Raw genomic sequence first — 115,343 nt, forward strand, 5'->3', positions numbered from 1 at the left:
TTGAATTTGAGGCATTCAGTGAGCCTCAGCATACAACAAGTCAGCTCGGTAATCTTGATATGCTGATGGATATTCCGCTTTCCATTACAGTGGAGCTTGGAAGAACGCAGCGCAGTGTGAAAGAAGTACTTGAACTTTCCGCTGGAAGTATCATTGAACTGGACAAACTTGCAGGTGAGCCAGTCGACATTCTGGTCAACAAACGAATCGTCGCCAAAGGAGAAGTTGTTGTTATTGATGAGAACTTTGGTGTACGTGTGACTGACATTTTAAGTCAGTCTGAAAGACTTTCTAATTTAAAATAAACAAACATATAGGGAGAGAATAAGTAAATGGCTACTAAGGTATTAATCGTAGATGATGCAGCATTCATGAGAATGATGATTAAGGATATTCTTGTAAAAAACGGATTTGATGTAGTAGGAGAAGCAGAAAACGGCGCACAAGCTGTTGAAAAATATAAAGAAACATCTCCTGATCTAGTCACAATGGATATCACAATGCCAGAAATGGACGGGATCACAGCATTAAAAGAAATTAAACAAATCGATGCTTCTGCAAAAATCATTATGTGCTCAGCGATGGGACAACAATCAATGGTTATAGATGCCATTCAAGCAGGTGCAAAAGACTTTATCGTGAAGCCATTCCAGGCAGACCGTGTACTTGAAGCAATTAATAAAACGTTAGGCTAAAAAAGGGTGTAAGACTTGTTGAAAAAACGTTTGATATGTATAGCAATGATCAGTTTTATGCTTTTCTTAACAGCGCAGCCAGCCTCACTGTTTGCTGAAACAAAAGATCCTGAAAATGGCATGGTGAATGACTGGATCAAAGATGAGAAAGAAAGCAAAAAGGATACAGAAAAGAAAACCACTGACAATCAAACGAATCCGGCAGAAGAAGTTCCCTCTTCTTCTGTCTCCATTATGGATTTTGTCAAAATGATTGGTGCCTTACTTTTTGTCATCCTGCTCATTTACGGATTGGTGAGATTTGTTGGAAAGCAAAACCGCTTACTCAAGCCATTTCGCTATGTTGAAAATATTGGCGGAACGACGGTTGGTCAAAATCGTTCAGTTCAGCTAATCAAAGTGGGCAAACGAGTGTTAGTTGTTGGTGTAGCAGACTCAATCCATCTGCTAAAAGAAATCGATGATGAACAAGAATGCGAAGCGATTGTGAAACAATACGAAGAAGCGATGGAAAGTAAGACTGACTTACCGAAAATGATGCAAAAATTAACATCGCAAGTGAAGAAACACGATCAGCCGACCACTTCTTCTTTTTCAGCCACTTTAAAGGCGCAGCTAGCCGAATTGAAAAAGACCCAATCAGAAGTCAGAAAGAAAGGCCCGAAACAAAATGAATGAGTTTATCGATTTATTTAATTCCAGTGGCGCAGGAAATATTAGCACGTCTGTCCGTCTTCTTTTATTGTTAACTGTATTTTCAGTTGCACCAGGCATTCTTATTTTAATGACCTGTTTTACACGGATTGTGATTGTTCTTTCGTTCGTCAGAACATCACTTGCAACCAACTCAATGCCGCCAAACCAAGTGCTTGTAGGACTTGCTTTGTTTCTCACATTTTTTATTATGGCACCCACGTTCTCAGAGATTAATAAAGAGGCACTCACGCCGCTTTTAAATGATGATATTACGTTAAATCAGGCCTATGAAAAAGCCGAAGTGCCAATTAAAGAGTTTATGAGTAAACATACGAGACAGAAAGATTTGGCTTTATTTCTTAGTTACGCAAAAATGGATACCCCTGAATCGATTAAAGATATTCCCTTAACGGCGATGGTACCAGCGTTTGCAATTTCAGAATTAAAGACGGCATTTCAAATTGGTTTTATGATTTTTATTCCATTTTTAATTATTGATATGGTGGTCGCAAGTGTCCTGATGTCGATGGGGATGATGATGCTTCCGCCGGTTATGATATCGCTCCCTTTCAAAATATTGTTATTTGTATTAGTTGATGGATGGTATTTGATTGTTAAATCTTTGCTGCAAAGCTTTTAGAGTAGGTGCTTAAAACATGAGTTCAGAATTTGTCATTACGATGGCTGAAAGATCAGTGTATGTTGTATTACTTGTCAGCGGGCCGCTTCTAGCGCTCGCACTAATCGTGGGACTAATTGTCAGTGTGTTTCAGGCGACAACCCAAATCCAAGAACAGACGCTTGCGTTCATTCCAAAAATTGTTGCAGTGCTCATTGGACTTGTTGTGTTTGGTCCGTGGATGCTTTCAACAATTGTGTCATTTACAACAGAGCTGTTCTCGAATTTAGATCGATTTGCAGGTTAATGAGAGATGTCAATCATAGAATTATTTCCTGCCTTTCTTCTCGTTTTCATTCGGATCACCGCTTTTTTCGTGACAGTGCCGCTATTAGCGCATCGAACGATACCAGCAGTTCACAGAGTTGGTTTTTCACTGTTTTTGGCTGTCATTAGTTTTAGCACCATTAAAGAACCGCCAGCACTCAATATTGACGGTCTTTACATGATGCTTGCCGTGAAAGAAGCAATGGTCGGACTTCTTCTTGGACTAATTGCATATATGATGGTGTCCGCTGTTCAAATTGCCGGCTCATTCATCGATTTTCAAATGGGTTTTGCGATCGCCAATATTATTGATCCACAAACAGGGGCGCAAACGCCGCTGATGGGGCAGTTTTTTTATACGGTGACCTTGCTGCTGATGCTGGCAACAAATGCTCATCATTTGCTGCTTGATGGAATCTATTACAGTTTTCAATATATTCAAGTCGATCAGTATGCGCTGAACTTCGGTAGTGAATCCTTTGCTTACTTTATTGCAAAGAGCTTCAACCAAATGTTCATCATAGCCTTTCAAATCTCAGCACCTGTTGTGGCTAGTTTGTTTTTAGTCGATTTGGCATTAGGAATTGTGGCACGTACAGTTCCGCAAATGAACGTATTTGTCGTTGGACTTCCCATTAAAATGGGCGTGAGTTTTATTATGATCATCATTTGTATGGGTGTCATCTTCGGGGTCGTCCAAAATACATTTGAAACGATTGTGCTCACCATGAGGAATTTCTTAGCATTGGTCGGTGGTTCGTCATGACGACAAGACTTAGACTCGACTTGCAATTTTTCGCAGGTGAAAAAACAGAAAAAGCAACGCCAAAAAAGAGACAGGACTCACGTAAAAAAGGGCAGGTTGCCAAAAGCACCGACGTCAATACAGCCATCTCATTTCTACTAATCTTTTTATCATTCTTTTTTATTGGGCCTTTTATGAAAGAGCGTATTATAGCGCTCATTGAACGTTTTTATTCAACAACCATGCTAATGAAAGTTAGCACATCTAATATTCATCAACTATTTGTGGAATTGCTTCAAGAAACAGCGCTCCTCCTCATGCCAATCCTTGGTGTTGGTATGCTGGCAGGTATCATTAGTAACTACTTACAAGTCGGGTTTCTCTTTTCGACAGAAGTAATCAAACCGAAATTAGAAAAACTCGATCCAATCAAAGGATTTAAACGGATATACAGTATTCGAGCCCTCGTAGAGCTATTAAAATCCATTTTAAAAATTGGATTTGTTGGTTTTGCGACATTCATTGCACTTTGGTCGCACTTTGATGAAATCCTGCGGCTTCCTTTATTAACAGCAGAGGAAACCCTTCATTTCGTCGCAAATATGACCCTCATTATGGGTCTCTATGCAGCAGGTGCGCTCTTGATTTTAGCGTGGCTTGATTATATGTATCAGAAATTTGATTACGAAAAAAACTTACGGATGTCCAAACAAGACATCAAAGATGAGTATAAAAAATCAGAGGGTGACCCGCTCATAAAATCAAAAATTAAACAGCGGCAAAGGGAAATGGCCATGAGACGGATGATGCAGGAAGTCCCAAAAGCGGACGTCATCATTACAAACCCGACCCACTACGCAATTGCCTTGAAATATGACGAAGAAAAGATGGACGCACCGTTTGTTGTGGCAAAGGGAACAGATATTTTGGCTTTGAAAATTAGAACAATTGCGAAAGAACACGATGTCATGACTGTAGAGAACCGGCCGCTCGCCCGTGCCCTCTATGATCAAGTGGATATCAACCAAGCGGTGCCGGAAGAATATTTTAAGGCGATCGCAGAAATTTTGGCTTACGTATATAAAACGAAACAAAAGATTTTATGAATTTTTGGTTTTAAAAGGAGAGAACAGGCATGTCAGCAAGAGATTTATCTGTTTTATTCAGTGTTATTTTAATCGTGGCGATGCTGGTCATACCGTTTCCGCCCGTCCTATTAAGTATTTTAATTATTATTAATATTTCTCTTGCGCTTATCGTGCTTCTCACCACAATGAACATGCAAGAACCACTGCAATTTTCCATTTTTCCATCGTTACTTTTGCTCTTAACACTGTTTCGTTTAGGGCTTAACATCTCTACAACCCGTTCTATTTTATCAACTGGAGATGCTGGTAAGGTTGTAGAAACGTTTGGATCATTTGTTGTTGGGGGCAATATACTTGTTGGTCTGGTTGTCTTCCTTATTCTGATCATCATTCAGTTTGTTGTCATCACCAAAGGGGCAGAGCGTGTATCAGAGGTTGCGGCCAGATTTACACTCGACGCGATGCCAGGTAAACAGATGAGTATTGACGCAGATTTGAATGCAGGAATGCTGACAGAAAGTGAAGCTAGAAACCGCCGTGAAAAAGTAGCCAGAGAAGCAGACTTTTATGGTGCGATGGATGGTGCAAGTAAGTTCGTTAAAGGGGATGCCATCGCAGGTATTATCATCGTTATTATCAATATTATTTTTGGCATCATTATTGGGATGATTCAGCAAGGAATGTCAATTCAAGAATCAGCTTCCCACTTTACTCTTTTAACAGTGGGGGACGGAATTGTGTCGCAAATCCCTGCACTTCTTATTTCAACGGCGACAGGGATTGTTGTCACGAGAGCGGCTTCTAACGGAAACCTTGGTTCAGACATTACGGGTCAGCTCTTTGCCTTCCCTGCCATGCTTTACGTCACAGCAGGTACGATCTTCCTGCTTGGATTGTTTACGCCAATTGGCGTACTTTTGACAGGGCCGATCGCAGGTTTACTTGCACTCGGTGCGTACATGATGTCGAAAAACAAACAGGATCAAGAAGAGATTGAAGAAGTACTGGAAGAACAGGCAGAGGTAGAAGAGATGAAAAGTCCAGAAAGCGTCATTCATCTCCTGCAAATGGATGCCATTGAATTTGAATTTGGCTACGGGTTGATCCCGCTTGCAGATGCCAATCAAGGCGGAGACCTGCTAGACCGAATTGTCATGATCAGAAGGCAGCTTGCTCTTGAACTAGGTCTTGTCATTCCAGTTGTCCGTATTCGAGACAACATTGCGCTGAACCCGAATGAATACAGGCTCAAAATAAAAGGGAACGAAGTGGCAAAAGGAGAGCTGCTGCTCGATCATTACTTAGCGATGTCCCCAACGCCTGATGATGATCCGATTGAAGGAATTGAAACAATCGAACCATCCTTTGGTCTGCCGGCAAAATGGATATCAGAAGCAGAAAAAGATCAGGCTGAAATGCTTGGGTATACAGTGGTCGATCCAGCATCTGTTGTGTCTACCCACATCACAGAGAAGATTAGACAAAATACCCATGAACTGCTTGGACGCCAAGAAACGAAGCAATTAATCGATCATCTGAAAGAAAGTTATCCAGTTCTAGTAGATGAGGTAACACCGAATCCACTAGCAGTCGGGGATATCCAAAAAGTACTTGCAAAGCTTCTGAAAGAAAAGGTCTCCATTCGAAACCTTGTGACCATTTTTGAGACCCTTGCAGACTACGGAAAATTAACGACTGATACAGACTTGCTAACAGAGTATGTTAGACAGGCACTTGCAAGACAGATTACTGCACAGTATGCAAGAGAAAATGAATCACTGAAAGTCGTGACATGCTCAGGCCGAGTCGAAAAGGTGATTGCAGACAGCGTGCAGCAAACAGAGCATGGGAACTACTTATCGTTAGATCCAGAATCCTCTGAAAGTGTGATTCAATCAGTGGCGAGAGAAATTGAACAGCTTTCGCTTCGTCAGGAAACGCCGGTTCTATTATGCTCACCTCCTATAAGAATGTACGTCAAACAGTTGTTAGAAAGATATTTCCCAGATTTACCGGTACTATCTTATAACGAACTAGAAGCAAATGTGGAAGTACAGAGCATCGGAGTGGTGGATATCTAATGAAAATGAAAAAAATCACAGCGAATTCTATGCAGGAGGCAACGATCCAAATCAGGCAGCAGCTTGGGAAAGATGCCGTCATATTAAATTCGAAAACCGTTGTCAAACGAAAGCTGTTCGGTTTAAAGAAACAGCAAATGGTCGAAGTGATTGCAGTGCTGGATCAAGATTTTGAAGAAAGAGCCGGTAAAGGATTACAACCAGCAGCTGCGCCTATCCCGGTGTTACCGAAAAAGGAGCAGAATCAACACCTTACACAAGAGCTGCCGGCTGCTGCTCAAGCAGTCAAAGTAGCGTCTTCTCATTCTCAGCCTATAGCATATGCAAGAAATGAACGCCATGCCGGGATCTTGCCGGATTCTCTCATGAAAATGGATCAAAAGCTAAAGGATCAAGGTCTTGATGATGAGATTCGAGATGAGTGCTTAAAGGGTCTTTTAACAAAAGGTGCTGTGAAAGAAGAGCAGATTGAAAAAGAACTTGAAAAACTACTCACAGGGATGCTGCCGGCTCACACTTCTGATGAGCCGATGATTCGTTCGAAATACATTGTGCTGTTTGGTTCAACTGGTGCTGGTAAAACGACAACGATTGCAAAGCTGGCTGCGAAAACGGCTATTCAACAGCAAAAGAAAATTGCGTTTATCACAACAGATACGTACCGTATTGCAGCGATTGAACAACTAAAAACATATGCTGAACTGCTGAATGCACCTCTTGAAGTTTGTTATTCAAGAGAGGACTTTGTGAAAGCACAGCAGACCTTTAAAGACTATGATCATATTTTCATCGATACAGCAGGCCGTAACTTTAAAGAAGAGGCGTACATCAAAGAGCTGACAGATATCATTCCATTTGATGAAAGCATTCAAAGTTTTCTCGTCATGAGTGCGACATCGAAATATCAAGATATGAAAGCCATGGTCAAACGTTTTGAACACGTTCCAATCGATCAATTTATTTTTACAAAAGTTGATGAAACAGACACGATGGGAACGATCTTTCAAATCATTGCAGAATCTCAAATCGGGCTCGGGTTTTTAACAAATGGCCAAAATGTGCCTGAGGATATTCTTGAGAGTTCCCCCCTTGATTTGACAAGGATGGTCTTACAATGATGAAGCCTGACCAAGCCGAAGGTTTAAGAAAGCTTGTTCAGCAGAATCAACTGATTGTACCGAACTCTCTTCGTGCGAATGGACAGGCGAAAACCATTGCTGTCATGAGCGGTAAAGGCGGAGTAGGTAAATCGAATTTGACGCTGAATATGGCACTGTCTATCGCAAGTACGGGCAAGCAAGTGCTCATCATCGACCTCGACTTTGGCATGGGGAATATTGATATTTTACTAGGGAAAACATCGACCAGCTCTATATTAGACGTCCTTATTAGAAAAAAATCCTTCCAAGCGGCTATGACAAAAGGAACGGACAATCTGTATTACATTTCTGGCGGAAGCGGGCTTGAACAGCTGTTTTCTTTAGACAAAGATCAATGGTCGTTCTTTTTAGAAGAGATGGAGAAAATATTGAATGACTTTGATTGTATATTCTTTGATATGGGTGCAGGCTTGTCAAAAGATCAACTCCCTTTTGTCTTATCGGCAGGAGAGGTGGTTGTTGTGACAACGCCAGAACCAACATCCATCATGGATGCCTACAGCGCAATTAAGCACTTAGCCATTCATCAGTTTGAACAGTCTGTTCAAATCATTGTCAACCGGTGTAAAACCCCTTCGGAAGGATCTGAAACGTACCGGAAATTAGCAGGAGTGGTGACGTCATTTCTACACCGAAAGCTTGTATTTGCTGGTGCGGTACCTGATGATCCTGCTGTTCCTAAAGCAGTCACTGAACAAATGCCATTTTATATGAAGCAGCCTCATTCAAGGCTAAGTAAAACCATTAAAATGCTGGCTGAAACACTTTATCATCAGCAGATAAGAGAGGCACAGAGAGAGCAGCATACGTTTATAGATAAGTTGTCCTCTTTTTTTAAAAGGAGGAAGGTGGACTCATGATTAGAGTGCTTGTAGTAGATGACTCGGCTTTTATGAGAAAACTCATCAGTGATTTCCTAAGTGCCGAGCAAGAAATTGAAGTCGTCGGAACGGCGCGAAATGGAGAAGATGCCTTAAAGCGGATTAAGGAATTGAATCCAGATGTTGTCACACTTGATGTGGAAATGCCTGTTCTAAATGGAACAGAAGCATTAAAACAAATTCTGGCTGAACACGACCTTGCTGTGATTATGGTGTCAAGCCAGACGAAGCAAGGGAAGGAATTAACCATCCATTGCTTAGAACTCGGTGCTTTTGACTTTGTGACAAAGCCTTCAGGAAGTATTTCGCTCGATTTACACAAAGTACGAGGTCAAATTGTAGAGCGGGTACTTGCGGCAGGCCTGTCGAGAAAACGTACTGAGAAACAAGTTTCTCCCAAGCCGTTCATGAAGCCGCCAAGTCCAATTCCAGCGGCCGCTCCCCGCCTGCAAGAAGTAAGAAGCGGCTCATCACTCCGAAAGATTATTTCAATCGGAACTTCTACGGGAGGGCCTAGGGCGCTACAACGAGTCGTCACGAAGTTACCAAAAGACATAGAGGCGCCGATTTTGATTGTGCAGCATATGCCGGCAGGATTTACGGCATCGCTGGCTACTAGATTAGATCATTTATCACAAATTACAATCAAAGAAGCTCAAGATGGAGACATCGCTAAAAATGGAGTGGCTTACATAGCTCCTGGTGGATTGAATATGTCACTTCATGAACAAGGGGCAGCTTTAGTGATCAGGCTGTCCCCAGAAGACACTGACAGCCGTCACAAACCTTCTGTTAACTATTTATTTGAATCCATCAGCAACATAAAAGGTTACGAGAAAATCGCTGTCATTATGACAGGAATGGGTAGTGACGGCACAGAAGGTGTTAAAAAAATGGTCGCAAGCGGTCATACAAAAGTCATTGCAGAAAAAGAAGAATCATGTGTTGTTTTCGGAATGCCTAAATCAGTCATTAAAGCAGGCCTTGCACATGAAACAAGGCATGTGGATGACATCGCACATGCAATTATAAGCTCCATGAAAAAAGAGAGGGCGTGAACACGTTGGATGTAAACCAATACTTAGATATCTTTTTAGATGAAAGCAGAGAACACTTACAAACTTGTAATGAAAAACTTCTTGAATTAGAAAAGAACCCAACAGACTTGCAGCTAGTGAATGATATATTCAGAGCCGCTCATACACTGAAAGGCATGAGTGCAACGATGGGCTTTGATGATATGGCTCAATTAACACATCATTTAGAAAACATGTTTGATGCCATCAGAAACGAACAAATGATTGTCACTCCTGAATCAATGGATACGATGTTTGAAGCACTCGATCACCTTGAAGCAATGGTTCAATCGATTGCAGAGGGCGGGGATGGAAAACGTGATGTCACGGAGATTAGTAAAAAACTAGATGTGACAGGAAGCCATGCAGAAACAGCATCTGCCGTTGAGACTGCTGAAGCATCATCAGCTGCAAGCGACCTAGACTATAACGAATTTGAACGAACAGTTCTTGATGAAGCGAGAGAACAAGGCTTTAAATGTTATGAGCTGAACGTGACATTAAGTGACGCATGCTTATTAAAAGCCGTTCGTGTCTATATGATTTTTGAAAGACTGAACGAAGCAGGAGAGGTTGTCAAAACGGTTCCGAATGCAGAACTTTTAGAATCAGAAGATTTTGAATCTGAATTCAGCATTTCTTACTTATCGAAACAGCCGATGGAAGAAGTGAAAAAAATCGTGACAGCGATCTCAGAGGTTGAACAAGTGGAGATTTCTGAAGTCTCTGCCTTTGAAGAAGCGGCTCCGGCTGAAACAAAAGCAGAGAAACCTGAGCAGAAAAATGAAGAAGCCGCAGCGCCTGCTGCTAAAGCGCCAGCAAACGATGCGCCAAAAGCAAATGGCAATAACGGTGCAGCTGCCGGCGGAACGAAAACGATCCGTGTCAACATCGATCGTCTAGATTCACTTATGAACCTGTTTGAAGAGCTTGTCATTGATAGAGGACGTTTAGAACAGATTGCCAAAGAACTTGAAAACAACGAACTCACGGATACAGTGGAAAGAATGTCCCGTATTTCTGGAGACCTGCAATCGATCATCTTGAACATGAGAATGGTGCCTGTAGAAACGGTGTTTAACAGATTCCCACGTATGATTCGTCAATTGACGAAAGAGCTCAATAAGAAAATTGAGCTGATCATTGAAGGTGCTGAGACAGAGCTTGATCGAACAGTGATCGATGAAATTGGCGATCCGCTCTTACACTTACTTAGAAACAGTCTCGATCACGGGATTGAATCACCAGAAGAACGTGTGAAAAAAGGCAAACCAGAAAAAGGAACTGTTCTTTTAAAAGCATATCATAGCGGAAACCATGTCTTCATTGAAGTCGAAGATGATGGCGGCGGGATTAACCGTAAAAAGGTCCTTGAAAAAGCATTAGAGCGCGGGGTTATTACAGAAAGAGAAGCGGAAACGCTTGAAGATCACCAAATTGATTCATTGATCTTTGCAGCAGGGTTCTCTACAGCTGATACGATTTCTGATATCTCGGGCCGAGGTGTAGGTCTTGACGTTGTGAAAAACAAGCTCGAATCATTAGGTGGTTCTGTGAGTATTAACTCAACAGAAGGTCAAGGCTCACTGTTCTCAATTCAGCTTCCACTCACATTATCGATCATTTCCGTACTTCTTGTGAAACTAGAGGAAGAAACATTTGCTATTCCGATTTCTTCTATTATAGAAACGGCTGTCATTAAGAAGAGTGACATCCTTCAAACTCATGATCGTGAAGTCATTGATTTCCGTGGATTTATCGTACCGGTTGTGTACTTGAAGAAACAGTTCAACGTACCAAATGCGAATGATTTAGAAGAAGAACTGCACATTATTGTTGTCCGTAAAGGAGACAAGCTAACAGCATTTGTGGTCGATTCGTTTATCGGTCAGCAAGAGGTTGTATTGAAATCACTTGGAGATTACCTACCAAACGTATTTGCGATATCAGGCGCAACAATCTTAGGTGACGGTCAGGTTGCACTCATCGTTGACTGTAATGCACTGATTAAGTAAAAAACAATAGAGGAGCGGTCTGAAATGAGTACAGATATCAAAACTGGCGAAAAGATGATTGTGTTTATCGTAAACAAAAAAGAATACGCCATTTCAGTATCAGAAGTAAAGTCCATTGAAAAATGGCAGCAGCCGACAAGAGTTCCTGGCGTTGCCCCTTATATATGCGGTGTCATTAATCTACGTGGTGTCGTGACACCTGTCATTGACCTTAGAGTGAGACTTGGATCAACTGACAACGAGATTACCGACGAAACAAGAATGATTATTGTACAAGTTGGTGACATTGAAGTCGGCTGGATTGTTGATGAAGCAAATGATGTCATTACTGTTCATCAGGAAGAGGTAGAATCTTCTACTGATACAGCTGAAAAAGAAGGGCTGTCATGGGTGACAGGTATTATTAAGCATGATCAGCGTCTATTCAATATCATTCATGCTGGTGCGGTCCTCGACAAGAGCGTGCAAGATGCACCTGTTCATTAAGGGGGATGTGAAATGAGCATTTTCAATGAAATTAAAGATGAACAGCTAGATATATTAAGTGAGGTTGGGAATATCGGAGCAGGCCATGCAGCGTCTGCTCTTGCCAGCCTATTGAATCGCAAAATTGATATGGCTGTTCCTTTTGTCAAAGTTCTCTCGTTTGAAGATTTAATGGATTTCTTTGGTGGAGCAGACCTTCCAGTTGCCAGTATCTTTTTGCGAATGGAGGGTGATCTTACCGGTTCAATCTTTTTCATTATGCCGTTTGAACAAGCTGAACAATTTGTAAGAGAGCTTGTTCAGGACCCAGCATTTGATATTGATACGATTCATGAACACATGCTAGGAACATCAGCGCTTCATGAGCTAGGAAATATTTTAGCAGGCTCTTATTTATCAGCACTTGCCGATTTAACAAAACTGCAGCTTCACCCAAGTGTTCCAGATGTCACGCTCGATATGTTCGGGGCTGTCATTAGTGAAGGGTTAATGCAGTTTAGTCCTCTCGGCGATCAGGCAATTGTGATTGATACATCGATTTTTGATGATCAAAATCAGCAAGAGCTGAAAGGAAATATGTTTCTATTACCAGACTTTGAATCGTTTGAAAAACTGTTCAAAGCATTAGGTAACCTATAATGAACGTGCAGATTCCGGCAGTTGTAAAGGTTGGTATAGCGGATGTTCAGCTTGTGAAAACACCGGACCGTATTCGGACATCCGGTCTCGGTTCTTGCGTAGGACTTGTCCTTTTTGACCAAGAAAAAAAACTGGCAGGACTTGTCCATGTCATGCTTCCAGACTCCTCTCTTTCAAAAGGAGCGGTAGAGAACTTGGCTAAGTATGCAGATACAGGTGTCAAGCATACAATTGATCTGCTCTTAAAAGAAGGAGCGCGCAAACATGCGCTAAAAGCGAAGCTTGCTGGCGGCGCAGAAATGTTTAAATTTAAGTCAACCAATGATCTGATGAGAATTGGACCTAGAAATGTATCAGCTGTGAAAGAACATCTGTCTCTTCATCATATCCCGATCATTAGTGAGGACACGGGCGGAAACAATGGACGCACGATTGAATTCGATCCGCTTACAACAGAACTTGAGATCCGCACTGTGAAACAAGGCATTATGAAGATATAACTAAGGAAGTATAGGGGGAGAAAGATGCAATCCTTAAATTACGAAGATCAGGCGCTATGGGCTAGATGGAAAGAGTGGAAGGACCCAGCTGCTGGAGATGATCTTATGCGCCGCTATATGCCGCTCGTCACATATCATGTTGGAAGAATTTCCATCGGTCTCCCGAAGTCAGTGCACAAAGAAGACTTGATCAGTCTAGGGATGCTCGGTTTATATGATGCCCTTGAAAAATTTGACCCCGGAAGAGATCTGAAGTTTGATACATATGCATCCTTCAGAATTCGCGGGGCCATCATCGACGGTCTTCGTAAAGAGGACTGGCTGCCTCGTACATCAAGAGAAAAAACAAAAAAAGTAGAAGCGGCAATTGAAAAGCTTGAACAGCGATATTTGCGAAATGTGACACCAACAGAGGTTGCTGAAGAACTCGGCATGAGTGAACAAGATGTGGTCACCACGATGAATGAAGGGTTCTTTGCGAATTTGCTCTCGATTGATGAGAAGCTGCATGATCAAGAAGACGGAGAAAACGTTCAAGTCATGATTCGCGACGAAAAAACTGTGACACCTGAAGAAAAAATGCTGAAAGATGAATTAATTGAACAGCTTGCCGAAAAAATGACAGAGCTTTCGGAAAAAGAAAAGCTTGTGATTAGTCTTTTCTATAAAGAGGAATTGACGTTAACGGAAATTGGTCAAGTGCTTAATTTATCGACCTCCCGCATTTCGCAAATTCATTCAAAGGCATTGTTCAAGCTTAAGCATCTGCTTGATAAAGCCATTCAATCTTAAAGAGTTAGTGAGTGAAAAAATATGCTATGGCTGATTAGCTTTATGCTTCATGCTGCACTTATTTATTTTGTGATCATTTTATACACGAGAATGTATTCGCTGAAGGCAACAGAACAAAAGCAGCGAGAGCTTTTAGAAGAAACGGAAAATACCCTGGCTGCATTTTTGATGGAAGTCAAAGAAGAGAATGAAAAACTATCAAAAGCTGCAGCCACTTCCCCTGATTTTTCTGCTGAAGAGCTGAAATCGGATCTTCAGACACCAAAGCAGCCACAACCACCAATTGAATCCCAGCAATCGGTAGAAAGTGAAGATCCAGTTCCAGAGCACCTGTCGGCTCTCCTTAGCGAAGTTGAGGTGCAGGAAGAGAAGGTAAACGAACCCGTTTCAAGTCTCGAAACAGAAGCTTCTGCGCCTTCTGAAAGTGAAATAGAAGAAACATTTGAGGATCAAGTAAAGGCCTTATATGATCAAGGGCTATCATTAGAAGAAATAGCGAAAGAATTAAAAACGGGCAAGACAGAAATCGAGCTTTTATTAAAATTTAGCGGAAAGCTGTAAAGGATTCTTGATTGTCAGTCCATCATGTGTTATATTATTTCTTGGTGTTAAATACACACGCTTAATGATTCGTATGAAGGTGCTGCCGTGGCGCAGTTTTATGTGAACATGACTTAAGCGGAGGAAAAAAAACCATTATATTAGGAGGCAACAACATGTCAGTTATTTCTATGAAACAATTGCTAGAAGCTGGTGTTCACTTCGGTCACCAAACACGCCGTTGGAACCCAAAAATGAAGCGTTACATCTTTACAGAGCGTAACGGTATCTACATCATCGATCTTCAAAAAACGGTGAAAAAAGTAGAGGAAGCTTACAACTTCACGAAAAACCTTGCTGCTGACGGAGGAAAAATTCTTTTCGTTGGTACGAAAAAGCAAGCACAAGATTCAGTGAAAGAAGAAGCAATCCGTTCTGGTATGTACTATGTAAACCAACGCTGGCTTGGTGGAACGTTAACAAACTTTGAAACAATCCAAAAACGTATCAAACGTTTAAAAGATATCGAAAAAATGCAAGAAAACGGTACGTTCGAAGTTCTTCCTAAGAAAGAAGTCGTTCAACTGAAAAAAGAATTAGAACGTCTTGAAAAATTCCTAGGCGGAATCAAAGACATGAAGGGTCTTCCAGATGCACTTTTCATTATCGACCCTCGTAAAGAGCGTATTGCAGTTGCAGAAGCTCGTAAATTGAATATCCCAATTATCGGTATCGTTGACACAAACTGTGATCCAGACGAAATTGATGTTGTGATCCCTGCAAACGATGATGCAATCCGTGCTGTAAAACTTCTAACTGCTAAAATGGCAGATGCGATTCTTGAGTCTAAACAAGGCGAAGAAGAAGCTGTTGTAGAAGAAACGACAGAAACTGAAACAACAACTGCGTAACCTATTCAAAAGGTGATAAGAGGGAACTGCCTTTTATCACCTTTTTTTCACCTAGTAATCCGTGTTTTAACATAGAAGGAGGAAATGTAAAATGGCAATTACTGCTCAATTAGTAAAAGAACTGCGTCAAAAAACTGGTGCAGGTATGATGGACTGTAAAAAAGCGTTAACAGAAACTGATGGTGACATCGACAAAGCAATCGATCTTCTAAGAGAAAAAGGGATCGCAAAAGCTGCGAAAAAAGCAGACCGTATTGCGGCAGAAGGATTAACTCTTATTAAAACTGACGGCAACACTGGTGTTATCCTAGAAGTGAACTCTGAGACTGATTTCGTTGCGAAAAACGAAGGATTCCAAAATCTTCTTAACGAACTTGCTGATCATTTACTTGCTGCGAAACCTGCAACAATTGAAGAAGCACACGCTTCTAAAATGGAAAATGGTTCAACAGTTGAAGAACATATTACTTCTGCAATTGCGAAAATCGGAGAAAAAATTACGTTGCGCCGTTTCTCAGTCATCACAAAAGAAGATAACGCTGCATTTGGTTCTTACTTACACATGGGCGGACGCATCGGTGTATTAGCGGTTCTTAACGGAACAACTGATGAAGAGCTTGCGAGAGACATCGCAATGCACGTTGCTGCTGTAAACCCTAAATACATTTCTCGTGACCAAGTGTCTGAAGAAGAAGCAAACCGTGAGCGTGAAGTATTAACACAACAAGCGCTTCAAGAAGGAAAGCCTGAAAATATCGTTGCTAAAATGGTAGAAGGCCGTCTAAACAAATTCTTCGAAGAAATTTGCTTACTTGACCAAGCATTCGTTAAAAACCCAGATGAAAAAGTGAAACAAGTTGTAGGTGCGAAAAACGCAACTGTTCAAACTTATGTTCGCTATGAAGTGGGCGAAGGTATCGAAAAGCGTCAAGACAACTTTGCTGAAGAAGTTATGAGCCAAGTGAAAAAATAATGTTTGAAAAGCTCTCTGGGGCTTTTTTAGGGAGCACAAGCACTGTGTTCCCTATTTTTTAGAGGATATTGATTTACAAAAGACGGTTTCTTACGCATAATAAGAGACGGTATAGTTTACACTTGGAGGTTATCATGAGCAAACCGAAATATAATCGCATTGTACTGAAGCTAAGTGGAGAAGCACTAGCTGGTGATGCTGGAAATGGAATTAACCCAACTGTCATTCAATCAATTGCAAAGCAAGTAAAAGAAATTGCAGAGCTTGATGTTGAAGTTGCAGTCGTTGTAGGCGGAGGAAACCTTTGGCGTGGTAAGACAGGCAGTGACTTAGGAATGGACCGGGCAACAGCAGACTATATGGGAATGCTTGCAACAGTGATGAATTCATTGGCATTACAAGACAGCCTAGAAACGCTTGGCATTCAGTCTAGAGTACAAACCTCTATCGAAATGAGACAGGTTGCAGAGCCATACATAAGAAGAAAAGCGATCCGTCACCTTGAAAAGAAACGTGTCGTGATTTTTGCTGCAGGTACTGGTAACCCTTATTTCTCTACTGATACAACAGCAGCACTTCGTGCAGCTGAAATTGAAGCAGATGTCATTTTAATGGCGAAAAACAATGTAGACGGTGTCTACAGTGCTGATCCTCGTACAGATGCGGATGCAGTAAAATATGATAAGCTTTCATATCTTGATGTACTAAAAGAAGGGCTTGCTGTAATGGATTCTACTGCGTCCTCATTATGTATGGACAATGACATTCCATTAATCGTCTTCTCTATTATGGAAGAAGGAAATATTAAACGTGCCGTCAATGGCGAATCAATCGGAACGATCGTGAGGGGGAAATAACGTGTCAAAAGAAGTGTTGAACCAAACAAAAGAAAAAATGGAAAAAGCCGTTCAAGCATACGGACGTGAACTAGCAACTGTCCGTGCGGGCAGAGCTAATGCTTCCCTTTTAGACAAAGTAACAGTGGATTACTATGGTGCGCAAACACCACTAAACCAAATTGCGTCAATTACAGTGCCAGAAGCACGTATGCTGATTATCACACCTTACGATAAAACAGCGATCGGTGATATCGAAAAGGCGATCCAAAAGTCTGATCTTGGTATCACACCAACAAGTGACGGAAATGTGATCCGTATTGCGATCCCAGCACTAACAGAAGAAAGACGTAAAGAACTTGTAAAAGTTGTGAGAAAATACTCAGAAGAAGCAAAAGTAGCTGTTCGTAACGTTCGTCGTGATGCAAACGATGAATTGAAAAAGCTAGAGAAAAATGGGGAGATCACTGAAGATGAATTAAGATCATCTACAGAGGATGTTCAAAAATTGACAGATGAATATGTCGCTAAAATTGATGAAGTGACAAAAGATAAAGAAAAAGAAATCATGGAAGTTTAAGAAAAAACTATGTACAATAGATAATAGTGAAAAGACCCTCTTCATGTTTACAGGGGGTTTTTTTGTTAATACTGTTGAGGACTATATTATTAGCGGGAACGCAACCTTTTTGGGTGATGGAGGAATCTCATGCTCAATATACTCAAAAATTGGAAGAATCAGCAAACAGCAGCTTCCAACTTAGAAAGCCTGACAAAAGAAGACATATTAAATGGAGAAATTCCTGAACATATCGCCATTATCATGGATGGGAATGGAAGATGGGCGAAGAAACGTGCGCTTCCACGGGTAGCAGGACATCATGAAGGAATGAAAGTTGTCAAGCGCATGACCAAGCTTGCAAATGAGCTGAATGTCAAAGTGCTGACTTTGTATGCTTTCTCTACAGAAAATTGGAAACGTCCAAAACTAGAAGTAGACTTTTTAATGAAGCTTCCTGAAGAGTTTCTAAACATCTATCTGCCTGAACTCATCGAGGAAAATGTCCGTGTACGTTTAACAGGTGATCCAGACGGCCTCCCGCAACATACAAAAAAAGCGGTAGAGAACGCAGTGAAGAGTACGGCGAATAATGACGGACTCATTTTAAATTTTGCGCTCAATTATGGAGGACGGACAGAAATTATTTCTGCATGCAGACAAATTTCTGAAAAAGTCAAAGAAGGCAAGCTTCGAGCAGAAGACATCACAGAAGAGATGTTTTCAGCTTATTTAATGACAGAATCTCTTCAAGATCCGGATTTGCTTATTCGCACGAGTGGAGAAATTAGATTAAGCAACTTTATGCTTTGGCAAATTGCATACAGCGAGTTTGTCTTTACGGATGTGCTTTGGCCTGACTTTTCTGATGAGCATCTCATAGGCGCTATCGGAGAGTACCAGCGCCGCGGCCGGAGGTTCGGTGGAATTTAGAGGGTGGTGCAGATGAAACAAAGAATTTTGACGGGTGTTCTGGCAGCTGCAGTGTTTTTACTTGCAGTGATTTATGGACAAATGCCATTTACCCTGCTGATTTATTTAATGGGAAGTGTCGCTCTCTTTGAGCTTCTTAGAATGAAAAAGATTTCGATTTTCAGCTTTCCTGGCATTGTCAGCTTAATATTGCTTTGGCTTTTAATGGGCGGAGAAAATAGCTTCTTCCCGAACGTAGACGCATCAAAAATGCAGATTGCTTTATTTGCAGTCTTAATCCTTTTAACTTATACAGTTCTGAGCAAAAACTCTTTCACATTCGATGAGGTTGCTTTTGTTATATTAGCCACATTATATATTGGCGTTAGTTTCTATTATTTTATTCAAATTAGAGGCTTGTATGGCATGAGTGCGATCTTCTTCGCAGCGGTGATTATTTGGTCCACTGACTCAGGTGCCTATTTTATTGGGAAATCTATGGGGAAACGAAAGCTTTGGCCAGAGATCAGCCCAAACAAAACAGTAGAAGGATTTATCGGCGGAATCGTCACAGCGGTTGTGCTGTCACTTGTGTTCCAGGCGGTTACAGGATTTTTGCCATCATATCTGCTTGTTATGTTTATTACTCTTTTGCTCAGTATTTTTGGACAGCTTGGCGACCTTGTGGAATCTGCTTTAAAGCGTCATTACCATGTGAAGGATTCAGGGACAATACTCCCAGGTCATGGCGGAATTTTGGACAGGTTTGACAGCTTTTTATTCGTTCTGCCGTTTTTATATTTATTGCTGGCCACGTTTGCTAGCTAACCTCATAGAAACTAATTGAACGAGAGAAGGAGTGGCAATTTGAAATATATTTCGCTATTAGGCGCAACAGGATCAATTGGAGAACAAACATTAGATGTGATCAGGCAGCATCCAGACAAATTCAAGTTGAAAGCGATGACGTTTGGCCGAAATATAGACAAGGCCATCCCTATCATTGAACAATTTCAGCCTGAATTCGTTGGATGTGTAGACGAAGAGACCTATCGCACGTTAAAAGGTCATTCATTTCAATACGATGTCAAAATGGCTGCGGGTGATGAAGCGAACATCGAAGCAGCGACCTATGATGCAGTGGATGTTGTGGTCAATGCACTGGTAGGAAGTGTCGGACTTGTGCCGACATTAAAAGCCATTGAACAAAAAAAGACGATCGCACTTGCAAATAAGGAAACACTTGTGACAGCTGGTCATATAGTAAAAGAGTACGCCAAAAAGTATGACGTGCCATTACTTCCTGTCGATAGTGAACACTCCGCTATTTTTCAATCCCTGCAAGGTGAACAAGCTAAAAACATTGAACGCTTAATCGTCACAGCTTCAGGCGGCAGTTTCCGAGATAAAAAACGCACGGAGCTTGAAGGTGTCACGGTTGAAGAAGCGCTGAATCATCCAAACTGGTCCATGGGCGCAAAAATCACGATTGATTCAGCGACCATGATGAATAAGGGGCTTGAGGTGATTGAGGCGCATTGGCTGTTTGATATCCCATACGATCAAATTGATGTGCTGTTACATAAAGAGAGCATCATCCATTCCATGGTGGAATTCCATGACAAAAGTGTCATGGCTCAGTTAGGTACACCTGACATGAGGGTTCCGATTCAATACGCGCTCACTTACCCTGATAGAGCGCCATTAAAAGAAGCGAAATCATTAAACCTTTGGGAGATTGGACAATTAAATTTCCAAAAAGCGGATTTTGACAGGTATCGCTGCTTACATTTTGCTTATGAATCAGGTAAAATAGGAGGGACAATGCCTACTGTGCTTAATGCAGCCAATGAAATTGCTGTTGATGCATTTCTAAAAGGCAAAGTAACGTTCCTGCAAATTGAAGAATTGATTGAAAAGGCACTGAACAGACATCATGTGATTTCAACGCCTAGTTTGCAAGATATCCATGAAGTGGACAAAGATACACGAGACTTTGTTCAATCAATCCTCGCATAAGGTGGTATGTTCGTGAATACAGTGATTGCGTTTATTATTATTTTTGGAACGCTCGTTTTTTTCCACGAGCTTGGCCATTTAATTATGGCGCAGCGCGCAGGCATTTTATGCCGCGAGTTCGCAATTGGTTTTGGACCGAAGATTTTCTCCTTTAAACGAAAAGAAACCGTCTATACCATCAGACTTCTGCCAATCGGCGGATTTGTTAAAATGGCTGGAGAAGATCCTGAAGTCATTGAAATTAAACCGGGTCATACAGTGGGGCTCTTATTCAATGAGCAAAATGAAGTAGAAAAAATCATTTTAAATGATAAAGAGAAATATCCTGATGCACTTGTCATTGAAGTTGAACAAATTGATTTAGATCATGCGATGAGAATTTCAGGATATGAGGCTGGAAATGAAGACATCCTTACTGGCTACAATGTAAGCCAAACAAGCTTCTATATTGCAGATGGTGAAGAAATTCAAATTGCACCATACAACCGTCAGTTTGGTTCAAAAACAGTATGGCAGCGCATTAAAGCCATTGCAGCTGGACCGATTATGAACTTTATCTTGGCATATGTGATTCTTGTGGCTTTAGGATTTATTCAAGGTGTAACCGTGGATGATCCTGTACTTGGTAAGCTGACAAAAGACGGCCGGGCAGCGCAAGCTGGGCTTATGCAGGGAGATCATATCGTTTCAATTAACGGGGATAAAATGAATTCTTGGACAGACGTTGTTCAAACGGTTCAAAAAAACCCAGATAAAAAAATGAATGTCGTCATTGACCGAGATGGCAAAGAAAGCACCATTCAGGTTGTACCGGAAGCTGTGAAGGCAGAAGGAAAAACCATTGGCCGTTTTGGCTCTTATCCGCCAACGGAAAATGGCTTTCTCAAAGTCATTTCATCCTCAGGCACTACAGTGATATCTACAGCAGGTCTCATCTTAACGAACTTGCAAAAGATTGTCACAGGGCAATTTTCGTTAGATATGCTTGCAGGTCCTGTTGGAATATATGACATGACAGGAGAAGTAGCGAAACAAGGTGTGTTAACATTAATGCAGTTTGCTGCGTTTCTTAGTATCAACTTAGGGATCGTGAATTTATTACCGATTCCTGCATTAGACGGAGGAAGATTACTTTTCCTATTCGTTGAAGCCATTCGCGGCAAACCAATTAATCGTGAGAAAGAGGCACTTGTTGTCTTCATTGGTGTTGCGTTCCTCATGCTATTAATGCTAGTAGTGACATGGAATGACATCCAGCGATTATTTTTATAAAAACCATTCTCTCTTGTTTCTCATTCTGGGAAACAAGAGTTTTTGTGAGAAGTCCTATTTCTTAAATGAGGTGTAACGACATGAGACAATCCCTGACTTTCATTCCAACTCTTCGAGAGGTGCCGGCAGATGCTGAGGCAAAAAGTCATCAGCTATTAGTAAGAGCTGGATTTATTAGACAAAACACGAGCGGTATCTATCATTATTTGCCGTTAGCACATAAAGTGATTCAGCACATTCAATCCATTGTTCGCAAGGAAATGGAAAAGGCGGGAGCAGCTGAACTGTTAATGCCAGTGCTGCAGCAAGCAGAAATGTGGCAAGAGTCAGGAAGATGGTATACATACGGTCCAGAACTCATGCGTATGAAAGATCGTCACGGCCGCGAGTTTGCACTTGGCCCAACACACGAAGAAGTGATCACATCACTCGTACGCAGTGAAGTAAAATCGTATAAAAAGCTTCCTTTGACACTATATCAAATCCAATCTAAATTCCGTGATGAACAAAGACCTCGCTTTGGGTTATTGCGCGGACGTGAATTTATTATGAAGGACGCCTATTCATTCCACTCTTCACCAGAGAGCCTTGATGACACATACAACAAAATGTTTACAGCTTACTCGAATGTCTTTTCAAAAGTAGGTCTTAACTTTAGACCCGTCATTGCCGATTCTGGGGCAATGGGAGGAAAAGATACACATGAGTTTATGGCACTGTCAGAAGTAGGAGAAGATACAATCGCATACTCTGACACATCTTCCTACGCTGCGAACATTGAAATGGCTGAGGCTGTGTATCACGGAGAAGAAGCAAACCCTGCGGACTTCAAAGAACTTGAGAAAGTACACACGCCGCAGGTAAAGACGATACAAGATGTTGCGGCATTCTTAGAAGTCGCTCCTTCTACATGTATCAAATCTGTCTTGTTTAAAGCGGACGATGCGTATGTACTTGTCCTGACAAGAGGCGATCATGAAGTAAATGATGTGAAAGTGAAAAACTTAGTTGGAGCACAGCTTGTTGAGCTTGCTTCACGTGAGGAAGTACTAGACGTGATCGGAACAGAACCAGGATTTGTTGGACCAGTGAAGCTTGAAGCGGAAGTAACGATTTATGCAGACCACGCTGTAAAAGGAATGACAAACGCAGTTGTAGGTGCAAATGAATCGGATTATCACTATGTCAATGTTAATCCTGCTCGTGATCTGTCAGTGAAGGAATATACAGATCTTCGCTTGATTCAAGAAGGAGACGTTTCTCCAGATGGTGAAGGCACAATCCAGTTCGCAAAAGGAATTGAAGTAGGACAAGTCTTTAAACTAGGCACGCGTTATTCAGAGGCAATGGATGCAACATACCTCGATGAAAATGGACGTGCGCAGCCAATGATCATGGGCTGCTATGGCATCGGAATTTCTAGAACTCTTTCTGCGATTGTTGAACAGCATCATGATGACAAGGGGATTATTTGGCCAGAAACAGTTGCGCCATATGATCTTCATCTACTTGCCTTAAATATGAAAAACGATGCACAAAAGGAACTGGCTGAAACGCTGTATGAGCGTTTACAGGAAGAGGGCTATGATGTCCTTTTCGATGACCGCCAAGAGCGTGCAGGCGTTAAATTTGCCGACAGTGACTTAATTGGACTGCCAATTCGCATTAGCTGCGGGAAACGTTCAGAAGAAGGTATTGTCGAAGTGAAATTCAGAAAATCAGGTGAATCACACGAAGTATCTGTTGATGAACTGATTTCATTTATACGCCAAGCATAAAAAACGAACAAAAAAATGAAGGTACCTCCTGCAAAAAAGAGGTACCTTTCTGATTTGCAAAAGGAGGGTCCTGTCTTGGATGAACAATTACCGATTACCCGGCGGCAATTTCATATATTACTCAATCAGATTCAAATGACAGATGATGACCTCAGCCGTTACTTTGAAGAAGGCGAGATCGTCAAATTGACGGTGCATAAGGCGGCAAAAACGTGGCATTTCCTTTTTAAATTTAAGGCACTTTTGCCTTACCAAGTATATGCAATGTTTTTAAGCAGGCTGACAAATGCATTTTCTCATATTGCACAAGTTACTTGTACGATTGAAGTCAATGATCCGCACATATCTGAAGAGCTCGTTCAATCGTATTGGTCCCATTGTGTGGAAGAGCTTCAAGGGATTTCTCCCCCAATCATCAGCTTGCTTCAACAGCAAAAACCAGCGCTGTCTGGACATAAGATCATCATCAAAACAAAAAGCGAAACTGAGGCTCTAGCCATCAAGAAGAAATATAGCCCAATGCTTCAGGCTGCATTTAAACAAGTTGGTTTTCCAGAACTTCAATTTGATACAGAAATTTTTGTATCAGATCAAGAGATTCAGAAGTTCAGAGAACAAAAACTTGCTGAAGATCAAGAAAGAGCCATGCAAGCCCTTGTTGAGATGGAGAAGAAGGAAAGTGAGGATCAAGAGGAAGCTCCTTCTGGCCCTCTGATGATTGGCTATCAAATCAAAGACAATGAAGAAATACGTACGCTTGATAGTATTATGGACGAAGAAAGACGAATCACCGTCCAAGGGTACGTGTTCGATGCAGAAACGCGCGAACTAAAAAGCGGTAGAACCCTTTGTATCTTTAAAATTACCGATTATACGAATAGTATTTTGATCAAAATGTTTGCGAGAGAAAAAGAAGATGCCCAGCTCATGAAATCCTTGAAAAAAGGGATGTGGGTCAAAGCAAGAGGAAGCATTCAAAACGATACGTTTGTGAGAGATCTTGTCATGATCGCAAATGACGTCAATGAAATGAAACCTCAGCTGAAAGAAGATACTGCACCTGAGGGAGAAAAGCGCGTTGAGCTTCATTTGCATTCGCCAATGAGCCAGATGGATGCTGTCACTGGCATCGGTAGACTTGTTGAACAAGCAAAAAAATGGGGGCATGAGGCCATTGCCCTGACAGATCACGCCGTTGTACAATCCTTTCCAGATGCGTATGCAGCAAGTAAAAAGCATGGCATCAAAATGATGTACGGGGTGGAAATCAATTTAGTCGACGACGGGGTACCGATTGCGTATAATCCAGAGCACCGCTTGTTAGAAGATGCGACGTTTGTCGTATTTGATGTTGAGACAACAGGACTCTCTGCTGTGTATGATACGATCATTGAGCTTGCAGCCGTGAAAATCAAAGGCGGGGAAATCATTGACCGCTTTGAGGCATTTGCAAATCCTCATCATCCGTTATCAGCAACAACCATTGAACTAACCGGTATCACGGACGACATGGTGAGAGATGCACCAGATGTGGTCGATGTGGTTCGGGATTTCAAAGAGTGGATTGGACAAGATATCCTTGTTGCTCACAATGCGAGCTTTGATATGGGCTTTTTAAATGCAGCATATAAGCGACTGTTAAAAACAGATAAAGCGTCAAACCCTGTCATCGATACACTAGAACTCGGCCGATTCCTTTATCCAGAATTTAAAAATCACCGGCTGAACACGCTGTGTAAAAAGTTCGATATTGAACTCACGCAGCATCACCGGGCGATTTATGATGCAGAAGCAACTGGGTACCTCATGCTGAAGATGCTAAAAGATGCGGCTGAAAAAGAGATTGCCTACCACGATCAATTAAATGAAAACATGGGGCAGTCCAATGCGTATCAGCGCTCACGTCCTTACCATGCAACCGTGATTGCACAAAATGAGACAGGTCTAAAGAATTTATTTAAGCTTGTTTCACTTTCTCATATTCATTATTTCTACCGCGTGCCGCGTATCCCTCGCTCACAGCTTGAGAAATATCGAGAAGGTTTAATTGTTGGGTCTGCTTGTGATAAGGGTGAAGTGTTTGAAGGGATGATGCAGAAGTCACCTGATGAGGTAGAAGACATTGCCGCATTTTACGACTATTTAGAAGTTCATCCGCCAGAAGTGTATCAGCATTTACTCCAGCTGGAGCTTGTTCGGGATGAACGTGCATTAAAAGAGATCATCACAAACATTGTAAAACTTGGTGAAAAACTGAATAAACCAGTCGTGGCGACTGGAAATGTGCACTACCTGCATCCAGAAGACAAAATTTATCGCAAAATCTTAATTTCATCACAAGGCGGGGCGAATCCACTCAATCGTCATGAACTGCCAAAAGTTCATTTTAGAACAACTGATGAAATGCTAGAAGCCTTCTCTTTTCTTGGAGATGAGAAGGCGAAAGAGATTGTCGTGACGAATACGCAAAAAGTATCTGAGATGGTCGAAAGTATTAAACCAATCAAAGACGATCTTTATACACCAAAAATTGAAGGTGCAGATGAAGAAATTCGGGAAATGAGCTATAACATGGCTCGCAGCATCTACGGTGACGATTTACCGAAAATTGTAGAAGACCGGATTGAGAAAGAATTAAAGAGTATTATTGGTCACGGTTTCGCTGTTATTTATTTAATTTCTCATAAGCTTGTTAAGAAATCACTTGATGATGGATATCTAGTTGGTTCAAGGGGGTCAGTTGGTTCATCTCTCGTTGCGACATTAACAGAGATTACAGAAGTGAACCCGCTTGCGCCGCACTATGTATGTCCAAGTTGCAAGCACTCCGAGTTCTTTAATGATGGATCGGTTGGCTCAGGATTTGACCTTCCTGATAAAGACTGTCCTGAATGCGGGACGCCGTATAAAAAAGACGGACACGATATTCCGTTTGAAACGTTCTTAGGTTTTAAAGGAGATAAAGTGCCCGATATCGACTTAAACTTCTCAGGAGAATATCAGCCGATTGCCCATAACTATACGAAAGAGCTGTTTGGTGAAGAGTATGTATACCGCGCAGGTACAATCGGTACCGTTGCAGAAAAAACGGCATATGGTTATGTGAAAGGCTACGCAGGAGATCATAACCTTCATATGAGAGGTGCTGAAATTGACCGGCTTGTACAGGGCTGTACGGGGGTCAAACGGACAACGGGCCAACATCCAGGCGGTATTATCGTCGTGCCGGATTATATGGACATTTACGATTTCTCACCAATTCAATATCCAGCAGATGCGACAGGTTCTGATTGGAAAACGACGCATTTTGATTTCCATTCAATCCATGATAACTTGCTGAAACTAGATATTCTTGGACACGATGATCCAACGGTCATTCGGATGCTTCAGGACTTGAGCGGAATTGATCCAAAAACGATTCCGACAGATGATCCTGAGGTCATGAAAATCTTCCAAGGAACGGAACCTCTCGGTGTCACAGAAGAACAAATTGGATGTAAAACGGGAACACTTGGGATCCCAGAGTTTGGCACAAGGTTTGTTCGTCAGATGCTTGAGGATACAAAACCGACCACCTTCTCGGAGCTTGTTCAGATCTCTGGTCTATCTCACGGTACAGATGTATGGCTCGGCAACGCCCAAGAGCTGATTCATAATAAAACGTGTGAACTAAGCGAAGTGATTGGCTGTCGTGATGATATTATGGTCTATCTGATTTATCAAGGTTTAGAGCCGTCACTTGCCTTTAAAATTATGGAATCTGTTCGTAAAGGGAAGGGACTTCCTCCTGAATGGGAAGAAGAAATGAAGAATAATAACGTACCGAACTGGTACATTGATTCTTGTAAAAAGATTAAATACATGTTCCCTAAAGCCCACGCGGCTGCTTATGTATTAATGGCCGTTCGAATTGCTTATTTCAAGGTGCATCATGCACTTCTGTACTATGCGGCTTATTTTACCGTTCGTGCTGATGATTTTGATATCGAAACGATGACAAAAGGATCGAATGCGATTCGAGCGGTCATGGACGATATTAACTCAAAAGGTCTTGATGCATCACCGAAAGAGAAGAACCTATTAACTGTACTAGAGCTTGCACTTGAAATGTGTGAAAGAGGCTATCACTTTAAAAAAGTAGACCTATACCGATCAAGTGCCACTGAGTTTATCATTGATGGAGACGGGTTAATCCCGCCATTCAACTCCATCCCGGGACTCGGAACAAACGTTGCGTTAAATATTGTACGCGCACGCCAAGATGGTGAATTCCTTTCAAAAGAAGATTTACAAAAACGAGGAAAAGTGTCTAAGACCATCCTTGAGTATTTGGATCGTCAAGGCTGCTTAGAAGCACTTCCTGATCAAAACCAGCTTTCTTTGTTCTAATGTGAAAAATGAAGAGCGCCCTTAAAGGGCGTTCTTTTTATATATACAATAAAATTATTATGTAAACTAAAATATTTTAACTGGAATTATTTTCTTGTTGGTTCATATATCTTGATTTAACGTCGTGTTTTGAGAGAAGAGATTGTATGTCATTCTTTCTACCCAAATAGAGCAAAAAAGAGAATTTAGCCGTCTGAAATGTTCTCATACGACATATGATCATTTTGGGTACAGTCACATGAAGAATCAGGAGAAAACCCTCGGTGAGCGTCAAGCTGATGGCTGTTTACTATGCACATTTTTGAAACACGCTTGATTCTTTTCAACACTGTACAAAACACGAACGGAATGACAAGGAGGTGGTCATTTCTTGTTCAATGTTTCACGTTTAAGAAACAAGAAGGGGTGAGAAGTAGGTACATGTCAGATTACAACTATGTAGAGGTGCTTCAAAAATCCATTTTGTTTTACGAAGCCCAGCGTTCCGGAAAGCTTCCTGAAAGCAATCGTCTTAATTGGCGAGGGGATTCTGGACTAGAGGATGGGAAAGATGTTGGTCATGATTTAACAGGCGGCTGGTACGATGCTGGTGATCATGTGAAGTTCGGGCTTCCGATGGCTTACTCTGCAGCCGTGCTTGCATGGACAGTCTATGAGTACCGAGAAGCTTACGAAGAGGCAGAGCTGCTTGATGATATGTTAGATCAAATCAAGTGGGCAACCGATTATTTTTTGAAAGCCCATACAGGTCCAAATGAATTTTGGGCACAAGTAGGCGATGGGAACGCGGATCATGGCTGGTGGGGTCCAGCAGAAGTGATGCCGATGAACCGGCCAGCATTTAAAATTGATGAACATTGTCCAGGAACAGAAGTAGCCGCCCAAACCGCAGCCGCTTTAGCAGCAGGTTCAATTATTTTTAAAGAAACAGACGCGCCATATGCAGCAAAGCTTCTCACTCATGCAAAGCAGCTTTATGCATTTGCTGACCAATATCGCGGTGAGTATACAGATTGTGTCACCAATGCTCAGCCATTTTATAATTCCTGGAGCGGCTATATTGATGAGCTCATTTGGGGTGGAATATGGCTGTACTTGGCGACAAATGACCAGACCTATTTAAACAAAGCACTAAAAGCAGTAGAAGAATGGCCGAAGGATTGGGATTATACGTTTACGATGTCGTGGGACAATACCTTTTTTGCTTCGCAAATTTTACTTGCGAGAATCACAAAGGAGAAAAGGTTTATCGAATCGACGGAGCGTAATCTCGATTACTGGTCGACGGGTTTTGTTCAAAATGGAAAAGTAGAAAGAATCACTTATACGCCTGGCGGACTAGCGTGGTTAGATCAATGGGGTTCACTTCGTTATACAGCAAATGCTGCATTTTTAGCGTTTGTGTACGCAGATTGGGTCTCTGATCAAGAAAAAAAGAATCGATACCAAACGTTTGCGATCAGGCAAACACACTATATGTTAGGGGATAATCCGCAAAATAGAAGCTATGTCGTTGGGTTTGGCAAAAATCCGCCGATGCATCCACACCATCGAACTGCACATGGCTCATGGTCTAATCAGCTGACAACTCCTTCTTCTCATCGGCACACGCTTTATGGAGCGCTTGTTGGGGGGCCTAATGCACAGGATCAGTATACCGATGACATCTCTGACTATGTATCAAACGAGGTAGCAACAGACTATAATGCCGCCTTTACTGGAAATGTAGCCAAAATGGTGCAGTTGTTTGGTCAGGGGCAGTCAAAGCTGCCGAATTTTCCGCCTAAAGAAAAAGTGGAAGATGAGTTTTTTGTAGAGGCAGCTGTCATGAGTAACGATACAACATCTACTCAGATCAAAGCCATTCTATACAATCGATCAGGCTGGCCGGCAAGAAGTAGTCAATCACTTTCTTTTAGATATTATGTCAATCTAAGTGAGATATTTGCGAAGGGATTCACTGATAAAGATATTCAAGTGACAGCTGTTTACAATGAAGGCGCTTCCTTAACTCCGCTAACGGTGTATGACGCATCATCCCATATCTATTTTACAGAAATCGATTTTACTGGCGTAGCTATTTTTCCAGGAGGTGAATCGCTTCATAAGAAGGAAATACAGTTCCGGTTATCTGCGCCAAATGGTGCGAATATATGGGATGCCTCAAATGATTATTCCTTTCAAGGATTAACATCCAATATGCAGAAAACAGCGAGAATTCCTGTTTTTGATCAAGGTATTTTAGAATTTGGTACGCTTCCGAATAAATAAATATAAAGGGTGAGGACATGACAAATAAAGAACGGTTTTTAACGCTTTATCATCAAATGAAAAACGATGCGAATGGATATTTTTCAAAAGAAGGCATTCCGTATCATTCCGTTGAGACACTCATTTGTGAGGCACCTGATTACGGGCATATGACCACTTCAGAAGCTTACAGCTATTGGTTATGGCTTGAAGCATTGTATGGTCACTACACAGGCGATTGGAGCAAACTAGAAGCGGCTTGGGATAATATGGAGAAGTTTATCATTCCAGTAAACGAAGATGGACATGACGAACAGCCGCATATGAGTTCTTACAATCCATCTAGCCCAGCCACATACGCTTCAGAAAAACCATATCCAGATCAATATCCGAGCCAGTTGACGGGTGCTCGCCCTGCTGGTCAAGATCCGATTGATGGTGAACTGAAGTCAACTTACGGAACGAATGAAACGTATTTAATGCACTGGCTTCTTGATGTAGACAACTGGTATGAATATGGGAATTTGCTCAATCCATCACATACAGCCGCATATGTAAACACATTCCAGCGGGGTCCGCAAGAATCCGTATGGGAGGCCATCCCTCATCCATCACAAGATGATAAAACGGCCGGAAAGCCCAATGAAGGTTTCATGAGCTTGTTCACAAAAGAAAATCAAGCGCCAGCCGCCCAGTGGCGCTACACAAATGCGACGGATGCTGATGCACGTGCGATACAGGCAATGTATTGGGCAAAGGAACTTGGCTATAATGGGTCAGCCTATCTTGATAAAGCGAAAAAGATGGGTGATTTCCTTCGTTACGGAATGTACGATAAATATTTTCAAACAATTGGAAGCGGCAAACAAGGTAATCCGTATCCTGGAAATGGAAAAAGTGCATGTCATCACTTAATGGCATGGTACACCTCTTGGGGCGGGGGACTTGGAGAATATGCGAATTGGTCATGGCGTATCGGAGCGAGCCATTGTCATCAAGGGTATCAAAACCCAGTCGCTGCCTACGCTTTATCCTCAGATAAGGGAGGCTTAAAGCCATCGTCACCGACTGGTGCAAGTGATTGGGAAAAGACGTTAAAGAGACAGCTTGAATTTTACGTCTGGCTTCAATCAAAAGAGGGAGCGATTGCAGGAGGTGCTACCAACAGCTGGAATGGCGACTATAGCGCTTATCCAGCAGGAAGAAGCACATTTTATGATATGGCTTATGAAGATGCGCCTGTTTACCATGATCCTCCGTCCAATAACTGGTTTGGAATGCAAGCATGGCCGATTGAGCGTGTAGCAGAGCTTTATTATATCTTTGCAAAAGATGGCGACAAAACATCTGAAAATTTCCAAATGGCCAAATCTGTCATCACAAAATGGGTCAACTATTCACTAGATTATATTTTTATTGGCACTCGTCCTGTGTCGGATCAAGATGGGTATTTTTTAGATGGTCAGGGTCAAAGGATTCTAGGGGGGACAAATGTTGCTGTTGCTACGACGAGTGCACCTGGAGAGTTTTGGATTCCTGGGAATATAGAATGGAGCGGTCAGCCTGACACTTGGAGCGGATTCCAATCTGCAACAGGTAATCCAAATTTAACGGCAGTTACAAAAGATCCTACTCAAGATACTGGTGTACTGGGCAGTCTCATCAAAGCACTCACATTCTTTGCTGCTGCAACACAGAAAGAGACAGGAAACTACACAGCACTTGGCATAAGAGCAAAAGAGACAGCGGCACAGCTCCTTGAGGTTGCTTGGAATTACAATGATGGTGTAGGGATTGTGACAGAGGAAGACAGAGAAGACTACCACCGTTTCTTTAAAAAAGAAGTGTACTTCCCAAATGGCTGGAACGGAACATTTGGTCAAGGAAATCAGATCCCTGGTTCCAGCACCATTCCTTCTGACCCGCAGCGAGGAGGTAACGGAGTGTATACGAGCTTTGCAGATCTTCGTCCGAAAATCAAGCAAGACCCAGCTTGGTCAGCACTGGAGAGTAAATATCAAGCATCTTTTAATGAAGCAACAGGCAAATGGGAAAACGGAGCGCCAAGTTTCACCTATCACCGTTTCTGGTCGCAAGTTGATATGGCTACGGCTTATGCAGAATACCATCGTCTCATAAACGAATAGAACGTAGTACAGCTGCCGGCTTTTTTAGTCGGCGGTCTTCTCATAAGATAAATGAAGTGAAAGCAAAGGTGATGTCATTATGGTTAAAAAGAAAGAATTTATGAATCATTCATCGAATGGCGGATCACAGGAACAAGAAGATCAAAGCTGGAGAAAAGAAGCAAATGATCGAATCTTACAACATAGACAAAGAGAGCTTGTCATAAATGTCATCGATAAAGAAAAAAAGCCCTTAGCCGGAATAGAGGTTGAAATAAAACAAATCAGACATGAATTTGCATTTGGTTCAGCAATGAATGACCAAGTACTATTCAATCAAACGTATGCTGATTTTTTTGTCCAACATTTTAATTGGGCTGTGTTTGAAAATGAGGCAAAATGGTATGCAAATGAGCCTGAACGAGGGAAAATAACCTACGAAAAAGCAGATGCCATGCTGAATTTTGCCAATAGACACCAAATTCCAGTGAGGGGGCACGCCTTATTTTGGGAAGTAGAGGATGCCAATCCAAACTGGCTGAAATCATTACCGAATCATGAAGTATATGAAGCTATGAAAAGGCGGCTTGAACATGCAGGGAATCATTTTAAAGGAAAATTCCGTCATTGGGATGTAAACAACGAAATGATGCATGGCTCATTTTTTAAAGACCGGTTTGGGAAACAGATTTGGAAATGGATGTATGAAGAAACGAAGAAAATTGACCCTCAAGCCTTGCTGTTTGTCAATGATTATAATGTAATCTCATACGGCGAACATCACGCATATAAAGCACATATCAATGAACTTCGTCAGTTGGGGGCACCAGTTGAGGCTATTGGAGTTCAAGGTCACTTTGAAGATCGAGTGGATCCAGTCGTTGTAAAACAAAGACTAGATGTGCTTGCTGAGCTTGGTCTACCGATATGGGTGACAGAGTATGACTCTGTTCATCCGGATGCCAATAGACGAGCGGATAACTTAGAAGCTTTATATCGGGTAGCCTTTAGTCACCCAGCCGTAAAAGGTGTGCTGATGTGGGGATTTTGGGCTGGTGCTCATTGGAGAGGAGAGCACGCTGCCATCGTGAATCATGATTGGTCGTTAAATGAAGCAGGCAGGCGTTATGAAAAGCTTCTACAGGAGTGGACGACACAAAGAGTGGAAAAAACAGATGCGAATGGCCAAGTGACATGTCCAGCGTTTCACGGGACGTATGAGATTCGAATTGGTGAAGAAAGTAAAATGTTGCAGCAGCAGACGATTGAACTTGATTCAACTAAACAAACACCGCTTCAACTAGATATCATCGTACCAGTAGAATAAGAGATTGTGAGGAGAATGAAATGAAAAAATGGGTTCAACGGGTGGCTTGTTTTATGCTGCTGATCACTTTATGGGCGGGTTGGTTCACTCTGACCGTAAAGGCCTCCTCCTATGTGCAAACATCTGGTACACATTTTGTATTGAACAACCACCCATTTTACTTTGCTGGCACAAATAATTATTATTTCCATTACAAATCAAAAAAGATGGTAGATGCTGTTTTTGACGATATGAAGGCAATGGATTTAAAGGTTATTCGTATTTGGGGATTCCACGATGGTACCCCTCAAGAAAACTCAGTCTTACAATCTCGTCCAGGTGTTTATGAAGAATCTGGTTTTCAAAAACTAGACTATGCGATTTATAAAGCAGGGCAGGAAGGAATCAAGCTGGTCATCCCATTCGTGAACAATTGGGATGACTTTGGCGGGATGAATCAATATGTGAAGTGGTTTCAGGCAGGATCACATGATCACTTTTATACAGATCCTCGGATTAAAACAGCTTACAAAAACTATGTGCGCTATGTATTAGAGAGAACCAATACGTACTCAGGTGTTCAATATAAAGATGATCCTGCTATTATGACATGGGAGCTCGCCAATGAGCCGCGCGCTCAGTCAGACCCTTCGGGAGATATACTAGTAAACTGGGCAGATGAAATGAGTGCATGGATCAAATCAATTGACTCGAATCACCTTGTTGCAGTAGGAGACGAAGGGTTCTTTCGCATGACAGGTCATGATGATTGGTTTTACAGTGGAGGAGAAGGTGTTGATTGGGATCGTTTGACTGCTCTCCCTCATATTGATTATGGAACCTATCATTTATACCCGGATCACTGGAATAAGTCTGCTGCATGGGGAGTGAAATGGATCAAAGATCATATCACTCGAGGAAACGCAATCGGAAAACCTGTTGTATTAGAAGAGTTTGGCTATCAAAATCAAACAGCCCGTCCTGATGTATATGATAGCTGGCTGAAGACAATTGAACAGCTCGGAGGCGCAGGTAGCCAATTTTGGATTTTAACAAGCATTCAAGACGATGATTCCCTCTACCCGGATTATGACGGTTTTCGAGTTTTAAAGGAGAGCCGGGAGGCAGAAATCATTCGTGAACACGCCAAAAGAATGAATGAAAAGAACTGATGAAGAATGCCTGTTTATAAGGAACTTCATTTGCATAAAAAAATTGGATATGGTATAGTTTTTATGGAAATGCTAACGATTACCGAGACAAGAGTGGGGAAACCCGCTCTTTTGTATTGAACAGGCAATTTTTGTCTCGACATTATTCATCCGTTTTCTGCTCCCCCTGCTCACAATAAAGCAGGGTTTTTATGCAGAATGATTGATAAGAGCGTTTATCGAAAGCACAAGGAGGAAGAGAATGAGCAAAAAAGTAGTGGATATCGTAAGCGACATGGTGCAGCCAATTTTAGATGGCTTACAGCTTGAACTCGTTGATGTTGAATTTGTCAAAGAGGGTCAAAACTGGTTCCTTCGCGTATTTATTGACTCTGACAAAGGCGTCGATATCGAGGAGTGTGCCAAAGTGAGCGAAGCCTTGAGCGAAAAGCTTGATGAGGCAGATCCAATTAGCCAAAACTACTTTCTTGAAGTGTCCTCTCCTGGAGCGGAGCGCCCATTAAAGAAAAAAGCTGATTTTGAAAAAGCACTTGGAAAAAATGTTTTCATGAAAACATACGAACCAATTGATGGTGAAAAGGCATTTGAAGGTGAGCTTACAAGCTTTGATGGTGAGATTGCAACAGTGACAGTGAAGATCAAGACAAGAAAGAAAGAGATCAATATTCCATACGAAAAAATTGCTAACGCAAGATTAGCAGTTTCGTTCAATTAACCTTTTCATTGATATAAGGGGGAACCATAAAAATGAGTAGTGAGTTGTTAGATGCCCTGACTGTTCTTGAGAAAGAGAAGGGCATTAGTAAAGAAATTATTATTGAAGCGATAGAAGCTGCACTCATTTCTGCATACAAGCGTAATTTTAACCAAGCACAAAATGTGCGTGTTGATTTAAACCGTGAAACGGGAACGATTCGCGTATTCGCAAGAAAAGATGTAGTAGATGAAGTGTATGATTCTCGCCTTGAAATCTCTGTAGATGATGCAGCAAATATCAACCCGAATTACATGGTTGGTGACGTGGTTGAAATTGAAGTCACACCAAAAGATTTCGGACGCATTGCAGCTCAGACAGCGAAACAAGTCGTGACGCAGCGAGTGAGAGAAGCAGAGCGAGGTGTGATTTACACTGAGTTTATCGATCGTGAGGAAGACATCATGACGGGAATCGTTCAGCGAATTGACAGTAAATTCATTTACGTGTCACTTGGCAAAATCGAAGCCCTTCTTCCGGTCAATGAACAAATGCCAAATGAGGACTACAAACCACATGACCGCATTAAAGTGTTCATTACGAAAGTAGAAAAAACAACAAAAGGACCACAAATTTATGTATCAAGAACACACCCAGGTCTTTTAAAGCGTTTATTTGAAATCGAAGTGCCAGAAATTTATGATGGTACTGTAGAGCTTAAATCTGTCGCTAGAGAAGCAGGGGACCGTTCTAAAATATCTGTTCGTACAGATGATCCTGATGTTGATCCAGTTGGTTCTTGTGTAGGACCTAAGGGTCAGCGTGTACAAGCAATTGTCAATGAGCTGAAAGGCGAAAAAATTGACATTGTTCATTGGTCGAATGACCCTGTTGAATTTGTTGCCAATGCGTTAAGTCCATCAAAAGTTCTTGATGTCATTGTAAATGAAGAAGATAAGGCGACAACTGTCATTGTCCCTGATTATCAGCTGTCATTAGCCATTGGTAAAAGAGGTCAAAATGCGCGTCTAGCAGCGAAATTAACGAGCTGGAAGATTGACATTAAAAGCGAAACAGATGCAAGAGAACTCGGTATTTTCCCAAGAACTGAAGACTCTGAATCTCTTTTCTTAGAGGCTGAACCAGTAGCTGAGGAATCTGACGAATAAGAGGTGATATAAAAGGTGAAAAGCCGAAAAAAAATCCCGCTTAGAAAATGCGTCGTGACGGGAGAAATGAAACCAAAGAAAGAACTGATTCGCGTTGTTCGTTCAAAAGAAGGTGAAGTGTCTGTTGACGCAACCGGAAAAATGAACGGGCGCGGCGCTTACCTTTCTCTCGATAAAGAAACCATTCTTGCGGCGAAGAACAAACGTAGTTTACAGCAGCAATTTCAGACACAGATTGACGAACACATTTTTGAAGAATTACTAGAACTAGCTGAAAAGGTGAAAAAACCTAATGACTGAATCTGAATGGTATCCTTTGCTTGGTCTAGCAAATCGAGCTCGTAAAGTCGTGTCAGGAGAAGATCTGGTGATCAAAGAAATTAGACATGCGCGTGCTAAGCTGGTTCTTCTTGCAGCAGATGCCTCATCCAACACTGAGAAAAAGGTATCTGACAAATGCAAATTTTACAATGTTCCGGTTAGAAAAGTTGAAGACCGTTCCGTTCTCGGACGTTCTATAGGGAAGGAAGCTCGCGTAGTTGTCGCTGTCACTGACCAAGGCTTCGCTAAGAAGCTCATAAGCTTGCTCGATTAATTTATTTGGGGGTGAACGAATGGCTAAAGTGAGAGTATATGAATACGCAAAAGCCATAGATGTTTCAAGTAAAGATATTATAGCAGCGCTTAAGGATATGAACGTGGAAGTGAACAACCACATGGCGACGCTTGAAGACGACACTGTGAAAAAGCTAGACGCTATCTATAAAAAAGCCAAAGCAAAAGAGACAGCTAACGAGAAACCCGCAGAACAAAAAAAACAATCATCTAACAAAAACAATGATAGAAAGAAGAATGACGTGCAGAATAATCAATTTAATAAAAACAAAAAAAACAACAACCAAAACAAAAACAAAAATAAACGCGGCGGCAACAACAAGGCGCAGCATCAGCAAGCAAGACCTGTGAAGCCGAAAAAAGAGCTTCCTGAAAAAATTGAATTTACAAATTCAATGACAGTCGGCCAGCTTGCTGACGAGCTTGGCAAAGAAACTGCTGAAATCATCAAAAAACTGATGATGCTTGGTGTCATGGCTACGATCAACCAAGAGCTCGATAAAGATACAGTCGAATTAATTGCTTCTGAATATGGTGTTCCAGTAGAAGAAGTCATCATTTTAGAAGAAACTGAACTTGAAAAGTATGAAGTTGAAGATAAAGAAGAAGATATGCAAGTACGCCCTCCAGTCGTAACGATCATGGGACACGTTGACCACGGGAAAACAACGCTTCTTGACAGCATTCGTAAAACGAAAGTTGTTGAAGGCGAAGCGGGTGGAATTACGCAGCATATTGGTGCATACCAAATTGAAGAAAACGGTAAGAAAATCACGTTCCTTGATACACCAGGACACGCAGCTTTCACTACGATGCGAGCACGCGGTGCTGAAGTAACAGATACAACGATCTTGGTCGTTGCAGCAGATGATGGTGTCATGCCGCAAACGATTGAAGCGATCAACCACGCAAAAGCGGCAGAGGTGCCAATCATTGTGGCTGTCAATAAAATTGACAAACCAACAGCGAACCCTGACCGCGTGATGCAGGAATTAACTGAGCATGGTCTTGTACCTGAGGCTTGGGGCGGCGAAACCATTTTCGTTCCTTTATCTGCAAAAACAGGCGAAGGCATTGACGAATTGATCGAAATGATCCTTCTTGTCAGCGAAGTAGCAGAACTAAAAGCCAACCCAAATCGTGCGGCAAAAGGAACTGTGATCGAGGCTGAGCTTGATAAAGGAAGAGGTTCTGTTGCAACCCTTCTCGTTCAAACTGGTACACTTCAAGTAGGTGACCCAATCGTTGTCGGAAATACATTTGGCCGTGTACGTGCAATGGTCAATGACATCGGACGCCGCGTGAAAACAGCAGGACCATCTACACCTGTTGAAATCACTGGTTTAAATGATGTACCGCATGCAGGGGATCAGTTCCTCGTATTCAAAGATGAAAAAACAGCTCGTCAAGTCGGTGAGGCGCGTGCGTCTAAACAACTTGATGAACAGCGTTCAGACAAAGCGAAATTATCTCTCGATGACCTATTTGAGCAAATCAAACAAGGTGATGTGAAAGATATCAACTTAATCGTAAAAGCAGACGTACAAGGTTCTGCTGAAGCACTGACGGCAGCTCTTCAAAAAATTGAAGTAGAAGGCGTAAAAGTGAAAATCATCCATACGGGTGTTGGAGCGATTACAGAATCTGATATCATTTTAGCAAGTGCTTCTAATGCGATTGTGATCGGATTTAACGTACGTCCTGATGGCAATGCGAAGAGCACAGCTGAAACAGAAAACGTAGATATCCGCTTACACCGCATCATCTACAAAGTCATCGATGAAATTGAAGCTGCGATGAAAGGGATGCTTGACCCTGAATATGAAGAAAAAGTCATCGGTCAAGTTGAAGTTCGTCAAACGTTCAAAGTATCAAAAATCGGTACAATTGCTGGTGGCTATGTCACTGAAGGTACCATTACTAGAGACAGTGGTATCCGCTTAATTCGTGATGGCGTCGTCATCTTTGAAGGTGAAGTCGACGTATTAAAACGATTCAAAGACGATGTGAAAGAAGTTTCACAAGGCTATGAATGTGGTATTACCATTAAGAAATACAATGATATCCGTGAAGGTGATGTCATGGAATCATTCGTTATGCAAGAAATCGAAAGAAAATGATCGGTTATACCGAGTGTGAGTGTATGATCTATGATGCATCCTCACTGAAGGAAAAACGTGCGGTTCTGCAGCGTATCATGACAAGAACGCGCCATAAATTCAATGTGACCATTGCTGAAATGGACTATCAGGATACATGGCAGCGTACTTCGATCGGAATCGCCGTCATTTCCTCCTCCCGGGTTCAAGTGGAAAAGGAACTTCAGCGTGTGTTAAGCTTTATTGATTCTTTTCCGGAAATTGAACGAACGATCACGAAAACTGAGTGGTTTTAATTAGAGGTGATAAGATCATGAGTATGAGAGCAACCCGTGTGGGTGAGCAAATGAAAAAAGAATTAGGCGACATCCTTGGCAGAAAGCTAAAAGATCCAAGAATCGGCTTTTTGACTGTAACGGATGTTGAAGTATCCGGTGATTTGCAAATTGCCAAAGTCTACATTTCTGTTCTTGGCGACGAGAAGAAAAGAGAGGAAACCTTAAAAGGCCTTGCAAAGGCGAAAGGGTATATCCGCTCTGAAATTGGCAATCGAATCAGACTTCGCAAAACACCAGAGCTTCACTTTGAATTCGATGAGTCTGTAGACTACGGTAACCGAATTGAAAGCCTGATTGCTGAACTAAACACAAAAGATCACGAATAAGACGTTGAAATAAGGATAGGCGATGATCGTCTGTCCTTTTTCATCGTTTATGAAAGGAGAGAACGCAGGTGCAAAACGGTGTTCTTTTATTACATAAAGAAAGAGGCATGACCTCTCACGACTGTGTGTTTAAAGTGAGAAAGATTTTACACACAAAAAAAGTGGGACATACAGGGACACTCGATCCAGAGGTTTCAGGTGTTCTGCCTATTTGTATTGGACGAGCGACAAAAATTGTGGAGTACTTAACAGATAAATCGAAAACGTATGATGCGGAAATCACCATTGGATTTTCTACAACGACAGAAGACCAAACAGGTGAAGTAGTAGAAGAAAAAAAGGTGCCGGTACCGATGTCAGAAGATGACATTGATGCTGCGTTGAAACAATTTGAAGGAACCATTGAACAGATCCCTCCGATGTTTTCTGCTGTGAAAATTGGCGGAAAAAAGCTCTATGAATATGCGAGGCAAGGCATTGAAATTGAACGTCCAAGCCGTGAAATTACCATTCATCGCATCGAGCGGACAACACCTGTCACATTTGAAAATGGTAAAGTATCATTTAGATTCACCGTACTGTGTTCAAAAGGCACATATGTGAGAACGTTAGCTGTCGATATCGGAAAAAAACTTGGGTTTCCAGCCCACATGTCTCACCTCATTCGCATAGGATCTGGTGACTTTACGTTAGATGAATGTATCACTCTTGATGAGTTGCGGGAGATCAGCGAGAAAGGAACGGTTGAGGAACATCTTGTGCCGATCGAGCGTGCGCTCAATCATTTGCCGAAATGGGAGATAAATGATACATTAGCAAGTAAAGTGGAAAACGGTGCAGTCCTACCTATGCCTGATGAATTTGCTCATTTTGCAGAGGAAGATCGTGTCGCTGTCTTTGCTCCTTCAGGCCATTGTATGGCGATTTATATGAAGCACCCGACCAAACAGAACCTGATGAAGCCGGCGAAGATTTTATCACAGGACAAGCAATCTTAAAGAAAAGGTGACCATCTCGTGAAGACTATACATATTTCACACCCACATACATTGAATCAAAAGGATCAAGTCCCGTCTGTGATGGCTTTAGGGTATTTTGACGGTGTTCACCTCGGACACCAAAAAGTGATTGATGCAGCGAAAAACATTGCGGAAAAAGAGGGTTTAGCTCTAGCTGTCATGACTTTTCATCCGCATCCATCACATGTTCTGCAAAAAGCACGTGAACCAAAAGACTTAATCACACCGCTTGAGGATAAGATTGATTTTATCGAACAATTAGGTGCTGACTACTTATACATTGTGCAATTCAGCGAAAGCTTTGCAGCACTGTCTCCTCAAGACTTTGTCGATCAATATTTGGACGAACTGAATGTGAAGCATGCAGTCGCTGGTTTCGATTTTACATTCGGCCGGTTTGGCGCAGGCACAATGGAAACGTTTGACGAATACGGGAAAGGGCGGATTGCTGCGACCATTGTACCTAAGCTTTCCAACCAAGACCGGAAAGTCAGCTCGACCCTGATACGTTCCGCATTGAAAAATGGAGACGTTGAATATGTGAGTGAGCTTTTAGGCAAACCGTATCAGCTGCGAGGCATTGTGATTCATGGAGATAAACGAGGACGCACGATTGGCTTTCCAACCGCCAATGTTGGTTTATCTGCTGAATACATCATCCCGCCAACAGGCGTATATGCAGTGAGAGCGGAAGTGAAAGGCAAGGTGTATGACGGTGTTTGTAACGTTGGCTACAAACCAACATTTTATGAAAAACGTCCTGATCAGCCTGCGATTGAAGTGAACCTTTTTGATTTTAACGAAGAAATTTATGGTGAACCGATTAAATTACAGTGGTACAAACGGATTCGCAGTGAACAAAAATTTAACGGTATCCAAGAATTAACGGCTCAAATTAGTCAAGATAAAGAAGAAGCGATTCAGTTTTTTCAAAATCATCTTCATTAAACAAAAAAATCGCAGAAAAACCGCTCTATCATTTGCAAAATCGGCATATTTTTAGTATGATAATTCCTGTAGCTTTAAAACCACTTACTTGGCAGGCCGACTTCACCGACGGTTGCGAGGTAGATGGGGCTAACATGATTTGGAGGTGAAACAGGATGGCTATTACTCAAGAGCGTAAAACTCAATTAATTAATGAGTTCAAAACACACGAATCTGATACTGGATCTCCAGAAGTTCAGATCGCTGTCCTAACAGAATCAATTAACAACTTGAACGAGCATTTACGTACTCATAAGAAAGATCACCACTCACGTCGCGGTCTTTTGAAAATGGTAGGTAGACGTCGTAATCTTCTTACGTATCTACGTAATAAAGACGTAACTCGTTACCGTGAGTTAATTAACAAACTAGGCTTACGTCGATAATCGTAAAAAGCGGGAGGATTCCCGCTTTTTTATCGTATAATCACTAATATTTTATGGTTAAAATGTTGAAAGAATGGCAAAAACCCTTCTACATACAGCTTTCACATTGATATGTGAAAATCATTTTGTTCATAATAAGAAATAACCTAAAAACTTTACGACAAGAGAGGAGTTTATCACAGAATGGGACAAGAGAAACAAGTCTTCACCATAGACTGGGCTGGACGTCAACTGACAGTTGAAACTGGCCAGCTTGCAAAGCAAGCAAACGGAGCGGTTCTCGTACGCTACGGAGATACGGCTGTGCTTAGCTCAGCAACAGCTTCTAAAGAACCAAAACCACTTGATTTTTTCCCGCTCACTGTAAACTACGAAGAAAGATTATATGCAGTTGGTAAAATTCCTGGTGGTTTCATTAAAAGAGAAGGCCGCCCAAGTGAAAAAGCAATCCTTGCGAGCCGCTTAATTGACAGACCGATCCGTCCACTATTTGCAGACGGATTTAGAAATGAAGTACAAGTCATTAGTATTGTCATGAGTGTGGATCAAGATTGTTCATCTGAAATGGCTGCAATGTTTGGCTCATCTTTAGCTTTATGTGTGTCTGACATTCCATTTGAGGGACCAATCGCTGGCGTGACAGTAGGACGAGTAGATGGAAAACTCATCATCAACCCAAATGTTGAGCAGCTTGAACAAAGCGATATCAACCTTGTTGTAGCTGGAACAAAAGATGCAATCAACATGGTAGAGGCTGGTGCTGATGAAGTCCCAGAAGAAACAATGCTTGAAGCCATCATGTACGGCCATCAAGAGATCAAACGCTTAATCGAATTCCAAGAAGAAATTGTAAAAGCTGTCGGTAAAGAAAAAATCGATATTCCTTTATATGAAGTCGATCAAGCATTAGCAGAGGAAGTAAAACAACTTGCTGAAGCGGATCTACTGAAAGCGATTCAAGTACATGAGAAGCATGCTCGTGAAGATGCTATCAGTGCTGTGAAAAAAGCTGTCGTTCAAAAATTTGAAGAAGAAGACCGTGACGAAGCAACGATTAAACAAGCGAAGGATGTCTTAAACAAGCTTGTGAAAAACGAAGTTCGCCGCCTTATTACTGAAGAGAAGGTACGTCCAGATGGACGCGGCGTCGATCAAATCCGTCCACTTTCTTCAGAAGTAGGACTTCTTCCAAGAACGCACGGTTCAGGATTGTTTACAAGAGGCCAAACACAGGCACTCAGTATTTGTACATTAGGTGCACTTGGTGATGTACAGATTCTTGATGGTCTTGGTGTTGAAGAGTCTAAGCGATTCATGCACCATTATAACTTCCCACAATTCAGTGTTGGTGAGACCGGCCCAATGCGTGGTCCAGGCCGTCGTGAGATTGGACATGGTGCGCTAGGCGAACGTGCATTAGAGCCAGTCATTCCATCTGAAAAAGATTTCCCTTATACGGTTCGCCTTGTGTCTGAGGTGTTAGAATCAAACGGTTCTACTTCACAAGCAAGTATTTGTGCGAGCACACTTGCGATGATGGATGCAGGTGTTCCAATTAAAGCACCAGTTGCAGGGATTGCAATGGGACTTGTTAAATCTGGTGAATACTACACAGTGCTGACAGACATTCAAGGAATGGAAGATGCACTTGGAGATATGGACTTTAAAGTAGCAGGTACATCTAAAGGTGTAACAGCGCTTCAAATGGACATTAAAATCGATGGTCTATCAAAAGACATTTTAGAAGAAGCACTTCAACAAGCGAAAAAAGGAAGAATGGAAATTTTAGATAGCATGCTGTCAACGATTCCAGCTTCTAGAGGAGAATTGTCACGTTATGCACCAAAAATCTTAACGATGACAATCAATCCAGATAAAATTCGCGATGTCATTGGACCAAGCGGTAAACAAATCAATAAAATTATTGAAGATACCGGTGTGAAAATTGATATTGAACAAGACGGTACAATCTTTATCTCTTCTACTGAAGAAGACATGAACCAAAAAGCGAAGAAAATCATTGAAGATCTTGTCAGAGAAGTTGAAGTTGGCCAACTTTACTTAGGTAAAGTAAAACGAATTGAAAAATTCGGTGCCTTCCTTGAAATCTTCAGCGGCAAAGATGGACTTGTTCATATTTCTGAGCTTGCACTTGAACGTGTTGGCAAAGTAGAAGATGTCGTGAAGATTGGTGATGAACTACTCGTCAAAGTCACTGAGATCGATAAACAAGGCCGTGTAAACCTTTCTCGTAAAGCTGTTTTACGTGAAGAAAAGGAAAAAGAAGAAAAGCAGTCTTAATGAGAACAAATAAAATGTGTTAGAAGCCAGGTATCCGTGCCAGGCTTCTTTCTTTTCTTGCGCGTAACAATAGTTCTAGCTTGTTTCTCCCCATCATAATTTGTGGTAAAGGGGAGGGACAACCATTGAAAAAAACGATACCATTCTTTGTGTTTGTATTTTTACTGCTCGTGTCATATCAAACGATGAAGCAGCCGGCTGCTGTTACATATATGAATTCAATGAAAGAGCACGCCGAGGTAGCATCTGTTTCAAAACATATTCTGTATCAAGAGATCGAATCGAAGTCTTCTGACTATGAAGAGAAGCCGCAAAATGCTAAGATTGATAAAGTGTGGAAAAAGATGCCTGGTTTAAATGGACAGACAGTCGATATCGATGCTTCTTACGAAAAAATGAAAAAACAGGGCTCTTTCGATGAAAAGCTGCTTGTTTTTAAAGAAACAAAACCCTCTGTCCATTTACATGAACTTGGTGCTGAACCTATCTATAAGGGACATCCAGACAAAAAGATGAATGCATTCCTGATCAATGTAGCTTGGGGCGACGAGCATTTAACAAAGATGTTGAATACACTAGAAAAGCATCAAGTGAAGGCAACCTTTTTCTTAGAAGGCAAATGGGTGAAAAACAGTCCAGACCTTGCTAAAAAAATCGTGGCAGATGGTCATGAAATTGGAAATCATTCATACAATCACCCGGATATGCGCACACTGACAAGAGAACGAGCATTAGAGCAGATGATTAAAACAAATCGCCAAATTGAAGAATCCCTTGGGAAAAAACCGATATGGTTTGCGCCTCCAAGTGGCAGCTTTAAAGAAGAAACAGTAAAGCTTGCGAAACAAGAAGGAATGGAAACCATTATGTGGACAGTAGACACGATCGACTGGCAAAAACCATCACCAGCTGTATTACAAAAACGAGTGCTTGGGAAAATTCACAATGGGGCGATGATATTAATGCATCCAACAGACGCAACAGCGAGAAGTCTTGACGCACTTATCACTCAAATCAAAGAAAGAGGATATGAATTAGGAACGGTTTCTGACCTCCTAAGTGAAAAAAGACATCCGTGATGCGATCTGTTTGTTGAATAGGAGGAGCAAAACTTGGTCAAAACGTATACATGCCAAAACGGAGTAAGAATTGTACTTGAAAACAATCCCACTGTAAGGTCTGTCGCAATTGGCGTCTGGATTGGAACAGGTTCTAGACATGAGACACCAGAAGTAAATGGGATCTCACACTTTTTAGAGCATATGTTCTTTAAAGGAACAAAGACGAGATCTGCACGTGATATCGCAGAATCCTTTGACCGCATTGGTGGTCAAGTGAATGCCTTTACGTCAAAAGAATATACTTGCTATTATGCAAAGGTACTTGATTCACATGCTGGGTATGCCCTCGATGTATTGAGTGACATGTTTTTCAACTCTGCTTTTGACGAAGAAGAGCTGAAGAAAGAAAAAAATGTGGTCTATGAAGAAATTAAAATGTATGAAGATACTCCTGATGACATCGTTCATGATTTGTTAAGTAAAGCCATTTACGGTGATCATTCATTAGGTTATCCGATTTTAGGGACAGAGGAAACACTCTCTACTTTTAACGGTGATTCCCTTAGAAAATATATGGATGAATTCTACACGCCGGATCGCGTCGTCATCTCTGTTGCAGGGAACGTCGATGACACCTTCATTCGTGAGGTCGAAACATTATTTGGCTCGTATGAAGGAAAGGGGAAAAAGCAGCCTGTCGAAGCCCCGCAATTCCACTATGACAAACTGACACGCAAAAAGGAAACAGAACAGGCGCATCTTTGCATGGGCTTTAACGGACTTCCTGCTGGAGATCAGGGCATCTATGACTTAATCGTCTTAAATAATGTTCTAGGCGGTAGCATGAGCAGCCGGTTGTTCCAAGACGTAAGAGAAGATAAAGGACTTGCGTATTCTGTATTCAGCTATCATAGTTCATTTGCAGATAATGGAATGCTGACGATCTATGGTGGAACTGGAGCGAAGCAGCTGAACCTGCTATCTGAAACCATCTTACAAACATTAGACGTCTTAAAACGTGAGGGAATTACGCAGAAAGAACTTGAAAACTCTAAGGAGCAAATGAAAGGCAACCTCATGCTCAGTCTTGAAAGCACAAACAGCAAGATGAGCCGAAATGGTAAAAATGAATTACTCCTTGGCAAACATCGTACGCTTGATGAAATTATTGATGAAATCAATCGCGTCTCATTAGACGGCGTGAACAATTTATCGAAAAGAATCTTTACAGAAGATTATGCGCTCTCGCTTATTAGTCCGACGGGTGATCAGCCATCATAATGTAAACAACACGGCAGACTTCTCAAGAGGTCTGCCGTTTATTGTATACCAAGAAGAAAGGGGCCCTGCGTTCATGAAACACGAAAAACTGAAACAGCTATCTCCGCTTCTTAAACAAGCCATCTCTTTCCAGCCGATGACATCTGGATTTTCGGGAGACCGCACCTTTTTGGTCATAACGCCTAGTGAAAAGCTAGTACTCAAGCTATCAGACATTCAGAAATATTCCAGTTTGAAAAAGAAAGCGTCCATTCAGCAGAAGTTAAAAAATCGAGGCGTTATTTGTTCTGAAGTGATGGAGGTCGGAGTGAGTGCTGAACAAAACTGTACCTTTCGTATTTTTCCATTTATCGAAGGAGAGATTGCTAGAGCATCCATTCATCTGCTCACAGAAGAAGAGCAGTATGAAATCGGAAGGCGGGCAGGCAGAGACTTGAGTATCATGCATACATGCGATGCCCCTTTTTATGCAGCCCCTTGGGATAAGAAGGTATTAGCGAAACATGAACGGTATGTATATGCCTATCAATCAAGTGGAGTTGCCTTTTCCCATGATCAATTCGTATTAGATTTTATTCAGTCACATGCTGATGTAGTTAAAGAGAGACCAAACCAGTTCCAGCACGATGATTTTCATGTAGGGAATATCATCATACAACGTCATCAATATGCGGGTGTGATCGACTTTGATCAATCCGACTGGGGTGATCCGATTCATGACTTTTATAAACTGTCTTTATTCAGTCGAGAAAGCAGCATTCCATTTTCAGCCGGGCAATTGGATGCCTATTTAAGTACGCAGACAACACATGATTTTTGGCTTCTTTTTTCCATCTATACAGCCATGAGCTGTTTTTCTTCTATTGTTTGGACGTTATCCTATGACCCGGGGCATGTAAAAGACATGGTGAATCGAGTGGAGAGAATGCTGACAGACCATAAGCGTTTTACTCAACTGACGCCAGTTTGGTATACAGATTGGCTTGATTCGTGCGTGTAGAACGGGACGGTCTATTCACCCTCTGTGCTGCATATATGATATGGAAGGGGAGTGATGCGATTTTGAGGCTGAGTGAGCTGTCAGGAAAAGAGATCGTCGATATTAAAAGAGCGGAGCGGCTTGGCGTGCTTGGACAAACCGACCTTGAAATAAATGAACAGGACGGTCAAATTACAGCACTCATCATACCTTCCGTCAAATGGTTTGGCTTTCGAAAACAAGGAAATGACATCCGCGTTCCGTGGAATCACATTCAAAAAATAGGATCAGATATGATCATTCTCGATGTGCCTGAAGAACTTCAGCCGCACGGAGAAAAAGAGCACCCATCATAAAAGGGTGCTCTTTTTCTTTTCTCTTCCCGATTTGTTCACAGGCTGAATCCTCTCCTCATATGCTGAAAGGGAGATTCGGAAAATATTACAGACTTTTTTAAATAAAGAAGGTGAACGGTCAGTATGTTGAGCGGTTTAACGGTTGCGGTGATCGGGGGAGATGCTAGGCAGCTTGAAATCATTCGCAAGCTGTCACAGCAGCATGCCAAAGTGTTTTTGGTCGGTTTTGATCAGCTGGATCATGGATTTATTGGTGCTGAAAAGCTGAAAATGTCAGAGCTTCCATTTGAGCAGGTAGACAGTATGATCCTTCCGGTATCAGGTGCTACAGACGAAGGGGTCGTTGCCACCGTTTTTTCAAATGAGAAGGTCGTGCTAGAAGCTAAATATTTAGAAAGAACCCCTGCACATTGTACCTTGTACTCAGGTATTTCTAATATGTACTTAGACAATATGGCAAAGCAGGTGAACCGGAAGCTTGTGAAGCTGTTTGAGCGAGATGATATTGCCATATATAACTCTATTCCAACAGTTGAAGGGATTATCATGATGGCTATTCAGCAAACGGACTATACGATTCATGGGTCACATGTCGCTGTTCTCGGACTTGGTCGAACAGGGCTCACCATTGCCCGCACTTTTCGGGCGCTAGGTGCGGAAGTGAAAGTTGGTGCTGCGGATACAGCCCATTTAGCGCGAGCCTTTGAGATGGGACTTGATCCATTTTCAATGGACCGTTTAAAAGATGAAGTTACGGATGTCGACATCATCATTAATACGATTCCAAGCTTAGTATTAGATTCATCTGTCATCGTCAGCATGACACCAAAGACACTCATTTTGGATATCGCCTCCCGCCCAGGTGGAACAGACTTTGACTTTGCACAAAAGCATGGAGTGAAGGCACTTCTTGCACCAGGACTTCCAGGGATTGTGGCACCAAAGACAGCCGGACAGATCATTGCAAAAGTGCTTTCTGGTCTCTTATGTGAACTTGCGGAGGAAAAAAGGGGGATGGAATCATGACTACACTAAAAGGGAAAAGAATTGGCTTTGGTTTAACAGGTTCTCACTGCACGTACGAAGCTGTTTTTCCGCAAATCGAATCACTCGTGAAAGAAGGGGCAGAAGTGCGTCCTGTCGTGTCATATACAGTGCAAAATACGAATACGAGATTCGGAGAAGGAGCGGACTGGATTGAGCGGATTGAGAAGCTGACAGGATTTCAAGCGATTGACTCAATCGTCAAAGCAGAGCCGCTTGGACCAAAACTTCCACTTGATTGTATGGTCATTGCACCTTTAACAGGCAATTCAATGGCGAAATTTGCAAATGCACTAACAGACAGTCCAGTCTTAATGGCTGCTAAGGCGACCATTCGTAATCATCGCCCTGTCGTTTTAGGCATTTCCACCAATGATGCATTAGGTTTAAATGGTACAAATCTCATGAGACTCATGTCGACAAAGAACATTTTCTTTATTCCATTCGGCCAAGATGATCCATTCAAAAAACCGACTTCCATGGTAGCGCATATGGATCTACTGACGAAAACAGTAGAAGAGGCGCTCGAGCATAGACAAATTCAGCCCATTTTAATTGGATCAAACGAATAATAGATTCACTAGAAAATCATGAAAGATTCAAAAAAGGTACTTCAAGCCTTGCTTTTCTATGGTAAAATAAAATGTAAAAAGTCATAGGATGGCCATCCGAAAGAAAAGAATCATGGATGGGTCGGAAGGAGTTTTACTGATGGGAAGAGGATTGCATGTAGCTGTAGTTGGAGCGACTGGAGCTGTCGGTCAACAAATGTTAAAAACACTAGCTGACAGAGATTTTGAAATGGATACACTGACTCTACTATCCTCAAAACGTTCTGCTGGAACAAAAGTGACATTCAGAGGTCAAGAGTATACCGTTCAAGAAGCAACACCTGAAAGCTTTGAAGGGGTCAATATTGCACTATTCAGTGCGGGAGGAAATGTTTCCAAAGCGCTAGCTCCTGAAGCAGTCAAACGAGGTGCAATTGTTGTCGATAATACAAGTGCTTTTCGTATGGACGAAAAGACCCCTCTTGTCGTACCAGAGGTAAACGAAAAAGATTTGCATGACCATCAAGGGATCATTGCAAACCCTAACTGTTCAACGATTCAAATGGTGGCGGCGCTAGAACCGCTTCGTCAAGCGTATGGCATGAAAAAAGTCATTGTGTCTACTTACCAAGCAGTATCAGGTGCAGGACATGAAGCCATTGACGAACTGTACAGCCAGTCGCAAGCCATTTTAAATAAAGAAGATGTGAAACCAGAAGTCATGCCTTATCAAATTGCCTTTAATGCGATTCCGCAAATTGATAAATTCCAAGACAATGGCTATACATTTGAAGAAATGAAAATGATCAATGAAACGAAAAAAATCATGCATTTGCCAGAGCTGGAAGTAGCAGCAACATGTGTGAGACTACCAATTGAAACGGGTCATTCAGAATCGGTTTACGTTGAACTTGAATCAAATGACGCAACGGTTGATGACATCAAGTCCATCCTAAAAGATGCACCAGGCATCACATTACAAGATGATCCGTCTCAGCAAATTTATCCAATGCCTGCAGATGCTGTTGGTAAAAACGACGTATTTGTCGGCCGCATTCGGAAGGATTTGGATCGTCCAAATGGCTTCCATATGTGGATTGTATCTGATAACCTGCTAAAAGGCGCTGCATGGAACTCCGTTCAAATTGCAGAAAGCTTACGAGCATTAAAATTAGTTTAACATTCAATGGATGATGAGGACGAATAGAAGAGAGTTAGGCATCTTTCGCCTACTCTCTTCTGTTACGTCAGAATGAACTTGGAGTGAAAACAGTGAAAATAATTGTCCAAAAATTTGGCGGTACATCTGTCAAAGATGATCAAGGGAGAAAAAGGGCACTTGCACATATCTTATCTGCAAAAGAGAAAGGCTATAAATCGGTCGTTGTTGTGTCTGCGATGGGACGAAAAGGCGATCCTTATGCGACAGATACGCTGCTTGGTCTGCTTTATGGCAATGCGCAGCATATGACAAACCGAGAAAAAGATTTACTCGTGTCTTGCGGAGAAAATATTTCAGCTGTTGTTTTTTCAAGTATGCTGAATGAAAACGGGCTAAAGGCTGTAGCGATGACTGGATCACAGGCAGGCTTTGTGACAGATAAAGAACATACAAATGCGAAAATTATTGACATGAAGTGTGAACGTCTTGAGGCGGCACTTTCAGAGCATGACGTGGTTGTCGTTGCTGGATTCCAAGGCGCTGCGAAAAATGGAGACGTGACAACAATCGGACGAGGCGGCAGTGATACGTCAGCTGCTGCGTTAGGCGCTGCATTGCAGGCAGATTTCATCGATATTTTTACAGATGTAGAAGGGGTCATGACAGCAGATCCTCGTATCGTAGAAAATGCAAAACCACTGAGAGTCGTGACATACACAGAAATTTGTAACCTCGCATACCAAGGGGCAAAAGTCATTCACCCTAGAGCTGTTGAAATTGCCATGCAAGCAAAAGTACCAATGAGGGTCCGTTCAACATACTCTGATGATGAGGGCACACTCGTGACATCACACTACTCAGATAAAATGAGTCATGATGTGTACGACCGCCTGATTACGGGTATTGCACATGTCAATGATGTCACACAAATCAAAGTCCCAGCTAAAGAGGGACAGTACAGCGTACAAACAGAAGTCTTTAAAGCAATGGCAAATGCCCAAATCAGTGTCGATTTCTTCAACATTACACCGAGCGAAATCGTCTATACGGTGACAGGTGCAATGACTGAAAAAGCAACGGCGATCCTAAAAGATCTAGGCTATACGCCGATTGTCACGACAAACTGTGCAAAGGTATCAGCTGTTGGAGCAGGCATTATGGGTGTACCAGGTGTCACATCTAAAATTGTATCTGCACTATCTGAGCAAAATATTCCGATCCTACAGTCCGCTGACAGTCATACGACGATTTGGGTGTTAGTGAACGAAGAAAACATGAGAGCGGCTGTCAATGCCCTTCATGAAGTGTTTGAACTTTCAAGATAAATGTGATTGAATCATGATGAGGTGAAAAAAATGAATTTCGGAAATATCGCAACAGCTATGATTACACCTTTTGATAAAAAGGGCAACATTGATTTCCAAAAGCTATCAATTCTCATTGATTACTTGTTAAAAAACGGCAGTGACTCTTTAGTCGTTGCAGGGACAACAGGCGAATCGCCAACTTTATCGACTGAAGAAAAAGTCGCTCTTTTTCAGCAATCGGTGAAATTAGCAAATGGTCGTTGTAAAATCATTGCAGGAACAGGCAGTAATAACACAAATGCGTCTATTAAACTAACGAAAAAAGCAGAAGAAGCGGGCGTTGATGCAGTGATGCTTGTCGTACCTTACTACAACAAGCCATCACAGGAAGGCATGTATGCACACTTTAAAGCAATTGCCGAGTCTACATCTCTTCCTGTCATGCTTTACAATGTACCAGGAAGAACGGTTGCTTCATTAGCACCAGAAACAACAATTAAGCTTGCGCAAATACCGAACATTGTCGCAATCAAAGAAGCAAGCGGTGATCTAGATGCCATGACAAAAATCATTGCAGAGACACCAGAAGATTTTGACGTTTACTCTGGTGACGACAGCCTAACGCTTCCTGCGGTTGCGATTGGTGCAAGAGGAGTCGTCTCTGTCGCTTCTCATATCGTAGGCCTTGATATGCAGCAAATGCTAAAAAGCTACGCTTCAGGACAAACAGCGAATGCGGCATTGATTCATCAAAAACTGGTGCCGATTATGAACCAGCTGTTCTCAGCGCCAAATCCAACGCCTGTCAAAACAGCTCTTCAGCTGAAAGGATTAGATGTCGGATCCGTTCGACTCCCGCTTTTACCTTTATCAGAAGAAGAAAGACTGAATTTAAGCAGCGTATTAAACAGCTGATCAAAACAAAAAAATTCGTAAGCGGTCATTCTCAGATGTCCCTGAGTATGACCGTTTTTTATACATAAACACTTTCTTAAAATGTGACTTCATCTTGTTTTCTAAAATTAGATTCAGTTATAATAGCATTAAGCGATGATGGACGGGCTTGAGACTAGGAGGATAAGAATTTTGAAAAAGAAAAATACAGAGAACGTAAGAATTATTGCACTGGGAGGCGTTGGAGAAATCGGGAAAAACTTATATGTCATTGAGATTGATTCCGACATATATGTTGTAGATGCAGGACTCATGCATCCAGAAAACGAAATGCTAGGCATTGACGTGGTCATTCCTGATATCTCTTATTTAACAGAACGAGCTGATCGGGTGAAAGCAATTTTTCTTACCCACGGACATGATGAAGCAATCGGAGGCGTATTCCATTGCTTAAGCAAATTGTCTGTACCAGTTTACGGCACGAAGCTGACCCTTGCGTTACTTCGAGAAAAGTTAAAGCAATACGGCTTCAATCAAAAAGCTGATTTGCGAGAGGTTCATGCAAAGTCAGTCATTACATTTGAAACAACAAAGGTGTCATTCTTTAGAACGAATCACAGTATTCCTGATTCAGTCGGAATCAGCTTCAAAACATCTCTTGGTTCAATCGTATGCACAGGTGATTTTAAATTTGATCAAACCCCAGCGCTTAACCAAGCCTGTGACATCGGAGAGATTGCGAAAATTGGAAACAATGGCGTTTTAGCACTTCTTTCAGACAGTGCAAATGCTGAAAAACCAGGCTATACACCTTCTGAGGCGCTCGTCCAAGACGAAATCTCAAATGCGATGTACAATGCTGAAAACCGTGTGATTGTCGCTGTATCTTCATCAAATATTAACCGTGTACAGCAAATCATTAATGCCACAAACCAAAATGGCCGTAAGCTTGCAGTAGCAGGGAAAAATATGATGACAACTCTTCAGCTTGCGATCAAACTTGGTTATGTGACAGCAGACGAAGAATTATTTGTTCCAGTCCAAGAAGTGAAAAAAATGGCGAAAAACAGTGTGGTCATTCTCACAGCAGGAAGCCACGGTGAGCCTCTCGCTGCTTTAACAAAAATGGCGAAACAAAATCACAAACAGCTTCATATTGAAAAAGATGACACGGTTGTGATTGCGTCTACACCTCTTCCAGGACAAGAACTCACCTATTCAAAAACGGTGGATTTCCTTACAAGAAGCGGAGCACAAGTGATTTTTGCTCAAAAACGTGTGCATGTATCTGGACATGGCTGTCAAGAAGAGTTAAAGCTTATGCTGAACTTACTGAAGCCAAAGTATTTAATTCCAGTAAACGGCGAATATCGCATGCAAAAAGCACATTCTCGTATTGCTGAAGAAGTGGGCATGAAACGAAGCGACATTTTCTTAATTGATAAAGGGGATGTTGTGGAATTTAGAGGTCAAAACGTCAAAATCGGTGAAAAAGTACATCAAGGGAACATTTTGATCGATGGTCTTGGTGTTGGTGATATTGGGAATATTGTCTTACGTGATAGACGCCTATTGTCTCAAGATGGCATCTTAATTGTGGTCATTACGCTCGATAAACAAAAGAAACAATTAATTTCTGGACCTGAGATCATCACAAGAGGATTTGTTTATGTAAGAGAATCCGAAGAGCTGATTGTGAAAGCAACAGAAATGGTCAAAGGGATTGTGAAAGAGCAAACGGAAAACTCAATTGTTGAATGGTCAACACTGAAACAATCCATGCGCGATGTACTAAATCAATTCCTATATGAAAAAACAAAACGCAAGCCAATGATCATTCCAATTATTATGGAAGTGTGATGAGAAAAGTCCAAAGAGCATAAGCTCTTTGGGCTTTTTTGATGTGACATGATGAATGCGGATGGAATGTGACGATCTTGTTCATAATAGGAGGAGAGTTTTTAGGAAAGGATGGAGACAAATGGACGAACAGAATGAACAGCAGCCTGAGCGAAAACCAGAAGAAAAAGATAGCATTATGAGCAAAATACAACAGCTTGGTGAAACAGCCGTCCCGCAGTTGTCACAAGATACAAACATACATTGCCTCACCATTATTGGACAAATTGAAGGGCACATGCAGCTGCCGCCACAAAATAAAACAACCAAATACGAACATGTCATTCCACAAATCGTAGCAGTTGAACAAAACCCAAAAATTGAAGGACTTCTAATCATTTTAAATACAGTCGGCGGCGATGTAGAAGCAGGGCTAGCCATTGCGGAAATGCTCGCTTCTTTATCCAAACCGACTGTATCCATTGTGCTTGGCGGCGGCCACTCTATTGGAGTCCCAATCGCCGTATCGTGTGATTATTCATACATTGCCGAAACAGCAACAATGACCATTCACCCTGTACGCTTAACCGGTCTAGTCATCGGTGTTCCGCAAACCTTTGAATACTTAGATAAAATGCAGGAAAGAGTCATTAATTTTGTCACGAGTCACTCAAACATTACAGAAGAGAAATTTAAAGAGCTTATGTTCTCTAAAGGCAATCTAACAAGAGACATCGGGACAAATGTCGTTGGCCATGAGGCGGCTGAATACGGACTGATGCATGAAGTCGGCGGCGTTGGACAAGCGATTAAAAAGCTGAACGAGCTTATTGGCGAACGGGCTGCACAAAACGAGGGGCTGATCCAATGATTTTATATACACCTATGCCTTATGAAGCCATTTACGCTGAGGAACAAGGAGAACGCAAACTCCAGCAGGTAAACATCCAGGGCGTGCCAGTGATGGTTGAAATGAAAGAAGATGAAGCGGAAATCGTTCAAGTAATGAGTACGAATCCAATGGATTTTTTGAATCAGGAGCTTGCACCAGGTAAGCGATTGAAGTTACATTTAGGCACCAATCAAACCGACTCATATGAATGATTCTATGCTATAATAAAGGGAAAACTTACAACAAGATGCAGCCAAAACCAGGCTGCTTTCTTTCTGATCTTTTCGTAGGTTATATTTTCTTTTGTAGTAAGGTGATGAGTATGGCGAAAAAGAGAAAACGTAAAACAAGAAAAAAACAAAATAAACAGCTAAAACTGAAATATGAACTAAATGGGTTAGTCTGTATTGCCATAGCGATCATTGCCATTTTACAGCTAGGTGTAGTTGGACAAACCTTTGTACATCTATTCCGATTCTTTGCAGGTGAATGGTTTATTCTCTGCCTTATCGGATTATTTCTTTTTGGTGTGACGATCTTTTGGAAAAAACAAATTCCTGATTTACTGACAAGAAGAAAAGCAGGTTTATACTGCATCATTGCGAGTATCTTGCTTTTGTCCCATGTGAAGCTTTTTCAGCATCTTTCAGCTGCAGGCGTGATAGGTTCTCAAAGTGTAATCAGAAATACGTTTGAGTTATTCTTAATGGATATGAAAGGTGAGACAGGCTCGCCCGATTTAGGAGGCGGTATGATCGGTGCTGTATTATTTGCGGCCGCCTATTTCTTGTTTGCACAAGCAGGGTCGCAAATCATGGCCATTGTGCTAATGCTGATCGGCATTGTGCTGATCACAAACCGGTCACTGCAAGAAATGGTCAAAAAAGTGACGCTGCCTGTATCACAATTTTTTGTGAAGCAGTGGAAAGCATTTATTGAAGATATGAAAGGCATAAGGCAGGCGAAAAAGAATGCACCTGCGCAGAAAACAAGTGAAAAGAAAAAACGTTCACGGTTGCAAGAAGAGACCGAAGAAGATCATGATCATATCTTGATCGAGGAAGAAGAGCAAGCTTCTGACAATCGTCAGCCGATTATCTCAAGTTTTGCTGATCGAGATGACATGCTCACACCGCAAGTTCAAAAAGATCAGCCGGTCAATGAGCCAGATCCTCTTCAAGAAACTGTACAAGGCACTCCGTCTCATGATACAGGGGATGAACCGAAAGAAGCTCCGCCTATGACGTTTACGGAGCTTGAAAACAAGGATTATGAGCTGCCATCGCTTGATATTTTAGCTGAGCCGCAGCATTCAGGTCAGCAAACAGATAAGAAGAATATTTATGAAAATGCAAGAAAGCTTGAAAAGACCTTCCAAAGCTTTGGTGTAAAAGCAAAAGTGACACAAGTTCATTTAGGGCCGGCCGTCACAAAATATGAAGTATACCCTGATGTCGGCGTGAAGGTAAGTAAGATCGTCAACTTGAGTGATGATCTAGCCCTTGCATTAGCAGCAAAAGACATTCGAATTGAAGCGCCGATTCCTGGCAAATCCGCCATCGGAATTGAAGTTCCCAACGCAGAAATTGCGATGGTTTCTTTAAAAGAGGTTTTAGAATCGAAACAAAATGACCGCCCAAATGCCAAGCTACTCATCGGACTCGGCCGAAATATTTCTGGTGAAGCTGTGCTGGCTGAAATGAACAAAATGCCACATTTACTTGTGGCTGGTTCGACAGGAAGCGGAAAGAGTGTATGTATCAATGGTATTATCACAAGCATTCTCATGAGAGCAAAACCTCATGAAGTAAAAATGATGATGATTGACCCGAAAATGGTTGAATTAAATGTTTATAACGGCATCCCGCATCTGTTGGCTCCAGTTGTGACAGATCCTAAGAAAGCCTCACAGGCACTTAAAAAAGTGGTTAGTGAAATGGAGCGCCGTTATGAATTGTTTTCTCATACGGGTACAAGAAATATTGAAGGGTACAATGATTACATTAAACGAATGAATCAATCAGCAGAAGCGAAGCAGCCAGAACTCCCTTATATTGTCGTCATTGTAGACGAGCTTGCTGATTTAATGATGGTTGCTTCCTCTGATGTAGAAGATTCCATTACAAGGCTTTCTCAAATGGCACGTGCTGCGGGGATTCATTTAATTATTGCTACACAAAGGCCTTCTGTTGATGTCATTACAGGTGTCATTAAAGCAAATATCCCTTCCCGCATTGCATTTAGCGTATCGTCACAAACCGATTCAAGGACCATTCTTGATATGGGAGGCGCAGAAAAATTGCTAGGCAGAGGGGATATGTTGTTCTTACCTGTCGGTGCGAACAAACCAGTTCGTGTACAAGGCGCCTTTTTATCAGATGAAGAAGTGGAACATGTCGTTGATCATGTCATCACACAGCAAAAAGCACAATATCAAGAAGAAATGATCCCGAGTGAAGAAACGCAAGATCAGCTTGGGGCTGTGGACGACGACTTATATGATGAAGCAGTTGAACTGATCATTGGCATGCAGACGGCCTCTGTTTCTATGCTGCAAAGGAGGTTCCGCATCGGTTATACTCGTGCTGCACGTCTTATTGACGCAATGGAAGAGCGCGGGGTTGTCGGACCATATGAAGGAAGTAAACCGAGAGAAGTCCTCCTCTCAAAAGAACAACATGACGAGCTCTCTTCATAATTCGAAGAGAGCTTTCCTAACATGAAGTTAACGATATATTGATTATGTTAACTGGATGTCAGACTATTTATTTATTTGCAAAAACATGATATAGTTATGTTCATCTTATCTCGGAATAGAGATTTCTCATCTTATCATTTGCATTGATTAGACGGAGGGAAAACATGTCGACCAAAACAGACAATCGCCATTTATATTTGAAAGTGATTGACCGTATTAAAGAAGATATTCAAACAGGCGTATATGCCGAAAAGGAAAAGCTGCCTTCTGAATTTGAGCTCTCAAAGCTTTTAGGCGTGAGCAGAGCGACCCTTCGTGAAGCCCTTCGTATATTAGAAGAAGAGAAGTATTTAATTAGAAGGCATGGTGTGGGAACTTTCGTCAACTCAAGACCGCTTTTTTCTACTGGCATTGAACAGCTGACAAGTGTTACAAAAATGATTGAACAGGTCAATATGACGCCAGGTACCATCTTTTTGTCCTCACAAGAAGGGGAGCCGACAGAGAATGATGTCATTCGTTTTCAGTGTGATGAATCCGAGAAGGTTTTTTCAATGGAACGCGTTCGAACAGCAGATGGACAGCCAGTCGTCTATTGTTTAGATAAAATTCCGGTTAAACATCTTCCCGCTTCTTTTACTCATGAGGAAGAATCGCTTTTTGAGCTGTTTGGCAGAGAACCGCACAGCGGAATTAAATATGCAGTGGCAGACATCGAACCGATTGGTTATCACGATCAGGTTTCACCGATACTAGAATGTGACCCAGAAACAGCGTTACTATTACTGAAACAAATGCACTATGATCAAGATGATCAGCCGGTCTTATACTCGCTCAATTATTTTCGAGCGGATAAATTCAGCTTCCATGTCATACGTAAACGATTTTAACAAAGCAGTCGCTTCCATAGGCGGTTGCTTTTTGTTTGCCCATACATAAAACCCGTGAAACATGCCACACTAATACGTAACAGTATATAGAATTGGGTGAATGATGTTGGGCGAGAAAACTGTCAGTAAAAAGAATATTATTGCATTATCATCAGTGCCTCTAATCATGACACTTGGGAACTCGATGCTAATCCCCGTATTACCAGAGATCGAAAAGAAACTCTCAATCACTTCCTTTCAAGTGTCACTCATTATTACGGTATACTCCGTTGTGGCGATTTTGTGTATTCCGATTGCCGGTTATTTATCTGACCGAATTGGGCGAAAAAAGGTGCTTTTGCCGTGCCTTTTAATCGCAGGACTTGGAGGAGCTGTGGCAGCTGTTGCCTCAACCATCATGAAAGAACCCTATATGTGGATTCTATTTGGTAGGGTCCTTCAAGGAGTTGGCTCAGCCGGGGCAGCACCTGTCGTTATGCCGTTTATTGGCGATTTGTTTCACGATGATGAAGAGGTAAGTGCGGGACTTGGAGCCATTGAAACTTCTAATACAGCTGGAAAGGTACTAAGTCCTATTATTGGGGCACTTCTCGCTTCTTGGTTTTGGTTTGTACCGTTTTGGTTCATTCCATTCTTTTCAATCATCAGCTTTGTGATGGTACTGTTTATGGTTGAATCCGCAAAGAAAGAGGAAGATCCGCCTACATTTAAGGAGTTTTTAAAATCAACAAAGACGATTTTTAAGCATGAAGGACGCTGGCTTTATGCCATTTTTGCTATTGGTGGTTTTATTATGTTTCTTCTTTTTGGCGTGCTCTTTTATTTGTCAGATAACCTAGAAGCAGCGTATCAAATAACGGGTGTCAAAAAAGGCTTGCTGCTAAGCATCCCGCTCCTTTTCTTATCAATCAGCTCGTACATTGCGGGGAAAACAATCGGAAAAGAAAAGGGGAAAATGAGGATATTTCTCATCGTTGGTATGGCTCTTTTATCACTTTCGTATATATTTTTATGGTGGAATCACAGTTTTTACGTGTTGTTTGTCTGCTTAAGTATTGGCGGCGTAGGGATTGGCATTGTGCTTCCAGCACTTGATGCGTTGATAACAGAAGGGATTGAAAAAGAGCAGTGTGGAACCATTACGTCATTTTATAGCAGTATGCGGTTTATCGGTGTTGCTTTAGGACCTCCAATTTACGCATTTCTGATGGATAAAGGAGACGCCATCGTTTTTATTCTATCGACCATATGTAGTCTCATTTCATTATTTTTGGTCCTCTTTTTCATCCAGCCAGATGAAAAGGATGAAAGTGAACAATTGAAAACGGTTTAAACATAGAAAAAAGACGGTATTTTGCCATCTTTTTTCTTTTTTATAAATTGACATGTAAAATTTTGATAGTTAAACTAATGTATAGTAATATCTTTTAAATTATCCCAAATAGGAGGTGTTCAAAAACATTCATTTTCTGTCTTTGTTTTAAGTCAGAAATTGAGCTCGTGGCTGATGATGGATATGCGTTTCTTCAACACGAAAGGACAATTGAATAGGTCATCCTGCCATTAGCACGTTGAAGGAGACGAAGTCAGCACTTCAGACACGCTCAAAAACAGCAAATTGATTGATGAACTAGAAGGAGCTTGAAGCAGCTATGTTGCAAATAATTAAAGCAAGATGGATTGTATTAATGGTGTGGATGATAACAGCTGTGATTCTGTTTATTACTGCGCCCAATTTAGAGGAATTAACAAGAGAAAAAGGGCAGTTAAAGGTTCCAGAGGGGACACCAACAGCTGAGGCACTTCACTTATTGGATAAGCTTTCAGATCATAATGGGAAAAAAGATACTGGTGTGATTGTATTCTCCGAACAACATTTGTTCCCTGCCAAAGAGCAGGAATTAAAAAAGGCTTTAGCTGCACTCATGACACATGCCCCAGAACTCCACATTGACGGAATTACTTCGTATTTTCATGTAGAACGTGACATTCAAAAACAACTTTTATCAAAGGATAAAAGTACACTTCTTGTTCCATTCAAATTCGACCACTACGAAACAAAAGCTGTGAAGGTTAAAGAACGAATTGAGGAAGTTTTAAAGCCCTACAACGTCTCATATGAAATGACAGGTCAAAAATTTGTGGACTCAGATGTCATTAAAAGCTCTCAACAAGGTCTGAAGAAAACTGAACTTATCACGATGATTTTTATTTTCTTTATTTTAATAATTGTATTCAGATCGATACTGGCACCTGTTGTTCCGCTTATTACGATTGGCATTTCTTATGCTGTCAGCCGGTGTATTGTGGCTTTTCTCGTAGAATATACACCATTTCCTCTGTCTAATTTCACTCAGATTTTTATGGTAGCTATTATGTTCGGTATAGGAACGGATTATTGTATATTACTTTTAAGCCGTTTTAAAGAGGAGATTGGTCAGGGGCGTGATGTCAAAGAATCGATTATCATCACGTATCAATGTGCAGGGAAAACAGTCTTTTTCAGCGGTTTAGCTGTGTTAGTCGGCTTCTCAAGTATTGGTTTCGCAAAATTCCAATTGTACCAATCAGCCGTCAGCGTTGCCGTTGGCGTTGGCATTCTGCTCATTGCACTTGTCACAATCGTTCCCTTTTTTATGTCGGTTTTCGGAAAATCCCTTTTTTGGCCGTCTAAAAGAGAAAACATTCGTCATCCACAAAGTAAGATTTGGGAATGGGCTGGGCGTTTTTCATTTAAAAGACCGCTCATCAGCTTAGGGGTAGTTGCACTCATCACTGTTCCTCCAATTCTGATGTATGACGGCACTCTTTCTTATAATAGTTTAAATGAGATTGGGACAAAGTATGAGTCAGTGTCTGCATTTAATACGATATCTGAGCAATTTGGCTTTGGTGAAGCGCTGCCGCTGAATGTGCTTGTCGAAAGTGACAATGAGCTCGATAATCAAGAAAAGATTGTCATGATTGAAAAACTGACCCGTAAGTTAAGTGACATTGAGGAAGTAAAAGCGGTTCGCAGTGTCACTCGCCCAGTTGGAGACGGGTTAAGTCAGCTCTACGTTACCTCTCAAGCGAAAGAGCTGGGAGGAGAGCTTGGGAAAGGTCATGATGGCATCGGGAAAATTACAGATGGCTTGACCGAAACAAACTTAGCACTTCTCAAACAAAAACCAAAGATTGAAGAATCCGCTAAAGGGATTGATCAATTGATTGATGGGACAAAAGCCATCAAAGGCGGGATCGGAGAAGTGAGGAAATCACTCATTTCTTTAGAGGATGGTGTGAGGCGCAGTAAAGAGGGCGTAGGAACCATTCGCACTGAAATCAAACAAGCGAAAAAAGAATTAGAGCAAGAATACCGCAGAAGTGAAACCATGATTCAAGACCTTGAACGAGTCGTAAGCACACTCGAAGGTCACGCAACATCAAATGAGCAGCTGATGACAACGATTAAGAAAGTGAAACAATCCTATGAAAACGTATCATTTGAAGGACTTGAAAACCGGCTTCCAGAAATCAAAGATATGAATGAATATAAAGAAATCAAAAAAGTATTCAAAGACACAAAAGGAATGCTCGATCAAGCTGGAGAGCAAATGAGCGTCTTTGAAGAGGAAGCATCTGCCTTTAAACAAAAGATCAAGAAAGCAGATCAAGTCATTCAAACGTTCTCAAGCAAGCAAAAAGAAATCAAACAACAAGTAAAGGCGCTGATGACAGGTCTAGATCAAATTTATGATGGTCTTGATGAAACGAACAAAGGACAAAAACAGCTCATCAAAGAAATGCCTAAAATTGAAGATGGTGCAGATCAACTGACTGATGGCCAAAAAGCCGTGAAAAAAGGGTTTAACCAGCTATCATCTAAACTCTCACTATTAACAGATGGATTAGATGAAAGTATTTCCGGACTTGAGCAAGTAAAAAGCGGCTTTACCGAGGCGGACAGCTATTTAAAACAACTTCAGGAAGCACCAGATGAAGAAGTAACGGGCTGGTTTATACCAGAAGAAGTATTGAAACGCCATGAGTTTAAGAAAATATTTAATACGTATATGTCCCCAGATCGTAAATTAACTACCTTTGAAGTGATTTTAAATGTAAATCCATACAGCAATGAAGCAATGAAAGGTGTAGCAAAAATTGAAGAAACCCTTGATCAATATTTACCTGTAAGTGGTTTGAAAAACGCCAACTACGGTGTATCTGGTATCTCCAGTTTAAATGTTGACTTAAAAGAAACGTCAGACGGTGACTTTATCAGAACGGTTATTTTCATGTTAATTGGTATCTTTATTATTTTAGTTATATTATTAAGGTCAATCGTCATGCCAATATACTTAACACTGTCACTCATATTAACGTATTTTACATCCATTGGCTTAACAGAATGGATTTTCAAAACATTCTTTGGCTACGATGGTGTCAGCTGGGCTGTTCCATTTTTCAGCTTTGTGATCCTTGTGACCCTCGGCATTGATTATTCGATCTTCCTCATGGATCGTTTTAATGAATGGAAGGGAGAGCATGTTCAAGCATCCATGATATCAGCGATGAGAAATATGGGGTCGGTCATTATTTCAGCAGTTGCTATTTTAGCGGGTACTTTTGCTGCGATGCTGCCCTCAGGTGTATTATCATTAGTTGAAATTGCAACGGTCGTACTCATTGGACTTTTATTATATGCTTTTGTTGTTCTACCACTCTTTATCCCGGTCATGGTTCGCATCTTTGGAAAATGGAATTGGTGGCCGTTTAGAATGAAATAACAACCTGCGTCTCTGCTTTTAGCAGAGGCGTTTTTATTTCCTATCCTTTCCTCTGATTGATATAATGACTATTAAATGGCTGTTTCACGTATATATCAGCTATGTTCTAATACATAATAAATAGGATGAACAAAGGAGGTTTCTCATGACGTACTTACAAGAGAAGACATTTGATACACCTGGTCTTCATACTCATATTGTCAAAACAGAAAAATTTAAAACCGTGACGATCCTTTTTAAAATGCTTGCGCCTTTATCCAAAGATGACGTCACCATGCGTTCTCTTTTCCCGCATGTGCTTTTAAGAGGAACAGAAAAAATGCCGAAAACGGGAGAGCTTCGTGCTTATTTCGACGAGCTCTATGGGGCGACCGTTTCCGCAGACATGGCGAAAAAAGGTGAAAATCACATCATTACGTTCCGTCTAGAAATGGCGAATGAAAAATATTTAAAGGATCAAACCCCTTTACTAGAAAAAGGGATTGCCTTACTTTCTGAACTATTATTTTACCCGTACGTGGAAAACGGGGTATTTCATGAATTGTACGTTGAGCAAGAAAAACGAACATTGAAACAGCGCATTCAAGCCGTTTATGATGACAAAATGCGCTATTCAAACTTAAGACTTGTGCAGGAAATGTGTAAAGGTGAGCCATATGCACTGCACGTCAATGGTGAAATGGAAGACGTCGAAGCGATTACGTCAGAAGCGCTCTTTAAAGCATACGAGCATGCACTTCAGTCAAACCAGCTGGATATCTATGTTGTGGGAGACGTTGATGAACAAGACATCAATCGAATGGTCTCGCAATACTTTAAAACAAGTGAAAGAGAGCCGGTCAAACAAAATACCGAATCATCAAGATCACAAATAGAGCCAAAAGAAGTCATTGATGAAGAGGACGTAAAACAAGGAAAGCTGAACATTGGCTTTCGCACACATACAACGATAGCAGATGAAGATTATCCGGCGCTGCATTTGTTTAATGGCATATTCGGCGGCTTCTCGCATTCAAAGCTATTTATCAATGTGCGCGAAAAAGCAAGTCTTGCGTACTATGCTGTTTCTAGACTTGAGAGCTTTAAAGGTTTGATGATGGTCATGTCAGGAATTGAAGTCGGCAACTATCAGCAGGCAGTAGACATTATCAAAGAACAATTTGATGCCATGCAAAAAGGCGATTTTTCTGATGAAGCAATTGAACAGACAAAGGCTGTCGTCAAAAATCAGCTGCTCGAAACAATTGATACGTCTTATGGAACAGCGGAATACTTATATCAGCATGCCGTCGTGCCAACAGGGGAGAGCCTCGATTCCTTTTTAGAAGCGTTAGACAGAGTGACAAAAGAGGACATCATCAAAGTGGGTCAAAAAATCGAATGGGATACGACCTATTTTCTTAAAGGAACGGAGGGTGCTTCATGACAGTGAAAACAATTCAATTCGATCAGCTGCAAGAGACGGTATATCACGAAAAAATGGACAGCGGACTAGACGTCTATGTGCTGCCAAAGCAAGGGTTTAACAAAACATATGCAACCTTCACAACAAAATATGGCTCTGTCGACAATGAATTTGTGCCGCTTGGCAAAGAAGACATGATCCGAGTGCCTGATGGAATTGCCCATTTCTTAGAGCATAAGCTGTTTGAAAAAGAAGATGGTGATGTGTTTCATACATTTAGTAAACAGGGAGCAGCCGCAAACGCATTTACGACTTTTACGAGAACGGCATACTTATTTTCAAGCACGGCCAATGTCGAACAGAATCTTGAAACACTCATTGATTTTGTGCAAGAGCCTTATTTTACTGAAAAAACGGTCGAAAAAGAAAAAGGCATCATTGGTCAAGAAATCAACATGTATGATGACAATCCAGATTGGCGTTTATTCTTTGGTCTGATCGAAAACCTCTATCAAGAGCACCCAGTGAGAATTGATATTGCTGGAACCGTTGAAAGCATTGCGCCAATTACGAAAGACCATTTATATGAATGCTACGAAACGTTCTATCACCCAAGCAATATGCTTCTTTTTGTAGTGGGTCCTGTTGATCCGGCGCAAATTTTAGACCAAGTAAGAGCGAATCAGGCAAAAAAACCATTTACCGATCAGCCGGATATTCAGCGGAAAGAGATCAATGAACCTGATCGTGTATACCGAAAAGAATACGAACTGAAAATGAATGTACAAGGTTCTAAATGTATGTTTGGTTTGAAAACGAAAAACCCGCATAAAAAAGGAAAACAGCTCCTCAAACATGAGCTTGGCATGAATCTTATTTTAGAGACATTGTTTGGTAAAAGTTCTCTGCAATATGAGCGTATGTATGAAAAAGGCTTGATTGATGAGACATTCAGTTACGATTATACGGAAGAAGGCGGTTTTGGCTTCACTTCAGTTGGCGGAGACACAAATGACCCTGATCAACTCGCAGATGAATTAAAAGAAACGCTTCTTCAAGCAAAAAGCCTGATCACAGAAGAAAAGATTGAACTTGCTCGCAAGAAAAAAATTGGCAGCTTTTTAAAAGCGATGAACTCCCCGGAGTACATCGCCAATCAATTCACTCGATACGCATTCTTAGAAATGAGCTTATTTGATGTCGTGCCAGTACTGGAGCAAATCCAATTAACAGATATTCAGCAAATCTTAGACGAAGAAATTGATGAAGAAAGAATGTCAGTTTTTAAAGTCGTACCGAAAGCAAAATAAATGAAAAAAAGACAAACTCAACGTATAAGAGTTTGTCTTTTTTGTGTCCAGCTAAAGAAAGCGCTTTATATGCGAAGATATTGATTGACAATTGTTTTGGGTATTAGTTAAACTCTTTAATAGTTAAACAATCAAACTAAAGGAGCAGCATATGGTACAAAATAAAATTGCCCAGCTCATCCAGAGATATGCGGACGTCTATCTCATGATGGAGAAAAAAGTATCGAGTATGATCACGGAAAAGCTCGATAAAGAACTGACACTTGATCAATATTACTCGCTTCGATACATCAATTTACACCCAGGATGTACATCAACAGACCTTGCCATCGAATGTAATGTCAACAAAAGTGCTGTGACATCTATGACCAATCGTCTTTTTAATAAAGATTATATTTATCGTGAGCATGATCAAGCTGATCGAAGAAATGTTCATCTCTATGTGACGCCCGAAGGAAAAGACGTGGTCAGCCGAATGGAAAAGCAGCTTCAGGATCTTGTTCGGTCATATTTAGAAAAGTTTGATGAAAAAGAAATCGAATCATTTATTCAAACATATGAAAAGATTTATCAGATTATCATCGAAGAGGAGGCACAACATAGTAATGAGAGCAATCATAAAGGGTAGATGGCTGATCACGATCCTTTGGGTCGTACTAGCGGCTGTATTATTAATCACCGCTCCTAATATGGCGCAATTAACAAAAGAAAAAGGGCAGATTTCTGTTCCTGATGGTTATCCTTCTTCCTACGCCGATCAATTATTAAAGAACATGTCTGAAAATGGGGATACGGAAAAATCGATCGTCATTGTCTTTCAAGGTAAGGATATCGTCAAAGAAAGAGAAGCCTCTTTAAAGAAAGCGATGGAGATTTTAGAAAAGGATCAAGATCTCCATGTTGAAGACATCACTTCTTATTTTGATGCAAACAAAGATATTAAAAAACAGATGCTCTCTAAAGATCAAACAACACTTCTTGTTCCAGTTACATACGACTCGAACAAAATCAAAGCATCCGATTTTAAAGAAAGAGTCAATGAAAAGCTTAAGAGCCTGAACCTGAAATTTGAAATGACAGGGCAGCCGCTAATCGACGATGATGTCATCACAAGCTCACAAGAAGGTCTGAAAAAAACAGAATTCATTACAATTGGGTTTATTTTAATTGTTCTTGTGCTTGTTTTTAGATCCGCAGTGGCACCGTTCGTTCCTTTAGTGGCCGTAGCGCTTTCCTATTTGGTCAGCCAATCCATTGTGGCTTACCTAGTAAAGTATGTTGATTTTCCGCTCTCTACCTTTACCCAAATTTTTATGGTCGCCATCATGTTTGGGATTGGAACCGACTACTGCATCCTGTTGCTAAGCCGGTTTAAAGAAGAACTATCTCACGGAAAAGATAAGATTGAGGCGATTATTACAACATATAAGACGGCAGGTAAAACCGTTTTATTCAGCGGAATTGCTGTCCTCATTGGTTTTACGTGTATCGGATTAGCCGAATTCCAACTGTATAAATCAGCTGTCGCCGTGGCGGTTGGTGTTGCCGTGTTAATTGTGGCATTGCTCACTGTCGTTCCATTCTTTATGGCGGTTTTAGGAAAAGTGTTATTTTGGCCGATCAAAGGCGATATTGCTCACCCGCAATCGAAAATGTGGGAAACAGCCGGTCGTTTTTCATTTATGAAACCACTTCTCAGCTTGCTAATCGTTGCAATTATTACCCTTCCAGCGATTCTTATGTATAAAGGAACACTTTCATATAACAACCTAGACGAAATCGGCAATAAATACGAATCCGTCAATGCATTTAATACGATCTCTGACAAATTTGGACCAGGTGAAGCCCTTCCAGCAACCGTTGTCGTGAAATCATCCGATCTTTTAGACAATAACGAAGGTCTGATTGCTGTTGAAAAACTCAGTCGTGCGATTGAACAAACAGATGGCGTGAGTAAAGTGAGAAGTGCCACTCGTCCTGTTGGAAAAGGACTGAATGATCTGTACGTGAAATCTCAAGCCAAAGAGCTAAATAGCGGGCTTGATAAAAGTAACGAAGGGTTGAAAAAGATCCAAGATGCTCTTACAACCATGAGTAAATCCATCGAGGATCAAACACCACAAATTAAAGCATCAGGAAAAGGCATTAACAAATTGATTTCTGGAACCGAATCCGTAAAATCAGGTATTCAAAACGTCGAAAAAACGATGAGAGAACTGCAAACCTATATCGATCAAAACAAAAAAGGCGTTTCTGAAATTAAAGAAAGAATAAAGGGTGCGAAAAAGGAATTAACAGATCAAGTCGCACAAGTGAATCAACAAGTGGCACTGTATAAAAGCATTTCCAAAGAATTAAAAGCAGCATTGGCACAAGTCGATACGTCATCCTCTGCCGCAGCGGATGTGAAAGCTTTGATCAGTCAAGCGAATAAACAGTTCAGTACACTTGAGCAGCAAATTCCGCAAGTGAAAGAAAATCAATCATATCAAGCCATCAAAGCTTCATATAAGGAACTTTCTACTACCTTGCAAGAAGGAGCCAAACAGGCTGACAGCTATGCAAAACAAGCAAAAGAAGCAAAAAAACAGCTTGAAGCAGCAGATGCTTTTATCGCAAAAGCTTCAGAGCAGCAAAAAGTGTTTACAAATCAAATTGATGAGCTGATTGCTGGCTTAGAAGCCATTGAAAACGGGCTAGATCAAACGTCTAAAGGCCAAGGGCAGTTAGCTGATGGTATGCCTAAACTTGCAAATGCAGCCGGCGACATCATTAATGGTCAAAAACAAATGAAAGAAAAAATTGGCGGCTTTGGTGACAATCTGACCAAGCTGACAGATGGTCTAAACAAAAGTGTCGACGGCCTTGAGAAAATTTCAAACGGCTTAATGGGTGCAGGAGACTACTTAGATGAACTGAAAAACGCGCCAGATCAAGACATGGCCGGTTGGTTTATTCCAAAAGATGTCCTGAAAAACAAAGCTTTCAAGCAAGTGTTCGATTCCTATATGTCTGATGACCGCAAGATGACAAAGATTGACGTCATTTTAGAAGACAATCCATATGGAAACGACGCCATGAAAACAATTAAACAAGTAGAAGCTTCGGTCAAACGTGCACTTCCTGAAACAAACCTAAAAGATGTTTCATTTGGCGTATCTGGTGTTTCAAGTATGAACGCTGATTTAAAACAGCTGTCAGACCAAGACTTCAATAAGACGGTTCTTTACATGATGATCGGTATTTTCCTGATACTAGTGATTCTGTTCCGTTCTCTCGTGATGCCGCTTTACTTAGTAGGCTCGCTGATTTTAACGTACTTTACCGCCATTGGTGTAACAGAATTTATTTTTACCCATTTCTTTGGATATCCAGGCATCAACTGGGCTGTTCCATTCTTTGGCTTTGTCATCTTAATGGCGCTTGGAGTCGATTATTCGATTTTCTTAATGGAACGGTTCAATGAATACAAAACAAAAGACATCCAGTTTGCCATGACTGAATCAATGAAAAATATGGGATCTGTTATTATGTCTGCTGCCGTCATTTTGGCAGGAACATTTGCAGCGATGCTGCCATCAGGTGTATTGTCACTCTTACAAATTGCAACACTTGTTCTAACTGGACTTTTATTGTATGCACTCGTTGTGCTACCATTGTTCGTACCTGTGATGGTCAAATTGTTCGGATCAGCGAATTGGTTCCCATTTAAACGAAAAGAATAAGGATTCCATAAAGAAAGTAGGAACAAAGTATGAGTCGTTGGGCACTGATTACTGGTGCCAGTGGCGGAATTGGGCAGGCGACAGCCAAAAAGCTTGCCCAAGAAGGCTGCCATCTGATGCTCCATTATCATCAAAATGAAGAAGCGGCTAGTCGTCTTTCCGCCGATCTCAAAGAAACATATCAAGTAGAAACGTACGTCGTTCAAGCTGATTTAGCGAAAACAGGCGGAGCAGCAGAGCTTGTCAGCCGCCTGCCGCTTGATCCAGATATTCTTGTTTTAAATAGCGGAAAGAGTCATGTTGGTTTAGTGACAGATACTGAAAAAGAAGTTCTAGCCAGCATGGTGCAGCTTCATGTGACAAGTCCATATGAGCTTACCCAATCCATTTTGCCTGCCATGATTCAAAAAAAGTCAGGACATATTATTGCGGTTAGCTCAATATGGGGGGAAACGGGTGCCTCGTGTGAAGTACTATACAGTATGGTCAAGGGTGCTCAAAATGCCTTCATTAAGGGGCTTGCCAAAGAGCTTGCCCCAAGTGGAATTAGAGCAAATGCAGTCTCACCAGGTGCGGTTCAGACTGATATGATGAAAAGCTTCACACAAGAAGACCTTGCGATGATGGAAGAGGAGATTCCACTCGGCCGTCTTGCTGCACCTGAAGAGATAGCCGATGCCATTTGGTTTCTTGCCTCCAAGCAGTCAAGTTATATCACAGGTCAAATTTTATCTGTCAATGGCGGCTGGTACTGTTAAAAAACGTGTATAATTCGTCTCTCCATGACAAAAGCTATGGCTGTAATTCATCTTTTCGAATGGAGGAATCGACATGTCTGTACTTGAGAGCTGGGACCATTGGAAAAACTTTTTAGGTGACCGTTTAAATCATGCACAGGATAAAGGTTTATCAGATGATACCATCAATAACCTTGCGTATGAAATTGGCGGATACCTGGCTAATGAAGTTGAAGCAAAGAATGAGCAAGAAAGAGTACTTTCTGACCTTTGGAGCGTTGCATCAGAAGATGAGCAGCGTGCCATTGCAAACATGATGGTCAAGCTAGTTGAAAATAATAGCTCGCACTAAACAAAAAGAGAGGTCGTTTGTGCCTCTCTTTTTATTTTAAACGTTTAGCAACATTGTGCTTTCTAAAAATGTGAAAATGCTTTATGATAAAGGAAGGTAAAAATTTGCCACAATGAAGGGGGTAATATCATTTGGCAAAGCTCGAATGGTATTTTGAATATGAGATACAGGTGAACCGTCCCGGACTTTTAGGAGACATTTCTTCTTTAATGGGGATGCTTTCAATTAATATTGTGACAATTAATGGTGTTGATGTATCAAGACGCGGTATGCTTCTTCGATGTGACCACACAGATCAAATTAAGCGGCTTGAATCAATTTTAAATACAATGGAAACGATAAAAGTAACGAAACTAAGACAGCCAAAACTTCGTGACCGTTTAGCTGTTCGTCATGGAAGATACATTCAGCGTGATGCGGATGACAAAAAGACGTTCCGTTTTGAAAGGGACGAGCTTGGTCTTCTTGTTGATTTTATGGCTGAATTATTTAAAAAAGAAGGACATAAATTGATTGGAATTCGCGGAATGCCGCGGGTTGGAAAAACAGAATCAATTGTTGCTTCAAGTGTATGTGCCAGTAAGAGATGGCTGTTTGTATCGTCGACTCTTTTGAAACAGACCATTCGCAGTCAGCTGATTGCAGATGAATACAGCCCAGATAACGTCTTTATTATTGATGGGATTGTGTCGACAAGAAGAGGTTCTGAAAAGCACTTACAGCTTTTAAGAGAAATTATGAGACTGCCTGCTACAAAGGTGGTAGAGCATCCAGATATCTTTATTCAAAATTCGGAATATACAATGGATGATTTCGACTACATCATTGAATTGCGTAATAGTGCAGACGAAGAAATTACATACGAGCACGCTGAAGAACCACAAGTGTTTGATCATTCTGGTTTTTCTGGCTTCGATTTTTAATATGGTAATGGTAGGTGTTTGTTTTGACTGAATTGGGAAAACGGCTCGTTGAGGCCAGAGAGGAAAAAGGGATGTCGCTGGAGGATCTGATGGCGGCTACCAAAATCCAAAAGCGCTATTTGCTAGCAATAGAACAAGGAAACTATGATATCATTCCAGGTAAATTTTACGTCAGAGCGTTTATTAAACAATATGCCGAAGCCGTTGGACTGAATCCTGAACAATTGTTCGAAGAGTTTCGTAAAGATGTACCAAGTACGTATAACGATGAAGTGTCTGATAAATTATCAAATATTAAACCGCAAAGAGAGCTGCCAAAGCCTGCCTCAAAGGTACTGGAGCTGCTTCCGACGATTTTAATCATTGGAGGGATCCTTGTGGTGATCGCTATCATTTATGTGATCGTTCAAGCGGTTAATCATGATAGCGGACAGAAAAATAATCAGGTGGCTCCTCAGCAATCAGAATCAAAATACGAAGTGTCTGAGGATTCATCGCTGGCAAAGGATCAAAAGAAAAAGGAAAAAGCTTCGTCAGATGATCAAGAAAAATCATCTGAAAAAGACGATTCCTCAAAGGATTCATCTAAAGACGATGAAGATGTTTCTTTGAAGGCAACGAATACAGAGGGTTCTACGACAACGTATGAAGTATCAGGTGCAGAAGAGATGGAGCTAACCATTTCTGCCTCACAAGCTTCATGGCTTCGTGTGAGAGACGAATCTGGAAAAGTGCTGAAGATGGGTGAATTGAAAGATGGCGAATCGTTTAAAACAGACTTGACTGATCTTTCCCAAGTCGATATCCGCTTAGGAAATGCATCGGGAATCGATATTAAAGTCAATGACGAAACGCTGAAGTACGAATTAGACCCTAAAAACACCATGACACAAAACATTGTGATTGTGAATAAAGGAAAGGAAAAGTCATCTTAAGCAAGTAGATGACTTTTCTTTTGTTCCTACTATTATATACATAAAAAAATGCTTTATTGGAGGATTGGAATTCATGTTTAACTTACCGAATAAAATTACTCTTTCTAGGATCGCCTTGATTCCTGTGTTTATGTTGATTATGCTTGCTCCATTAGATTGGGGTGTTGCGCGCTTTGGTGACGTCAGTATCGAAGTCACTCACCTTGTTGGAGCGATCCTGTTTATTGTCGCTTCGACAACCGACTGGATTGATGGTTACTATGCACGTAAGCTCAATTTAGTCACAAACTTTGGTAAATTTTTAGATCCGCTTGCAGATAAATTGCTTGTTTCAGCGGCTTTAATTATACTTGTTCAATACAACCTCACACCGGCATGGATGGCAATTGTGATCATTAGCCGTGAATTTGCTGTAACAGGCCTAAGGCTTGTCTTAGCTGGAGGCGGTGAAGTGGTCGCAGCCAATATGCTTGGAAAAGTGAAGACGTGGGCGCAAATCATTGCGATTTCGGCACTTCTTTTGCATAACCTGCCGTTTGAACTTGTATCATTCCCATTTGGTGATCTTGCCATGTGGGTAGCGGTGTTCTTCACTGTTGTCTCAGGCTGGGATTACTTTGCGAAAAACTGGGAAGCCTTAAAGAATTCTAACTAAAAAGGACGTGTACGCTTTGAAGTCAGAGAGAAAAGCAGAAATTATTGCAGTCGGTTCCGAACTTTTGCTAGGGCAAATTACGAATACGAATGCACAATTCATCAGCAAACAACTAGCTGAAATTGGTGTGAATGTTTATTACCACACAGCAGTTGGTGACAATCCAGAGCGTTTAAAAAGGGCCATTCAAGTGGCACAGGAAAGATCGAATTTTATTATCTTCTCAGGTGGTCTTGGACCAACGAAAGATGATTTAACAAAAGAAACCATTGCAAATACGCTCGATAAAGAGCTTGTGCTAAATGAAGAAGCATTTGAGTCTATTCAAGAGTACTTCCGTAAAACCGGACGTGATATGTCGCCGAACAACCGTAAACAGGCGCTCGTTCTAGAGGGATCTGATGTGCTCGTAAACCGTTTCGGAATGGCACCTGGTATGTTTATACAAGAGGGAGATACGTTTTACATTCTGCTCCCTGGACCGCCAAGTGAATTGCACCCGATGTTTGAAAACGAAGCGAAGCCGCTTATTTCTGAAAAACTTGGCCTAAAGGAAAAAATCGTGTCTGTTGTCTTGCGTTTCTTTGGCATCGGTGAATCTCAACTGGAAACAGATCTTGAAGATTTAATTGATGCACAGACCAATCCAACGATTGCACCGCTTGCAGCTGACGGGGAAGTGACGCTAAGGCTGACAGCCAAGCATGAGGATGAAAAAGAAACAGAGCGTCTGTTAAAAGAAACAGAAGCACAAATTTTAGAACGGGTCGGCGAGTACTTCTACGGATATGGTGATACATCTCTTGCCTTTGAAGCTTCAAAGGCCTTGCATGAACACGGGAAAACAGTAGCAGCGGCTGAAAGCCTGACTGGTGGTATGTTTTCAGAGTGGCTGACAGATCACGAAGGGGCATCATCCATTTTAAACGGTAGTGTGGTTTGTTACACAAATCAAGTCAAGCAGCAAGTGCTGGGCTGCCGTGAAGAAACATTGTCTTCTCATGGTGCTGTCAGCAAAGAGTGTGCGTTAGAGCTCGCAGAAGGCGTTAGAAAACTGACGGGAAGCGATATCGGTATTAGCTTTACAGGTGTGGCAGGTCCTGAACCACATGAAGGACAGCCGGTTGGAAAAGTATTTATCGGGCTATCGACAAAAGATCAGACAGACGTGTTTGAATGGATGTTTACTGGCAGTCGATCAGGCATTCGCAAGCGTGCTGTGAAATATGGTTTGCACCACCTTCTCAAATTATTAAAAGAAAGTTAATTTTGGTTTTTATGAGGTTTACTCCTTTATAAAAGAGCGTTTTTTCTAATAGAAACAGCTCTTTTCTTAAATAATCTGCCAAGAAAAAATCGAATATGTGTTCGTTTTTTTCTTGGCAAATGACGTAAAACAAGGTATAGTATAGATAGTGGAATTGATAAAGGAGGAAACAATAGAATGAGTGATCGTCAAGCAGCCTTAGATATGGCTCTTAAACAAATAGAAAAACAGTTTGGTAAAGGCTCTATTATGAAACTAGGAGAGCAAACAGATACACGTATTTCAACAGTACCTAGTGGTTCGTTAGCACTTGATACTGCGCTTGGAATAGGTGGATACCCTCGCGGCCGTATTATTGAAGTATATGGTCCAGAGAGTTCTGGTAAAACGACAGTAGCGCTTCATGCGATTGCTGAGGTTCAGCAGCAGGGAGGACAAGCTGCATTTATCGATGCGGAGCATGCGCTAGATCCAGTTTACGCTCAAAAATTAGGTGTCAACATTGATGAGTTATTGCTTTCTCAGCCGGATACAGGAGAACAAGCACTTGAAATTGCAGAAGCACTTGTTCGTAGTGGTGCAGTTGATATTGTTGTCATTGACTCAGTAGCTGCTCTTGTACCAAAAGCAGAGATCGAAGGAGACATGGGAGATTCACACGTTGGTCTTCAAGCACGTTTGATGTCTCAAGCACTTCGTAAACTATCTGGTGCTATCAACAAATCAAAAACAATTGCGATCTTTATTAACCAAATTCGTGAAAAAGTAGGGGTTATGTTTGGTAATCCTGAAACAACGCCTGGTGGACGTGCACTTAAGTTCTATTCATCTGTTCGTTTAGAAGTACGCCGTGCTGAACAGTTGAAACAAGGGAACGACATTATGGGGAACAAAACGAGAATTAAAGTTGTGAAAAACAAAGTGGCACCGCCATTCCGTATTGCCGAAGTAGACATTATGTACGGTGAAGGTATCTCGAAAGAGGGAGAAATCATCGACCTTGGAAGCGAACTAGATATCGTACAAAAGAGCGGGGCTTGGTATTCTTATCAAGAGGAACGTCTTGGACAAGGACGTGAAAATGCGAAGCAATTCCTAAAAGAGAATAAAGACATTCTTCTTATGATTCAAGAGCAGATCAGGGAGCACTACGGTTTGGATACAAACGGAGTGAAATCAACTGACGAAGAAGGACAAGAAGAATTGGAATTGAATGACTAAAAAGACGCTGAAAAGCGTCTTTTTTTTACAATTACATAACAGCTAGCGGTTCAAAAGTTCTGTCTTTGCTTGAAATAACGACTTACGCCTTAGTCTGACTAGCTTGACAAGTATTTCCGACACAATTACAATGGGAATGTATCACTTGTTTTTCTTAACATGATTGATAACTAATTTAAACTTGACAAGGGCAGTGAGGATCTCATTCCCTGTGAAGGCCCTGTATGTTGAGACACAAAACAATGTACATGCCGACACTTTATTTGTAAAACCAAGTTCATAGCAAGAGGAGGTGAAAATATGTCGCCTACGATGTTTACGATCATCTCCATTTTGCTGAGCCTAATCTGTTTAGTTGTTGGCTACTTTGTTCGTAAAACCATTGCAGAAGCAAAAATATCCGGCGCAAGAAACATGGCCGAACAAATTGTTGAGGATGCAAAGCGTGATGCGGAAGCATTGAAGAAAGAAGCACTCTTAGAAGCGAAAGATGAAATTCATTCGTTTCGTGTAGAGGCGGAGCAAGAAGTTCGTGAAAGACGTAATGAGCTTCAAAGACAAGAAAACCGTTTACTTCAAAAAGAGGAAAACCTTGATCGCAAGGACGAATCTTTAGATAAACGGGAGTCCCTGTTGGAGAAGAGAGATCATTCTCTGAATGAACGACAACAACATATTGAAGAGATGGAAAGCAAAGTGGATGATATGATTCGTTTGCAGAAAGCTGAGTTGGAGCGTATTTCTAGTCTAACTCGAGATGAAGCGAAACAAATCATTCTGGATCAAGTTGAAAATGAGCTTTCCCACGACATTGCAGTCATGACGAAAGAATCTGAAAACCGGGCGAAAGAAGAGGCTGATAAAAAAGCGAAAAACATTCTTTCACTTGCGTTACAGCGTTGCGCAGCTGATCATGTAGCTGAAACAACGGTATCTGTAGTCAATCTTCCAAATGATGAGATGAAAGGTCGTATTATCGGACGTGAAGGACGAAATATCCGTACGTTAGAAACGTTAACAGGTATTGACCTGATCATTGATGATACACCTGAAGCTGTCATCTTATCGGGCTTTGATCCGATAAGACGTGAAACAGCGAGGATAGCTCTGGACAAGCTAGTCCAGGATGGACGTATTCATCCTGCACGAATTGAAGAAATGGTGGAAAAATCACGCCGTGAAGTCGATGATTATATCCGCGAGATGGGTGAGCAAACGACATTTGAAGTCGGAGTTCACGGTTTGCATCCGGATCTCATCAAAATTCTCGGTCGCTTAAAATTCCGTACAAGTTATGGACAAAATGTCCTGAAGCATTCAATTGAGGTTGCACATCTTGCAGGTCTCATGGCTTCAGAGCTTGGAGAAGATGCAAAGCTTGCAAAACGAGCAGGTCTTCTGCATGACATTGGAAAAGCCATTGATCATGAAGTAGAAGGAAGCCACGTGGAAATTGGCGTTGAGCTTGCGACGAAATATAAAGAGCATCCTGTTGTCATCAACAGTATTGCATCTCACCATGGTGACCAAGAACCGACATCTATTATCGCTGTTCTTGTTGCGGCAGCCGATGCATTATCTGCAGCACGCCCTGGTGCAAGAAGTGAGACGCTTGAAAATTACATTCGGAGACTTGAGAAATTAGAAGACATCTCTGAATCTTATGAAGGTGTTGAAAAATCGTTTGCGATACAAGCTGGACGTGAAGTGCGTATTATGGTGAAGCCAGATTCAATTAATGATCTTGAAGCTCACCGTCTAGCAAGGGATATTCGTAAGCGGATTGAGGACGAGCTCGATTACCCTGGTCACATTAAAGTGACAGTTATTCGAGAAACTCGCGCAGTAGAGTATGCAAAATAGAGCGGTGCGCTTAGCGCCGCTTTATTTTTTTGTGTAAATATGCAACACTGATAAGAAGATCATTTTATAAGAGAAAGGGTTCAAAACGTATGAAAATATTATTTGTTGGAGATATCGTTGGTTCACCTGGCAGAGATACACTGAAAGAATACTTGCCAAAGCTAAAGAAAAAATATCAGCCACACTTTACGATTGTCAATGGAGAAAATGCGGCTCATGGGAAAGGACTTACTGAAAAAATCTATCACGAGCTGCTTCAAGCTGGGGCTGATGTGCTCACAATGGGGAACCATACATGGGATAAAAGAGACATTTTCGATTTCATCGATGATGCACCCCATATTGTTCGTCCGGCAAACTTCCCGCAAGGTACACCAGGGAAAGGGCTCACTTTTATTAAAAAACAAGGTAAAGAACTTGCTGTCATCAACTTGCAAGGCCGCACATTTTTACCTCCGATTGACTGCCCATTTCAAAAAGTAGATGAGCTCATAGCAGAAGCTTCAAAACGTACACCGTTTATTTTTATTGATTTTCATGGTGAAGCCACAAGTGAAAAGCAAGCAATGGGTTGGTATACAGATGGCCGTGCATCATGTGTCGTTGGAACACATACACATGTTCAAACAGCAGATAACCGCGTCTTGCCAAAAGGAACTGCTTATATTTCGGATGTTGGCATGACTGGTCCTTATGACGGTATTTTAGGTGTTGATCGGGAAACGATTATTAAACGATTTAAAACGAGCCTCCCTGTCCGTTTTGAAATTGCAGAAGGCCGCACGACGTTAAGTGCAGTGATCGTAGAAATTGACGAATCGTCGAAAAAAGCTGTCAAAATTGATCGAATTTTGATAAATGATGACCATATTTTCTTTGAATAAATATTCACATATTTATTTCAGAAAAATATTAATCAGAAAGAAGGAATATGCGCCCTCTATCGTGAATATAGTAAAAATGGTAGGTAGCCTGCTATTTTTGAAAAACATTTTGGGGATGGATTTTCAAAAAAATAGCAACATCTAACAAAGATTGTTCTAATGAACACTCACTTATCCATTGTAAATTTAAGGGGGAGCAAAAATGGAAATTTTAAAAGTTTCAGCAAAGTCAAATCCAAATTCAGTAGCAGGAGCATTAGCCGGCGTTTTACGTGAACGCGGTGCAGCGGAAATACAGGCTATCGGCGCTGGAGCACTGAATCAGGCGGTCAAGGCTGTCGCCATTGCAAGGGGATTTGTTGCGCCTAGCGGAGTGGATTTGATATGCATTCCAGCCTTTACTGACATTCTTATCGATGGAGAAGAAAGAACAGCAATCAAACTGATTGTTGAACCACGATAATTCTAATTTTATTATTTTCAACCTGCTTACATCATGTAAGCAGGTTGTTTTTGTTTACCGCTATACATTTCTCATATAACATATTTCTTTCACAAAATAGATAGAAAATGACATATTAGAGCTTGCATTTTTTCACCATGATGATAAATTAAGATTAAGTTGAAAATACTTCATCAAAAATAAATATTTAAGTAGGTGAAATAATGATTGAAGCTTTTTTAAAAAGGGGAAAGCTTGTTTTTATTTTATTTTTTATCGTTCTCATTGCTGGAGGTTATTTGTTTACACAGCTTCCTAAACGAGAACTGCCAGAGTTTCAAGCGAATATTGTAACCATTTCGACTGTTTTCCCTGGTGCTGATGCAAAACAGGTAGAAAGTGATGTCACCAATAAGCTCGAGTCGGCCATTTCTGATATCAATGGTGTAGAGAAGACAAGCTCTGTTTCTGCTATTGGTTTCTCAAATATTGTGCTTGAAATTGATGATCAAGCCGATTTTCAAAAGGTGGCAAGTCAAATCAAGAGTGAAACCACAAATGCCGCCTCTTCATTTCCAGATGGTGTGATGGAGCCAGATATAAAGGATGAGTTTGGCAACGTGCCAGTTGGTTCTTATATGATTGTAGCAAGTAACTCATCTGATTTAGCAAAAAGTCAGGAATCGCTGCGTGCGTTAAAAGAAAAAGTGGAGGACATCAAAGGTGTTGATGGTGTCGTCATCAAAGGGTTCAATGAAAAACAAGCAATATTGAACTTGGATTCAAGTAAACTGGAGGATAACGGGTTAAACGTGACCGATGTCACAAATGCCATCAATCAAGAATTTGACACATCCCCTCTAGGTGACGTCCAGGCAGATGGAGAAAAGGTCAAGCTGTCCATTGATGCCTATGATCGTTTAGATCAAATCAAAAAGATTGAGATGTTCTCAAAAATGAGCCGAGAGCCTGTTACAATCGGTGAGCTTGGTCGTTTAAAAGAAGTAGAAAAAGAGAAAAGTGATATCGTTTCATATAACGGAAAGCCAGCCTATTCATTTACAGTCAATATTAAGCCAGGACTGGATATTCCTAAAATGTATGACAAAGTCAGTGCGGTCATTGAAAAAGAGAAAGAGCTGCCAAATGGTGTGGATTGGATAGACTACTATTCACAGAAAAGTGAAGTAGATGCCATTTTTAACGATTTAATCAAAGAAGCGATCGTGGCCGTCATCGCTGTCATTGTCGTCACCACACTTGGTCTAACCATTGGTGGTGCGTTTATCGTTTCACTTGCGATTCCGCTATCCATAACGATCGGAACCATCCCGCTGCCGTTTTTACAAGTGGACCTTAATCAAATTTCAATTATTGGCTTTATCATTGCGCTAGGGATACTTGTAGATGACGCCATTGTCGTCAACGATAATATTTTAAGGCAGATGAAAAAATACGAAAGTCCGCTTAAAGGAACCATTGCAGGTGTAAAAGAAGTGGCCGGATCTATTTTAACGTCAACACTGGCTGTTGTCTTTGCCTTCTTGCCGCTTGTTTTCCTTTCTGGTGCGAACGGTTCATTTATTCGAGCGTTACCGTCTGTTCTAGTCACAACTGTACTTGCGTCAATGGTCATTTCATTGACACTTGTGCCAGTGTATCAATATACAGCAAACCGAAAAAGAAAGAACAAGAAGATTCAAAAAGAACCGGGCTTTTTAGGCAAACCATTAAAAAGATTAGCTGATTTTTATGCAGATCGAGTACTGACAAACATCGTAAAGCGACCACTTCTCATTGGATTAAGTGGTTTGCTCGTTGCCACACTTGCCTTTTTGCTTATTTTCGCCACACCATTTGAGTTTTTCCCTGCGGCGAATAAGAAAGAGGTAGTTGTCACTGTGACACTTCCGAGTGAAACAACCTTAGATAAAACGAATGACACATTAGAGAAAATAGAACAAGAGATCAAACAGCAAAAAGGCATTGAAGAGACGGCCATTTTTGCAGGCGGCGGTGTGCCGAACTTGTTTAATGAAAGTATCTCAAACGCAAGTGATCATACGGGTCAGGTTGTTGTCAGAGTAGACAATGAGCAGATGACAAGCAAGGCATTGATCGATCGTATGACAGAGCCATTGCGAAAGAAATTTAAAGATGCTGATATCTTTATGAAAACCATTGTTCAAGGACCACCAACGGGAGCGCCTGTGACCGTCACAGTTGCAGGAGAACAATTTTCAAAACTCGTTGATGTGAAAGAGAAGCTCACAAAAGAAATGAAAGAAAGCGGAGCGAGCCTGATCACAGACGATGTCAATCAGCCGGTGAAAACCATCTCATTTGAATTAAATCGTGACCGAATGGCAGAGGATGGGCTCACTGCTCAGTTTGTCAGCAGACAGCTTGGCCTTGTCACAGAAGGAATTCCATTAGGCACCTTTAAACAAGGAACAGATGACATCGACCTCGTAGTGAAACAAGACATGAGCACACATCAAAACGGACTGAAGCTAAAAGACATCAAGGTGCCTGTGAGTGCAAATGAAGGTGGCATGCCTCAACTGGAGCCGCTTAGCCGATATGTAAAGGAAAAAGAAACAGAGCAATTTGAAAGCATTCCGCATGAAAACGGGATGCCGACGATCACGTTAAAGGCATATCCTGGGACATCAGATACGTTTAAAGACGATATGACAGAAGTTATAAATGAAGTTGGGAAAAGCGATGCAGCGAAGAATTTGACCATTTCTCAGGGCGGAGAAAATGAAGATCAAACTCAATTCTTTATTGAAATTAGTCTCTTATTTGGGGTAGTTTTGCTGCTCATTTATGTGACCATCGCTTTCCAGTTCAATTCACTCATGCTTCCGCTTTTAGTTCTTGGAACGGTTTACTTAGCGATATCCGGCGCCATTATTGGACTATTTGTCACTCAAACGCCGTTTAGCTTTATGGCCACAATGGGGATTGTCTCATTGGCAGGTATTGTTGTCCGAAATGCGGTCGTTTTGTTTGAATTTATTGAACAGCGGCGCAAGCAAGGTCTCGATCAACAGGCAGCTGTGATTGAAGCGGGGAGAGCAAGGATTAGACCTATTTTGCTGACAGCATTTACAGCACTTGTCGCTCTTATGCCCGTTGCTTTAAGTAATGATCCGCTCTTTAAACCGCTGGCCATCTGTATTGTATCGGGCGTGTTCTTCTCAACAATTTTGACATTATTAATTGTGCCTGCCTTATATATTGCCGTTTCAAAAAGACGCTGACGAAAAAAGCAAATCTCCTTCTATTCGGGGATTTGCTTTTTCATGTGAAGTAACTTTGTTATGATAGGAATAAAAGCCTAAATTTGAGCTCGTTTCAATTATGAGACCAGTCAGTATATAGAACTACGTTTAAACGATTGATCATTCCACTGATTACACCTTACTTCTATAGGGGAGGGGATTTTTTTGGAAATGCGGAGCATTTATAAAAGTGAAGGAAAAAAACTTATTACTCAACATTATAATGATTATCTAAAGTCTTTTGATTTTGATGTTGAGCAGATTTATGTTGATACAAGTTATGGAAAAACGCATGTACTTATAGCAGGACCACCGGAAGGGAAACCTATTTTTATATTTCAGGGTGGTAATTGTATAAACCCGATGACTTTATCATGGTTTTTGCCACTTGTAGAAAAATATAGAATATATGCTCCAGATACAATTGGCCATCCAGGATATAGCAGTGAAAATAGAATGTCAGCGAAGGACAATAGTTTTGCTGAGTGGATCAAAGAACTAATGGATTACTTTAGTATCGATCGAAGTGCATTTGTTGGTCCATCTTACGGGGCAGGTATTATTTTGAGGTTAGCTGCCTTTATGCCGGAAAAAATTGATTGTTCTGTTTTGGTCTCACCTGCAGGCATCAGTTTAGGCTCTAAGTTTAAAATGATTCAACATATTTTACTTCCCTTAGTCTTATTTAAAGCCACTTCTTCACAAAAATATCTCAATAAAATTACTGATACAATGTCAGATAATAGCATGAGGGAAATGGATAAAAAATTGATTGGTGATATTTTTAAATATATTAGACTTGAACAAGAAATGCCGAAGTTAACAACGAAAGAAGAATTAACTTCCTACCGTTCTCCCACTTTCATCATAGCAGGAAAAAAGGATATCTTTTTCCCTGAAAGTACATTAATGAAAGTAGCTAGTGACATCATTCCGAATTTGATTGCATTTAAGGCATATGATATGGGCCATTTCCCATCTGAAGAACATCTGTTACAGATGAACAATGATATTGGAGATTTCTTAAAGAAGTACTACTAAATCTTATATTTATGAAACTGTAATGTAACTAGGGAACTTCAAATCATTATGAGGTTCTCTTTCGTTTTTTCAGAATGAGTACTATTTTTTAGAAAAATATCCAAAAAAATTTGTGGAGTGCTCATTTGTCTTCTCTAGATAGACAGTGCTATTTACGGTTAAAAAAAGGCATGGTAAAATCTCATTGGGAGAAGTTTTTTAACAAAGGGGTTGTACGTCATGTGTGGAACGATGAAAGCAATTGTTAAAAAAGAAAGCGCTTACGGATCGACGATGATGGAAATGCCGATTCCAGAAATAAGTGATCATGAAGTGCTTATCCAGGTAAAGGCTACATCGATATGCGGAACGGATGTGCATATTTATAATTGGGATGATTGGGCGAAGGGGAGAGTCAAAGCACCGTACATTTTTGGTCATGAATTTACAGGGGAAGTTGTCAAAACGGGGAACCAAGTCTCACGAGCAAAAGTAGGGGATTTTGTATCGGCTGAGACGCATATTGTCTGTAATCAGTGTTATATGTGTTTAACGGGTCAGCAGCATTTGTGCAGCGATACGAAAATTTTAGGGGTAGACATTGATGGCTGTTTTGCTGAATATGTCAAAGTACCAGAACAAAATGTGTGGCATAATCCAGCTCAAATGCCAGTGGAACTTGCATCTATTCAAGAACCGCTTGGAAATGCTGTTCATACAGTTCTGCATACACCTGTTTCAGGAAAGTCAGTGGCGATTTTTGGCTGTGGTCCCATTGGTTTAATGGCGATTGCGGTTGCAAAAGCCTCCGGGGCTGTCCAAGTGTTCGCTGTTGATAAAAATGAATACAGACTGGATCTTGCCCGTAAAATGGGTGCAGATCATATCGTGGATATCGGAAAAGATGATCCTGTTGCCATGATCAAGCAGCTCACGCGGATGGAAGGGGCAGACGTGATGTGTGAGATGTCAGGACATCCCGTTGCGATTAATCAAGCACTCGAAGCTTGTGCAAATGGAGGGAAAGTGAATATACTAAGTTTGCCAGAGCGGCCGGTAACCATTGACATTACGAATCAAATTGTTTTTAGGGGATTAACCGTGCAAGGGATCACGGGGAGAAAAATGTTTGAGACGTGGCGTCAAGTATCTGAACTTTTAAGAACGAATACCATTGATGTAAAGCCGGTTGTCACCCATACGCTGCCATTTGAAGATTTTGAAAAGGGATTTGAACTTATGAGAAATGGTACGTGCGGGAAGGTCGTACTGATCATGCCATCATATCAAAGGGGGACGAAATGATGAAAGAATTTACGTATTTACAAGATGAATTGGACACAATGAAGCAGCAAGGCACCCATCAAACACTGAAAGAAATCGATTCCAAACAATCTTCCACGGTGACATTAAATGAACAATCCGTCATACAACTCTCTTCAAATAACTACTTAGGTCTCACCTCACATCCAAGGCTGATGAAAGCGGCAAAAGAGGCGATTGATGAATTCGGTGCTGGAACAGGATCTGTACGAACCATTGCTGGAACGATGACAATGCATGAACGGCTTGAAAAAAAGCTCGCAGCTTTTAAAAAGACAGAGGCAGCCCTCGTATTCCAATCAGGCTTTACGACCAACCAAGGCGTCTTATCTAGTATTCTCACAAAAGATGATATTGTCATTTCAGATGAGCTGAACCATGCATCAATCATCGATGGGATTCGCTTAACAAAGGCAGATAAAAAAGTATATGCTCATTCTAATATGGAAGAGCTTGAGAAAATTTTAAAGAAATCGATGAATTACCGCGTCCGTCTTATCGTGACAGATGGTGTGTTCTCAATGGATGGAGATATTGCACCGCTTCCTGAGATTGTAAGACTTGCAGAAGCATATGATGCCTTTGTGATGGTAGACGATGCCCATGCGTCTGGAGTACTTGGTGAAAATGGCCGCGGAACAGTGAATCATTTTCAACTTGACGGCAGAGTGCATATTCAGGTTGGCACACTTAGTAAGGCAGTTGGTGTGCTAGGCGGTTACGTCGCTGGTTCTGCCGTTTTAATCGACTACTTAAAGCATAAAGCAAGACCATTTTTATTCAGCACCTCACATCCGCCGGCTGTCACAAGAGCCTGTGAAGAAGCCATTGAAGTGCTGTTAGACGAACCGGAGCGAATTGAAACTCTTTGGGAGAACGCTGCCTATTTTAAAGAAAAAGTCATCGGTCTTGGATTTGAGGTGGCACCAACAGAAACGCCTATTATTCCGATGATGATTGGAGACGAGGCACTCACTTTCCGTTTTTCAAAAGCATTAATCGAGCGCGGCGTTTTCGCTCAAGGCATTGCTTTTCCAACTGTAGCGAAAGGAAAAGCGAGAATTAGAGCCATCATCACAGCAGAGCACACAAAAGAAGAGCTTGACCGTGCACTGACAATCATCGAAGAAGAAGCAAAAAAACTGAATATACTTGATTGAGAGAGCTGAGGCTCTCTTTTCTTTTGCGCTAATCTTTCCATATTTCATCAAATCTACCGTTTGTTATGTATAATGTATGTAAAAAGATCTATTGAGGTAAGTGGTGAGGCAAATGTTATTTAATAAAGAAGATTTTCATGAACAATTTTTAGATTATAAGAACAAAGGGAGAATAGATAAAAATCACCCTTTTCACAACATGTTTAATAAAGATATCCCAAACAACATTCGTTATGAATTAGAAAAACGCCATATGAGGAATTTGGCTAGGATCGATATTAAAGCATCTACAGGAAATGGAAAAGTTGCAGAATGTTTTTGGATTGCACTTTTAGACAAGAGATTAACCTCAAATCCTAATTCTCAAAAAACAACGACACAAAAAGGGATATTTATTGTTATTTTATTCGCTGAGAATGGGGAAGATTTTTATTTAACAATTGAAACTGGAACTGAAAATTTATCTCTATCTGAAATTAGGGAAGAGGCAGCCATTTGGAGGGAAAGGCTACAGCCTGAATTAAAGCATCATAAAAGACTAGAGGGCTTTCATATAGGTGATTTTCATTTGGGTAAATCGTTAAGACCTAAAAAATATGTAGCAAGCTCATTGATCTTTAAAAAGTATAATATTGATCATTTTGACCATCACCAATTAATACAAGATATCAATTCTTTAAATGAGTTTTTTTATGATTTTGTTTACGAAGTATATTTGGATCAGGACCTTATTCCAAAAGTGGAACATCAGAACAAATTTAAAAGAAAAAGAATCATTCATAGAGATGTTTATAAACAATTAAGAGAAGAAAGATCAAAGCAAAACGAAGAGACGGGTAGAATAGCAGAGCAATTTGTTTATCATAAGGAAGTAGAGCAATTAAAAGCAGTGGGAAGTGAACAATTAGCGGAAGCTGTCGTTTGGGTAGCTGAAACAGAAGATGGTCACGGATTTGATATCAAATCTTATTACCCCGATGGAAAAGAGAAGCTTATAGAAGTAAAAGGATCTAAACTGACTCACCATGACTTTCCATTCTTCTTATCTGAACAAGAAAGAATGGTAGCAGAAGAAGAAAAAGAATCATATGTAATTACTTTAGTTGAGAGTGTCGGTACACAGCAGATGAAGATTGTCAAAGAAATACAAAATCCTTTAGGAAAAGACGATCTTCATCTGAAGCCTACTCAATATTCATGTAAAATTCGTGTGGATTGAAAAGTGTGGACACATATGAATTTATTTTCAATTCACGACAAAATAGTCTATACTGTAGGGTGGAGCTTGGTTTGAAAGGAGTACAAATTCATGAATGAAGAGCAGAGAAAAGCGAGCGGACAAGTAAGTTCATCGGACAAAAAATCCGAGAAGGACTACAGCCAGTATTTTGAAGCTGTGTACATTCCGCCTTCCTTAAAAGATGCAAAAAAACGGGGTAAAGAAGAAGTCGAATACAATCAATTTCAAATCGACGAGCGGTTTCAAGGGTTAGGGAACGGCCGCAAGTTTTATATTCGCACATATGGCTGCCAAATGAATGAGCATGACACAGAAGTGATGGCTGGTATTTTTATGGCGCTTGGTTATGAACCAACAAATTCAACTGAAGATGCGAATGTCATCTTATTAAACACTTGTGCCATTCGTGAGAATGCAGAAAACAAAGTGTTTGGAGAGCTTGGTCATTTAAAAGCATTAAAGCGTGAAAAGCCAGATTTAATCTTAGGCGTCTGCGGATGCATGTCACAAGAAGAATCTGTCGTTAACCGTATTTTAAAGAAACACCCATTTGTTGACTTGATTTTCGGTACCCACAACATTCACCGCCTGCCAGAGCTATTATCTGAATGCTACCTGTCAAAAGAAATGGTCATTGAGGTTTGGTCTAAAGAAGGCGATGTGATTGAAAATCTTCCGAGAGCCCGCCAAGGAAAAATTAAGGGCTGGGTGAATATTATGTACGGTTGTGATAAATTCTGTACATATTGTATCGTCCCTTACACGCGCGGGAAGGAAAGAAGCCGCCGTCCGGATGAAATTATTCAAGAGGTCAGACGCTTAGCAGCAGAAGGATATAAAGAAATTACCCTTCTTGGTCAAAACGTGAATGCGTATGGAAAAGATTTTGAAGACATGGAATATGGTCTTGGTCACCTCATGGATGAGCTGCGTAAAATCGATATTCCACGTATCCGTTTTACAACAAGCCACCCGCGTGACTTTGATGATCACTTAATTGAAGTGCTTGCCAAAGGCGGAAACCTTCTCGACCATATTCATTTGCCGGTTCAATCAGGAAGTTCTTCTGTGCTGAAACTCATGGCAAGAAAATACGATCGTGAACGTTACCTTGACCTAGTGCGTAAAATCAAAGAGGCAATGCCAAATGCTTCATTAACAACGGACATTATCGTTGGGTTCCCAAATGAAACAGATGAGCAGTTTGAAGAGACGCTTTCCCTCTATCGTGAGGTTGAGTTTGATGCGGCTTATACGTTCATTTACTCTCCAAGAGAAGGAACACCCGCAGCCAATATGAAAGACAACGTGCCAATGCGTGTAAAAAAAGAACGTCTGCAGCGCCTGAATGCACTCGTAAATGAAATTTCTGCGAAAAAAATGAAGGAATATGAAGGGCAGACTGTCGAAGTATTAGTAGAGGGTGAAAGTAAAAACAACCCTGAGATCCTAGCCGGATATACAAGTAAAAGCAAGCTTGTGAATTTTAAAGCACCAAAAGAAGCGATTGGCAACATCGTCAAAGTGAAAATCACACAAGCCAAAACTTGGTCTCTTGACGGAGAAATGGTTGGAGAAGCTATCGAGGTGAATTAAAATGACGCTTTATTCAAAGAAAGAGATTGTCGAGCGCGCAAGAGAGCTCGCGAAAATGATTTCTGAAACAGAAGAAGTTGATTTCTTCAAAAAAGCAGAAGCGCAAATCAATGAAAATACAAAAATTGCAGCGATCATTAATCAAATTAAGGCGCTTCAAAAGCAAGCTGTGAATTTAAAGCATTATGGCAAACATGAAGCCTTAAAACAAGTGGAAGAAAAAATTGATGCCCTGCAAGAAGAACTGGATGAGATCCCAGTGATTCAAGAATTCAAAGAATCACAAACAGAGGTTAATTCCCTGCTTCAGCTTGTAGCGCACACGATTTCTAATCAAGTAACGGATGAAATCATTCTTTCAACCGGCGGTGACCTTTTATTAGGAGAAACCGGTTCAAAAGTGAAAAACTCATCCCCAAGTTGCTCCATTAAATGAGAAAACCCCGCAGATGCGGGGTTTTTTGTTTTCTGATGTAAGAATTGCATACCTTCTTTCTCCTTCAGCTTCCATCAACCCCAATCTCTCACTCTCCAACTTTTCCAATTTTCAAGGCAAGTTTATGGGCGACCATGCATACACTGAAACAGAAATGAATTTAATTGAACATGAGACTCAAAATCGTGACACACTAGACGAATGCCCAGCATAAGATAAAACGATCAAGAACAAGGAGGCATGCCGGAATGTCTGAATACAGAGAAATTATTACAAAAGCGGTGGTTGCAAAAGGGAGGAAATTTACCCAAAGCACACACACCATTTCTCCATCGCAAAAACCAACCAGCATCCTAGGCGGTTGGATCATTAATCATAAGTATGATGCTGAAAAGGTCGGTAAAACAGTTGAGATTGAAGGTACATTTGATATTAACGTCTGGTATTCTTACGCAGACAACACGAAAACCGAAGTGGTCACAGAACGTGTAAAATATGTAGATATCATCAAACTGAGATATAAAGATAAAAACTTCCTTGATGATGAGCACGAAGTGATTGCGAAAGTCTTACAGCAGCCCAATTGCTTAGAAGTCACGATTTCTCCAAATGGCAATAAAATTGTCGTTCAAGCAGAGCGTGAATTCATTGCTGAAGTAGTAGGGGAAACCAAAATTGTTGTAGAAGTCAATTCAAGCTGGAAAGAAAAAGATGATCACGAATGGGAAGAAGAAGTGGATGAGGAATTAGAAGATATTCATCCAGAATTCCTCGCGGGTGATCCAGAAGAGTAATTGATGACTAGGGCGCATATCCCCCTAGTTTTTTTGTGCCTTGATCTAAGGAAAAAAGGTGAATTTTTATGCTATAATGAAAGATGGTATGAATTCGAAAGTAATATAGTGAGGGATTAGAAATATGGCAAGTTATACGCCCATGATACAGCAATATTTAAAGATCAAGGCAGATTACCAAGATGCCTTTTTATTTTTTCGCTTAGGCGATTTTTATGAAATGTTTTTTGATGATGCAAAAGAAGCAGCACAAGAATTAGAAATTACGTTAACGAGCAGGGATGGCGGCACGATTCCAATGTGTGGTGTTCCATATCATTCTGCGTCTGCATACATAGAACAACTGATTGAAAAAGGCTATAAAGTCGCCATTTGTGAGCAGGTGGAAGACCCTAAAACGGCAAAAGGTGTGGTCAAAAGAGAGGTCGTTCAACTGATTACACCAGGTACGGTCATGGATGGCAAAGGACTGAATGAAAACGAAAATAACTTTATTGCGTCTGTTTCCAGCTTTCAAAATGGCTACGGTCTTGCGCTTTCCGATTTATCAACAGGTGAAAACATGGCGGCTTTCATTGAACGGTTAGATGAAGTTGTGTCTGAAATTTATTCTGTCGGTGCAAAAGAGATTGTGGTATCAAAGCAGCTCGATGAAGAAACGGTGAAAACCCTGAAGGAACGCTGCCAAGCGACCATCTCATACGAAGATAGCGCTGAATTAATAGATGAAGCTGAACGACTCGTCGCTCATCTTGACGAACATCTGAAAAGAGCATTTTTCACACTCTATGCATACTTAAGAAGAACGCAAAAAAGGAGTCTTGATCATCTTCAGCAAGTTCAAGTGTTTCAGCTTGAACAAACGATGAAAATTGATCTTTACTCAAAACGAAACCTTGAATTAACAGAAACCATCCGTTCAAAAAGCAAGAAGGGTTCTTTATTATGGCTCTTAGATGAAACAAAAACGGCAATGGGCGGAAGATTGCTGAAGCAATGGATTGATCGTCCGCTCATCCGCCTTTCACAAATCAAAGAACGCCAGGAAATGGTGCAAATTCTGATGGAACATTTCTTTGAGCGAGAGGATCTGCGAGAACGTTTAAAGCAAGTGTATGATCTTGAACGTCTAGCAGGCCGTGTGGCATTTGGAAATGTGAATGCCCGTGATCTTATTCAATTGAAAGAATCTCTCAAGCAAGTGCCGGCTATTAAAGAGCTTGTCCATTCTCTCCCAGAGGATATGGCGAAATCTAGAGCAAATGACATTGACCCATGCGGTGATTTACTTAATTTATTAGAAGATGCTCTTTATGAGAATCCGCCGATGACGTTAAAAGAAGGCAATTTGATTAAAGATGGCTACAATGCAAAATTAGATGAATATCGTGATGCGAGCCGAAACGGGAAAGACTGGATCGCTCGTCTTGAACAGCAAGAAAGGGAATATACAGGCATTCGATCGTTGAAAGTCGGCTTTAATAAAGTGTTTGGCTACTATATCGAAGTGACCCGTGCAAATACGCATTTATTAGAAGAAGGCCGTTATGAAAGAAAACAAACCCTTGCCAATGCAGAGCGGTATATTACACCTGAATTGAAAGAAAAAGAAGCCCTTATTCTTGAGGCGGAATCAAATATTAGTGAATTGGAATATGAACTATTTTCTGCGCTTCGGGAACAAGTAAAAGCCTATATTCCTAGATTACAGTTGCTTGCAAAACAAATGAGTGAGCTTGATGCGCTGCAATGCTTTGCGACTGTGAGTGAAAAGCGGCGTTATGTCCGCCCTGAATTTTCATCAGATGAAGTGGAAGTCATTGATGGTCGTCATCCTGTTGTTGAAAAAGTGATGGATCATCAAGAGTATGTGCCGAATGACTGCCAAATGGGCAAAGGGAGACAAACCTTGCTCATTACTGGTCCGAATATGTCAGGGAAAAGCACGTATATGAGACAAATGGCATTGATCTCGATTCTTGCGCAAATTGGCTGTTTTGTGCCAGCATCAAAGGCAACCCTTCCGATTTTTGATCAAATCTTTACACGTATTGGGGCAGCAGATGATTTGATTTCTGGTCAAAGTACTTTTATGGTAGAGATGCTTGAAGCAAAAAATGCGATGGTACATGCGACAAAGAACAGCTTGATTTTATTTGATGAAATTGGACGCGGGACAAGCACTTATGATGGAATGGCTCTTGCACAGGCAATCATTGAATTTGTGCATGATCATATTGGTGCCAAAACCCTTTTCTCCACTCATTATCATGAACTGACGGTACTTGAATCCCAATTAAGCGAACTGAAAAATGTCCACGTACGAGCAGAAGAACATGAAGGGACAGTTGTTTTCTTACATCAAATCAAAGAAGGAGCGGCGGATAAAAGCTACGGCATCCATGTAGCGCAGCTTGCTGAACTGCCTGATGCGATCATTGATCGAGCCCAGACCATCTTAACGGAGCTTGAGAGCGGATCACATGAAGTGATTCCGAGCGTCTCTAAAGCCCCGAAAAAAGAAATGGCTGAGGAAAAACAGCAGCTTTCTTTCTTTGAAGTGGAAGAAAAACCGCAAACAAAACCTGTGCTGAAAAACAAAGATCAAACAGTGATCGAAGAATTGAAGTCATTTAATTTAATGGATATGACACCGCTTGAAGCGATGACAAAGCTATATGAATTGCAAAAGAAATTATAATGTAAGGTGAGGTGAGCAAGAAATGGCAAAGATTATTCAGTTATCCGATGACCTATCAAATAAAATTGCAGCTGGTGAAGTGGTCGAACGCCCGGCTTCTGTTGTGAAGGAGCTCGTGGAAAATGCGATCGATGCTAGTAGTACTGTCATTGAAATCGATGTAGAAGAAGCAGGACTTTCTTCTATTAGAATTATTGATAATGGGGTGGGAATCGATGCTGAAGATTGTAAGCTCGCCTTTCAGCGTCATGCGACGAGTAAAATCAAAGATGAAAATGATCTGTTTCGTGTCAGGACGCTCGGTTTCAGGGGGGAGGCGCTGCCAAGTATTGCCTCCGTCTCTCACTTAGAAATGAAGACAAGTACCGGTGAAGGTGCTGGAACACACTTAGCTCTCCAAGGCGGGAAGATCATTTCGGAGAAAAAAACCACTGGCCGTCGCGGCACCGAAATTGTGGTCACCAATTTATTTTATAATACGCCAGCCCGTCTAAAATACATGAAAACGGTTCATACGGAGCTTGGCAACATTTCTGATGTTGTGAACCGAATTGCACTTGCTCATCCAGAAGTGTCGATTCGTTTGCGACATCAAGGAAAAGTGCTGCTTCAAACAAATGGAAACGGAGATGTGCGGCATGTGCTTGCGGCCATTTATGGAACGGCAGTGGCCAAAAAAATGCTGCCACTACATGTACAATCACTTGATTTTGAAGTGAAAGGCTATATTTCCTTACCAGAAGTGACAAGGGCATCACGTAATTATATGTCTTCTGTTGTCAACGGCAGATATGTCAAGCATTTCCCGCTGGTGAAAGCCATTCATGAAGGATACCATACACTCCTCCCGATCGGACGCCATCCGATTACATTTATTGAGATGAAGATGGACCCAATTTTAGTCGATGTGAACGTACATCCTTCTAAACTTGAAGTAAGACTAAGTAAAGAGCAGGAACTTCATGAATTGATCAAACAAGGGATTAAGGACGTCTTTCAAAAGCAACAGCTCATTCCAAGTGCTTCAGTGCCAAAAAAAGCACCAATGCCAGCAGTGAAAAATGAGCAACAGTCCTTATCTTTTGATTCTAAACAAACAATGAAAAGCCGAATGGAAACACCTGTTTCCTATGAGCCGGACTCACTCGCATCGGCTGTATACGAGACTAGTCAGAACGACACATACGGGGTGCGTGAACCGGAAAGTGCGGAAGCGCCTTTACCAGCATCGTCTGAAGAAACGTTTGACCATGTATATGTAGAGGAATCTGCAGCTTCGCATGAACAACATGACGAAGTGATACTGGAAGAGAGTGCAGCCCAGCATCAGGCTGAAAGTGAACGTGTCCCTGTGATGTATCCGATTGGACAAATGCATGGAACATATATTTTGGCCCAAAATGAACGCGGTCTTTATATCATCGATCAGCACGCTGCCCAAGAGCGAATCAAGTATGAGTACTTTCGTGAAAAGGTAGGAGACATTGAACAGGAAGTGCAAGAAATGCTTGTTCCATTAACCTTTCACTACTCAAAAAACGATATGTTGATTATTGAAGAGCATATCGATATTTTAGCAAAAGTAGGGGTCTTCTTAGAGCCATTCGGATCAGGCAGCTATATCGTTCGATCGCATCCGCAGTGGTTTCCTAAAGGGGAAGAGGCTGAACTCATCGAAGAAATCATTCAGCAAGTACTTGATGAAAAGCGTGTGGACATCAAGAAACTGAGAGAAGAAGCGGCGATCATGATGAGCTGTAAAGGCTCGATTAAAGCAAATCGTCATTTGCGTCACGATGAAATCAAAGCCTTATTAGATGAACTCCGGCAAACACAAGACCCATTTACATGTCCGCATGGCCGGCCGATTATGATTCATCATTCCACATATGAAATGGAGAAGATGTTTAAACGTGTCATGTAGCAAGGTTTAAGATGGTGGGTGAATCGGTTTGCCCACCAATTAATTTTTCAATCCGATAGTTTGGTTCGTGTTTTTGTGATGTGAAGATAAACACCCGCTGTCATGTTGTAAGGATAAACCTCTTTCCTCAAATGGATAGGGGTTTTTGTTATTTGGTTATACGATTAGGTGAAGCGTGATATGATTGTAAAAAGGAGGGAATATGATGACATTCAAAAAAGCGTTCAATATAGGTTACTTTGTTTTGCTTTTATCTTTTTTTGTCGTATATTTTTTGCTTCCAGTCGACCAACTATTTACCGCAATTATGATTCTAACCTTACTATTTGGCGTATATCAATTTGTGATTTTTAAAAAACTAAAAGAGTAAAAATAATAATAAAAAACGCCATATATGGGTTTGCCAACTAAATGATGACAGACCATCATGAGATATGGTGTAACAATTATATAAAATGCAGTAAGCACAGCGGCAAGGGTTGTGATGAATGAGAAAAAGCGCTCTAAGAGCGCTTTTTTGTTTAGCATCCGCAAGGATTTGGCGGTGTGACGACAACTGGCCGTTTATTAATATCAATCGTATCCTCTGCATAAAATGTGGAACCGATGCTGATCGCACGATTTTCTGCGCGGAACGTATATGTACCTGCAGCAGGAAGTACTTTATGAGAAAGTTGTAATGTATATTGGGAACTTCCGAATAAATCGAAACGAGCTGGAATGCGAACAGTTTTTCCGTTGTTCAAAATGTAACTGTCTTTTAATGCTTTTCCGTTGATAATATCCTTTGTTGTGGCTTGAAAACCTGCTGGTAAAGTAAATTCAACTGCACCAATACTAAGAACAGAATTTGGACGGTAAGTCAGGTCAATGTCAGAAAAAGACCATTCCTGTTTACTTGCTCCTGTGATTTTTGCATAAAGGGCAGCTGGTCGTGCATTTGTTGAAGCTTTGCCTTCCTCTGTTTTAGCCCCTTCAGCTGATGCGGCTAGCGGTACTGAGAGTGCCATGACCAATGTAAGCATCCCCATCATAATGATTGTCCATGTTTTCTTCATTTCTTCCTTCCCCCTTGGTTGATTATAGGTAAATAATAGATGATTACATCCATTATTTACCTATAAGGTTACCATATTCCCATATGTCATTAAATGGTATTTTATACCCTTATTTTGCTTGTTTTTTAGTAATAACGGGGTAGGAATGCATTTGGTTGGTTCATTCCGTAAGCATTTCCTGTCATATGATGATTTGCCGGCATCATCATCTGCATATCATGATAGCCATATGGCTGGTAGGGAGCCATACCATAATTGCCGTAGTGACCGAAGTGATGGTGATCGTTCATCTGTACATTTGAATAGGGTTCATACTGCTTCATAAAAGGGGAATAGGCTGAATGATGATGCGGGTGGTGTCCGCTATAAGCATCTTTTTTACCGGTATGATAATGATTTGGCATATTCATATGGTCATGCATGTTTGGTGCGATCATATGCTCATGATTGGCTGTATACACATTTTCAAACGTGTGATAGGGATTTCCTTGATGGTAATGGTTGGTTTGGTTATTCATATTATTCATTTTGTATCTCATCCTTTTTTTCAGGTTGCCATATCCTATGAGCTGCACCTGTTTCATGAGCCTATCCATATGAAAGAAAAGAACGACATGTAACAAAAAAACCGGCTTTTCAGCCGGGAAAACAAAAAGCAGGTGCAGCGTCAAACACTAAAATGAGAAGCTATGTCTTTTTCTGCGACGCTTCTTACATCTGCTGCAGACACTTTTAGGAAAATAATGGGGATCGTAGCTTCTTGACGTATCCCAAAAATCGCTCTCAAACCAATCATCTTTTTTATGATAAAACTTCTTTTTTTCACACGTATCCATATGGTGATGATCGTCATGCTTTTTATAGCATTTTGAGTGGGAATGTTTGCTCTTGCATTTGCACATTGTCATCCCTCCTAAATGTGACTCAATGCTAGTATATGCAAGAAAGGTGTACGAGGACTGGATGGTGGCGCTCCTTTTGTAAAAAAAGGCTAATTCTTTAAAAACTCAAATAAAAAGAATTGACTAGTGCTAAATTAACATGATAAAATATAAATTTTTATCCTCTGCTGAAATGTGTTATAATGATATTGTGAATACTTTCGGAGGTGGCGGATTTGTTTCAAATAGGTGATAAAATTGTTTATCCAATGCATGGAGCCGGTGTGATTGAAGGAATGGAAGAAAAAGAGATTTTAGGTAAGACGCAGGAATATTTTCTGATTCAAATGCCGAATATGCAGATGATGGTCCCAAAAGGCAGAATCAATCAACTAGGTATACGTCCGGTAGCTGATCAAGCTACGCTGAAAGTTGTGATGAACAATTTTGCAGAAGAAACAAACGACGACACGCTTACTTGGAAGCAAAGATATGATGAAAATCTGAAAAAGCTAAAAACAGGTTCGATTGAAGATGGCGCAGACGTTGTCAAAGATCTGATGAGACGTAATCAGAAAAAAGCCTTAAATTCTAGTGAAAAGAAGATGCTTGAAGATGCACGGGGCATGTTAGTTAGCGAAATTTCACTTGCACAAGGCATGTCGCAAGATGAAGTGCTGACAGCATTAGAGAATGAATTAAGAGTTTAATGCTGGATATACAGAGACTGGCTGTAAACAGAAGGAGATATTCCTTTTGTTTACAGCTTTTTTATTTGAAAAAAGATGAAAATTCCCAATTTTGTAGGTGTTTTTGACTAAAACTAAAATGAGGTCATAGGATTTAGTTTTTACTTGCACATGAACCGTTTTAAAGAAGCCGAAAATACCTAGGGCAACATAAAAAAACAGGTAAGTTCTCCTGATTCATGAAAAGGAGCCGTACATTCTTTGAATTCTTTTAGCGATTGATAGTAAAATAATGCGATAAGATGACATCGAAGAGAATGAAAAGGAGCGGTGAAATGAAAAGACTACTCATAAGTGGATTCATCTTTCTCATCCTGTGTGCTCTTTTAATGGTGAAATGCAGCCATTCTATCCAAGAAAATAAAGAGCAAAAACAACATCATGAAGAAGTAGAAAAGTATAAGAAAGAGCGAAAAAAAGGGGATCAATATGAAAGTTTTAAACAGCTTATACGGCATGAAAGAGACGGCTATGAGATAGAGTTTCATGAAAAAGGGGGAAGTGACTTACTTGTCTTTTCTCCTCACGGCGGCGAAATTGAACCAGGAACAAGTGAAATTGTAGAAGCATTTGAAAAGAAGTACTCTACGTATTTATTTGAAGGGACAAAACAAGACAACAATCGTGACTTGCATATCACTAGTACAAAATTCGATGAACCGATTTTGGTTCAAATGATTAAAACATATCCCTTTTCTATATCTATCCACGGCTATAAAAGTGATAGAAGACATACACTTGTGGGCGGGACAAACGAAAAAATGCAAGAAGCGGTTGTGCGAGAACTAAAAGACCGGGGCTTCTCTGCAGAGCTCGTGCAAAAAGGTGAGCGCCTCTCTGGTACGGATCCAAACAACATTAATAATCAAAATGCCAGTGGCGAAAGTGTCCAGTTAGAAATTAGTACGGCGCAGAGAAAAGCCTTTTTTGACAACTTTGATACGAGAAAAGGAAAGAAAAAAGCATTTAGTCGCTATGTCAGTGGTTTAAAAGAAGTGCTTAGAGAATTCGACCCTTCTTCGTAGAAAAAAGGTTTTGATGGGAAAAAGTACTCTCTTTAAACTTGGTAAAAAAGATAGAAATGTGCAAAATCAACATAAAATATGAAATAAATGACAATTTGCCTTAAAATCATAAATTATGTAAAATAATAGTTATCAGTTTGATATGATAGAATGGGGCTGAAGTGGATGGCACACAAAATACCATCTTCCGAAGTAGGTGTAAAAATCAATCAATGGTACACACATATTTGCAAATTTGAAGTTGATCAGGCAAACGATATGAAGCGCCTTGTTGAAGAAGACATTCATGAGATGGAAGAAGATCAAGATTTATTACTCTATTATTCTCTCATGGATTTTCGCCATCAAATGATGCTTCAGCACTTAACGCCAGTCCATGCAGGGAATGAATCGCTTCAAGCGGTTGCATTTCCAAAAGATATTGAAGAGGCAGAAGATGAGATGACGGGTTTATTGGGCTATTACTTTCATTTTTTCCATGGAATGTATGCATTTACCCAGCACCGGTATATCGAAGCCATTTCCTATTATAAGCATGCGGAACATCAGCTGATCTTAGTTACCGATGAGATCGAAAAAGCGGAATTTTATTATAAAATTGCTGAAGTATACTATCATATGAAACAAACCTATTTTTCTATGCATTATGCGAAAAAAGCGAGAGACATCTATAAGAAACATCAGCTTTATGGAAAAAGAAGCATTCAATGCGATTTTGTGATGGCAGGTAATTGGATTGATGTAAGTCAGCATCAAAAAGCGCTCCCGTATTTAGAAAAAGCTTTAAAAGTGTGTGAAGCAATGGAAAGAAAAGAATGCACATCTTATTTTAAGGCGATGGCCCTCAATAACTTAGGAACTTGTCATTATAGTATGGGAACCTATCATACAGCGACGGTCTTCTTTGAACAAGCCATTTCACTTTATCAAAAAGATCAAGCTGCAACGATGATCAAATCATTGTTTTCACTGGCTCTTACTTGTTTTAAACTCGAAGATATGGAGCGAGCGAGTGAGGCTATAAAGGAAGGCATGAATCAGGCCTCTATATTGGGAGATGAAATTTATCAATTGAAATTCCAATTTTTACAGGCACTCTATATAGAAACAGACAGCTCTGAACAATTAAGATCAGCCCTTTTGGGACTACGAAACAAAAAAATGTTTGCTGATTTAGAGGAATTGGCACTTGATGCGGCTAATTATTATAAGGAACGCGACATGTACAAGGAATCTTCCACTTTTTTTGAAATTGTGATCGAAGCGCGTACGCACATTCAAAAAGGAGATGAGATGTATGAGAACGAAGCATAACATGTCAGCTGCTCAAGTAGAAGAAAGACTTCACACATAAAACAGACAAAACAACACCCTTTACGAAAAACGTAAAGGGCTTTTTTATTTATTCTTGGATGGCTTTTTCTGCGTCGATGGCACCTGCTCCGTAAATCATTGGGTCCTCTCCAGACCACTTGCTTGTATTTTCTTTTAATAAGGCTTTGACTTCATCAGGTGTTAAATCTGGTGAATGCTCTAATAATAGTGCGCAGATACCGGCACAAATGGGTGTCGCCATCGAAGTGCCAGATAACGTCGTATAATCATCATCGACTCTACTTGATTTATCTAGTTTATCTAGGAATGATCTTGGTGATCTAAGAGAGACGATATTGACTCCTGGTGCGAGGAGGTCGGGCTTTGTTTCACCGTAGACCGTTGGACCTCTGCTCGAAAATGGTGCCACGACATCGTCACTTGATTCTGGCGTATTTCGATCATCATAGGCTCCGACCGTAATGACTTTTTGACTCACGGCAGGGCTTGCGATTGTTTGACTGTTAGGACCGGAGTTCCCAGCAGCAACGCATACAACAATCCCTTGATCCCAAGCTGCATTGACAGCGCGCACCATCGGATCGTCTTGTTCGTCATCATAACGCTGCGCATCGCCGCCTAGCGACATACTGATAATGTGAATTGGATCATCAGGATGGTCTTCGTTGAACTGTATGCACCATTCAACACCTTCTATAATAGTAGAAAGTGATCCAGCGCCTTGTTTATTTAACACTTTTACCCCAATGATATTGGCTTTTGGAGCGGGTCCTTTGTATAAGCCGTCTGAGGCAGCTCCGTCTCCAGCCACATCCCCAGCGCAATGCGTTCCATGACCGTTATCATCGTAAGGTTTCGTTTTTTGTTTGACTAAATCTACAAAGTCGCGAATTCTTCCATCTAAGTCCTCATGTGGGTATATGCCTGTGTCAACGACCGCTACCGTAATGCCTTCACCGGTTAAGGTTGTGCCATTTCGAACGACTTCATCCGCATGACTTGATTGTGTCGCCACATCCAGCAGTGCATGTACCTGTCTGTCTAAATATATTTTGCGAATATGCTCCCCATTTGCTAAGAGTTCCTCTAAAGCAGCAGGGGTAAGATCAGCTGCGCAGCAGTTAATATGTGAAAAATGTTTTTTGATGTTTGTTTTTCTGCTTTTTTTCATTAGCTGCTTTGTGCTTTGAATACCTGCTTCGACTGCATCTTCTTTAAATTCAATGATGACCCGAAGCTTCTTGCTCTTCTTTAACCTTCCTTCAAAAAAACGATGAAGAAAACAAGGCGTCCACTTAAAAGGCTTATAGAGGTGAAGGACGGTCTCTCTTAAAGGCTGATCCAATTTACTAGCATGTGTTCTGACCATTTGTACCATGGAAAATCCAAACATGTGATGCCCTCCATTCTAGCTATCCATTCTCGTACACTCTTACGTTATGAACATGACAGCATCTTTGTTCGGATTCTTGTCCCTTCTTTTGTTCATATTGGCGGCTGACTCATTCCCTTTAAAAAGAAAAGCGCTTACATTTTGTAAAATAATAGAAAAAGGTGGAAATCATATTAAAACTGCCGATGATAGGTGGGAGAGTTCTTCTTAGAGAACCAGTAAAACAGAGGATTCTGCAGAAAAAAGGGGGGTTCTAGACAGGGTCAATGCTCATACAAATGTGATTCATTCCAGATGAAAAAAATCAAATTCGCATAAAAAAAAGACGAATTAAAGAAAACAGACTGGGTAGGACTAGGTCATTTTAAACATAACTTCATTTGTTTGTCATACTATTCTAACTCTGTTTTCAATCAGGAAAGGCGTTTCTGTGTATATAAATGCAATTATCTTATTTTTGAGGAATCTCATGATCTAGAGTGTTATGATCAAATTTGAAGAGAAAATGTGGAAAAAATGAAAAGAAATGATGATTCAATATTAATCATAGAAACGGCTTAGAAATCTGTTAAAGGAGAACGGGAATGAAGAAGTTTTTTGCTTTGCTTCTCCTGCTTGTCATCGGATGGGGCGTCTATTATACCATGCAAGCACAGGAACATGATGAGCCAGTGTCATCAGGTGGAGAAGACGAAAGCGGTTCAAATGATATGTATCGCAATTTTAAAGAACTGGAAGAGAATGAATCAACAGATCATTATCAAATCACATCCAATCCAGTGCCCGGCAGCCGTCTTCTAGTGATGTCGCCTCATGGCGGGAGAATCGAAGGCGGCGTTAGTGAGATTGTCCATTTTTTTGATAACGATTTTTCTACGTACTTATTTGAAGGTTTTAGAGAAAATGCATCAGAACTTCATATTACAAGTACAAACTTCGATGAACCAATCGGAGTCGCACAGGCAAAAGCACATGATTATGTATTAGCTGTTCATGGATATAAAGGGGAGCCGGGAATTGACCACACCCTTGTTGGCGGAACAGACTATGACCGTGCTGAAAAAATTGTGAACTCATTAGAGCGCAACGGTTTTTCTGCTGAACTTGCAGTTGCACACGCAACCCTAAGCGGAACGAGCAATCATAATATTAATAATCTTACAAAAACAGGGCAAAGTGTACAGCTTGAGATTAGTAGAAGTCAACGGGAAGCGTTATTTGACAGTTTCGATTTTCGGTATCGATCGAGTACAAAAAACGAGACGTTCTACCGGTATGTCAGGGCGATTCGCACGGTGCTGGATGAAGAATATACGTAAGGATGGTGCACATCTTAAGACAGCAAGGTGAATTCTTGTTACACTATAAAAAGTGATAACAAAAGGAGAGACAGATATGGCGCGTCATCATTTTCATCTTCAGGCAAGCTGGCCTGGTCTGCGTAACGATGTGGGGACAATCGAATGTGCACAGTTAAAGACGGAGATTTCCATTCCAAAAGAAATGGATGGACCGGGTATTGGAACAAATCCAGATGAGATGCTCCTAGGTGCAGCGGCCACATGTTATATCATTACACTTGCAGCCATGATGGAGCGGAGTCAATTAGAGAAAGAGGATCTATCGATGAGCTCTGAGGCAGTTGTCGATGTGACAAACGGTGTGTTTACATATGAGAAAATCATTCACCGTCCTGTCATCATTCTCAAAGAGTCTGCTACTGCACAGGACATAGAACGAGCTCGTAAGCTTGCACATAAAGCTGAAAGCTCATGTATGATCTCTAGAGCTGTGCAAGGGAATGTCCATATTTCCTTAGAAGAAACCATCAAAGCTGGATATTAAGATAAAAAAGTCATTTTCTCTTGATTATGGAGAAAATGACTTTTTTTATGACGTCCATTCGGTTTGATCGAATGGTTCTTTCTTTTCTTCCTTTTGTTTTTTGGATTGATTTAAGACAATGACGCCGCATATGACAAGTGCAAGACCAATAAATCCTTTCATATGAATGGTTTCGTTAAATAGCACGAGGCCCACTAGAGCAGTAAGTGCTGTACCGACCCCAGACCAAATGGCATATGCAGATGACAGCTCAATTGTTTTGAGTGCCAAACTGAGAAAGGTAAAGGCGCACCCAAATCCGATCAGGACCCCCATACTCGGCAGCGCCTGTGTAAAACCTTGCGAAAGCTTCAGCATCGTACTGCCAAAAACCTCTGTCAAAATGGCTCCTGTTAAATAAAGCATTCCTTTCATATCACTTCACATCCTTTAAGACATATTTAATAGTACGACCCCTGAAACAAGCATTGCCATTCCAATAAGTGCTTGACGGTTCAAGGTTTCTTTGAAAAAGAGCACGCCAAAAAAAGCCGTGAGGACGGTACCTACCCCAGACCATGTGGCGTAAGACATGCTAAGTGGAATGATATTTAGGGTCAATGACAGCATGTAAAAAGCAAGTGTATAACCAGCGACAACGACAGCGCTAGGTTTAAAGCGTGTGAAACCATTTGATAGTTTCAGCATCGCTGCCCCAATCGCTTCTGAAAAAATGGCGATAGCCAAAAAAAGATATCCGAGGATCATCATCATCCCTCCTCTAAAATGTGTAAAATCCGATGAAGTAAAAGGGTTTTTTCCTCTCGATTCAATGGTTCAAGCTGAAACATTTCTGAAAACCATATGCCATCACAGGCAAGACGGATCAATTGGCTAAGTGCAGGGTCATTGATTTCCTCGGCTGCTTTTTCTTTAAATTCCGCATAAAAATGACGCCAAGGATTTAATAACGCTTCATCAAATGACATGGTTGCCAGCATACTTGTACATAGCTGTGTGGTGTTTTGTCTATCAAGATCATTTAATGTGGCCAATATATAGGCACGTACATAGGGCGCCTTTTCGTTTTTGTATGTTTCCTGATACGTGTCAAGCTGCTGACGAAAAGAGGCAACCGCATGCTCATTCATTTGCTGGATCAGGTCTTCCTTGCTCGAAAAATGATACAGTAGCCCAGCTTTGGTCATATTTGCATGTTCTGCCACCTGCTGAAGGGTGAGCTGACTCAATCCTTCTTTTAGAATGGTGTGAGCTGCTGCCTCAAAAATTTGTTCTTTTTTCGTTTTAGACATAAAAAAAACACCTACTTTACTGAACGGTCGGTAAAGTAAATGTTAACCTATGAAAAACAAATGTGTCAATCGATTCATTTTATAAGAGGATGTTTTCACTAAATCGTCATATTCAATAATAAGGGTATGGTCCATAAGGCGGGTATGGCGGTGGATAAGGATAACCATAGCCATATCCTGGAGCAAGAAGCGACCCAGCTAAAAGCCCTCCAGCAAAACCACCTAAAAATGGCGGTCCAAAAAATCCAGGTCTTCCATAGCCAAAACCAGGGCGCCCAAACCCAAACCCAGGTCTTCCAAAACCAAATCCAGGGCGTCCAAATCCAAAAGGTCTTCTCATCTCATCTTGAACAAACGGTGCGTCAAAATAATTCATAAAAAAAGACTCCTTTCACATAAAATCACTGTAACTGACATCAGTGTATTCGAGTGGCCCACTTGTGTTTGGGTGAATGCCTAAAATAAGGAGGAATGTAAAAAATGGGCCTGTATCCGTCTGATTGGGCTAAATGTCCACCTCATGCACATGCTTATAAAGCGCGAACGGATGTAACCGAAGAACATTATCATTTAATAGAAGGTATTTCTCAGCCTGTGAATGGAAGCAGTACCGATAGACATACTCATTATTATCGGGGGATCACGTCATTTGAAAGAGGGCATTTTCATAGATATTATGGCGTCACTGGACCTGCTATCCCAAGAGTGGACGGGACGCACTACCATGAAATTGAGGAAGTCACGTTTTCTGCCTATACCGATTCTGTCCCGATTCCATACGGGGGAGTCGTTTACAGTCCAGATGAAGAAAGGCCAACGCATAAGCACCGTTTAAAAGGAAAGACATATGAAGTGGTCGGGAATGAACCACTTGGCTGGTGACGAGGAGTATATAGGAGAGAAAGAGAAGTTATGCTATACTGTAGGCAGTTTGTAAAAGAGAGTGATGTTATGAAAAAACAACCAGTGATTGTATTAGTAGGTCCGACGGCTGTCGGAAAAACAAAGCTGAGCATTGATATAGCGAAAGCATTTAATGGAGAAATTATCAGCGGGGATTCCATGCAGATCTATAAAGGGATGGATATTGGCACAGCGAAAATCACCCCTGAAGAAATGAATGGCGTTCCGCACCATTTAATCGATATTAAACAACCGGATGAATCGTTTTCTACAGCTGAATTTCAGCAGCTTGTCCGCTTAAAAATCAAAGAGATTGCTGCGAGAGGAAAAACGCCCATGATTGTTGGTGGAACTGGGCTATATATTCAGTCTGTTTTATATGATTACACGTTTACTGATGAGAAAAGTGATCCTGCTTTTAGAGAAGAGATGACGCTGTTTAAGCAGCAGCATGGACCGATCAAGCTGTATGAAAAGCTAAAAGAAGCCGATCCTGACGCTGCAAAAGCGATTCATCCGAATAACGTCCGCCGCGTGATCAGGGCGCTTGAAATCATCCATACAACAGGTCAGAAAATGTCTGATATGCAAAACGGGCATCAAGAAGTTCCTCTGTATGACACTGCCTTCATTGGGCTGAAAATGGACCGAGAGCTTTTGTACGAGCGCATTCATCAAAGAATTGATATGATGTTAGATGAAGGCTTAATTGAAGAAGTGAGCGCACTTTATCAATCTGGTTTGAAAGATTGTCAGTCTGTTCAAGCGATTGGTTATAAAGAGTTGTATGCCTATTTTCAAGGCAACTGCTCACTTGATGAAGCCATCCAGCAATTAAAACAAAATTCCCGAAGATATGCGAAGCGTCAGTTTACGTGGTTCCGTAATAAAATGGATGTCACCTGGTTTGATATGACACCACCTTGCCACTTTTCGGACAAAAAAGAGGAAATTTTCGCATATATAGCAGGAAAGCTTGGACTTAAAGCGAAACTGTAGTTATCAGAATCAAGGAGGACGAAACATGAAACCGATTAATATTCAGGACCAATTTTTGAATCAGATCCGCAAAGACAATACATTTGTCACAGTATTTTTACTGAATGGCTTTCAGCTTCGCGGTCAAGTAAAGGGATTTGACAATTTCACGGTGCTGCTTGAGACAGAAGGGAAGCAGCAGCTTATTTATAAACATGCGATTTCAACATTTGCTCCTCAAAAAAATGTAAATCTTGAATTAGAATAAACACCCGTTTTCACCAATAGCCCCATGCAGCTGCGAATAAACCGGCCGAAACCCGCTACGTTTTTTGTCAGTGCAGAGGGGCTATTTTGTATGCCATGAAACTTTTCTGTCCAAGTTGCGTATAAATCCTTATTGGACATTTAAAAGGTGAGGGGATTTATATGGAAAATGCAGAGCTTGAATTGAGAAGGATTCGAGTGATCCTTCTTTTGATTGGAATCGTTGTCTTATTTGGATCATGCGCCATCTCGAACATCGAAACGAGACAAGAAAGTTGGCATAACCATTCTAGTGAGCATGATGGGAGCCATGTTGATGGTCTTTTACCATCATCTGTTGCGCTAAAAAATAATCACATTGCTGTTGTGAAAGATGATGAAGTACATGTATACCGGTTTGATGAAAAAGAAGGAGAGCTGACGCTCATTACGACAAAGTACATAGATGAATGGGATGAAGATGATGGTGATAGTGAAGACTTTGATGAAGAGTAAGCACGTAAATTTACAAATGAATGTGAAGTCGCTACACTATAAACATGCATCAGACATCTAGACAGAAAAGGATGAGTTCATGACACACAAAATTATAATTAATCATTGGGAACAAACTTGTGAAGATGACTCCTGTTTCGAATATGGAACAAGCGTTTCTGTAAACGGGAAAGAGTTAGTAAGAGAAGCCTCGATCGTCTCTGCGCTTGAAGCGGTGCTCAAAGAATTAGGTGTTGAAGTGGAAATAACAGAAGTGTCAGAAGATTTACAGTGCGATGCCTACAAAAAATAAAACAAAAAGTCTAGTCTACTAAGCGATTTTTTTTCGTGTTATGATAGATTTCGGTTTCAGTTGAATAGGGAGTAGGGCAGTCTATTTTTAGAACCTGCTCTGCTCTATTTATTTGAACGTACGAGTTCGGCTATGAATGTTCGGCCGGGTTGGTTGATTTTTTTCGTTTCGAGTATCTATATGTTGTGTTTTGAAAAAACATAGTATACTATATATAGTGAATAACGAAATGATCAACAATACTAAAAACTAGGTCGTGATGGAATTGATTCAAATCGTATTTGATTCAAAAACAGGAAATGTTCAACGCTTTTTGGACAAGACCCCTTTTACAGACAAACGAAAATTGACTGGAGAAGAGTTTTTGGATACGCCGTTTATTCTCGTCACCTTTACGACAGGATTTGGACAAGTCCCTGGTACCACTCAGTCATTTTTAGAGAAAAATGCGCACCTTTTACTAGGTGTAGCGGTGAGTGGGAACAAAGTGTGGGGAGATAACTTTGCCAAAAGCGCCGATACGATTTCTAAACAATATCAAGTTCCTATTTTGCACACCTTTGAACTAAGCGGAACAAAAAGGGATGTTGAATTGTTTACACAGGAGGTAGAAAGAATTGTCACAAAATCAGGTTCCAAAGTGGATACAATTAAATAACGAGATTATGATTCAAAAAGAAGGAAAGTTTCAGTTCGACAAGGACAAAGAAGCTGTACATAGTTATTTCGTAGATTATATTAATCAAAACACGGTCTTCTTTCATAATCTAGAAGAGAAGATTGATTACTTAATAGAAAACGACTACTATGAGGAAGAATTTTTAAGACAATACAGCATGTCAGATATTAAAGAAGTATTTGAAGCTGCATATGCCAAGAAATTTAGATTCCCATCATTTATGAGTGCGTTTAAGTTTTACAATGACTATGCACTGAAAACAAATGACAAAAAGAAAATCCTTGAACGCTATGAAGACCGCATTTCAGTTGTGGCTCTTTTCTTTGCGGGCGGAGACAAAAAGAAAGCACTTGAGTTTGTGGAACTGATGATCAACCAAGAGTATCAGCCAAGTACACCAACATTCTTAAACGCAGGCCGTAAAAGACGTGGTGAGCTGGTGAGCTGCTTCTTGCTTGAAGTGAATGACTCATTAAACGATATCTCAAGAGCCATTGATATTTCCATGCAGCTGTCTAAATTAGGCGGCGGCGTTAGCTTGAACCTTTCAAAGCTTCGTGCGAAAGGTGAAGCGATCAAAGATGTTGAAAATGCGACCAAAGGTGTCGTAGGCGTCATGAAACTTCTTGATAATGCATTCCGATATGCAGATCAAATGGGACAAAGACAAGGTTCAGGCAGTGCCTACCTGAATATTTTCCACAGAGATATTAATGATTTCTTAGATACGAAAAAAATCTCTGCGGATGAAGATGTTCGTGTGAAAACACTTTCGATCGGTGTCGTCATCCCAGATAAATTTATCGAGCTTGCTAGAGAAGATAAAACAGCTTATACATTCTATCCTCATACAGTTTATAAAACTTATGGACAGCATCTTGATGAGATGGATATGGAAGAAATGTATGACGAGCTTGTAGAAAACCCGAAAGTCAAAAAAGAAAAAGTCAATCCAAGAAAACTTCTTGAAAAATTAGCTGTTCTGCGCTCAGAATCAGGCTATCCATATATCATGTTCCAAGATAATGTGAATAGAGAGCACGCTCTGAACCATATTTCACGTGTGAAATTCTCAAACCTTTGCTCAGAAGTACTTCAAGCTTCAGAAGTCTCTTCTTACACGGACTATGATCAAGATGATGAGATCGGACTTGATATTTCTTGTAACCTTGGTTCTTTAAATATCATGAACGTGATGAAAAACAAATCCATTGAAAAAACAGTCAAGCTTGCAACGGACTCACTCACACTTGTGTCTGAAACAACAGATATCCGCAATGCACCAGCTGTTAGAAAAGCGAACAAAGCGATGAAGTCAATTGGACTTGGTGCGATGAACCTTCATGGGTATTTAGCTCAAAACCAAATCGCTTATGAAAGTGAAGAAGCAAGAGATTTCGCTAATACGTTCTTTATGATGGTGAACTATTACTCCATTAAGCGTTCAAGTGAGCTTGCAAAAGAAAAAGGGGAAACATTCCATCGTTATGAGGGCTCTGGTTATGCAACAGGTGAGTACTTCAATAAATACGTAGAAAATGATTTCACTCCAAAAACAGAAAAAGCGGCTGCGCTATTTGAAGGCATGCACATTCCAACAAAAGAAGATTGGGCAGCACTCAAAGACTTTGTAGCGGAAAATGGCATGTACCATAGCTATCGATTATGTATTGCGCCAACAGGTTCTATTTCGTATGTTCAATCGGCAACAGCTTCTGTAATGCCAATTATGGAACGTATCGAAGAAAGAACATACGGAAACAGCAAAACGTATTATCCAATGCCAGGACTTTCAGCACAAAACTGGTTCTTCTATAAAGAAGCATACGATATGGACATGTTTAAAGTAGTCGATATGATCGCAACCATTCAGCAGCACGTCGATCAAGGAATTAGCTTTACATTATTCCTAAAAGATACGATGACAACGCGTGACTTAAACCGCATCGATCTTTATGCACACCATAAAGGCATTAAGACACTTTATTATGCAAGAACGAAGGATACAGGGCAGGAAGGCTGTCTTTCTTGTGTTGTTTGATTAAAGGAGAGTTTAACGTGACAAAAATTTATGATGCAGCCAACTGGTCAAAACACGAAGATGATTTTACACAAATGTTTTACAACCAAAACGTCAAGCAATTCTGGCTTCCAGAAGAGATTTCCTTAAACGGGGATCTCTTAACATGGAAATATTTAGGTGAAGAAGAGCGGGATACGTACATGAAGGTACTGGCTGGACTGACGTTACTTGATACAGAACAAGGAAATACAGGAATGCCGATAGTGGCTGAACATGTGGACGGTCATCAGCGTAAAGCCGTGTTAAACTTTATGGCCATGATGGAAAATGCCGTGCATGCAAAATCATACTCAAATATCTTCATGACGCTTGCACCGACTGAAACGATTAGTGAAGTATTTGAATGGGTCAAGAAAAATAAATTCTTGCAAAAGAAAGCAGATATGATTGTAGGTCTGTACCGTTCCATTCAAAAGGATGACCCGATTTCCTTATTTAAAGCAATGGTTGCTTCAGTGTATTTAGAAAGCTTCCTATTCTATAGCGGCTTTTACTACCCGCTATATTTCTACGGTCAAGGAAAGCTCATGCAAAGTGGTGAAATCATTAACTTGATTTTGCGCGATGAAGCGATTCACGGTGTGTATGTTGGATTGTTAGCACAAGAAATTTACAACAAGCAAACACCTGACGTGCAAAAAGAGCTTTATGATTTCTCTATCGATCTGCTTAATGCGCTTTATGAAAATGAACTTCATTACACTGAGGATATTTATGACCAAGTCAATTTATCGCATGATGTGAAAAAGTTCATTCGTTACAATGCCAATAAAGCGTTAATGAACCTTGGATTTGCCCCTTACTTTGAAGAAGAAGAGATCAACCCAATTGTATTGAACGGACTCAATACAAAAACAAAGTCACATGACTTCTTCTCAATGAAAGGGAACGGCTACAAAAAGGCAACAGTTGAGCCGTTAAAAGATGACGACTTCTTCTTTGGAGATGAATCATAAGGAAAGCGTAAAAGTCAAAACGCATCACTCGTTTTGGCTTTTTGCCATTTCTAACAATGTGTTACATACTGGAGGTTACCGAACATGGGAAAAATGGACGAAATCATTTTAGTTGCACCTCGCGCACGCGTGTTCCAAAACGAAACACTTGCGTTTAATGGTGTGAATAGTGAAAAGAAAACAATCAACACCATTATGAAAGAAATTGAAGAGCACTTCGAGCAAATGCGAAGAGGCGATGCTGAAGAAAATCCTGACTTTAAGCAGCCAATTCCATATGTTGTCATTAAGCGTGAGGACGAAGTGTATGTATATGAAAGACTTCAAGGTGGGGGAGAGACTCGCTTACATCATAAGTTATCTCTTGGCTTTGGCGGTCATATGAATTTCATTGAAGGAAAAAAATTTGCTGAAATTCTAAAAGAAAATACCGATCGTGAACTGGACGAGGAACTTTCGATTCAAGAAGAAGACAAACTTGAGATGAAAACCCTTGGTCTCATTAATGATGATGACAACAGTGTCGGCCGTGTGCACATCGGACTGTTATCAGCCCTTGAATTATCGCCAGGTGCTCATGTAGAAGTAAAAGAAACAGATCAAATCTCAGGGAAATGGATGAAAGTAACAGATTTGAAAAAGCCTGAGTACTTCGATCGTCTTGAAACATGGTCTCAATTTGTCGTGAACATTTTAGCATAATTGGATAGACAACAAACCGGCTCTAAAGATGACTTGAGCCGGTTTGTTTTTTAGATTATTGAAAAACGAATGCGTCGTGACCGGCCTGCTTTAATCGAGCGACGAGGTCATCTGCATTTTGCTTTGAACGGAAAGCGCCAGCTTGGACTCGGTACATGCCGCTATCCAGTACGACCAGCGCTTCAAATCCTTTGGATCTGAGTGTAGCTGCTAGTTCATCCGCATTGGCTTTGACCTTGAAAGCCCCTGCTTGCACTTTATATAGGTTACTTGCTTTTTTTTTCAATTGAAGGGCTTTTTCTAATCCAGTGGCATGAGCACGAGCGATCCCTTGAAGGAAAGTAGCGTTACGGAGCTTATTTGCATCAGCTACCGTATCAATGAAACCGTTCTCAGTTAAAATGGCAGACATAGAAGTTTCCCGCAGAACGTGGAAGTTCGCCGTTTTCTTGCCGCGGTCGGCAAAATCAACGGAGCGGACAATCTCATCATGAAGGGCATTGCGATACGTGGTGGTTGGTGCTGAAACGCCAGGGTACACATAACTTTCAAAACCTGTGCCTCCGCCAGCATTAATATGAATAGACACGAAATAGTCAGCTCCCCAGCTGTTTGCCGCATTCGTACGCTGGGATAACGTGACGGATTGGTCAATTGAACGACTTAAGCGGACGGAAACCCCATCATATTCACTAATCAACATATCTCTCAGAAAAAGCGCAATTTGCAGTGTGATATTTTTCTCCAAAAGTCCATTAGCAGCAGCTCCAGAATCTGTTCCTCCGTGGCCAGGATCAATAAAAATTTTCACCATCTATTCATCACCTCGTCTTTATTTTATGAGGAAATAGAAAAATTGCCTGTACAAAATGCGGAAATCCTCGAGACTCTTTTCTGCACAATTTGTGATGAAAAAGCGCCATTTTTCTTAGAAAAAACAAATTGTTGGTTTGTCCGCCCGAAATGGATGAATACAATGGAAATAGCACATCATTTCCTGGGAAACCGCACAATCCCCTACAATAACCGGTATCTCGGGTCATTTTGACAGTAAACCGATGCTAGTGCGGGCGATTGTCACGATTACAGCTCCACCCGAATAGATTAAAGAGAGAAGAGCGAGAGGTGAATACGTTGGAGCGAGCTGTCACATATAAAAATAACGGCCAAATCAACATTATACTTAATGGACAGAAGCAAGTATTGGTTGATGCAGATTCAGAGGCAGAATACCTAGAGGCCTTGCAAAAAAATGAGGCCAAACACAGCATCTTACGAGAAATAGAACGAGAAATGAACAGCCTTGTCGGGATGGATGAAATGAAACGAAACATAAAAGAAATTTATGCTTGGATTTTTGTGAATCAAAAAAGACAAGAACAAGGATTAAAGGTAGGAAAACAAGCGCTTCATATGATGTTTAAAGGAAATCCTGGCACAGGGAAAACAACGGTTGCACGGCTTGTCGGGAAGCTTTTCTTTGAAATGAATGTTCTTTCAAAGGGGCACTTAATTGAAGCAGAACGAGGAGATCTTGTTGGAGAGTACATTGGACATACAGCTCAAAAAACAAGAGATTTGATAAAAAAATCACTAGGCGGCATTTTGTTCATCGATGAAGCCTATTCTCTTGCCCGCGGAGGAGAGAAAGATTTTGGGAAAGAAGCGATTGATACCCTTGTAAAACATATGGAGGATAAGCAGCATGAATTCATCCTCATCTTAGCTGGATACTCCAAGGAAATGGATCATTTTCTTTCTCTAAATCCTGGTCTGCAATCGAGATTTCCGATTAATATCAACTTCCCTGATTATACAGTCGATCAGCTGATGGATATTGCAAAACGAATGATGGCCGATCGGGAATATGTCTTTACCCAAGAGGCAGAATGGAAACTGCGAGACTATTTAATGCACATCAAGAGCACAACGAGTCCTGCCAAATTCAGCAACGGCCGTTTTGTGCGAAACACCATTGAAAAAGCGATTCGAACTCAGGCGATGAGGCTGCTTCTTGTGGATCATTATGATAAAAAAGACTTACTTACGATTAAAAGCCATGATCTGCAAATGAAAGAGGATACGCCTTCTTGAAATGGCGTATCCTTTTTGTAAAGAGACAAGAAATTAAACCTTCCGAATGGTGGTATACGTGTGGGGTGTTTGGTATGATGGTACTACTGAAACTTAAGTACAGAAAGGAAACAACTGACGTTGAATGAACATGAAATGATCGAAAAAGCGATCCTTGTCGGCTGTCAACTGCCGCATATAACGGATGAACGCTTTCAATATTCTATGGAAGAATTAGCTTCCTTAACCAAAACAGCTGGCGGTGAAGCTGTCAGCATCATGACGCAAAAAAGAAATAGACAAGACAGCGCGACTTACATCGGGAAAGGGAAAGTGGAAGAGCTTGAAGTGCTTTGCGAAGAGTTAGACTGTGACGTTATTATTTTTAACGACGAGCTTTCGCCTAGCCAGTTAAAAGCTTTGGCGACTGCCTTAGATGTGAAAATTATTGACCGTACGCAATTGATTCTAGACATCTTTGCCAAAAGAGCCCGTACAAGAGAGGGGAAGCTGCAAATAGAGCTTGCCCAGCTTCAGTATGCCTTGCCGAGACTAAGTGGACAAGGGATCAGCCTTTCAAGACAAGGCGGCGGAATTGGCGCAAGAGGTCCAGGTGAAACAAAACTTGAAACAG

General features: G+C 41.0%; 107 protein-coding genes (2 of these 107 cut by a window edge). 99 read left to right on the forward strand and 8 right to left on the reverse strand.

The annotated features are described in order from the left end of the window. From fliY to ACNO7B_RS08380, 83 genes are all read left to right on the forward strand, one after another. A protein-coding gene (gene fliY, locus ACNO7B_RS07970) for a flagellar motor switch phosphatase FliY (protein WP_417901382.1) crosses the window boundary here: on the forward strand, nucleotides 1-305 show its final stretch. It extends 817 nt beyond the left edge of the window; the window shows 305 of its 1,122 coding nt (coding positions 818-1,122); its start codon lies off the left edge, out of view; it ends in the stop codon at nucleotides 303-305. A gap of 27 nt (nucleotides 306-332) precedes the next feature. Then, the gene (locus tag ACNO7B_RS07975) at nucleotides 333-695 is read left to right on the forward strand and encodes a response regulator (RefSeq protein ID WP_007499584.1); all 363 of its coding nucleotides are present in this window, start codon (nucleotides 333-335) and stop codon (nucleotides 693-695) included. 18 nt (nucleotides 696-713) lie between these two features. Beyond that, entirely contained in the window at nucleotides 714-1,373 is a 660-nt protein-coding gene (fliZ, locus tag ACNO7B_RS07980; protein ID WP_138825750.1) for a flagella biosynthesis regulatory protein FliZ, read from the forward strand. Then, nucleotides 1,366-2,031: a flagellar type III secretion system pore protein FliP gene (fliP, locus tag ACNO7B_RS07985; RefSeq protein WP_007499580.1), complete on the forward strand. Its 666-nt coding sequence runs from the start codon at nucleotides 1,366-1,368 to the stop codon at nucleotides 2,029-2,031. Before fliZ ends, fliP begins: the two co-directional genes overlap by 8 nt. Nucleotides 2,032-2,047: 16 nt before the next feature. Further along, a complete protein-coding gene (gene fliQ / locus ACNO7B_RS07990) occupies nucleotides 2,048-2,317 on the forward strand; it encodes a flagellar biosynthesis protein FliQ (RefSeq protein ID WP_003211206.1) in 270 nt (89 codons plus the stop codon). 6 nt (nucleotides 2,318-2,323) lie between these two features. Beyond that, nucleotides 2,324-3,103, forward strand: coding sequence for a flagellar biosynthetic protein FliR (gene fliR / locus ACNO7B_RS07995; RefSeq protein ID WP_410685250.1), 780 nt, complete (start codon nucleotides 2,324-2,326; stop codon nucleotides 3,101-3,103). Beyond that, a complete protein-coding gene (flhB, locus tag ACNO7B_RS08000; RefSeq protein WP_410685251.1) occupies nucleotides 3,100-4,188 on the forward strand; it encodes a flagellar biosynthesis protein FlhB in 1,089 nt (362 codons plus the stop codon). Before fliR ends, flhB begins: the two co-directional genes overlap by 4 nt. A 29-nt stretch (nucleotides 4,189-4,217) precedes the next feature. Continuing rightward, on the forward strand, nucleotides 4,218-6,251 hold the full coding sequence (gene flhA / locus ACNO7B_RS08005) for a flagellar biosynthesis protein FlhA (protein WP_007499573.1): 2,034 nt from the start codon (nucleotides 4,218-4,220) through the stop codon (nucleotides 6,249-6,251). Then, nucleotides 6,251-7,369, forward strand: coding sequence for a flagellar biosynthesis protein FlhF (flhF, locus tag ACNO7B_RS08010; RefSeq protein ID WP_410685253.1), 1,119 nt, complete (start codon nucleotides 6,251-6,253; stop codon nucleotides 7,367-7,369). The genes flhA and flhF overlap by 1 nt, the downstream gene beginning before the upstream one ends. After that, on the forward strand, nucleotides 7,366-8,271 hold the full coding sequence (locus ACNO7B_RS08015) for a MinD/ParA family protein (RefSeq protein ID WP_417901383.1): 906 nt from the start codon (nucleotides 7,366-7,368) through the stop codon (nucleotides 8,269-8,271). Before flhF ends, ACNO7B_RS08015 begins: the two co-directional genes overlap by 4 nt. Then, on the forward strand, nucleotides 8,268-9,350 hold the full coding sequence (locus ACNO7B_RS08020) for a protein-glutamate methylesterase/protein-glutamine glutaminase (protein WP_008344775.1): 1,083 nt from the start codon (nucleotides 8,268-8,270) through the stop codon (nucleotides 9,348-9,350). The genes ACNO7B_RS08015 and ACNO7B_RS08020 overlap by 4 nt, the downstream gene beginning before the upstream one ends. Nucleotides 9,351-9,355: 5 nt before the next feature. Then, the gene (locus tag ACNO7B_RS08025) at nucleotides 9,356-11,383 is read left to right on the forward strand and encodes a chemotaxis protein CheA (protein ID WP_007499569.1); all 2,028 of its coding nucleotides are present in this window, start codon (nucleotides 9,356-9,358) and stop codon (nucleotides 11,381-11,383) included. Between the two features lie 24 nt (nucleotides 11,384-11,407). Further along, nucleotides 11,408-11,869 carry a chemotaxis protein CheW gene (locus tag ACNO7B_RS08030; RefSeq protein WP_007499568.1) on the forward strand — a complete coding sequence of 154 codons (462 nt, stop codon included), beginning with the start codon at nucleotides 11,408-11,410 and terminating at the stop codon, nucleotides 11,867-11,869. 12 nt (nucleotides 11,870-11,881) lie between these two features. Continuing rightward, the gene (locus ACNO7B_RS08035) at nucleotides 11,882-12,508 is read left to right on the forward strand and encodes a chemotaxis protein CheC (protein ID WP_007499567.1); all 627 of its coding nucleotides are present in this window, start codon (nucleotides 11,882-11,884) and stop codon (nucleotides 12,506-12,508) included. Next, complete coding sequence (locus ACNO7B_RS08040; RefSeq protein WP_007499566.1) at nucleotides 12,508-13,008, forward strand: chemotaxis protein CheD; 501 nt, start codon at nucleotides 12,508-12,510, stop codon at nucleotides 13,006-13,008. Before ACNO7B_RS08035 ends, ACNO7B_RS08040 begins: the two co-directional genes overlap by 1 nt. Before the next feature lie 24 nt (nucleotides 13,009-13,032). After that, on the forward strand, nucleotides 13,033-13,800 hold the full coding sequence (locus ACNO7B_RS08045; protein ID WP_007499565.1) for a FliA/WhiG family RNA polymerase sigma factor: 768 nt from the start codon (nucleotides 13,033-13,035) through the stop codon (nucleotides 13,798-13,800). Nucleotides 13,801-13,821: 21 nt separating this feature from the next. After that, on the forward strand, nucleotides 13,822-14,361 hold the full coding sequence (locus tag ACNO7B_RS08050; RefSeq protein ID WP_417901384.1) for a Swarming motility protein SwrB: 540 nt from the start codon (nucleotides 13,822-13,824) through the stop codon (nucleotides 14,359-14,361). 155 nt (nucleotides 14,362-14,516) lie between these two features. Then, nucleotides 14,517-15,251, forward strand: coding sequence for a 30S ribosomal protein S2 (gene rpsB / locus ACNO7B_RS08055; RefSeq protein WP_025207335.1), 735 nt, complete (start codon nucleotides 14,517-14,519; stop codon nucleotides 15,249-15,251). A gap of 91 nt (nucleotides 15,252-15,342) precedes the next feature. Continuing rightward, nucleotides 15,343-16,224 (forward strand): translation elongation factor Ts, encoded by an 882-nt coding sequence (gene tsf, locus ACNO7B_RS08060; RefSeq protein ID WP_007499558.1) that lies wholly within the window; start codon nucleotides 15,343-15,345, stop codon nucleotides 16,222-16,224. Between the two features lie 134 nt (nucleotides 16,225-16,358). After that, nucleotides 16,359-17,081: a UMP kinase gene (gene pyrH, locus ACNO7B_RS08065; protein ID WP_008344767.1), complete on the forward strand. Its 723-nt coding sequence runs from the start codon at nucleotides 16,359-16,361 to the stop codon at nucleotides 17,079-17,081. A 1-nt stretch (nucleotide 17,082) separates the two neighbouring features. Then, entirely contained in the window at nucleotides 17,083-17,640 is a 558-nt protein-coding gene (gene frr, locus ACNO7B_RS08070) for a ribosome recycling factor (protein WP_008344764.1), read from the forward strand. A 129-nt stretch (nucleotides 17,641-17,769) separates the two neighbouring features. Continuing rightward, nucleotides 17,770-18,552: an isoprenyl transferase gene (locus ACNO7B_RS08075; protein ID WP_007499552.1), complete on the forward strand. Its 783-nt coding sequence runs from the start codon at nucleotides 17,770-17,772 to the stop codon at nucleotides 18,550-18,552. A 12-nt stretch (nucleotides 18,553-18,564) separates the two neighbouring features. Then, entirely contained in the window at nucleotides 18,565-19,359 is a 795-nt protein-coding gene (locus ACNO7B_RS08080) for a phosphatidate cytidylyltransferase (RefSeq protein ID WP_007499550.1), read from the forward strand. A gap of 39 nt (nucleotides 19,360-19,398) precedes the next feature. Beyond that, nucleotides 19,399-20,550 (forward strand): 1-deoxy-D-xylulose-5-phosphate reductoisomerase, encoded by a 1,152-nt coding sequence (gene dxr / locus ACNO7B_RS08085; RefSeq protein WP_019744167.1) that lies wholly within the window; start codon nucleotides 19,399-19,401, stop codon nucleotides 20,548-20,550. 6 nt (nucleotides 20,551-20,556) lie between these two features. Next, entirely contained in the window at nucleotides 20,557-21,822 is a 1,266-nt protein-coding gene (gene rseP, locus ACNO7B_RS08090; RefSeq protein WP_007499546.1) for an RIP metalloprotease RseP, read from the forward strand. Between the two features lie 80 nt (nucleotides 21,823-21,902). Then, nucleotides 21,903-23,600, forward strand: a complete 1,698-nt coding sequence (locus tag ACNO7B_RS08095) for a proline--tRNA ligase (protein ID WP_008344758.1) — start codon at nucleotides 21,903-21,905, stop codon at nucleotides 23,598-23,600. 75 nt (nucleotides 23,601-23,675) lie between these two features. Next, entirely contained in the window at nucleotides 23,676-27,989 is a 4,314-nt protein-coding gene (locus ACNO7B_RS08100) for a PolC-type DNA polymerase III (RefSeq protein WP_008344756.1), read from the forward strand. Nucleotides 27,990-28,409: 420 nt separating this feature from the next. Beyond that, complete coding sequence (locus ACNO7B_RS08105) at nucleotides 28,410-30,260, forward strand: glycoside hydrolase family 9 protein (RefSeq protein ID WP_081114482.1); 1,851 nt, start codon at nucleotides 28,410-28,412, stop codon at nucleotides 30,258-30,260. Between the two features lie 17 nt (nucleotides 30,261-30,277). Next, a complete protein-coding gene (locus tag ACNO7B_RS08110; protein ID WP_017359074.1) occupies nucleotides 30,278-32,386 on the forward strand; it encodes a glycoside hydrolase family 48 protein in 2,109 nt (702 codons plus the stop codon). Nucleotides 32,387-32,465: 79 nt separating this feature from the next. Further along, on the forward strand, nucleotides 32,466-33,692 hold the full coding sequence (locus ACNO7B_RS08115) for an endo-1,4-beta-xylanase (RefSeq protein WP_046526657.1): 1,227 nt from the start codon (nucleotides 32,466-32,468) through the stop codon (nucleotides 33,690-33,692). Nucleotides 33,693-33,712: 20 nt separating this feature from the next. Next, nucleotides 33,713-34,843, forward strand: coding sequence for a glycoside hydrolase 5 family protein (locus tag ACNO7B_RS08120; RefSeq protein WP_417901385.1), 1,131 nt, complete (start codon nucleotides 33,713-33,715; stop codon nucleotides 34,841-34,843). A 241-nt stretch (nucleotides 34,844-35,084) separates the two neighbouring features. Next, nucleotides 35,085-35,558, forward strand: a complete 474-nt coding sequence (gene rimP / locus ACNO7B_RS08125; RefSeq protein WP_008344744.1) for a ribosome maturation factor RimP — start codon at nucleotides 35,085-35,087, stop codon at nucleotides 35,556-35,558. Nucleotides 35,559-35,590: 32 nt separating this feature from the next. Continuing rightward, on the forward strand, nucleotides 35,591-36,706 hold the full coding sequence (gene nusA / locus ACNO7B_RS08130; protein WP_007499530.1) for a transcription termination factor NusA: 1,116 nt from the start codon (nucleotides 35,591-35,593) through the stop codon (nucleotides 36,704-36,706). 15 nt (nucleotides 36,707-36,721) lie between these two features. Then, nucleotides 36,722-37,006: an RNase P modulator RnpM gene (gene rnpM / locus ACNO7B_RS08135; protein ID WP_008344742.1), complete on the forward strand. Its 285-nt coding sequence runs from the start codon at nucleotides 36,722-36,724 to the stop codon at nucleotides 37,004-37,006. Beyond that, entirely contained in the window at nucleotides 36,999-37,301 is a 303-nt protein-coding gene (locus tag ACNO7B_RS08140; RefSeq protein ID WP_007499528.1) for a YlxQ family RNA-binding protein, read from the forward strand. The genes rnpM and ACNO7B_RS08140 overlap by 8 nt, the downstream gene beginning before the upstream one ends. Before the next feature lie 19 nt (nucleotides 37,302-37,320). Then, a complete protein-coding gene (infB, locus tag ACNO7B_RS08145) occupies nucleotides 37,321-39,441 on the forward strand; it encodes a translation initiation factor IF-2 (protein WP_007499526.1) in 2,121 nt (706 codons plus the stop codon). After that, on the forward strand, nucleotides 39,438-39,716 hold the full coding sequence (locus ACNO7B_RS08150; RefSeq protein WP_017359071.1) for a DUF503 domain-containing protein: 279 nt from the start codon (nucleotides 39,438-39,440) through the stop codon (nucleotides 39,714-39,716). Before infB ends, ACNO7B_RS08150 begins: the two co-directional genes overlap by 4 nt. Nucleotides 39,717-39,733: 17 nt before the next feature. Then, complete coding sequence (gene rbfA, locus ACNO7B_RS08155) at nucleotides 39,734-40,084, forward strand: 30S ribosome-binding factor RbfA (RefSeq protein ID WP_007499525.1); 351 nt, start codon at nucleotides 39,734-39,736, stop codon at nucleotides 40,082-40,084. Nucleotides 40,085-40,152: 68 nt separating this feature from the next. After that, complete coding sequence (gene truB, locus ACNO7B_RS08160; protein ID WP_025207343.1) at nucleotides 40,153-41,082, forward strand: tRNA pseudouridine(55) synthase TruB; 930 nt, start codon at nucleotides 40,153-40,155, stop codon at nucleotides 41,080-41,082. Nucleotides 41,083-41,100: 18 nt separating this feature from the next. Further along, entirely contained in the window at nucleotides 41,101-42,051 is a 951-nt protein-coding gene (gene ribF, locus ACNO7B_RS08165) for a bifunctional riboflavin kinase/FAD synthetase (protein ID WP_025207344.1), read from the forward strand. A 155-nt stretch (nucleotides 42,052-42,206) separates the two neighbouring features. Then, entirely contained in the window at nucleotides 42,207-42,476 is a 270-nt protein-coding gene (gene rpsO / locus ACNO7B_RS08170) for a 30S ribosomal protein S15 (RefSeq protein WP_008354438.1), read from the forward strand. A 183-nt stretch (nucleotides 42,477-42,659) separates the two neighbouring features. Next, nucleotides 42,660-44,777 (forward strand): polyribonucleotide nucleotidyltransferase, encoded by a 2,118-nt coding sequence (gene pnp, locus ACNO7B_RS08175; protein WP_025207345.1) that lies wholly within the window; start codon nucleotides 42,660-42,662, stop codon nucleotides 44,775-44,777. 125 nt (nucleotides 44,778-44,902) lie between these two features. Then, nucleotides 44,903-45,856, forward strand: coding sequence for a polysaccharide deacetylase family protein (locus ACNO7B_RS08180; RefSeq protein ID WP_025207346.1), 954 nt, complete (start codon nucleotides 44,903-44,905; stop codon nucleotides 45,854-45,856). Between the two features lie 33 nt (nucleotides 45,857-45,889). After that, nucleotides 45,890-47,119 (forward strand): M16 family metallopeptidase, encoded by a 1,230-nt coding sequence (locus ACNO7B_RS08185; RefSeq protein ID WP_007499520.1) that lies wholly within the window; start codon nucleotides 45,890-45,892, stop codon nucleotides 47,117-47,119. 73 nt (nucleotides 47,120-47,192) lie between these two features. After that, nucleotides 47,193-48,119: an aminoglycoside phosphotransferase family protein gene (locus ACNO7B_RS08190; protein ID WP_025207347.1), complete on the forward strand. Its 927-nt coding sequence runs from the start codon at nucleotides 47,193-47,195 to the stop codon at nucleotides 48,117-48,119. Nucleotides 48,120-48,181: 62 nt separating this feature from the next. Then, complete coding sequence (locus tag ACNO7B_RS08195) at nucleotides 48,182-48,454, forward strand: YlmC/YmxH family sporulation protein (RefSeq protein ID WP_008344726.1); 273 nt, start codon at nucleotides 48,182-48,184, stop codon at nucleotides 48,452-48,454. A gap of 123 nt (nucleotides 48,455-48,577) precedes the next feature. Beyond that, nucleotides 48,578-49,480: a dipicolinic acid synthetase subunit A gene (dpaA, locus tag ACNO7B_RS08200; protein WP_017359065.1), complete on the forward strand. Its 903-nt coding sequence runs from the start codon at nucleotides 48,578-48,580 to the stop codon at nucleotides 49,478-49,480. Beyond that, nucleotides 49,477-50,070, forward strand: coding sequence for a dipicolinate synthase subunit B (gene dpaB, locus ACNO7B_RS08205; RefSeq protein ID WP_017367267.1), 594 nt, complete (start codon nucleotides 49,477-49,479; stop codon nucleotides 50,068-50,070). Before dpaA ends, dpaB begins: the two co-directional genes overlap by 4 nt. 139 nt (nucleotides 50,071-50,209) lie before the next feature. Next, complete coding sequence (asd, locus tag ACNO7B_RS08210; protein ID WP_035700789.1) at nucleotides 50,210-51,229, forward strand: aspartate-semialdehyde dehydrogenase; 1,020 nt, start codon at nucleotides 50,210-50,212, stop codon at nucleotides 51,227-51,229. 92 nt (nucleotides 51,230-51,321) lie between these two features. Continuing rightward, the gene (dapG, locus tag ACNO7B_RS08215; RefSeq protein WP_019744173.1) at nucleotides 51,322-52,536 is read left to right on the forward strand and encodes an aspartate kinase; all 1,215 of its coding nucleotides are present in this window, start codon (nucleotides 51,322-51,324) and stop codon (nucleotides 52,534-52,536) included. A 30-nt stretch (nucleotides 52,537-52,566) separates the two neighbouring features. Further along, nucleotides 52,567-53,433 (forward strand): 4-hydroxy-tetrahydrodipicolinate synthase, encoded by an 867-nt coding sequence (gene dapA, locus ACNO7B_RS08220; protein ID WP_019744174.1) that lies wholly within the window; start codon nucleotides 52,567-52,569, stop codon nucleotides 53,431-53,433. Nucleotides 53,434-53,604: 171 nt separating this feature from the next. Beyond that, complete coding sequence (gene rnjB, locus ACNO7B_RS08225; RefSeq protein WP_008344715.1) at nucleotides 53,605-55,272, forward strand: ribonuclease J2; 1,668 nt, start codon at nucleotides 53,605-53,607, stop codon at nucleotides 55,270-55,272. 121 nt (nucleotides 55,273-55,393) lie between these two features. Further along, the gene (locus ACNO7B_RS08230; protein ID WP_008344713.1) at nucleotides 55,394-56,122 is read left to right on the forward strand and encodes a ClpP family protease; all 729 of its coding nucleotides are present in this window, start codon (nucleotides 55,394-55,396) and stop codon (nucleotides 56,120-56,122) included. After that, nucleotides 56,119-56,355 carry a YlzJ-like family protein gene (locus ACNO7B_RS08235; protein ID WP_008344712.1) on the forward strand — a complete coding sequence of 79 codons (237 nt, stop codon included), beginning with the start codon at nucleotides 56,119-56,121 and terminating at the stop codon, nucleotides 56,353-56,355. The genes ACNO7B_RS08230 and ACNO7B_RS08235 overlap by 4 nt, the downstream gene beginning before the upstream one ends. A 110-nt stretch (nucleotides 56,356-56,465) precedes the next feature. Further along, nucleotides 56,466-58,841, forward strand: a complete 2,376-nt coding sequence (locus ACNO7B_RS08240; protein ID WP_417901386.1) for a DNA translocase FtsK — start codon at nucleotides 56,466-56,468, stop codon at nucleotides 58,839-58,841. Nucleotides 58,842-59,005: 164 nt separating this feature from the next. Then, complete coding sequence (locus tag ACNO7B_RS08245; protein WP_008344706.1) at nucleotides 59,006-59,731, forward strand: GntR family transcriptional regulator; 726 nt, start codon at nucleotides 59,006-59,008, stop codon at nucleotides 59,729-59,731. A 103-nt stretch (nucleotides 59,732-59,834) separates the two neighbouring features. Continuing rightward, the gene (locus tag ACNO7B_RS08250) at nucleotides 59,835-61,064 is read left to right on the forward strand and encodes an MFS transporter (protein WP_227820623.1); all 1,230 of its coding nucleotides are present in this window, start codon (nucleotides 59,835-59,837) and stop codon (nucleotides 61,062-61,064) included. A 319-nt stretch (nucleotides 61,065-61,383) separates the two neighbouring features. Beyond that, nucleotides 61,384-64,500, forward strand: coding sequence for an MMPL family transporter (locus ACNO7B_RS08255; RefSeq protein ID WP_366963212.1), 3,117 nt, complete (start codon nucleotides 61,384-61,386; stop codon nucleotides 64,498-64,500). 145 nt (nucleotides 64,501-64,645) lie between these two features. Beyond that, nucleotides 64,646-65,926, forward strand: a complete 1,281-nt coding sequence (gene yfmF, locus ACNO7B_RS08260; RefSeq protein ID WP_366963211.1) for an EF-P 5-aminopentanol modification-associated protein YfmF — start codon at nucleotides 64,646-64,648, stop codon at nucleotides 65,924-65,926. Continuing rightward, nucleotides 65,923-67,215, forward strand: coding sequence for an EF-P 5-aminopentanol modification-associated protein YfmH (gene yfmH, locus ACNO7B_RS08265; protein WP_008344700.1), 1,293 nt, complete (start codon nucleotides 65,923-65,925; stop codon nucleotides 67,213-67,215). The genes yfmF and yfmH overlap by 4 nt, the downstream gene beginning before the upstream one ends. A 151-nt stretch (nucleotides 67,216-67,366) precedes the next feature. Beyond that, nucleotides 67,367-67,843, forward strand: a complete 477-nt coding sequence (locus tag ACNO7B_RS08270; RefSeq protein WP_007499493.1) for a MarR family winged helix-turn-helix transcriptional regulator — start codon at nucleotides 67,367-67,369, stop codon at nucleotides 67,841-67,843. Further along, nucleotides 67,821-70,940 carry an MMPL family transporter gene (locus ACNO7B_RS08275; RefSeq protein WP_048002211.1) on the forward strand — a complete coding sequence of 1,040 codons (3,120 nt, stop codon included), beginning with the start codon at nucleotides 67,821-67,823 and terminating at the stop codon, nucleotides 70,938-70,940. The genes ACNO7B_RS08270 and ACNO7B_RS08275 overlap by 23 nt, the downstream gene beginning before the upstream one ends. A gap of 29 nt (nucleotides 70,941-70,969) precedes the next feature. Beyond that, nucleotides 70,970-71,698, forward strand: coding sequence for an elongation factor P 5-aminopentanone reductase (gene ymfI / locus ACNO7B_RS08280; RefSeq protein ID WP_017359052.1), 729 nt, complete (start codon nucleotides 70,970-70,972; stop codon nucleotides 71,696-71,698). A gap of 73 nt (nucleotides 71,699-71,771) precedes the next feature. After that, nucleotides 71,772-72,029, forward strand: coding sequence for a DUF3243 domain-containing protein (locus ACNO7B_RS08285; RefSeq protein WP_008344693.1), 258 nt, complete (start codon nucleotides 71,772-71,774; stop codon nucleotides 72,027-72,029). Nucleotides 72,030-72,160: 131 nt separating this feature from the next. Beyond that, on the forward strand, nucleotides 72,161-72,952 hold the full coding sequence (locus ACNO7B_RS08290) for a DUF3388 domain-containing protein (RefSeq protein WP_003211480.1): 792 nt from the start codon (nucleotides 72,161-72,163) through the stop codon (nucleotides 72,950-72,952). A gap of 23 nt (nucleotides 72,953-72,975) precedes the next feature. Further along, complete coding sequence (locus tag ACNO7B_RS08295; protein ID WP_048003274.1) at nucleotides 72,976-73,887, forward strand: helix-turn-helix domain-containing protein; 912 nt, start codon at nucleotides 72,976-72,978, stop codon at nucleotides 73,885-73,887. 73 nt (nucleotides 73,888-73,960) lie between these two features. Next, nucleotides 73,961-74,542, forward strand: a complete 582-nt coding sequence (gene pgsA, locus ACNO7B_RS08300) for a CDP-diacylglycerol--glycerol-3-phosphate 3-phosphatidyltransferase (RefSeq protein WP_008344688.1) — start codon at nucleotides 73,961-73,963, stop codon at nucleotides 74,540-74,542. Between the two features lie 16 nt (nucleotides 74,543-74,558). After that, entirely contained in the window at nucleotides 74,559-75,809 is a 1,251-nt protein-coding gene (locus tag ACNO7B_RS08305; RefSeq protein WP_417901387.1) for a competence/damage-inducible protein A, read from the forward strand. Nucleotides 75,810-75,986: 177 nt separating this feature from the next. After that, nucleotides 75,987-77,030 (forward strand): recombinase RecA, encoded by a 1,044-nt coding sequence (recA, locus tag ACNO7B_RS08310; RefSeq protein ID WP_007499478.1) that lies wholly within the window; start codon nucleotides 75,987-75,989, stop codon nucleotides 77,028-77,030. A 300-nt stretch (nucleotides 77,031-77,330) separates the two neighbouring features. Continuing rightward, on the forward strand, nucleotides 77,331-78,893 hold the full coding sequence (rny, locus tag ACNO7B_RS08315; protein WP_003211958.1) for a ribonuclease Y: 1,563 nt from the start codon (nucleotides 77,331-77,333) through the stop codon (nucleotides 78,891-78,893). Nucleotides 78,894-78,982: 89 nt separating this feature from the next. After that, on the forward strand, nucleotides 78,983-79,777 hold the full coding sequence (locus tag ACNO7B_RS08320; protein WP_008344680.1) for a TIGR00282 family metallophosphoesterase: 795 nt from the start codon (nucleotides 78,983-78,985) through the stop codon (nucleotides 79,775-79,777). Between the two features lie 202 nt (nucleotides 79,778-79,979). After that, a complete protein-coding gene (spoVS, locus tag ACNO7B_RS08325; RefSeq protein WP_003211281.1) occupies nucleotides 79,980-80,240 on the forward strand; it encodes a stage V sporulation protein SpoVS in 261 nt (86 codons plus the stop codon). A gap of 203 nt (nucleotides 80,241-80,443) precedes the next feature. After that, a complete protein-coding gene (locus tag ACNO7B_RS08330; RefSeq protein WP_417901388.1) occupies nucleotides 80,444-83,488 on the forward strand; it encodes an efflux RND transporter permease subunit in 3,045 nt (1,014 codons plus the stop codon). A 192-nt stretch (nucleotides 83,489-83,680) separates the two neighbouring features. Further along, a complete protein-coding gene (locus ACNO7B_RS08335; protein ID WP_039963634.1) occupies nucleotides 83,681-84,550 on the forward strand; it encodes an alpha/beta fold hydrolase in 870 nt (289 codons plus the stop codon). A gap of 219 nt (nucleotides 84,551-84,769) precedes the next feature. Next, nucleotides 84,770-85,834: an L-threonine 3-dehydrogenase gene (gene tdh / locus ACNO7B_RS08340; protein WP_417901389.1), complete on the forward strand. Its 1,065-nt coding sequence runs from the start codon at nucleotides 84,770-84,772 to the stop codon at nucleotides 85,832-85,834. Further along, nucleotides 85,831-87,012 (forward strand): glycine C-acetyltransferase, encoded by a 1,182-nt coding sequence (locus ACNO7B_RS08345; RefSeq protein WP_007499472.1) that lies wholly within the window; start codon nucleotides 85,831-85,833, stop codon nucleotides 87,010-87,012. The genes tdh and ACNO7B_RS08345 overlap by 4 nt, the downstream gene beginning before the upstream one ends. A 112-nt stretch (nucleotides 87,013-87,124) precedes the next feature. Next, entirely contained in the window at nucleotides 87,125-88,231 is a 1,107-nt protein-coding gene (locus tag ACNO7B_RS08350) for an MrcB family domain-containing protein (protein WP_136944352.1), read from the forward strand. Between the two features lie 90 nt (nucleotides 88,232-88,321). Next, the gene (miaB, locus tag ACNO7B_RS08355; protein WP_007499471.1) at nucleotides 88,322-89,848 is read left to right on the forward strand and encodes a tRNA (N6-isopentenyl adenosine(37)-C2)-methylthiotransferase MiaB; all 1,527 of its coding nucleotides are present in this window, start codon (nucleotides 88,322-88,324) and stop codon (nucleotides 89,846-89,848) included. Nucleotide 89,849: 1 nt separating this feature from the next. Beyond that, entirely contained in the window at nucleotides 89,850-90,284 is a 435-nt protein-coding gene (locus ACNO7B_RS08360; RefSeq protein WP_008344661.1) for a RicAFT regulatory complex protein RicA family protein, read from the forward strand. Between the two features lie 248 nt (nucleotides 90,285-90,532). Next, complete coding sequence (gene cotE, locus ACNO7B_RS08365) at nucleotides 90,533-91,078, forward strand: outer spore coat protein CotE (protein ID WP_007499466.1); 546 nt, start codon at nucleotides 90,533-90,535, stop codon at nucleotides 91,076-91,078. 124 nt (nucleotides 91,079-91,202) lie between these two features. Then, nucleotides 91,203-93,779: a DNA mismatch repair protein MutS gene (mutS, locus tag ACNO7B_RS08370; protein ID WP_417901390.1), complete on the forward strand. Its 2,577-nt coding sequence runs from the start codon at nucleotides 91,203-91,205 to the stop codon at nucleotides 93,777-93,779. Nucleotides 93,780-93,801: 22 nt separating this feature from the next. Beyond that, nucleotides 93,802-95,703 carry a DNA mismatch repair endonuclease MutL gene (mutL, locus tag ACNO7B_RS08375; protein WP_146270275.1) on the forward strand — a complete coding sequence of 634 codons (1,902 nt, stop codon included), beginning with the start codon at nucleotides 93,802-93,804 and terminating at the stop codon, nucleotides 95,701-95,703. 205 nt (nucleotides 95,704-95,908) lie between these two features. Continuing rightward, nucleotides 95,909-96,073 (forward strand): hypothetical protein, encoded by a 165-nt coding sequence (locus ACNO7B_RS08380; RefSeq protein ID WP_224563423.1) that lies wholly within the window; start codon nucleotides 95,909-95,911, stop codon nucleotides 96,071-96,073. A 151-nt stretch (nucleotides 96,074-96,224) separates the two neighbouring features. On the opposite strand, the gene bslA is transcribed toward ACNO7B_RS08380, so the two are convergent. Both bslA and ACNO7B_RS08390 read right to left on the reverse strand, forming a co-directional pair. Further along, nucleotides 96,225-96,761, reverse strand: coding sequence for a biofilm surface layer hydrophobin BslA (bslA, locus tag ACNO7B_RS08385; RefSeq protein ID WP_017359045.1), 537 nt, complete (start codon nucleotides 96,759-96,761; stop codon nucleotides 96,225-96,227). 125 nt (nucleotides 96,762-96,886) lie between these two features. Continuing rightward, nucleotides 96,887-97,288, reverse strand: coding sequence for a hypothetical protein (locus tag ACNO7B_RS08390; protein ID WP_224563425.1), 402 nt, complete (start codon nucleotides 97,286-97,288; stop codon nucleotides 96,887-96,889). 590 nt (nucleotides 97,289-97,878) lie between these two features. On the opposite strand from ACNO7B_RS08390, the gene ACNO7B_RS08395 reads away from it, so the two are divergent. The 3 genes from ACNO7B_RS08395 (at nucleotide 97,879) to ACNO7B_RS08405 (ending at nucleotide 100,730) form a co-directional block, all read left to right on the forward strand. Beyond that, nucleotides 97,879-98,352, forward strand: a complete 474-nt coding sequence (locus ACNO7B_RS08395) for a CarD family transcriptional regulator (protein WP_007499456.1) — start codon at nucleotides 97,879-97,881, stop codon at nucleotides 98,350-98,352. A 314-nt stretch (nucleotides 98,353-98,666) separates the two neighbouring features. Next, the gene (locus ACNO7B_RS08400; RefSeq protein ID WP_008344021.1) at nucleotides 98,667-99,416 is read left to right on the forward strand and encodes a poly-gamma-glutamate hydrolase family protein; all 750 of its coding nucleotides are present in this window, start codon (nucleotides 98,667-98,669) and stop codon (nucleotides 99,414-99,416) included. A gap of 165 nt (nucleotides 99,417-99,581) precedes the next feature. Continuing rightward, nucleotides 99,582-100,730 (forward strand): Rap family tetratricopeptide repeat protein, encoded by a 1,149-nt coding sequence (locus ACNO7B_RS08405; RefSeq protein ID WP_025207365.1) that lies wholly within the window; start codon nucleotides 99,582-99,584, stop codon nucleotides 100,728-100,730. Between the two features lie 88 nt (nucleotides 100,731-100,818). Here the strand turns inward: ACNO7B_RS08405 and ACNO7B_RS08410 are convergent, their stop codons facing one another. After that, a complete protein-coding gene (locus ACNO7B_RS08410) occupies nucleotides 100,819-102,144 on the reverse strand; it encodes a S8 family peptidase (protein WP_017367283.1) in 1,326 nt (441 codons plus the stop codon). Between the two features lie 584 nt (nucleotides 102,145-102,728). Here ACNO7B_RS08410 and ACNO7B_RS08415 point away from each other — a divergent pair. Together ACNO7B_RS08415 and ACNO7B_RS08420 are read left to right on the forward strand one after the other, a co-directional pair. Further along, nucleotides 102,729-103,463: a poly-gamma-glutamate hydrolase family protein gene (locus ACNO7B_RS08415; protein WP_017359039.1), complete on the forward strand. Its 735-nt coding sequence runs from the start codon at nucleotides 102,729-102,731 to the stop codon at nucleotides 103,461-103,463. Nucleotides 103,464-103,539: 76 nt separating this feature from the next. Further along, a complete protein-coding gene (locus ACNO7B_RS08420; RefSeq protein ID WP_017359038.1) occupies nucleotides 103,540-103,989 on the forward strand; it encodes an OsmC family protein in 450 nt (149 codons plus the stop codon). A 45-nt stretch (nucleotides 103,990-104,034) separates the two neighbouring features. Here the strand turns inward: ACNO7B_RS08420 and ACNO7B_RS08425 are convergent, their stop codons facing one another. From ACNO7B_RS08425 to ACNO7B_RS08440, 4 genes are all read right to left on the reverse strand, one after another. Then, the gene (locus ACNO7B_RS08425) at nucleotides 104,035-104,403 is read right to left on the reverse strand and encodes a DMT family transporter (protein ID WP_417901391.1); all 369 of its coding nucleotides are present in this window, start codon (nucleotides 104,401-104,403) and stop codon (nucleotides 104,035-104,037) included. Nucleotides 104,404-104,418: 15 nt separating this feature from the next. Then, nucleotides 104,419-104,736: a DMT family transporter gene (locus tag ACNO7B_RS08430; protein ID WP_017367286.1), complete on the reverse strand. Its 318-nt coding sequence runs from the start codon at nucleotides 104,734-104,736 to the stop codon at nucleotides 104,419-104,421. Between the two features lie 2 nt (nucleotides 104,737-104,738). Beyond that, entirely contained in the window at nucleotides 104,739-105,281 is a 543-nt protein-coding gene (locus ACNO7B_RS08435; protein WP_008344015.1) for a TetR/AcrR family transcriptional regulator, read from the reverse strand. A 112-nt stretch (nucleotides 105,282-105,393) separates the two neighbouring features. Beyond that, nucleotides 105,394-105,657, reverse strand: a complete 264-nt coding sequence (locus ACNO7B_RS08440) for a hypothetical protein (RefSeq protein WP_017359036.1) — start codon at nucleotides 105,655-105,657, stop codon at nucleotides 105,394-105,396. A gap of 104 nt (nucleotides 105,658-105,761) precedes the next feature. Here ACNO7B_RS08440 and ACNO7B_RS08445 point away from each other — a divergent pair, with 104 nt between their 5' ends. The 9 genes from ACNO7B_RS08445 to ACNO7B_RS08485 all read left to right on the forward strand — a co-directional run bounded on the left by ACNO7B_RS08445 (nucleotide 105,762) and on the right by ACNO7B_RS08485 (nucleotide 112,636). Next, the gene (locus ACNO7B_RS08445; RefSeq protein ID WP_007499437.1) at nucleotides 105,762-106,163 is read left to right on the forward strand and encodes a YmaF family protein; all 402 of its coding nucleotides are present in this window, start codon (nucleotides 105,762-105,764) and stop codon (nucleotides 106,161-106,163) included. A 69-nt stretch (nucleotides 106,164-106,232) separates the two neighbouring features. Beyond that, nucleotides 106,233-107,183: a tRNA (adenosine(37)-N6)-dimethylallyltransferase MiaA gene (gene miaA / locus ACNO7B_RS08450; protein ID WP_017359035.1), complete on the forward strand. Its 951-nt coding sequence runs from the start codon at nucleotides 106,233-106,235 to the stop codon at nucleotides 107,181-107,183. A gap of 25 nt (nucleotides 107,184-107,208) precedes the next feature. After that, nucleotides 107,209-107,430, forward strand: coding sequence for an RNA chaperone Hfq (gene hfq, locus ACNO7B_RS08455; protein ID WP_003211269.1), 222 nt, complete (start codon nucleotides 107,209-107,211; stop codon nucleotides 107,428-107,430). A gap of 161 nt (nucleotides 107,431-107,591) precedes the next feature. Next, nucleotides 107,592-107,924, forward strand: coding sequence for a YmzC family protein (locus ACNO7B_RS08460; protein WP_035391989.1), 333 nt, complete (start codon nucleotides 107,592-107,594; stop codon nucleotides 107,922-107,924). A gap of 79 nt (nucleotides 107,925-108,003) precedes the next feature. After that, nucleotides 108,004-108,216 carry a hypothetical protein gene (locus ACNO7B_RS08465; RefSeq protein ID WP_099496523.1) on the forward strand — a complete coding sequence of 71 codons (213 nt, stop codon included), beginning with the start codon at nucleotides 108,004-108,006 and terminating at the stop codon, nucleotides 108,214-108,216. A 265-nt stretch (nucleotides 108,217-108,481) separates the two neighbouring features. Further along, complete coding sequence (gene nrdI, locus ACNO7B_RS08470) at nucleotides 108,482-108,874, forward strand: class Ib ribonucleoside-diphosphate reductase assembly flavoprotein NrdI (protein WP_017359034.1); 393 nt, start codon at nucleotides 108,482-108,484, stop codon at nucleotides 108,872-108,874. Beyond that, nucleotides 108,834-110,936 carry a class 1b ribonucleoside-diphosphate reductase subunit alpha gene (gene nrdE / locus ACNO7B_RS08475; protein WP_019743850.1) on the forward strand — a complete coding sequence of 701 codons (2,103 nt, stop codon included), beginning with the start codon at nucleotides 108,834-108,836 and terminating at the stop codon, nucleotides 110,934-110,936. Before nrdI ends, nrdE begins: the two co-directional genes overlap by 41 nt. A 17-nt stretch (nucleotides 110,937-110,953) precedes the next feature. Further along, the gene (gene nrdF, locus ACNO7B_RS08480; protein WP_417901392.1) at nucleotides 110,954-111,934 is read left to right on the forward strand and encodes a class 1b ribonucleoside-diphosphate reductase subunit beta; all 981 of its coding nucleotides are present in this window, start codon (nucleotides 110,954-110,956) and stop codon (nucleotides 111,932-111,934) included. Between the two features lie 84 nt (nucleotides 111,935-112,018). Next, nucleotides 112,019-112,636: a hypothetical protein gene (locus tag ACNO7B_RS08485; RefSeq protein WP_410685274.1), complete on the forward strand. Its 618-nt coding sequence runs from the start codon at nucleotides 112,019-112,021 to the stop codon at nucleotides 112,634-112,636. A 55-nt stretch (nucleotides 112,637-112,691) separates the two neighbouring features. On the opposite strand, the gene ACNO7B_RS08490 is transcribed toward ACNO7B_RS08485, so the two are convergent. Beyond that, nucleotides 112,692-113,450, reverse strand: a complete 759-nt coding sequence (locus ACNO7B_RS08490) for an N-acetylmuramoyl-L-alanine amidase (protein WP_008344009.1) — start codon at nucleotides 113,448-113,450, stop codon at nucleotides 112,692-112,694. A gap of 320 nt (nucleotides 113,451-113,770) precedes the next feature. Between ACNO7B_RS08490 and spoVK the strand changes: the two genes are divergently transcribed. Then, on the forward strand, nucleotides 113,771-114,730 hold the full coding sequence (gene spoVK, locus ACNO7B_RS08495) for a stage V sporulation protein K (protein ID WP_008344008.1): 960 nt from the start codon (nucleotides 113,771-113,773) through the stop codon (nucleotides 114,728-114,730). Nucleotides 114,731-114,850: 120 nt separating this feature from the next. Next, on the forward strand, nucleotides 114,851-115,343 hold the start of the coding sequence (gene hflX, locus ACNO7B_RS08500) for a GTPase HflX (RefSeq protein ID WP_017367291.1). 770 nt of this gene lie beyond the right edge of the window; the window shows 493 of its 1,263 coding nt (coding positions 1-493); the start codon lies at nucleotides 114,851-114,853; the stop codon falls past the right edge of the window.

It is taken from the genome of Bacillus sp. AK25 (assembly GCF_048270685.1).
GTDB lineage: Bacteria > Bacillota > Bacilli > Bacillales > Bacillaceae > Bacillus > Bacillus altitudinis.

Bases quoted from the DNA above. Each gene is read 5' to 3' on its own strand.
- ACNO7B_RS07975 (WP_007499584.1), top strand. From the start codon at position 333: ATGGCTACTAAGGTATTAATCGTAGATGATGCAGCATTCATGAGAATG.
- fliP (WP_007499580.1), top strand. From the start codon at position 1,366: ATGAATGAGTTTATCGATTTATTTAATTCCAGTGGCGCAGGAAATATT.
- fliQ (WP_003211206.1), top strand. From the start codon at position 2,048: ATGAGTTCAGAATTTGTCATTACGATGGCTGAAAGATCAGTGTATGTT.
- fliR (WP_410685250.1), top strand. From the start codon at position 2,324: ATGTCAATCATAGAATTATTTCCTGCCTTTCTTCTCGTTTTCATTCGG.
- flhB (WP_410685251.1), top strand. From the start codon at position 3,100: ATGACGACAAGACTTAGACTCGACTTGCAATTTTTCGCAGGTGAAAAA.
- flhA (WP_007499573.1), top strand. From the start codon at position 4,218: ATGTCAGCAAGAGATTTATCTGTTTTATTCAGTGTTATTTTAATCGTG.
- flhF (WP_410685253.1), top strand. From the start codon at position 6,251: ATGAAAATGAAAAAAATCACAGCGAATTCTATGCAGGAGGCAACGATC.
- ACNO7B_RS08015 (WP_417901383.1), top strand. From the start codon at position 7,366: ATGATGAAGCCTGACCAAGCCGAAGGTTTAAGAAAGCTTGTTCAGCAG.
- ACNO7B_RS08020 (WP_008344775.1), top strand. From the start codon at position 8,268: ATGATTAGAGTGCTTGTAGTAGATGACTCGGCTTTTATGAGAAAACTC.
- ACNO7B_RS08030 (WP_007499568.1), top strand. From the start codon at position 11,408: ATGAGTACAGATATCAAAACTGGCGAAAAGATGATTGTGTTTATCGTA.
- ACNO7B_RS08035 (WP_007499567.1), top strand. From the start codon at position 11,882: ATGAGCATTTTCAATGAAATTAAAGATGAACAGCTAGATATATTAAGT.
- ACNO7B_RS08040 (WP_007499566.1), top strand. From the start codon at position 12,508: ATGAACGTGCAGATTCCGGCAGTTGTAAAGGTTGGTATAGCGGATGTT.
- ACNO7B_RS08045 (WP_007499565.1), top strand. From the start codon at position 13,033: ATGCAATCCTTAAATTACGAAGATCAGGCGCTATGGGCTAGATGGAAA.
- ACNO7B_RS08050 (WP_417901384.1), top strand. From the start codon at position 13,822: ATGCTATGGCTGATTAGCTTTATGCTTCATGCTGCACTTATTTATTTT.
- rpsB (WP_025207335.1), top strand. From the start codon at position 14,517: ATGTCAGTTATTTCTATGAAACAATTGCTAGAAGCTGGTGTTCACTTC.
- tsf (WP_007499558.1), top strand. From the start codon at position 15,343: ATGGCAATTACTGCTCAATTAGTAAAAGAACTGCGTCAAAAAACTGGT.
- pyrH (WP_008344767.1), top strand. From the start codon at position 16,359: ATGAGCAAACCGAAATATAATCGCATTGTACTGAAGCTAAGTGGAGAA.
- ACNO7B_RS08075 (WP_007499552.1), top strand. From the start codon at position 17,770: ATGCTCAATATACTCAAAAATTGGAAGAATCAGCAAACAGCAGCTTCC.
- ACNO7B_RS08080 (WP_007499550.1), top strand. From the start codon at position 18,565: ATGAAACAAAGAATTTTGACGGGTGTTCTGGCAGCTGCAGTGTTTTTA.
- rseP (WP_007499546.1), top strand. From the start codon at position 20,557: ATGTTCGTGAATACAGTGATTGCGTTTATTATTATTTTTGGAACGCTC.
- ACNO7B_RS08095 (WP_008344758.1), top strand. From the start codon at position 21,903: ATGAGACAATCCCTGACTTTCATTCCAACTCTTCGAGAGGTGCCGGCA.
- ACNO7B_RS08105 (WP_081114482.1), top strand. From the start codon at position 28,410: ATGTCAGATTACAACTATGTAGAGGTGCTTCAAAAATCCATTTTGTTT.
- ACNO7B_RS08110 (WP_017359074.1), top strand. From the start codon at position 30,278: ATGACAAATAAAGAACGGTTTTTAACGCTTTATCATCAAATGAAAAAC.
- ACNO7B_RS08115 (WP_046526657.1), top strand. From the start codon at position 32,466: ATGGTTAAAAAGAAAGAATTTATGAATCATTCATCGAATGGCGGATCA.
- ACNO7B_RS08120 (WP_417901385.1), top strand. From the start codon at position 33,713: ATGAAAAAATGGGTTCAACGGGTGGCTTGTTTTATGCTGCTGATCACT.
- rimP (WP_008344744.1), top strand. From the start codon at position 35,085: ATGAGCAAAAAAGTAGTGGATATCGTAAGCGACATGGTGCAGCCAATT.
- nusA (WP_007499530.1), top strand. From the start codon at position 35,591: ATGAGTAGTGAGTTGTTAGATGCCCTGACTGTTCTTGAGAAAGAGAAG.
- ACNO7B_RS08140 (WP_007499528.1), top strand. From the start codon at position 36,999: ATGACTGAATCTGAATGGTATCCTTTGCTTGGTCTAGCAAATCGAGCT.
- infB (WP_007499526.1), top strand. From the start codon at position 37,321: ATGGCTAAAGTGAGAGTATATGAATACGCAAAAGCCATAGATGTTTCA.
- ACNO7B_RS08150 (WP_017359071.1), top strand. From the start codon at position 39,438: ATGATCGGTTATACCGAGTGTGAGTGTATGATCTATGATGCATCCTCA.
- rbfA (WP_007499525.1), top strand. From the start codon at position 39,734: ATGAGTATGAGAGCAACCCGTGTGGGTGAGCAAATGAAAAAAGAATTA.
- rpsO (WP_008354438.1), top strand. From the start codon at position 42,207: ATGGCTATTACTCAAGAGCGTAAAACTCAATTAATTAATGAGTTCAAA.
- pnp (WP_025207345.1), top strand. From the start codon at position 42,660: ATGGGACAAGAGAAACAAGTCTTCACCATAGACTGGGCTGGACGTCAA.
- ACNO7B_RS08190 (WP_025207347.1), top strand. From the start codon at position 47,193: ATGAAACACGAAAAACTGAAACAGCTATCTCCGCTTCTTAAACAAGCC.
- dpaA (WP_017359065.1), top strand. From the start codon at position 48,578: ATGTTGAGCGGTTTAACGGTTGCGGTGATCGGGGGAGATGCTAGGCAG.
- dpaB (WP_017367267.1), top strand. From the start codon at position 49,477: ATGACTACACTAAAAGGGAAAAGAATTGGCTTTGGTTTAACAGGTTCT.
- asd (WP_035700789.1), top strand. From the start codon at position 50,210: ATGGGAAGAGGATTGCATGTAGCTGTAGTTGGAGCGACTGGAGCTGTC.
- dapA (WP_019744174.1), top strand. From the start codon at position 52,567: ATGAATTTCGGAAATATCGCAACAGCTATGATTACACCTTTTGATAAA.
- ACNO7B_RS08230 (WP_008344713.1), top strand. From the start codon at position 55,394: ATGGACGAACAGAATGAACAGCAGCCTGAGCGAAAACCAGAAGAAAAA.
- ACNO7B_RS08235 (WP_008344712.1), top strand. From the start codon at position 56,119: ATGATTTTATATACACCTATGCCTTATGAAGCCATTTACGCTGAGGAA.
- ACNO7B_RS08240 (WP_417901386.1), top strand. From the start codon at position 56,466: ATGGCGAAAAAGAGAAAACGTAAAACAAGAAAAAAACAAAATAAACAG.
- ACNO7B_RS08245 (WP_008344706.1), top strand. From the start codon at position 59,006: ATGTCGACCAAAACAGACAATCGCCATTTATATTTGAAAGTGATTGAC.
- ACNO7B_RS08250 (WP_227820623.1), top strand. From the start codon at position 59,835: ATGTTGGGCGAGAAAACTGTCAGTAAAAAGAATATTATTGCATTATCA.
- ACNO7B_RS08255 (WP_366963212.1), top strand. From the start codon at position 61,384: ATGTTGCAAATAATTAAAGCAAGATGGATTGTATTAATGGTGTGGATG.
- yfmF (WP_366963211.1), top strand. From the start codon at position 64,646: ATGACGTACTTACAAGAGAAGACATTTGATACACCTGGTCTTCATACT.
- yfmH (WP_008344700.1), top strand. From the start codon at position 65,923: ATGACAGTGAAAACAATTCAATTCGATCAGCTGCAAGAGACGGTATAT.
- ACNO7B_RS08270 (WP_007499493.1), top strand. From the start codon at position 67,367: ATGGTACAAAATAAAATTGCCCAGCTCATCCAGAGATATGCGGACGTC.
- ACNO7B_RS08275 (WP_048002211.1), top strand. From the start codon at position 67,821: ATGAGAGCAATCATAAAGGGTAGATGGCTGATCACGATCCTTTGGGTC.
- ymfI (WP_017359052.1), top strand. From the start codon at position 70,970: ATGAGTCGTTGGGCACTGATTACTGGTGCCAGTGGCGGAATTGGGCAG.
- ACNO7B_RS08285 (WP_008344693.1), top strand. From the start codon at position 71,772: ATGTCTGTACTTGAGAGCTGGGACCATTGGAAAAACTTTTTAGGTGAC.
- pgsA (WP_008344688.1), top strand. From the start codon at position 73,961: ATGTTTAACTTACCGAATAAAATTACTCTTTCTAGGATCGCCTTGATT.
- recA (WP_007499478.1), top strand. From the start codon at position 75,987: ATGAGTGATCGTCAAGCAGCCTTAGATATGGCTCTTAAACAAATAGAA.
- rny (WP_003211958.1), top strand. From the start codon at position 77,331: ATGTCGCCTACGATGTTTACGATCATCTCCATTTTGCTGAGCCTAATC.
- ACNO7B_RS08320 (WP_008344680.1), top strand. From the start codon at position 78,983: ATGAAAATATTATTTGTTGGAGATATCGTTGGTTCACCTGGCAGAGAT.
- spoVS (WP_003211281.1), top strand. From the start codon at position 79,980: ATGGAAATTTTAAAAGTTTCAGCAAAGTCAAATCCAAATTCAGTAGCA.
- ACNO7B_RS08330 (WP_417901388.1), top strand. From the start codon at position 80,444: ATGATTGAAGCTTTTTTAAAAAGGGGAAAGCTTGTTTTTATTTTATTT.
- ACNO7B_RS08335 (WP_039963634.1), top strand. From the start codon at position 83,681: ATGCGGAGCATTTATAAAAGTGAAGGAAAAAAACTTATTACTCAACAT.
- tdh (WP_417901389.1), top strand. From the start codon at position 84,770: ATGTGTGGAACGATGAAAGCAATTGTTAAAAAAGAAAGCGCTTACGGA.
- ACNO7B_RS08345 (WP_007499472.1), top strand. From the start codon at position 85,831: ATGATGAAAGAATTTACGTATTTACAAGATGAATTGGACACAATGAAG.
- ACNO7B_RS08350 (WP_136944352.1), top strand. From the start codon at position 87,125: ATGTTATTTAATAAAGAAGATTTTCATGAACAATTTTTAGATTATAAG.
- miaB (WP_007499471.1), top strand. From the start codon at position 88,322: ATGAATGAAGAGCAGAGAAAAGCGAGCGGACAAGTAAGTTCATCGGAC.
- ACNO7B_RS08360 (WP_008344661.1), top strand. From the start codon at position 89,850: ATGACGCTTTATTCAAAGAAAGAGATTGTCGAGCGCGCAAGAGAGCTC.
- cotE (WP_007499466.1), top strand. From the start codon at position 90,533: ATGTCTGAATACAGAGAAATTATTACAAAAGCGGTGGTTGCAAAAGGG.
- mutS (WP_417901390.1), top strand. From the start codon at position 91,203: ATGGCAAGTTATACGCCCATGATACAGCAATATTTAAAGATCAAGGCA.
- mutL (WP_146270275.1), top strand. From the start codon at position 93,802: ATGGCAAAGATTATTCAGTTATCCGATGACCTATCAAATAAAATTGCA.
- ACNO7B_RS08380 (WP_224563423.1), top strand. From the start codon at position 95,909: ATGACATTCAAAAAAGCGTTCAATATAGGTTACTTTGTTTTGCTTTTA.
- bslA (WP_017359045.1), bottom strand. From the start codon at position 96,761: ATGAAGAAAACATGGACAATCATTATGATGGGGATGCTTACATTGGTC.
- ACNO7B_RS08390 (WP_224563425.1), bottom strand. From the start codon at position 97,288: ATGAATAATATGAATAACCAAACCAACCATTACCATCAAGGAAATCCC.
- ACNO7B_RS08400 (WP_008344021.1), top strand. From the start codon at position 98,667: ATGAAAAGACTACTCATAAGTGGATTCATCTTTCTCATCCTGTGTGCT.
- ACNO7B_RS08405 (WP_025207365.1), top strand. From the start codon at position 99,582: ATGGCACACAAAATACCATCTTCCGAAGTAGGTGTAAAAATCAATCAA.
- ACNO7B_RS08410 (WP_017367283.1), bottom strand. From the start codon at position 102,144: ATGTTTGGATTTTCCATGGTACAAATGGTCAGAACACATGCTAGTAAA.
- ACNO7B_RS08415 (WP_017359039.1), top strand. From the start codon at position 102,729: ATGAAGAAGTTTTTTGCTTTGCTTCTCCTGCTTGTCATCGGATGGGGC.
- ACNO7B_RS08420 (WP_017359038.1), top strand. From the start codon at position 103,540: ATGGCGCGTCATCATTTTCATCTTCAGGCAAGCTGGCCTGGTCTGCGT.
- ACNO7B_RS08425 (WP_417901391.1), bottom strand. From the start codon at position 104,403: ATGAAAGGAATGCTTTATTTAACAGGAGCCATTTTGACAGAGGTTTTT.
- ACNO7B_RS08430 (WP_017367286.1), bottom strand. From the start codon at position 104,736: ATGATCCTCGGATATCTTTTTTTGGCTATCGCCATTTTTTCAGAAGCG.
- ACNO7B_RS08435 (WP_008344015.1), bottom strand. From the start codon at position 105,281: ATGTCTAAAACGAAAAAAGAACAAATTTTTGAGGCAGCAGCTCACACC.
- ACNO7B_RS08440 (WP_017359036.1), bottom strand. From the start codon at position 105,657: ATGAATTATTTTGACGCACCGTTTGTTCAAGATGAGATGAGAAGACCT.
- ACNO7B_RS08445 (WP_007499437.1), top strand. From the start codon at position 105,762: ATGGGCCTGTATCCGTCTGATTGGGCTAAATGTCCACCTCATGCACAT.
- miaA (WP_017359035.1), top strand. From the start codon at position 106,233: ATGAAAAAACAACCAGTGATTGTATTAGTAGGTCCGACGGCTGTCGGA.
- hfq (WP_003211269.1), top strand. From the start codon at position 107,209: ATGAAACCGATTAATATTCAGGACCAATTTTTGAATCAGATCCGCAAA.
- ACNO7B_RS08460 (WP_035391989.1), top strand. From the start codon at position 107,592: ATGGAAAATGCAGAGCTTGAATTGAGAAGGATTCGAGTGATCCTTCTT.
- ACNO7B_RS08465 (WP_099496523.1), top strand. From the start codon at position 108,004: ATGACACACAAAATTATAATTAATCATTGGGAACAAACTTGTGAAGAT.
- ACNO7B_RS08485 (WP_410685274.1), top strand. From the start codon at position 112,019: ATGGGAAAAATGGACGAAATCATTTTAGTTGCACCTCGCGCACGCGTG.
- ACNO7B_RS08490 (WP_008344009.1), bottom strand. From the start codon at position 113,450: ATGGTGAAAATTTTTATTGATCCTGGCCACGGAGGAACAGATTCTGGA.